Below are 112834 nucleotides of genomic sequence, written 5' to 3'. Positions count from 1 at the left end.
TCGTGCGCGCCGGCGCTCCCGGCACGCCAGTATCCCGCAGCTTTGATCCACTTGGGATTGTGGCCCCGCGAGTCGACCAGATGGCCGCGCAGGGTCTTCGCCACACTGGATTCGGCGGCGATCCAGACGTGCACGTCACCGGCCGGCCAAGCGGCATGCGCGAGCACATCCAGAAACCGGCCGGCATCGCTGGCAGGCGCGCCGTCGCGGTGCAGCCACTGCAGATCGACACCGGGCCGGACCGGCAGCTCGACCTGGCTGTCGGGGCCGTCGACATCAGCCAATACCAGAACCGGTGCGTCGGCGGGCAGTTCCGCGAGCCGGCGCTCGATGGCCGGCAGCGCCGTGTCGTCGCCGATCAGCACATACCCGTCGAAGGTCATCGGCAGCACGAACGAACCTCGCGGGCCGCCCACGCCCAGTACGTCGCCGGGCCGAGCCTGTTCGGCCCAGCGCGTGGCGGGGCCGGCCTCGTGCAGGGCAAAGGCCAGTTCCAGGGTCCGGGCCTGAGCGTCGTAGCCCAGCGGCGTGTAGTCACGCGAGACGGGCCGCGGGCCCTCGGGCCAGATCAGGCCGTCGGGACCGGCCTGCGGCATCACCAGTTCGCCGGTCGCGGGGTCGGGGAAAAAGAGCTTGACGTGGTCGTCGAAGCCCGCGCTGGTGAAGCCCTCGAGCGCATCGCCGCCGACGGTGATGCGGATCATCTGGGCCGAGGTGCGCCGGGTGCTCAGCACCGTGAGGCGCCTGAAGCGCAGTTCGTGGCGCACGCGCACGGGCAGCCGGGCGGAATCGGAAACGGGCGCGGCGGATGGGGAAACAGGGTTGTGTGTCATCTCAAAGGCTTTCGATGTCTTGGGCCGCAGCATCGAGCACCCGGGCAAAGGCCCGGATCTGCTGCGCGTCGAGCGGTCCGCGCGCCAGGCGCATATGGACCGCCATCTTGAAATTGGCCACCGCACGCTCGATCTGGGGCGGTCTTTCGTGGGGCTCGCTCACCACGGCGGCCATGCGGGCGTGCAGGGCATCCAGGGCGGCGCGGTTGTCGGCCAGATAAGCCTGACCTTGGGGGGTGATCTGGAAACGTTTGCGGCTGGCGCGTCCGGGCAACTCGCCGGCGGCTTCACTCGCGCTGGGGGCGATGAAATCGAGCTCCTCCAGCCAAGTCAGCGTGGGGTAGAGCACCCCGGCGCTGGGGCTGTAGCGGCCCTGCAGGCGGTCCTCCACGGCCTTGATGAGTTCGTAGCCATGGCTGGGCTTGTCGGCAATCAGATGCAGCAGCACCAGCCGCAGGCCGCCATGGCCGAACACGCGGCGTCCCAGTCGCGAGCCGCCGCCATGCGGCGTATCGGCAGGGGCATCCCAGGGGCGGGCATCGGAGGATGAAGGCAGCGGACTCATTTCAGGGGGACTTTCTTCAGGCTGCTGCATCGGCTCGGCGCGATCGAGGGCGCTACACCCGAAGTGGGCACCCCTGCAGCTTTCAGCGATTGTTTTGATCCAATTTAGATATAACTAAATCATATCGAAGATCAGACGAAATTTCACGTTCCCCGATTTGCCCCCAAGGCGTCCGAGGTCTTGTGTGGGACAATCCGGCCTCACTTCCTATCCCTATGTCTGCTGGTCAACTCCAACTCTTCCTGCCGTGCGCAGGCGGCGTCGAGCCTTTGCTCGCCGCCGAAGTCCAACGTATCTGCGGCGCCGAGCCCCATGTCCTGCGGGGCGGCGTGCTCGTGCAGGCCTCGTGGCGCGATGCGATGATGCTCAACCTGCACAGCCGCCTTGCGCAGCGGGTGCTGATTCAACTGGCCCGCGCGCCCTACCAGGGCGAACAGGATTTGTACAACGTGGCCTCGGAAGTCGCCTGGGAGATCTGGTTCACGCCCAAACAGACTTTCAAGATCGAGATCACGGCCCAGCACAGCCCGCTCAAGAGCCTGAATTTCGCGGCGCTCAAGATCAAGGATGCGGTGGTCGATCGTTTCCGCGACAAGCAAGGCGTGCGCCCCAGCATCGACACCCACTGGCCCGACGTACGTCTCTACACGCACCTGACCAACGACCGGGTGACGCTGTACATCGACACCTCGGGCGAGCCGCTCTTCAAGCGCGGCTGGCGCGAGGACAAGGGCGACGCGCCGCTCAAGGAAACGCTGGCCGCAGCCATGCTGGCCGCCAGCGGCTGGACGCCCGAGCAGCCGCTCTACGATCCGTGCTGCGGCAGCGGCACCATCGTGATCGAAGCGGCCCTGATGGCCGCCAACATGGCCCCGGGCATGCTGCGCAAGTTCGGTTTCGAGAAGCTCCTGCCCTATCAGGCACACGTGTTCGAAGCCATCTACAACCAGGCGCGGGCGGCCGAGAAACCGCCCACCGAGCTGCAGGTGTTCGGCAGCGACGTCTCGCACCGCATGGTCGACTTTGCCCAGCGCAATGCCGAACGTGCCGGCGTGGCCGGTTTCATCAAGCTGCGGGGCGGCGACGCGCTGCAGCGCATGCCCCCCACCGACGCACCCGGCGTGCTGCTGCTCAATCCGCCCTATGGCGAACGCATTGCCGTGGGCGGTTTTGCCGGTGCCGGCGGCGGACGTGGCCCCCGGGCGCCCATGGGCCGTGAATCGGCGCAGATGCAGGACGGCGACGACAGCGATTTCTTCGAGCGCCTGGCCAGTCACTGGAAAAAGAACTACACCGGCTGGACCGCCTGGCTGCTGACACCCGACCTCAAGCTGCCGGGCCGCATGCGCCTCAAGGAATCGCGTCGCGTGCCGATGTGGAACGGCCCGATCGAGTGCCGCATGTTCCGCTTCGACCTGGTCGCCGGTTCGTCGCGGCGCAAGCCCGCCGAGTCGGGCCCGGCCACGGACGCAACACCGCAGCAACAGCCCACGCCGCATGGCGGCGATACCGCGGCCGGCCTGCCACGCCCATGAGCTCGCCGCCGCTGATCGTGATCGACACCAACGTGGTGCTCGATCTGTTCATCTTCTCGGATACGCAGGCCCGGCCCTTGCGCACGGCACTCGAGGCCGGGCAGTTCAGTTGGATGGCGACCGAGTCGATGCGCACCGAGCTCGAACGGGTGCTGGCCTACACCCACCTGCTGCCCCGCATGGCGTTCTACCGCCTGCAGGCGCAGGACGTGCTCGACGCGTTCGACCGGCATTGCCGCATCGTGCCCGTGGCGCCTTCGGTGCCGGTGGTCTGCAAGGACCGCGACGACCAGAAGTTCATCGATCTGGCCGTTCAGCACCGCAGCCTGCTGCTCAGCAAGGACCGCGCCGTGCTCAAGCTTCGCCGGCGACTCGAGAAGCTGGGCGTTCACACCGCGCCCGCCCTGGCGATGCTGCCCGGTTACGCCGCGCCCGCAGTGCCGGCCGGCGAGCCTCAGCAGACGCTCGGGCCTCAGGCTGCGGCCGCCGTGAACGCATCGGCATAGAACGCCGCATCGGCCAGCCCCTGCGACACCAGCAGGGCGCGGGCCCCGGCCACCATGACCGGCGATCCACAGGCATAGGCCACGTGGTCGGACAGATCGGAAAAATCCTCGCACACCGCCTGCTGCACATGGCCGCGCCGGCCGTGCCAGTGGGCAGGCGCGCGCGACAGCACGGGCTCGTAGCGAAACCAGGGGTGCTGCTGCGCCCATTGCAGGCACAGGGCGTGCAGGTACAGATCGGCGGGCACACGGCCGCCCCAATACAGCGTGACGGGACGCCGCGTGACGCCGGCGATGCAGGCTTCGATCAGCGCCTTCACCGGCGCCAGGCCCGTGCCTGTCGCCAGCAGCAGCAAGGGCCGGCCGGCGATGTGGGGCGCCTGGACATCGACCGTGCCGAAGGGACCTTCGAGCCGCAGCACGTCGCGCGGCTTGAGGCGACCGAACACCTGGCCGGTGAACAGGCCGCCGGGGCGGTGCCGGATGTGCAGTTCCAGCGTGCCGTCCGGCTGCGGTGCGTTGGCGAGCGAGTAGCTGCGGCGCACCCCGCGCGCGAGCAGCACGTCGACGTACTGGCCCGGCCGAAACGCCAGGGCCTGGCCGGCCGGCGGCGTCAGGCGCAGCACCATCACATCGGCGGCGACCGGCTCCATCGCACCGACCCGCACCGGCAGGCGGGTGACGGGCAGCGCTGCGTCGAGCTCACGGCAGGCCAGGGTCACGTCGCCGAGCGGCCGGGCGCGGCACAACAGCACGGATCGTTGCGGATCGGCGGATGCACTGTCCTCGCCGTCGGCATCGGGTCGCAGATCGCCCGCCAGCCACTGTGCGCGGCACGACAGACAGGCGCCCGTCTTGCATTGATGAGGCAGCACGACACCGTGGCGCAAGGCACCGTCGAGCACGGTCTCGCCCGGCGTGCAATCGAACTGGCGGCCCGAGGGCTGCAGGGTGATGCGGTACAGGGCTGAAGAAACGTCGGCAACGGAAGACATGGCGGCAGGCTCGGGCGAAGGCATACGGAAGATCCAGGCCCAGGCCCGGCACGCATGCAGCCAGTCTAGAAATGCCGGGTGCGCCCCGCTAGCCGCAAAACGCCGCCGCCGCCGGCACCTCTGTCCGCTTCGTGCAGCAGACCGGCATCGGTTCAGGCGAACGGCATGCGGTCCGTCCGCTGCATCGTGGCTGCAGGCGGCTCAGACGCCCAGGTAGCTGGTCCACAGGCTGCGGTCGGCATCGAGCTCTGCCGAACTGCCCTGCCACACCACCCTGCCCCGCTCCAGGATGACATGGCGATCCGCCAGGCCCACGAGCCGGTGCACATACTTGTCGACCACCAGGATGGTCTGTCCGGCGGCACGCAGCGTGGCCAGGCAGCGCCAGATTTCTTCGCGGATGACGGGCGCCAGGCCCTCGGTGGCCTCGTCGAGAATCAGCAGACGCGGGTTGGTCGACAGCGCCCGGCCGATGGCCAGCATCTGCTGCTCGCCGCCCGACAGTTGGTTCCCCATGTTGCGCGCCCGTTCCTTCAGGCGCGGAAACACGCCGTAGATGCGCTCCAGCGTCCAACTGTCGCGCTGGTCATTGCGCTGATCGGCAAAGGCCACCAGATGCTCTTGCACCGTGAGGTTGGGAAAACACTGCCGGCCCTCGGGCACGATGGCCACGCCCAGGCGGGCGATGGCATCGGGCCGCAAACGGGCCAGCGACTGGCCGCCGAAGCGGATCTCGCCGCCCCGCAGGCCCAGCGCGCCGATCACGGTCTTGATGGTGGTGCTCTTGCCCATGCCGTTGCGGCCGAGCAAGGTCAGGACCTCGCCGGCGTGAATGTCGAGATCGATGCCGAACAGCACCTGGCTGGCGCCGTAGCCGGCCTCCAGGCCACGGCACGACAGCAGAGGCTCCTGTCTTTTGCTGAGGGTCATGCGGCCTCCATGGCATCGGCCTCGCTGCCCAGGTAGACCTCCTGCACACGCGCATCGGCCTTGATCTCGGCCGCCGCGCCCGAGGTGAGCACGCGGCCATAGACCAGCACCGAGATGCGGTCGGCAAGCTGGAACACCGCGTCCATGTCGTGTTCGATCAGCAGGATGGCCATGTCCTCGCGCAACTGGCGGACGAGCGTGACCATCTCGGCCGATTCGACCGGCCCCATGCCGGCCATGGGCTCGTCGAGCAGCAGCAGCTTGGGCCGCGCCGCGATCGCCAGCGCGACATCGAGCTTGCGCTGCGCGCCATGCGGCAACGTGCCGGCGGGCCGCGCCCATTCGGTCAGCAAGCCCACCCGTTGCGCCAGGGCCTGCGCCTGCGACCGCAGATCGGCTTCGCCGTCACGGCGGGCGAGGAAACGAAAACTCGATCCCGCATGGGCCTGCACGGCCAGCAGCAGGTTGTCTCCCACCGTCTGGTCGCGGAACACGCTGGTGACCTGGAAACAGCGCGAGAGCCCGGCCCGCACACGCTGATGCGGCGCCAGGTGGGTGATGTCGGCGCCGTCGAGCACCAGCGAACCCTCGTCGGCCGCCAGCAGGCCCGACACCAGATTGACCAGCGTCGACTTGCCCGCACCGTTGGGTCCGATCAGCGCATGGATCTGCCCCGGCGCCACCTCGAAGCTCACGTGGTCGGTGGCCAGCAGCGCACCGAAGCGCTTGACCATGCCCTTGGCGACAAACAGGCTCATGCGGCCCTCCTGCGTGCGCGCCCGGCGGCCAGGCCCCGGGGCGCAAAAAACACCACGGCGATGAGCAGCAGACCCATCGGCGCATGCCAGTACTCGGTGTATTGCCGCAGCACTTCCTCGATCACCATCCACACCGCCACGCCCAGGGGCGCACCCCAGCGGTGGCCGATGCCGCCCACCACCACCATGACGATCAGCGTGGCCGACTGCGTCCAGTGCATCAGGGTGGGGCTGACGAAGGCGTTCTGCGTCGCCATCAGCGCACCCGACAGCCCGGCGATGCCGCCGGCGACCGCGTAGGCGCAGAGCTTGAGCGCATAGACCGGGTAGCCCATGGCCTGCATGCGGGTCTCGTTGTCGCGGATGCCTTCGAGTGCCCGGCCGAAACGCGAGGCGTCGACCCGCCACTGCAGCACGAACACCGCGGCCACCAGCGCCAGCACGGCCCAATAGAGGGGGTTGCCGCCGGCCGGCCAGGAGGCCGCCCCGCTGCCCAGCACCAGCGGGCTGTAGAGCGTGTAGCCGTCGTCGCCACCGTAGCGGCGCACCGAGACCGCCAGGTAGTACAGCATCTGCGCGAAGGCCAGCGTGATCATGATGAAGTACACGCCGCGCGTGCGCAATGCGACTGCGCCCACCGCTGCCGCCACAACCGTGGCCACGACCACCGCCAGCAGCCAGATCAGCCAGGCCGAGCCCAGCCCGGCTTCGGAGGCGGCGACGACGACGTAGGCCCCCACGCCCACGAAGCCTGCATGGCCCAGGGCCACCATGCCCGCGCGGCCGATGAGGAAGTTCAGGCTCATGGCCGCCAGCACCACGATGAGGATGCGGCGCACAAAACCGATGTAGTAATCCATGCCCAGCAGCGGCGCGATCAGCGGCACGGCGGCCAGCGCCAGCAGCACGAGGGCTGCCGCCGCCAGCGGCAGAGCGGGCGCGGCCCTGGAGGAATCTCGCGTGAAATCGTTCATGCGCGTGCCGGGAACAGCCCGGAAGGTTTGAGCACAAGCACCACGGCCATCAGCACATACATGCCGATGCTTGCCACGGCGGGACCGATGTCGGCCGCCAGCGAGGGCGACAGCACCTCGCGCAGCAGGGGCGGCAGGAAAGCGCGGCCGGCGGTATCCACCATGCCCACCAGCATGGCCGCCACGAATGCGCCGCGGATGGAGCCGATGCCGCCGATCACGATGACCACCAGCGCCGGAATCAGGATAGCTTCTCCCATGCCGACCTCGACCGAAGCGATGGGGCCCATGAGCGCACCGGCCAGTGCGGCCAGCGCCGCACCCAGGCCGAAGACGAGCGTGAACACACGCGACACCCGCACGCCCATGAACTCGGCCATGGCGCGGTTGGATGCCCCGGCACGCACCAGCATGCCCAGCCGGCTGTGGTTGACCAGCACGTACAGCCCGGCCGCCACGCCCAGGCCCACCGCCAGGATCAGCAGGCGATAGGCCGGGTAAGGCAGGCCCTCGAACAGCTCGATCGGACCGGCCAGCGCGGCGGGGGTCGGCGCCATGATGGGCGACGGGCCCCAGATCGCCTTGACGGCATCGTCGGCGATCAGGATCACGCCGAAGGTCGCCAGCACCTGCGAGAGGTGGTCACGCCCATAGAGCCGGCGCACCAGCAAGGCCTCGAGCAGCAGCGCCACCAGCACCGTCACCGCGATGGCCACCAGCACCGCGCCGACGAACGAGCCGGACTGCGTGTGGACCGTCGCCGCCACGTAGCCGCCCGCCATGAAAAGCGAGCCATGTGCCAGGTTGAGCGTGTCCATGATGCCGAAGACCAGCGTGAGGCCGGCCGCCAGCAGGAACAGCATTAGGCCGTAGCCCAGCCCGTTGAAGAGCTGCTCGATGAAAAAAACCGCATCCATCGTGTCGTTTCTGCCGCCGCGTTACTTCATGGCGCACTGGCTGGCGTAGGCGTCCTGGTGGGCGCTCAGGATCTTGCCGGGCTGCAGCCGGTTGGTGATCTTGCCGGCCGCGTCCTTGCCGATCTCGCGCAGGTAGTAGTCCTGGATGCCGAACTGGTTGTTGCCGTACTTGAAGGTGCCGCGCACCGACTGGAAATCGGCCTTGGCCAGGGCCTGGCGCAGCGCTTCGCGGTCGCTCACCTTGCCGCCCAGCTGACGCACTGCGGCATCCATCGACATCACGGCGTCGTAGGCGAACGCGGCGTAGAGCGAGGGGTAACGGCCGCCGTAGGCCTGGCGGAAGGCATCGACGAACTTGCGGTTGGCCGCGTTGTCGAGATCGTGTGCCCAGGACGAGGCGTTGAACAGGCCCACCATGGGTTCGCCTATGGCGGGAATGATGTCTTCGTCGGCCGTGAACGGCGAGGAAATCAGCACGATGTCCTTGGCCAGGCCTGCGGCCATGAACTGCTTGATGAAGTTGATGCCCATGCCGCCCGGCTCGAAAATGTAGACGGCTTCGGGTTTGGCCGCGCGCAGTTGCGCCAGTTCCGCCGCGAAGTCGAGCTGCCCCACGCGGGTGTAGATCTCGTCGGCCACGGGTTGCTTGTACAGACGCTTGAAGCCGTTGAGCGCATCCTTGCCCGCCGGGTAGTTGGGGGCCATGATGACCACCTTCTTGTAGCCCTTGTTGGCGGCGTACTGTCCGGCGGCTTCGTGCATGCTGTCGTTCTGGTAGCTGATGCCGAAGAAATAGGGATTGCACTGCGCGCCGGCGAACTGGCTGGGGCCGGCGTTGGGCGTCAGGTAGGGAATCTTGGCGCCGAACAGCGTGGGGCCGACGGCCAGTGCCACGTTCGAAGCCACCGGACCGGTGAACAGGTCGATCTTGTCGCGCTGCACCAGGCGATCGACCAGTTGGCGCGCCTGCTCGGGGTTGCCGGCCATGTCGGCCTGGATGAACTCGGCCGGGTAGCCGCCGAGCTTGCCGTCGAGCAGCTTGACCGCGAGGTTGATGCCGTCACGCACTTCCGCGCCCGGGGCGGCGAAAGGGCCGGAAATGTCGAGGGCCACGCCCACCTTGATCGGATCGGCCGCCCAGGCCGTGGACAGCCCACCCAGGGCCGTGAAAAGCGCAGCACCGACGGCGCATCGGGCAAAACGGAAAGACATGGTCATGCTCCTGAGCAAACAAGGATCGATCGATGGGAAGAAGACAAAAACATCCTGGGCAACGCTTGCAATAAGCGTACCGGCGGGCCGAGGATACACGCGCCGGAGCCGCGCCTAGGCGGCGGCGCCGGCAGGGATAACGCCAACTTCGACGCGGCCGGCGACGACTCGCACCGGAAAGCTGCGCACGGGCTCGGTCACGGGGGCCTTGCACGGCGCGCCGGTGCGCAGATCGAAAGTGCCCTGGTGCAGCGGGCACTCCACGCAGCCGTCCTCGACATAGCCATCGGAGAGCCGCGCCGCGCCATGGCTGCAGAGGTCGTAGAGAGCGAACAATTCCTCGCCCTGACGGAACACCGCGACCGGCAGGCCGGCGGCAGCCACCGGCCAGGCCGCACCGTCGGGAAAGTCGTCCGGCTCGCCCACGTCGTGCCAGGCCACGGCGGATTCGATGATGGGATCCATGCTGAGCACTCCCGTTTCAGATCGGCGTGGCCAGCAGGGTCTGCACACGCGAGGTGTCGTAGACCACGCGCTTGGAGCGGTAGCGCCATTCGCCCTCCACCCTCACCAGCTCGTCCTCGTAGCAGCCGGCCTGGTAGACGCTGGACTCGCCCGCCTGCCCCGTGATCACCACGACGTAGTTCGAGCGCGTGCGCACGGTGCCGCCCTCCACCCCCTCGACCACCAGGCCCGAGACCATGTGGCGGTAGGTATGGCCCTCGAAGATATTGGCGTTGCGCAGCGAGACCACGCGGTCGCGCAGCATGCCGCGGTTGCGGCAGTAGATGATGGGCGCCGGCAGCCCTGCATCGACGTTCTCCTTGGGGATGATCTCGTAGCGGCAGTCTTCGGTGAAGAACTCGGCCCAGGCTTCGAGCCTGTCGTTGTCCAGCGCACTCACATAGCGGTGCTGGAGTTCGCTCAGCTCCAGCCACAGCAGCAATCGCTCGTCCATGGTTCAGTACCCCATCAGTTTCTGATAACCCACCCAGAAGCGGCGGATCAGGTTTTCGGTGATGACCGTGTCGGTCTGCTGCGGCGCGCTGCGCGCCATGGCGATGTAGGAGTGCTTGTCGCCATCGCGCGCCGTGCCGCGCTGCACCAGCTCGGTCGCCTCGGTGTCTTCCATCGAGATGTAGCCGGCGGGCCCTACCAGGTTGGCCTGCAGCAGGCGCAGTTCGCGCAGCTCGGGCGTGTCGTCCTCGTAACCGAAGAAATGGAAGACCAGCTCGAAATTCGACGGTCCCTTGGGCAGCAACTGGCGCGCCACCAGCGTGTTGTGGATCTGCTGCACCACCAGTTGCGGGAAGATCGGCTGGATCTGGTTGGTGGTCATCTCCTCGTACTCCTGGATCTGGCCCAGCAGTTCCGGGTCCTCGAGCGCGAAGCCGTCGTCCATCGACCGGATGTTCTGCGCCGAATAGGCGGCAGCGGTATCGGCGTTGTCTTCGGGTTTGGTGACGGTGATGATGCTGTGCAGGCCGTGCGTGGCATCCGGAATGGAGCGGGCCTTCATGCCCACCCGGAAGATGTTGAACGTGGTGTGGAACAGGTGCAGCAGGCTGGCGTGATAGGGATCCTTCACGTTCTCGAAATACAGCTTCCAGTTGGACTTGGAGTACTGGCGCGTGCAACCCAGGTAGACGATGGGTTTGTGGAAGATGCGGTCGATCCACGGGCGCATTTCGGCGCCCAGGTAGTCGGGCAGCGGCGGCGTATCGTCGCGGAAGGTGGCGAACAGCAGCCCCTTGTAGCTGTCGACCCGCAGCTTCTGCAGGCTGTGTTCCTCGGGCTTGAAATCCGGCGGCATGCCGACCATGCCTTTCTGCCCCCGCCTGAAAGGCACCCCCTGCAGATCGCCGTTCGCCGCGAAACTCCACTGGTGGTAGACGCACGTGTGCGAAGCGGCGTTGCCGCGTTTTTCCCGGCACACCACGGCACCGCGGTGAGCGCAACGGTTGACCCAGCAGGCCAGACCGTCGGCCGTGCGGGTCACGACCACCGGCGTGTCGCCGACGAAGGTGCTCTTGAAATCGCCGACCTTCGGGATCTCGGCCTCCAGGCCCAGGAAACTCCAGACAGGTCCGCGAAAGATGCGTTCCTGCTCGCGCTCGTAGACCTCCTGCGAACTGAAGACGCGGTACGGGACCTCGGAACCATCGGGCTGCGGGAACGACAGGGCACGGCCGACAGGCGGCGGGGCGCTGATGACAGACTCGGACATGAGAGGGGCTCCTGTAGGGTGCCTGTGTGGCGGTATGCACTCAGTCTAGGAAACACATCCGCTGGCCGCTATCCGCAAAAAGAAGCGTGGCGACGCTGCGATGTCCGCTTTTGGAAGTCGTGGTGCCGGGGCATGTACATGCGAACGAAGCCGGGCCGACGTCCGGCATCGAATCGAAGCGACAGAGGTCGGCCGGCGAGCGATTCAGGCTGCGCGCAGGGCCGTCTGGCTGGGCAGTTCGCCGAAACGTTCGCGGTAGTAAGCCGAGAAACGTCCCAGATGCCCGAAGCCGTAGGTCAAGGCGGCTTCGGTGACGGCGGCGCCCGGTTCGCGCATGAGCCGCGCACGCACGGCATCCAGGCGCAGGGCGCGCAGCAGATCCATGGGCGACACGCCACGGTGCTTCTGGCACAGCGTATGCAGCGTGCGCACGCTCACGCCCGCCACACGGGCCAGATCGGCCAGCGCGATCGGTGCGGCCAGGCGCGCGCGCATGTAGTCCTCCATGGCCTCCAGCCGGCGCTCGTCGGTGCCGGCATGCGCTGCGTCCGCCTGGCGCGCAGCGATCATGTCGTACCTGTCGGTCATGTCATGCATGTCCCGTCCGGCAGGTGCATGCTGGGCCAGCATGAAACCCGCCACGCCGCGCTCGAAGGCATCGACCCAGGCCGTGCGCGTCGCCTCGTCGCCGGGCAGCGCCGTGGCATGCAGCAGGGACTGCATGAGCGCCAGCCACTGCGGCTCGGCATGCGTGGGCAACAAGGCCGTGGCAGGCAGCCGCGACACGGCATCGGGCGTGCCCGTGCACTCGCGCAGCAGGCTGCCCGGCACTTTCAGGATGAGCTGCTCGGAGCCCTGCTGCCAGCGCATCCGCAGGTTGCGGCGCGGCGCGATCACGGCCGATCGGCCGCGATGCAGCACGGTGCGGCAGCCATCGGCCTCGATCTCGGCCACGCCCTGGAGCGTCAGGTGCATCAGCGCAAAATCGTCGAAGGGTTTGGGCCGGATCTCGATTTCCGCACCATAGCGCAGCATGACCACGCTCAGCCGGCTGGCGCGCGCCCGATACATCACCGTATCGACCGAGCCGCCCTTCCAGTCGAGGTTGTGATCGGAGAACTCCCGGGCCACCCGTTCGTGCGAATCCATCGGTTCACGCGAGCGGAACAGGCAATGCCGATAGAGCGGCGCGAGATCGAGCGGCGCACTGGAAAGGTTCGTCATGGGCGAAAACCTGCATCGTGGGTCTGGCGACGGCCTGGTTTGCCCCTTGGCAGGGCAACCGGCCTCTTTTGTCGGGGCGGAGCACGATGCTGTCGTGCAAGTTCCATACCATCGCGTCCGCCGACCCGCGCGGCCCGCCGCAGGGGCGCACAGACGCACTTAAGAATCTTCTAAGGGCTGCGGGCCACAGTGACGTCCATCGACATCCCCCTCTTCCGCTTGCCGGGTGTCGTCCTCATCCACCAGGAGCATCCACCATGTCCGAGCAGCACGATACCCCGTCCACCCCCCGTGCCAAGACGGCCGCGCCCCCCAATCTCGCCTCGCGCCTGATCCTCGCCCTGGCCGCCGCCGGTGTCATCGGCGTGGCCGGCGTCGCCACCGTCCGCAGCGAGCATGCCCAGGCAGCCGAACCCGTGGCGACCGCCGCCTCCGGCAGCCCATCGCCGGTGATCGGCACCGCGCAGTTGCCCGACTTCTCGCGCATCACCGAGCTCTACGGCCCCGCCGTGGTCAACATCAGCGTGACCGGAACCACCAAGGTCAGCGACGATGGCGACGACGATCAGGCCGCACAGTTCTCCAGCCCCTTTGTCGGACCCGATGGCCAGGACCCCTTTGCCGAACTGTTCAAGCGTTTCCAGCAAGGCCAGGGCCAGGGCGGCGGTCGCCACAAGGCGCAGGAAGTCCCGATGCGCGCGCAGGGCTCCGGCTTCATCATCAACGACGACGGCATCATCCTCACCAACGCACACGTGGTGGCCGGCGCCAAGGAAGTGACGGTCAAGCTCACCGATCGCCGTGAATTCCAGGCCAAGGTGCTGGGTGCCGACACCCGCACCGACGTGGCAGTGCTCAAGATCAACGCCAGCCACCTGCCCACCGTCAAGCTCGGCAATCTGCGCGACCTCAAGGTCGGCGAATGGGTCTTGGCCATCGGCTCGCCTTACGGCCTTGAAAACACCGTGACCGCCGGCGTGGTCAGTGCCAAGGGCCGCAGCCTGCCCGACGACAGCACCGTGCCGTTCATCCAGACCGATGTGGCCGTCAACCCCGGCAACTCGGGTGGCCCGCTGTTCAACTCGCGCGGCGAAGTCGTCGGCATCAACTCGCAGATCTACAGCCGCACCGGCGGCTACCAGGGCCTGTCGTTTGCCATTCCCATCGACCTCGCCATGCGCATCGAGGAACAGCTCGCCGCGCACGGCAAGGTCGAGCATGCCAAGCTGGGTGTGGCCATCCAGGACGTCAACCAGAGCCTGGCCGATTCGTTCGGTCTGCCGCGGCCGGCCGGTGCGCTGGTGAGCGCAGTGGAAAAAGGCAGCGCCGCCAGCCAGGCCGGCCTGAAACCGGGCGATGTCATCCTCAAGGCCAACGACGAGACCATCAACACCTCGGGCGATCTGCCGGCGCTGGTGGGACTGGCGCAACCCGGCGAGGAACTGCGTCTGAACATCTGGCGCGCCGGGCAGTCGCAGGAGGTGGTGGCCAAGCTCGCCAACATCAACGAGAAATCGGGTGTCAGCGCCCGCAACGACGGCAGCGACCAGAACGGCAAGCTCGGACTGGCCCTCAGGCCGCTGCAGCCCGCCGAACAGCGGGCCTCGGGCGTCGAGCACGGCCTGCTGATCGAGGACAGCACCGGGGCCGCCGAACGGGCGGGGGTGGAGTCGGGCGATGTGCTGCTGGCCGTCAACGGCACCCCGGTCGACAGCGTGGCGCAGGTGCGCGCCGCCGTGGCCAAGGCCGACAAATCGATTGCCTTGCTGATCCAGCGCGGCGACGCCCAGATCTTCGTGCCCGTGCGCCTGGGTTGACCCCCGCGGGGCACCGCCGCTCGGGTGCCTCGCCGACGTCGTCCGCACGACGTCTTGCCGCCGCCCCTCGCACGCGAGGGGCTTTTTGCGTCAGGCGCCGGTCTGGTCCGTCGTGGCCGGCGGCTCAGTCCGCCAGTTGACCGGCGACCAGCCGCAGCGTCCGGTCGCAGCGTGCGGCCAGGGCTTCGTCGTGCGTGACCAGCACAAAAGCGGTATTGCGCTCGCGCGCCAGCGACAGCATCAGCTGGAAGACCTGATCGGCCGTGCCGCGGTCGAGATTGCCCGTGGGCTCGTCGGCCAGGACGCAGGCCGGTTGCGCCACCAGCGCACGGGCGATCGCCACACGCTGACGCTCGCCGCCCGACAGCTCCGAGGGCCGGTGCTCGAGCCGGCCCGCAAGGCCCACGGACGTCAGCATGGCTTCGGCCTGCACGCGGGCCTCGCCGCGCGACATGCGCCGCACCCACAGCGGCATCGCCACGTTGTCGACGGCGCTGAACTCGGGCAGCAGGTGGTGGAACTGGTAGATGAAGCCGAGGTGGCGGTTGCGCCAGACGCCTTGCTGCGTCGCGCTCAACCGCGTGAAGTCCTGGCCCTGCAGGCTGACCGTGCCCTGCGAAGGCGCATCCAGACCGCCCAGCAGGTGCAGCAAGGTGCTCTTGCCGGAGCCCGAGGCCCCCACGATGGCCAGCGTCCGGCCGGCATGCACGTCGATGTCCACGTCCTTGAGGACCTGCACGGCCAGACGACCGTCGGTGTAGCGTTTGCTCAGGCCGCGCGCCTGCAGCACCGCGGCGAGCGTTTTCGGGGTCGGTGCGGTGTCATTCATAACGCAGCGCCTCCGCCGGATTGACTCGGCTGGCACGCCAGCTCGGATACAGCGTGGCCAGGAAAGCCAGCACCAAGGAAATCACCGCGATCGGCCAGATGTCGGCCGACTGCGGATCGCTGGGCATGCGGCTGATCAGGTACACGTCGCGCGGCAGGAAAGTGGTGTGCAGCGTGCGCTCGATGAACGGCACGATCACATCGATATTGAAAGCGATCAGCAGTCCCAGGCCCAGGCCGGCCAGCGTGCCGATCACGCCCACCATCGCACCCTGCACCACGAACACCCCCATGATGCTGCGCGGGCTGGCCCCCAGGGTGCGCAGGATGGCGATGTCGCTGCGCTTGTCCGTCACTGTCATGACCAGCGTCGACACCAGGTTGAAAGCCGCCACGGCCACGATCAGCGTCAGGATGATGAACATCATGCGTTTCTCGAGCTGCACGGCGGCAAACCAGGTCTTGTTCTGCTGCGTCCAGTCGCGGATGTACAGATCGCCCGTCAGGCTGCGCGCCAGTTGCTGCGTGACGGCGGGGGCCTCGTGCAGGTCCTTGAGCTTGAGCCGCACGCCCGTCGGCCCCTCGAGCCGGAAGATGCGCTGCGCATCCTCGATGTTGATCATGGCCAGCGTGGAGTCGTATTCGTAGTGGCCGGAGTTGAAAAGTCCCACCACCGTCATCTGCTTGAGGCGGGGCACCACGCCCGCCGGCGTGACCTGGCCGCTGGGCGAGACCAGCGTCACCGTGTCGCCCTCGACCACCCCCAATTGAGCCGCCAGATCGGCGCCCAGAACGATGCCGAACCGACCCGATACCAGACGATCCAGCACATGCTGGGCGGCGGCGGTCCCGAGGTCGATCACTTCGTTCTCCCGCGCCGGGTCGATGCCGCGGATGATGGCACCCTTCATGTCCTCGCCGCGGGCCACCAGCCCCTGGCTGGCCACGAAGGGGGCGGCGCCGATGACCTGCGGATTCTGCCTTGCCTCGGCAATCGTGCGGTTCACATCGGGCACGGCCGCACCTTGCGGCGCAAAGATCTCGATGTGCGAGACCACGCTGAGCATGCGGTCGCGCACCTCTTTCTGGAACCCGTTCATCACGCTCAGCACGATGATGAGGGCAGCAACGCCGAGCGCGATGCCCAGCATGGACACGCCCGAGATGAAAGAGATGAAGCCGTTGCGACGGCTGGCACGGCCGGCGCGGGTGTAGCGCCAGCCCAATCGAAGTTCGTAAGGTATTTCCACGCGGCAGATTGTGGCATGGCGGCAGGGCCGGCAAGGCAGCGGTTCGCCCCGCCGGGCGTAGGACACCGCCGGCCCCCCCGCAACAGCGCAGCGCCCGGGCCGCCGCAACACGCGCGAACGCGTATCCGCACGGCCCCTTGCCCCCGATCACCGACAATCGCACCATGCATGTCCTGATCCCCTACGCCAGCAGCGCCGCCGAAGCCCCCCAGGCGCTGTGGCCCACGCTGGCCCTGCCCAACCTGGCCCGCACGCTCGACCGCATGGCCTTCCAGCCGGGTACCGACCGCACTGCGCCGGACGAGCGCTCGCTGAGCACGCCGGCCGAACGCCATCTGGCCACGCTGCTGGGCCTGCCTGCGACCGACGGCCACATCCCCTGGGCGGCCTGGCAGCGCCTGCGCGAAGGCTTGCCGGCTGCACCGGACCAGCCCTGGGCTCGCCTCACGCTCTGCCACTGGCAGGTCACCACCCAGCAGGTGCGACTGCTGCCCCCCCAGGACCTGGCGGTGACACCCGGAGAATCCGAGGAGTTGCGCGTCACGCTGGGCGACTTTTTCCGTGACGACGGCCTGGCGCTCGAAGCCACCGGCCGGCCTGGCGAGTGGCTGGCGACGGGCGAGCTGCTGCGCGCACTGCCCTGCGCCTCGCTCGACCGCCTGCTCGAACCCGGCGTCGACGCCGCCCTGCTGGGCAACTCGCCCGACCCGGCCGCCCGGACCCTGCGCCGGCTGCAGAACGAAACGCAGATGCTGCTCTACACCCACCCGATCAACGACAGGCGGGCCGAACAGCGGCGGCCCCCGATCAATGCCTTCGTGCTGACCGGCGCGGGTGCGTGGCCCGCTCAAGCCGCTCAGGCGCCGACACCCGGCGCCCCGGCCCTGCCCCTGCACCACTGGAACGGCCAGGATGCATGCCCCGTCGCGCTCGACACGCCCGGCGTGCTGCAGATCGACAGCCTGCGCGAACACGCCCTGCACGAAGACTGGCATGGCTGGGCCCAGGCTTGGCAGCAACTCGATGCCCTGCTGGAACGCCCCGAGTGGCAAGCAGCCAGCCGCCGCAGCGACTTCACCCTGACCCTCGGCGGCAGCGCCCGCAGCCAGACCTGGCAGGGCCAGGCCGGCTCGGGCTGGCAGAGCCTGCTGCAGAAATTCAAGGCCAGGCGCGGCTATTCGGCCAGCCTCGCCGAGGTGCGCGCCTTATGAAAATCATCCAACGCGACGTGCCGCCACGCGCCGCCTGGGCGCTCGAACAAGCCGGCGTCCACCCGCTGCTCGCCCGCCTCTATGCCGCCCGAGGCGTCGAGGTGCCGGACGAACTCGACGACGACCTGTCGCGCCTGCTTCCTCCGGGCACCCTGCACGGCGCTCAAGAGGCAGGCCGGCTGCTGGCCGACCTCATCGCTGCCGATGCCCGCATCACGGTGGTGGCCGACTACGACTGCGACGGCGCCACGGCCTGCGCCGTCGCCGTGCGCGGCCTTCGACTGCTCGGCGCGCGCCATGTGCGTTTCCTGGTGCCCGACCGTGTCACCGACGGCTACGGCCTCACACCGCCGATCTCCGAGCGCGTGCACGCCATGGGCACCGACCTGCTGCTGACGGTCGACAACGGCATCGCCAGTCTCGACGGCGTGGCCCGTGCCCGCGAACTGGGCTTGCGGGTGCTGGTCACCGACCACCATCTGCCCGCATTGGCCGACGGCCGCATCGTGCTGCCCGAGCCCGACGTCCTGGTCAATCCCAACCAGCCGGCGTGCGCCTTCGCCAGCAAACACATCGCCGGCGTGGGCGTGATCTTTTACGTGCTGCTGGCCCTGCGTGCCGAGCTGCGTGCGCGTGGCGCCTTCGAATCGCGCCCTCAGCCCAAGCTCGACAGTCTGCTGCCGCTGGTCGCGCTCGGCACCGTCGCCGACGTCGTCCGGCTCGACGCCAACAACCGGCGCCTGGTCGCCCAGGGCCTGCGCCGCATCCGTGCCGGAGTCCTGCCGCCGGGACTGCAGGCCCTGTTCGCCGTCGCCGGCCGCAAGCCGCCTGCGGCAACCACTTTCGACTTCGGTTTTGCCCTGGGTCCACGCATCAACGCCGCGGGCCGGCTGGCCGACATGACCGTCGGCATCGAGTGCCTGCTCACCGAGGACAGCGCCCGCGCCGAAGCCCTCGCGCAGCAGCTCGACGCCATCAACCGCGAGCGCCGCGACATCGAGGGCGGCATGCGCGAGCAGGCGCTGCGTGCCGCCGAGACCCTGTTCGACGGCAGCATCGAGCCGCCCGCGGCCATCACCCTCTTCCATCCGGATTTCCACGAAGGGGTGGTCGGCATCGTGGCTTCGCGCATCAAGGAAAAGATGCACCGCCCCACCTTTGTCTTTGCCGCCAGCCAGTCGCCCGGCCAGGAAAACGTGCTCAAGGGCTCGGGCCGCTCCATTCCCGGTTTTCACCTGCGCGATGCACTCGACCTCGTCACCAAGCGCCATCCCGGGCTGCTGCTGCGTTTCGGCGGACACGCCATGGCGGCAGGCTGCACCCTGCTGCGCGAGCATCTGCAGACGTTCGAGCAGGCCTTTGCCCAGGCCGCGCACGAGCTGCTCGATGCGGCCAGCCTGCAGCGCCGGCTGGAAACCGACGGTCCGCTGGCGCCCGAGTACCGCCGCATCGACATGGTCGATGTGCTGCACCGCGAGGTCTGGGGACAGGGCTTCGCGCCGCCCACCTTCTCCGAGGAAGTCGATGTGCTGTCGCAGCGGCTGATCGCCGACAAACATCTCGCCCTGCGGCTGCGCCATCAGGGCCAGCCGGTCGACGGCATCTGGTTCGGCCGCACCGACAGCCTGCCGGCTCGCGTGCGCCTCGCCTTCCGGCTCGAGGCCGACGAATGGCAGGGCGTGCGCAAGGTGCGTTTCCTGGTCGAGGGCGCGGAGCTCTGAACGGAGCCCGCCGCGCCCCGGCGTCAGTGCTCCAGGTTGTCGAGCGTGCTCGCGGGCAAGGCCCCCAGTCCGGGTGAATCCCGCCAGCGCCGCAGCGACTTCTGGAAAAACATGCTGTTGGGGATCTGCAGATAGGCCCCTGCGCTGTCCTCGCCGCCCATGTCCATGAGCGTGGTGTACAGCAGATGCACCGCAATCACCCGGCCCTTGAGTCCGGGCTTGTCGCCGCTTTCCAGCAGTTCCACCACATCGCCCACCCGGAACGGGGAACTGCTGAAGATCAGGAACGCACAGAACAGGTTGGACAGCACGCTCCAGGCGGCGAAGAAAGCGACCGCGGCCATCGCCGCGAAACCGGTGATCGCGGTCCACAGCACCGTCATCGACACGCCCACGCGCTCCATCACCATCAGACTCGCACCCACGATGATGAGCCAGCCCGAGAAGGTGCTCAGCGGCACCAGAAACTCCAGCGGCATCTGGTGGCGTGAACCCAGCCGCTGCACCAGGCGGCGCAGCATACGGCGCAAGCCCCACGCCCCGGCCACGATCAACAGGATCTGCAGGCCGACGCCGATGGCCTGCAGCCAGGGCAAGGCCCAGAGGGGCAAATAATCACGAATCAGCTCAACCACAGTCACTCCTGGCCATCCTGCTTCGGCCCTGCTCGGGGCCGTCGCGCGCACCCATGCGGCGCGACACCGGCCGGCACGGCACCGCGCAGCGCCGGCCAACCGGCCAAACCGTCAAATGTACCAAGGCCGCATGACCGTCAGGAGCCGGCCGCATCGACGGCGCCCCGCCGGCACACGACGGAGCCCCTGCGCGCCGTATAGTTCGGCATGGCAAAAGACAAGACCCACTACGTGTGCAGCGAATGCGGCGGAACCAGCCCCCGCTGGCTCGGCAAATGCCCCAGCTGCGGGGCCTGGAACACACTCATCGAAAGCGTCGCCGAAGGGGGCGGGACGGGCAAGAACCGCTTCTCCTCGCTGGCGGGCGCGCAGCCGGTCACCGCGCTGGCCGACATCGAGGCCCGCGACGTCGACCGCACCCCCACCGGCATCGACGAGCTCGACCGCGTGCTGGGCGGCGGCATCGTGGCCGGCGGCGTCATCCTCATCGGCGGCGATCCCGGCATCGGCAAGTCGACCCTGCTGCTGCAGGCGGTCGACGCCCTCCAGCGCGCCGGTACCCCGACGCTCTACGTCACCGGCGAAGAAAGCGGCGCCCAGGTGGCGATGCGTTCTCGGCGCCTGGGCATCGAAGGCTCGCAGGTCAAGGTCCAGGCCGAGATCCAGCTCGAGAAGATCCTGGCCACGCTCGATGCCGAACGGCCGGCGGTCGCCGTCATCGATTCCATCCAGACGATGTACTCCGACCAGCTCAGTTCCGCGCCCGGCTCGGTGGCCCAGGTCCGTGAATGCGCAGCCCAGCTCACGCGGGCCGCCAAATCCGGCGGTGCGGCCATCGTGCTGGTGGGCCATGTCACCAAGGAAGGCACGCTGGCCGGCCCCCGCGTGCTCGAACACATCGTCGACACGGTGCTCTACTTCGAGGGCGACACCCACAGCACCTACCGCCTGGTGCGCGCCATCAAGAACCGGTTTGGTGCCGTCAACGAGATCGGCGTCTTCGCCATGACGGAAAAAGGCCTCAAGGGCGTGAGCAACCCCAGCGCCATCTTCCTGTCCACCCACAGCGAGCCCGTGCCGGGCTCGTGCGTGCTGGTCACGCTCGAAGGCACGCGTCCGCTGCTGGTCGAGATCCAGGCCCTGGTCGACAGCGGCGGCCCCAGTCCACGGCGCCTGTCGGTGGGCCTGGACCGCGACCGCCTGGCCATGCTGCTGGCCGTGTTGCACCGCCATGCAGGCGTCAACTGCTTCGACCAGGACGTGTTCGTCAACGCGGTGGGCGGCGTGCGCATCGGCGAGCCGGCGGCCGACCTGGCCGTCTTGCTCGCCATCCAGAGCAGCCTGCGGGGCAAGCCGCTGCCCAAGGGCTTCTTCGCCTTCGGCGAGGTCGGCCTGGCCGGCGAGATCCGCCCCGCCCCGAGGGGCCAGGAGCGCCTGCGCGAAGCGGCCAAACTGGGCTTCTCGGTGGCACTCGTGCCCAAGGCCAACGCCCCCAAGAAGCCGATCGACGGCCTGACCATCCACGCCGTCGAGCGCGTCGAGGAAGCCATGTCGCTGGTGCGCGGCCTGGATTGATCCGGCTCAAGGCCGGCGCCCCGCTTTGGCGCTACGCTATGTCTGTCGTCCACCCTCCGAGGAGTCTCATGCAATTGTCCCTACTCACCCGCTGCACCCTGGGCGCCCTGGCCGCCGTCTCGTGCACCGCCGCACTGGCCCAGACCGGCGCGGTTCCCGTTCCCCCGCGGCTGACGACCTACGTGGCCTTCGCGCCCATCGACGACGGCTCCTACAACGTCATCGTGCTCTCGCCCAAACAAGACCGCGCCATCCACAAGTCCCAGCCACTGGACTTCTGTGCCAAGGATGCGGGTTACGCCACCGTGCGCAACGTCGAAAAGCTGCCCTACCGCGACGAGATGGCCAGCGTGCTGGGCTGCTGGGAATCCACCGGCTCGGCCGATCCGATCGCCGCGGGCTCGACCGTCACCGTCAAGTTCCACAGCAGCGCCAACAACCAGGTCCGCCAATTCAGCCTGCCCGGCGACCAGTTCAAGCCCATGAGCTTCGACTGGCGCAGCGAAAAGCTCTTTGCGCCCAGCATCTCCACGCGCTGAAGCCCGCCGACGGGCCCGGTCCGGCGGCCAGGCCTGCCGGTGCTGCGACAATCGGGGCCATCATGCAACTATCACCCCGTCTCCAACGCATCCTGGTCCCGGTCGCTGCCGTGGTCATCCTGTTCGGCGCCTGGCGCGCATACGGACTGCCCGGCCTCGCGCTGGGCGCAGCCGGCATGCTGATGTTCGTGCTGCTGCACTTCACCCGCCTCATGCACATCCTGCGCAAGGCCTCCGAGCGGCCGATCGGCTACGTCGCCAGCGCCGTGATGCTCAATGCCAAGCTCAAGCCGCGCGCCAGTCTGGTCCATGTCATGGCCATGACCCGCAGCCTGGGCGAAGCCCGCTCGCCGGCCGACACCCAGCCCGAAATCTTCCGCTGGACCGACAACGGCGGCTCGTATGTCGACTGCGAGTTTCACCAGGGCAAACTGGCCAGTTGGTCACTCACACGGCCCGAACAACCCGTCGACACCGCCGACACGCCCCAGGCCGAAGGTCCCGCGACGTTCGAAGCCGCCGCCGAGGCCGGCCCGGCGGTCACGGCTCCGGCTGCCGCTCCTGCACCCACCACCCTGCCTGCGGCTCCATCCAGCGAACCACGCTGACCCCTGCCGCACCGCGTGGCCGAGTCTCCCCGGAGCAGCGCGGCCACGCCCCTCGCTGTCACGCGTACGTCACATCGCCATCCTAGGCTTGCCGGGTTTGACCATAACAACCCGAGGGTACGACGCGTGATGAAATCCAGATTTGCCGGCGCCTGTGGCGCTTCCGCCCTGCTGCTGGCCCTGTTGGCCGCCTGCGGTGGCGACAACGACAACCACGATGCCGGCAACGACCCGGTCACCCCGCCGCCCGTGGTGGTGACGCCCCCCGAAGCCACGCCCGCCAGAATCGGCCTGTCGCTGCTGGGCCGCTACACCAGCGCAGACAACGGATTCGCCGTCAGCGCCGCCGAGATTCCGGCCTTCGATGCCGCCAGCAAGCGCGGTTTCGTCGTCAATGCCCAGAAGGGCAAGGTCGACGTGCTCGACCTCAGCGATCCGGCTTCGCCGCGCTACATCGGCGAACTCGACGCCACGGCCGTCCTCGCCCAGTCCGAGGTCAACAGCGTCGCCGTGCGCGACGGCGTCGTCGCTCTGGCGGTGCAAGCCCCGGTCAAGACCGATCCCGGCCTGGTCGCCTTCTACCGCGCCGACAACCTGTCGCTGATCAGCAGCGTCGCCGTCGGTGCCCTGCCCGACATGCTGATCTTCACGCCCGACGGCAAGACCGTGCTCGTGGCCAACGAAGCCGAACCCAGCGACGACTACCAGATCGATCCCGAAGGCTCCATCGGCATCGTCGACGTCAGCGACCTGAGCAAGCCCACCGTCCGCTTTGCCGGCTTCCGCGCCTGGAACGGCAAGGAACAGGAACTGCGCCAGAAGGGCGTGCGCATCTACGGCCCCAACGCCAGCGCCGCCCAGGATCTGGAGCCCGAATACATCGCCGTCTCGGCCGACGGCACCACGGCCTGGGCCACGCTGCAGGAAAACAATGCCCTGGCCAAGATCGACATCGCCAGCGCCACGGTCACCGACCTGCTGCCCCTGGGCTACAAGGACCACGGCCTGCTCGAGAACGCACTCGACACCAACGACGAAGACGGCACGATCAACATCCGCAACTTCCCCGGCCTGCGCGGGCTCTACCTGCCCGACGCCATCAAGTCGTACACGGCCGCCGGCAACACCTACCTGGTGCTGGCCAACGAAGGCGACGCCCGCGCATGGGGCGAAGACAACGCCGCCTACTGGCAGGGCGATGCCAGCAAGGGCTTCGTCGAGGAATTCCGCGTCAAGCACCTGGTGCACACCTCGGGCTTCGCACGCCGCCAGGGCGACGACCTGCCGCCGCAGCTCGCCCAGCTCGCCGCCGGTGCCCTGCTCAACCCCGCCACCTTCGGCTGGTGCGGCGCCGCTGCCGGCAGCCCCGGCACCTGCCGCGACGACAACGTGCTCGGCCGCCTGAACATCACCTGGACGATGGGTTATCGCCAGAACGCCGACGGCACCCCCGTGAAGTTCAACAAGAGCGGCGTGCAGGACAACGCCGGCGACCGCCTCATGTACGACAACCTGTACAGCTACGGCGCCCGTTCGTTCTCGATCCGCGACGCCAACGGCAAGCTGGTGTTCGACTCGGCCGATCAGTTCGAGCGCATGCTCGCCAGCGACAGCTGCATGCTCGGCCCGCAACGCAACATCCCCTGCAAGGATTTCTTCAACAGCGGCCACGACGAAGGCAATGCCAAGGACAGCCGCAGCGATGCCAAGGGCCCCGAGCCCGAAGGCGTGGAGATCGGCACCATCGGGACCAAGACCTTCGCGTTCATCGGCCTCGAGCGCATGGGCGGCGTGATGGTCTACGACATCACCGACCCCAAGGCACCGGTGTTCCAGGACTATCTCAACACCCGCACCGACTGGACCACCGAGGACACCGAGAGCGTGGCCGCCACGGCCGGCGACCTGGGTCCGGAAGGGCTCGCCTTCGTACCCGCTGCACAGTCGCCCAACGGCAAGCCGATGCTGATCGTCGGCAACGAAGTCAGCGGCACGACCGTGATCTTCGGCATCGACCAGACCTTCTGATCCTCCGGGCCGACCCCGGGGCCGTGCGCCGTAGAATGGTCCGCAGTCAGACGCGGCCCGGTGTCCCTGGCACCGGGCCGCGCCTTTTTTTGCACCATCCCTTGCAACGATCGAAAAAGAAGGACTCGACATGACACCCGTGATTTCCGCGCTGGACGACCGCGACGGCAAAATCTGGTTCGACGGCCAATTGGTCGACTGGCGCGATGCCAAGATCCACGTGCTGACCCATACCCTGCACTACGGCGCGGGTGTCTTCGAGGGTGTGCGCGCCTACGACGGCCAGGACGGCACTGCCATCTTCCGTCTGCAGGACCATACCGAGCGGCTGCTCAACAGCGCCAAGATCCTGCGCATGAAAGTGCCCTACACCGCCGAGCAGATCAATCAGGCGCACCAGGACGTGCTGCGCGCCAATGGGCTGAAGAGCGCCTACATGCGCCCGCTGGTGTGGATCGGCTCCGAAAAGCTCGGTGTCTCGCCCAAGGGCAACACCGTGCACGCCATCGTCGCGGCCTGGCACTGGGGCGCCTATCTGGGCGAAGACGGCCTCAAGCGCGGCATCCGGGTCAAGACCTCGAGCTACAGCCGGCACCACGTCAACATCACCATGACCCAGGCCAAGGCGGTGAGCAACTACACCAACTCCATCCTGGCCAACATGGAAGCCACGGACGACGGCTACGACGAAGCGCTGCTGCTCGACTCCTCCGGTTTCGTGAGCGAAGGCTCGGGCGAGAACATCTTCATCGTCAAGAACGGCGTGATCTACACCCCCGATCTCTCGGCCGGCGCACTCAACGGCATCACCCGCAACACCATCCTTCACATCGCCCGCGACCTCGGCATCGAGGTGGTGCAGAAACGCATCACCCGCGACGAGGTCTACATCGCCGACGAAGCCTTCTTCACCGGCACCGCAGCCGAAGTCACGCCCATCCGGGAACTCGACCGCCTCGAGATCGGCAGCGGCTCGCGCGGCCCGATCACCGAAAAAGTGCAACAGGCTTTCTTCGACATCGTCAACGGCCGCAACCCGGCCTATGCCCATTGGCTGACCAAAATCTGAGCGCGGCCCACGGGCAAACACGGCCGTACCCGCCGCACGCTGCGACAATCACGGCCAGTCCAACCGACACCGACGACAGGAGACCCAGAACATGAGCGCCCCCACGACCGGCAACCCAGCCAACACGACTGCTGCCGGCACCCCCGCCCGCCGCCCCGCACCGGTCATCGAGCTGACCGCCAAGGAGGTGCACGACCATGGCGGCGTGTTCTGTCCCAACCCCAAGGCCGGCATGAAGATCTGGAACACGCATCCGCGCGTTTTCATCGAGATCGCGCATGCAGGCGAAGGCAAATGCCCCTATTGCGGCACCGTCTACCGCCTGAAGGCCGGCGAGGTGCTCAAGGGCCACTGAGCCCGGCCGGCTCGCCGCAAGCCGTCAGTGCTTGTGAGGGGTGCCGTGTCCACCGGCCGCGGCACCGTCTGCGCCGTGCGCAGGTGCGGCAGCGGCGCTGCCCATCGCCCGGATCGGCACCTCCAGCGCCACATCCTGCTGCTTGCCCTGCGCATCGACGATGCGCAGCGTCAGCGGCAAGCGGTCGCCCGCCTTGAGCGGCTGCTTGAGATCCATCAGCATCACGTGATAGCCGCCCGGCTTGAGCGCCACCGTCTGACCCGCAGGCAGCGGCAGGGCCTCGATGGCCCTCATGCGCATCACGTCGCCGTCCATGCGCATCTCGTGCACCTCGGCCACGCCGGCCACGGGCGTCGACACGCCCACCAGGCGGGCGTCGCCCGTCGCCTTCAGGTTCATGAAAACGCCACTGCTCTTCTGGCTGGCCACGGTGGCACGGGCCCAGGGCTGCTCGACGCTGACCTGCGCACAGGCTGCGGCAGCGCTCAGGCCCATGGCGGCGGCAAGGGCCGCAGCCCGGGCAAGACGGTCGAATCGTAAGGTCATGGGAATCCATCCGCAAAATCAGTCAACAGGCCGATGCCTGCCGCACACGGCACCGGGGCCGATCAACCGAACGTTCGCCCGGCGCCCACCTCGCACATGCGGCAGCCATTATCCGATGCCGTAAAGACCGCGCCCGCGTGCAGGGACAAAGCGCGAGCCGGTCAGCCCCTGAACCCGTACAGCCAAGGCATGTCCAGCAGTTTTTCACCGCGCAGCGACATGGCGAGGTCGCGCCCCCAGCGCAGCGGGCCGGACGCCTGCATCACCATGCCGTTGAACTGGGCCCGCAACTGCACGCGCGCGTTGCGGCGCCAGCGCCGATCGGCGTACACGGCCAGCGCCGCCGGCAAGCCCTCGGCGCCGTCACGGGCCGCCAGGCCGGCCAGGGCCTGGGCATCCTCCAGCGCCATGGCCGCTCCCTGCGCCATATGCGGACGCATCGGATGGGCCGCGTCCCCCAGCAACGCCACCCGTCCCTGGGCATAACCCCGGGGATCCAGCAGCGCCGGCCGGTCGTGCAACACCCACCGGCGCCACAGCGGAGCGGCATCGACCAGCGCCCGCAGCGCGGGGTGGGCAGCCGAAACCGCCTGCTGCAAGGCCTGCCGCTGCGCGTCCAGATCCCAGTCCTGCGCGGCCGCAAGGCCGGCCTCCTCGCCTTGCGACGCCCCGTGCAGGTCCCCGGCATGCGTGAACAGCACGGCATTGAGCCACTCGCCGCGCGCGACCGGGTAAGCCACCGCGTGCAAACGCGGCGCCACCCAGACGCTGGTCTGATCCGGCGCCACGCCCGCAGGCAGCGCCGACCGCGGCAGCAAGGCGCGCCAGGCGATATGGCCCGTGGCGCGCGGTGCGCCGTCGGCACGGACATGCGAGCGCACCGCGCTCCACAGCCCATCGCAACCGAACAGCGCGTCGGCCCGCCGCATGCGCCCATCCGAGGTATGCACGGCGACCGCCTCGGGCGTCTGCTCGACCCGCGACAGCGCCTGGCCCAGCGCCAGTTCGACCTGGGACTGGCCGCGCACGGCCTCGAGCAGCACGGCCTGCAGGTCGGCGCGCCGCACCGTGAGGTTGGGCCAGCCGTAGCGCTCCCGCATCGCCTGCCCCAAGTCCATGCCGGCCAGCGTCCGGCCGCTGCGCGCATCCATGATGCGCAGCCGCTGCGGCTCGGCCGCCACCGACTCCAGTTGCGGCAGCAGGCCCCAATCGTCGAGCACCCGCACCGCATTCGGTCCGAGCTGAAGTCCGGCCCCCACCTCGCTGAGCGATTCGGCCTTTTCCAGCACGGTCACACGCAGGCCCGATCGGACCGAAGCCAGGGCGGCACCCAGGCCCGCGATTCCGGCGCCGGCGACAATCACATGAGAAGTTTGCATGGTCAACATTGTGCAATGCAGGGGCATGCACGCACCTTGAGCCAGGGCAAGGCGGGACATGCAAGCACCAAAAGCCTAGAATGGAAGATTGCATCCAGGGCAGACAAGACACTCACTGGCACATATCCATGGACTTTCTCAAATGGGGCATTCTGGCCCTGTTCATTCTTTCCGCGGCCTACATCCACTTCCGTGGCAAGGTCCGCACCAGCTTCTGGCGCCAGGTGATCAACCACACCACGGTGCTGGCGCCGCTCAACTGCTTCATGTACCTGTTTTCGCGGGTGCCGGCCAAGCCTTACCTCGACCACCGCGATTTCCCCGGCCTCAAGCTGCTGGACGACAACTGGGAAATCATCAAGGCCGAAGCGCTCGCGCTCGAGGAAGCCAAGAAGATCCGGGCCGCCGAACAGAACAACGACGCCGGCTTCAACTCCTTCTTCAAGGAAGGCTGGACCCGTTTCTACCTCAAGTGGTATGAGGCCCACCACCCTTCGGCCGATGTGCTCTGCCCCCAGACCGTCGCCCTGCTCAAGCGCATTCCCGAGGTCAAGGCCGCGATGTTCGCCTCGCTGCCGGCCGGCGGCAAGCTCAATGCGCACCGCGACCCCTACGCCGGATCCATTCGCTACCACCTGGGTCTGGTCACGCCCAACGATGCCCGCTGCTACATCGAAGTCGACGGCGAACGCTATTTCTGGAAAGACGGCGAAAGCGTGCTGTTCGACGAGACCTTCATCCACCGCGTCGACAACACCACCGACCAGGGCCGCATCATCCTGTTCTGCGATGTCGAGCGGCCGCTGCGTTTCGGCTGGGCCGAATCGCTCAACCGCTGGTTTGCCCGCAACGTCATGACAGCCGCCAGCTCTCCCAACGAGAACAGCGACCAGACCGGACTGGTGAACCGCCTGTTCTACATCTCGTGGATCATGGGACAGTACCGCAGGCGCTTCAAGGCCTGGAACCGCACGGCCTACAAGGTCACCAAGTTCGCGCTCATCATCGCGGTCGTCGCCGCTTTCGTCTTCTGGCTCTGAGAGCGCTCAAGCCGGGTGGCGCCCTGCGCCACCCGTTTCAGTCGGCTGTCCACTCGCGCACATAGCGGCTGCGCGGTGCACGCGCCACCGGCTCGAGCGCATGCACGCGCGTGCCGATATTGAGCAGGCCCAGCATGCGGTCCTGCGGGCCAAAACCCAGCACATCGTGCAGCAGCCGGCCCAGCGCGCCGGGCGTGCTGCTCCAGAACGCACCGTAACCCAGTGCAAAGGCCGCATTCAGCATATTGGTCGCCGCGCCGCCCACCGCCAGCAGTTGCTCGAACTCGGGGGCCTTCGGATGGTCGGCCACATGCGCCGCCAGCACCAGCACCACCGGTGCCGTCGTCAGCTTGGCGGTGTACTTGCCGCGCAGCGCCTGCACCTCGTCGGTCTGCGCCTGCGGATGGGCCAGCACCCGCGCCAGCACATCGTGCCGGGCCTGGCCGCGCAGCATGACGATGCGCCACGGCACCAGACCCGCATGGTCGGGCGCACGCGCGGCGCTGTCCAGAATGGCATCGAGCTCCGGCTGTTGCGGGGCGGGTGTGGTCAGCGGCCAGCACGAACGGCGGGCCAGCAGCGTGTCGATCGGGGAATCAAGCGGCATGGACAGGAAATCCTGGGGCAGACGGTAAAGACGGACCGCACCGATGGCGGCAAACCCGCATCATCGCAGCTTGCCGCAGCCCCGCCAAACGGGCATGAAAAAAGCACCTCCATCCGAAGGTGCTTGCAGCCGGGGGAAGCGGCAGGGCCGCCTCCGTGGCGTCGGTCTGTGTCAGCCCGCCAGCAACTGGCGCAGCACATAGGGCAGGATGCCCCCATGCTCGTAGTAGTCCACCTCGATGGGCGTATCGATGCGCAGGATCAGCGGCACACGCTGGCGCGTGCCGTCCTCGCGGTGAATCACCAGCGTCGCTTCGGCCTGCGGACGGATGACCTCGCCCAGCTCGATGTCGATCGTCTCGTGGCCGCCCAGGCCCAGGCTTTCCCATGAATCGCCGGGCATGAACTGCAGCGGCAGCACGCCCATGCCGACCAGGTTGGAGCGGTGGATGCGTTCGAAACTCTTGGCCACCACGGCCCGGATGCCCAGCAACTGCGTGCCCTTGGCCGCCCAGTCCCGGCTGGAGCCCGTTCCGTACTCCTCGCCGCCGAAGATCACGGTCGGCACACCCGCCGCAACATACTTCATGGCCGCGTCGTAGATGGCCATCTTGCTGCCCTGGCCTTCACCCGGCAGCTGGAACAGGGTGTAGCCGCCCTCCTCGCGCCCGCCATCCTGCCGGGCCGGCAGCATCAGGTTCTTGATGCGCACGTTGGCGAAGGTGCCGCGCATCATCACCTCGTGGTTGCCGCGGCGCGAGCCGTAGGAGTTGAAATCCGCCTTCTGCACGCCCTGCGCCAGCAGGTACTGACCCGCCGGCGTCGTGTCCTTGAACGAACCCGCCGGCGAGATGTGGTCGGTGGTGATCGAATCCCCGAACAGGCCCATGATGCGTGCGCCATGCACGCCCAGCGCCGTTCCCGGCTCCGGCCGGACCGGCTCCTGGGTGAAGTCCTTGAAGAACGGCGGCTCGGCGATGTAGGTGCTGGTCGGCCAGTTGTACACGTCGCCCGTGACGCCCTTGATCTTCTCCCACAGCTTGCCCGGATCGGTCTTGACCTTGTCGTAGTTGTCGCGGAACTTCTTGCCGTTCATCGCGTACTTGAGCAGCTTGTAGATCTCGTCGCTGGTCGGCCAGATGTCGCCGAGGTAGACGTCCTTGCCGCCCTTGCCCTTGCCGACCGGCTCGGTCATCAGGTCGATCTTGACATTGCCGGCGATGGCGTAGGCCACCACCAGCGGCGGGCTGGCCAGGAAATTGGCCTTGATGTTGGGATGGATGCGCGCTTCGAAATTGCGGTTGCCCGACAGCACCGCCGCACAGATCAGATCGTTGCGGATGATGGTTTCGTTGATCTCCGCCGTCAGATCGCCGGCATTGCCGATGCACGTGGTACAGCCATAGGCCGCCACGGAGAAACCCAGCTTCTCGAGGTAAGGCAGCAGCCCCGCTTTCTCGAGGTACTCGGTGACGATGCGCGAACCGGGCGCCAGCGAGGTCTTGATGTGCTTGCGCACCTTCAGGCCGGCCTCCACGGCCTTCTTGGCCAGCAGGCCTGCCGCCAGCAGCACGCTGGGGTTGGAGGTGTTGGTGCACGAGGTGATGGCCGCGATCAGCACATCGCCGTTGCCGATTTCCAGATCGTTTGCAGAAGCCTTGTCCGGTGCCTTGCCGGTGCTCTCCGCAGCGGTCAGCGTATGGCGGTTGAGCTCCATCTCGGCCAGTTCACGCGAGGCGCCGGCCGGCGTGGCCGGTGTCTCGGGCGATTCGTCCTTGCGGGCGGCCCGCGTGGTGTAGCGGCGATCGAGCTTTTCGGCGGCCTGGTTGAAACCGTTGGCCGAGATCGGCTTGGAAAACAGATCGACGAAATTTTCCTTGACCCGGCCCAGCTCGATGCGGTCCTGAGGCCGCTTGGGGCCGGCCAGGCTGGGCGTCACACTGCCCAGATCGAGGCTGATGACCTTGGTGTAATCGACCTCGCCGCGCTGCGGCATGCCGTAGAGTTTCTGGGCCTTGAAATAAGCCTCGAAGGCTTCGATCTCGGCCTTGGTGCGGCCCGTGCCCTTGAAGTAGTCGATGGTCTTGTCGTCGACCGGGAAAAAGCCCATGGTGGCGCCGTACTCGGGTGCCATGTTGCCGATGGTCGCGCGATCCGGCAGCGCCAGGCTGGCCGCCCCCTCGCCGAAGAACTCGACGAACTTGCCCACGACTTTTTCCTGCCGCAGGCGCTCGGTCACCGTCAGCACCAGATCGGTTGCCGTCACCCCTTCCCGCAGGCGGCCGGTGAACTCGAAGCCCACCACGTCGGGCGTCAGGAAATAGACCGGCTGGCCCAGCATCGCAGCCTCGGCCTCGATGCCGCCCACGCCCCAGCCGACCACGCCGATGCCGTTGATCATGGTGGTGTGGCTGTCGGTGCCCACCAGGGTGTCGGGGTAATAGAGCTTGTCGGCCGTCTTGTGCACACCGCGCGCCAGGTATTCCAGATTCACCTGGTGGACGATGCCAAAGCCCGGAGGCACCACGCCGAAGGTGTCGAAGGCCTGCATGCCCCACTTCATGAACTGATAGCGCTCCTGATTGCGCTTGAATTCCAGCTTCATGTTCAGGTCGAGTGCCTTCGGCCCACCGAAGTAATCGATCATCACCGAATGGTCGACCACCAGATCGACCGGCACCAGCGGCTCGATGGTCTTGGGTTTCTTGCCCATGCGCTCGGCCACGTTGCGCATCGCCCCCAGATCGGCCAGCAGCGGCACGCCGGTGAAATCCTGCAGCACCACACGCGCCACGACAAAGGGAATTTCGTCCGTGCGTTCGGCCGTGGCGCCCCATCGGGCCAGTTGCGCCACATGTTCGGCGGTCACCTTCTGGCCGTCGCAATTGCGCAGCACGCTCTCGAGCACGATGCGGATGGACACCGGCAGGCGGTTGATTTCGGGATACTGCCTGGCCAGCGCGGGCAGAGAGAAGAACTGGCCTTCCTTGCCCGATGCGGTCTTGAAGGTCTTGCGGGTCGACGCAAACGGGTGCTTGGGCGCCAGGCTCCGGGCGGCGGACCCCTTGGCCTTGGGCGACTTGGCGGCCTTGGCAGGTTCGGGCGAACGGCCATGGGCGGCACGCGGCTTGCGGGTTGCTACGGTCATGTCTAAAGCTCCTTCATCATGGTTCTTATGAACAGCCTCGACGCCAGACCCAGCCGGTCCCCCAGGCTTTCCGGAACATTGTGGCAAAAAGCCGAGCAAGCCGCTGTAGGTGGATAACGGTTCAGTCAGGATTGCGACACCCCGGCACGACAGGCACCCGCCTGCAGCCGGGCGTCACGACCCTGTCACGCCGTTCGGCGCAGGCCCGCCACGATCTCCAGCGAACGCTTGCGCAGTTCGGGTTCGTAGATGTCGCTGACCAGCATGAGCTCGTCGGCACCGGTTTCCGCCACGACATGTTCCAGCCAGGTGCGTACGCGCTCGGGCCCGCCGATCGCTGCCAGGCCCAGGAAACTCTCGACCGCGTGCTCTTCCTGAAGCGACCACGTCGCGGCGAGCGCGTCGGGCGTCATCGGCGGCTGCATCCGGATGCGGTGACCGCGAACGATGGACAGCACACGCTGCTGCATGGTGGTGGCCAGGTAGGCAGCCTCCTCGTCCGAAGGCGCTGCCACCACGGGCACGCCCACCATCACATACGGTTGAGCCAGCGTGGCCGACGGCCGGAACAGCTCCCGGTACATCTTCACCGCCTGCAGCAGGAAGCGCGGCGCGAAGTGCGAGGCAAAGGCATAGGGCAGGCCCATGTGCGCCGCCAGCTGCGCACTGAACAGGCTCGAGCCCAGCAGCCAGATCGGCACATTCGTGCCGGCACCCGGCATGGCGACCAGTTTCTGACCGGGCTGCATCGGCCCCAGCAGTCGCTGCAGCTCCTGAACGTTCTGCGGAAAGTCCTCGCCATCGCCCATGCGATCCCGGCGCAGCGCCCGCATGGTGGCCGGATCGGTGCCGGGTGCACGGCCCAGGCCCAGATCGATGCGGCCCGGGTACAGTTCGGCCAGCGTGCCGAAGTTCTCGGCCACCACCAGCGGCGCATGGTTGGGCAGCATCACGCCGCCCGACCCCACGCGAATGCGCTGCGTGCCGCCGGCGATATGGCCGATCAGCACGGCCGTGGCCGAACTGGCGATGCCGTCCATGTTGTGGTGTTCGGCCAGCCAGAAGCGCTTGAAATCCAGGGCCTCCAGGTGCCGGGCGAGATCGAGCGACTCCTTCAGGGCTTCGGCGACGGTGCCCTTGTCGCGCACCGGCACCAGATCGAGCATCGACAGGGCGACGCCGGCCAGCGGATTGGGACGGGCGGCGTCGGGCGTGGGGGATGTTGTGGTTGAAGTCTCGGCGTTCATGCAAAGACCATACACTCAAGCCGTTCACTCTGCATGGCACAGCCGACATGTCCTTGACCGCATCCTGCCCACCGCCGGCCGCGCCGAGCGTGACTCGCCAGACCGATGTCACGGGCGTGATCCTGGCCGGAGGCGAGGGACGCCGCATGGGCGGTCTCGACAAGGGGCTGCAACCCTTGCACGGCCAGGCACTGGCCCGGCATTGCGCCACGCGCCTGGCACCGCAGGTGGCCGTGCTGGCGCTCAATGCCAATCGGCACCTCGACCAGTACGCGGCATGGGGCTGGCCCGTCTGGCCCGATGCGCGCGTGCAGGCCGCCTCGCCCGCCTCGCGCCCATCCGCACCCGAGAGCCGCTCGAGCGAGCCGCCGCCACGCCACGACGGCCCGCTCGCCGGCCTGCTGACCGCCCTGTCGCATGCGGCGACGCCGCTGGTTCAGGTCGCCGCCTGCGACACCCCGCTGTTCCCGCACGACCTCGTCGCCACCCTGCACCGCGCCTTGCACGAGGCAGAAGCGGACATCGCTCTGCCCTGCACACGCGATGCCGACGGCCGAACCTGGCAGCACCCGACGTTCGCCCTGCTGCGCACCGCTCTTTGTCCTTCGCTGCAGGCCTACCTGGCCGCCGGCGACCGGCAGATGATGCGCTGGCTCGCCAGCCACCGGCACGTCCAGGTCGAGCTGCCGCACGATGCCTTCCGCAACTTCAACACCCTGGCCGACCTGCAGGCCTATGCCGACCGCACCTGAAGAACCGGCAGCAGGCGCGGCGCTTTTGTCCTACGCCCCCAATCCGCCTTGACCTAAGGCCGCGCGACATCCGGCGTTTTATCCTGACGGCGTGGTTCAAGTACCGCAGGTGACCGGCAAAACCACCGTTTCGACAACACGCCAGGCCACCCATTCAAGGAGTCCACCATGCTGAAATACGCCATCATCTTTGCCGTCATCGCGCTCATCGCCGGGGGCCTGGGCTTCAGCGGCATCGCAGCCGGCGCGGCAGGCATCGCCAAGATCCTGTTCTTCCTGTTCCTGATCGTGGCCGTGGTCATGATCGTCCTGGCCATCCTGGGCATCGGCGCGATCACCTAGCACTCGGCCTGCCGGCGCGACGTCCCGGCGTCCCCGATGCGCCACGCGCGCCTTCTGCCTCGGGGGCCCTGGGTGCGCGGCGTTCGACATCCGGCATTGGCCGGTCCTTGCCAAGCGGGGACCGGCCTCTTGCTGTTCAGTCTCTGCCGAATGGGCTCTATGTACGACGTTCCACCCTGAAAAAAAGCCGACCCGGTCACCCGGGTCGGCTTTTTCATCTTGCCCGGGCGCTCACGCGCCCGGGTTCGTCAGGTCCTGCGTCGAACCGGCTCAGGCGGCCACGCCCTTGGCCGTATCGGCATACTCTTCGATCTGGTCGAAATTGAGGTACTTGTAGATCGACGTGCCGTCCTTGTTCACCACACCCATCGCTTCGTGGTACTCGGCGACGGTCGGGATCTTGCCCAGCTTGGAGGCGATCGCGGCCAGTTCGGCAGAGCCCAGGAACACGTTGGTGTTCTTGCCCAGGCGGTTGGGGAAGTTGCGGGTCGAGGTCGAGATCACCGTCGCGCCTTCGCGAACCTGGGCCTGGTTGCCCATGCACAGCGAGCAGCCCGGCATTTCGGTGCGGGCACCGGCCGTGCCGAAGGCGGCGTAGTGGCCTTCCTTGATCAGTTCGCTTTCGTCCATCTTGGTCGGCGGGGCGACCCACAGCTTGACCGGGATGTCGCGCTGGCCGCCCAGCAGCTTGGCAGCCGCACGGAAGTGGCCGATGTTCGTCATGCACGAGCCGATGAAGGCTTCGTCGATCTTGGTGCCGGCCACTTCGGACATGAACTTGGCGTCGTCCGGATCGTTCGGGCAGCAGACGATGGGTTCCTTGATGTCGGCCAGATCGATTTCGATCACGGCAGCGTACTCGGCATCCTGATCGGCTTCGAGCAGCTCGGGCTTGGCCAGCCAGGCTTCCACCTTCTCGATACGGCGAGCCAGCGTGCGGGCATCGGCATAACCGTTGGCGATCATGTTCTTCATCAGCACGACGTTGCTGGTGAGGTATTCCTTGATCGGCTCGGGGTTGAGCTTGATGGTGCAGCCGGCAGCCGACCGTTCGGCCGATGCGTCGGACAGTTCGAACGCCTGTTCCACCTTGAGGTCGGGCAGGCCTTCGATTTCCAGGACGCGGCCCGAGAAGATGTTGATCTTGCCGGCCTTGGCCACGGTCAGCAGACCGGCCTTGATGGCATACAGCGGAATCGCATGCACCAGGTCGCGCAGGGTCACGCCGGGCTGCATCTCGCCCTTGAAACGCACCAGTACCGATTCAGGCATGTCCAGGGGCATCACGCCGGTGGCGGCGCCGAAAGCCACCAGGCCGGAGCCGGCCGGGAAGCTGATGCCGATGGGGAAACGGGTATGCGAGTCGCCGCCCGTACCCACGGTATCGGGCAGCAGCAGGCGGTTCAGCCAGCTGTGGATCACGCCGTCGCCCGGGCGCAGGGCCACGCCGCCGCGGTTGCTGATGAAAGCGGGCAGTTCACGGTGCGTCTTCACGTCCACCGGCTTGGGATAAGCGGCCGTGTGGCAGAAGGACTGCATCACCATGTCGGCCGAGAAGCCCAGGCAGGCCAGATCCTTGAGCTCGTCGCGGGTCATCGGGCCGGTGGTGTCCTGCGAACCGACCGTCGTCATCTTGGGTTCGCAGTAGGTGCCGGGACGCACGCCCTGGCCTTCCGGCAAGCCGACGGCGCGACCCACCATCTTCTGCGCCAGGGTGAAACCGGCCTTGGAGTCGGCAGGAGCCTGCGGCAGGCGGAACACGGTCGAAGCAGGCAGGCCCAGGAACTCACGCGCCTTGGCGGTGAGCGAGCGGCCGATGATCAGGTTGATGCGGCCGCCGGCGCGCACTTCGTCGAACAGCACGTCGCTCTTGAGCTGGAACTCGGCCACGGTCTCGCCGTTCTTCACCAGCTTGCCGTCATACGGCAGCACGTCGATGACGTCGCCCATCTCCAGCTTGGAGACATCGACCTCGATGGGCAGCGAGCCCGAATCTTCTTGCGTATTGAAGAAAATGGGAGCGATCTTGCCGCCCAGCGTCACGCCGCCGAAACGTTTGTTGGGCACGAACGGAATATCGGCGCCGGTGGCCCAGATCACGCTGTTGGTCGCCGACTTGCGCGAGGAGCCCGTACCCACCACGTCGCCCACGTAGGCCACCAGGTTGCCCTTCTTCTTGAGGTCGGCGATGAACTGCATCGGACCCCGCTTGCCGTCTTCCTCGGGCGTGAAGGCCGCGTCCGAGCGGGTGTTCTTCAGCATGGCCAGGTAGTGCAGCGGAATGTCCGGACGGCTCCAGGCATCGGGGGCCGGCGACAGATCGTCGGTGTTGGTCTCGCCAGGCACCTTGAACACCGTCACCGTGATCTTCTTCTCGACTTCGGGGCGGCTGGTGAACCATTCGGCATCGGCCCACGACTGCATGACTTCCTTGGCCTTGGCATTGCCGGCCTTGGCCTTTTCCGCGACGTCGTTGAAGAAGTCGAACATCAGCAGCGTCTTCTTCAGACCTTCGGCCGCCACGCCGGCGACTTCGGCATCGTCGAGCAGCTCGATCAGGGGATGCACGTTGTAGCCGCCCACCATGGTGCCCAGCAGTTCGGTGGCCTTGGCCTTGGAGATCAGGCCCACCTGCAGATCGCCGTGCGCCACGGCAGCCAGGAAACTGGCCTTGACCTTGGCGGCATCGTCCACGCCCGGGGGCACGCGATGGGTCAGCAGGTCGAGCAGGAAAGCGTCTTCGCCGGCGGGGGGGTTCTTGATCAGTTCGATCAGTTCGGCAACCTGCTTGGCTTCGAGCGGCAGGGGGGGAATGCCCAGCGCCTCGCGCTCGGCAACATGTTCACGGTAGGCTTGCAACATGGTTATCTCCAGTTTCATCGGTTATGGGTGGGGATGGGATGCGGCGGCACCAGGGCCGCCGGAATTCGGCAGGTGGGCCGTCTGGCCCACGGTCGGCCACCAGGCCAGGATCTCGGCGGGCAGCACGCAACCGGCTTGGCGGGCACGCACCAGCACATGCCAGTGGTAGCGGTAACTCGCGCGGTCGTGCAGGTGGCCCCGGTAGGCGATGGGCGCCCAGTCCGACGCCATCGCCTGCGACAGGATGGCGACGGCCTCGTCGATGGCCGCTGCATCCGGTGCAAAGGCCTCGACGATGGGCTGAATCTGCGCGGGGTGGATGCTCCACATGCGGGTGTAGCCCAGTTCCCGGGCCGCCCTGCGAGCGGCCACGCCCAGGGCGCCGAGATCGGCAAACTCGGTGACCACGCCGTGCGCGGGCACCTTGCCATGCGCATGGCAGGCGCTGGCGATCTCGAGCTTGGCCCGCTGCACCAGGGGGTGGTCGAACTGGCCCGCCGCCGTCATGGCCTGCGCCGGAATGGCACCGCCATGGGCCGACACAAAATCCATGAGACCGAAACTCAGCGATTGCACGCGCGGATGTGCCGCGATGTCGAAGGCCCGGTGGACGGCCGCCGGCGACTCGATCAAGGCATGCACGGCCAACGGAGCCACCCCGGGGGGCAGCGCCGCATCGATGGCGGCCACGGCACGCACGACGTCGTCGACCGACTCCACCTTCGGCAGCATGATGTGGCACAGCGCCGCACCGGCACGGCCGACCAGCGTACGGATGTCGTTCTCGAAAGCCGGATGGTCCACGGCGTGCACGCGCGCAGCCACACGCAGCGGCACGGCGCTGTCGCGCGCAGCCTGCGCCAGCGCCAGTTCGGCCACCAGCGACGCATGGTCGGCCTCGCCGCCCACGGGCGCGCCGTCCTCGCAGTCCAGCGTCACGTCGAACACGCAGGCTCCGCGTTCGTGCGCCATCTCGGCCTGCAGGGCCAGACTCTTGCGCATGCGCGGCTCGACCCCGCTGTAGTGGTCGCACACCGGCAGCGCCACCGCGCCGCCCTGCGCATCCAGCAAGGCCAGGCCGGGCGTGAGGGGAGATGAAGCCGGACGGATCATGCAGCCCGCCGTGCAACGATGAACATGCGGGGAAAGGCCAGCAGACGCAGACCGTCGCGCTGCGCCGGGTAGGCGGCATCGATCTGGCGTTCGTATTCGGCCAGGTAACCCGCCTGCAACGACTCGGGCAGGCGGGCCAGGAAAGGCTTGAGGCCGGTGGCCCGCACCCACTCGACGATGGCTGCGGCCGAGGCCATGGGGTGCTGGTACACGGTATGCCAGACATCCACGCCGGCGGCCTCGGGGGCCAGCAGGTCGTAGTAGTCGCGCAGCGGCAGGATGCCGGTGCGCATGGCATGCACATCGCCCATGTGCGATGACCAGGGCGCCGCAGCGCCCACCTCGCGCATGAGCCGGTGCGTCGGCTCCTGCCGGTTGTCGGGCATCTGGATGGCGAGCACGCCACCCGGCGCCAGCGCGGCAAACAGCCGGGGGATCAGGGTCTCGTGCCCATCCACCCACTGCAGTGCCGCATTGGCATAAATCAGGTCGGGCGCGGGACGGCCAAGGGCGGCCCATGCGTCCGGAGCGGCCAGATCGGCCTGCTCAAAGGCAACGCCCGGCAATCTGAGCCGGGCGCTGGAGATCATGGCGGCATCGTTGTCGATGCCCGTCACCTGCGCCTGGGGATAACGGCGCACCAGCAACTCCGTCGAGTTGCCGGGGCCGCAGCCCAGATCCACGATCTCGCGCGCCTCGGACAGCGGCACACGCGCCAGCAGCTCCTGCGCCGGGCGGGTACGTTCGTCTTCGTAGCGACGGTAGAGATCGGGGTTCCAGGCTGTCATCGGTTCAGTCGACGGTGAAACACAAAGTCACGCCACGCGCGGCCATCACAGCAGGTGCGACACGCCGGCTTGCTCGTCTTGCAGTTCCTTGAGGGTCTTGTTGATGCGTTCCTGGCTGAATGCATCGATTTCCAGGCCTTCGACGATCTTGTATTCGCCGTTCTCGGTGGTCACGGGGAAACCGAAGATCACGCCGGCCGGAATGCCGTATTCGCCATTGGAGGGAACGCCCATGGTGACCCAATGGCCGTTGGAGCCCAGGGCCCAGTCGCGCACGTGGTCGATGGCGGCGTTGGCAGCCGAAGCAGCCGAGGACAGGCCACGGGCTTCGATGATGGCGGCGCCGCGCTTGCCCACGGTGGGCAGGAACGTGTCGGCATTCCACACCTGGTCGTTGATCAGGTCCTTGACGGCCTTGCCGCCGACGGTGGCGAAACGGTAGTCGGCGTACATGGTGGGCGAATGGTTGCCCCACACGGTCAGCTTCTGGATGTCGCCCACGGCGGTGCCGGTCTTGGCGGCGATCTGGCTGGCGGCGCGGTTGTGATCCAGGCGCAGCATGGCCGTGAAGTTCTTGGCCGGCAGATCGGGCGCGCTCTTCATGGCGATGTAGGCGTTCGTGTTGGCGGGGTTGCCCACCACCAGAACCTTGACGTCGCGCGAAGCCACTTCGTTCAGAGCCTTGCCCTGAGCCGTGAAGATCTGCGCGTTGGCGGCCAGCAGGTCGGCGCGTTCCATGCCCGGACCGCGGGGGCGTGCGCCCACCAGCAGGGCGTAGTCGGCATCCTTGAAGGCCACCAGCGGGTCGCCCGTGGGAATCACGCCGGCCAGCAGGGGGAATGCGCAGTCCTCGAGCTCCATGATCACGCCCTTGAGCGCCTTCTGAGCCTTTTCGTCGGGAATCTCGAGCAGTTGCAGAATGACGGGCTGATCCTTGCCCAGCATTTCGCCGGAGGCGATACGGAACAGCAGGGCATAACCGATTTGACCAGCAGCACCGGTAACGGCGACACGAACGGGCTTTTTACTCATTGAAGGCTCCTGTATGGGGGTGTTGGATGTGGGATTCTCGACCGCCTGGATGACACCTGCTGCTCGTCTCGTTGCCAGCAGTCCGACGGCAGGACCCCGCACAGCATTCGAGTGTACTGCTGCAGGATAAACCGAGTCAATTTGTCTTATATCTTATATAAGATATGATCGCGGCCAGCCGATCCCCAGCCCCGGCTGCGGTCTTTGCCGCAACCCGGATCGGCCCGGCCGTCCCCGCGAACTTTCAAGAGATCATGGCTACTTCTTCTTCCAGTGCTCCGGTGCCCCGCGCCGCGACCGCCGAGACGGAAACGCCCCCCCTGAGCGGGCCGGCCGGCCCGGCTTTCAGTCCGCTGTACCAGCAGATCAAGGGCTTGATCCTGCAGAGCCTCGAAGGCGGCGAGTGGAAACCCGGTGAGTCCATCCCCAGTGAAATGGAGCTGGCCGCGCGTTACCGCGTCAGCCAGGGCACCGTCCGCAAGGCCATCGACGAGCTGGCCGCCCACCACCTGCTGATCCGCCGCCAGGGCAAGGGCACGTTCGTCGCCACCCATGCCGAGCAGCACGTCAACTACCGTTTCCTGCGCCTGTCGCCCGACCGCGGCGACCAGCAGAGCGAAGGCCCGGCGCTGCGCCGCTTCCTCGATTGCAAACGCCTGCGTGCCTCGGCAGACATCGCCCGCGCCCTGGGCCTGCGCGCGGGCGATGCCGTGATCTACGTGCGCCGCACGCTCGCATTTGCGCAGCAACCCACGATCCTCGAAGACCTGTGGCTTCCTGGCAACGCATTCAAGGGCCTGACCCTCGAACGCCTGGCCCGGACCGATGCGCCGATGTACGCCCTCTTCGAATCCGAGTTCGGCGTGCGCATGGTGCGCGCCGAAGAAAAACTCAAGGCCGTGGCCGCGGACACCGACAATTGCGAGTGGCTGGGCGTACAGCCCGGGGCACCGCTGCTGAGCGTCGAACGCCTGGCCTACACCTACAACGACGTCCCGATGGAGTTGCGCCGCGGCCTCTATCGCACCGACATCCACCACTATCGAAATATGCTCAGCTGATTCCGCATCCATGCGGTCATCGGCAAAAAACAAGACAAAAAGGAGACGACTGCCCCCCTCCATGCCACTCCGAGTACCTTAGTCAAATATGACGGGTACCTCGGTCATTTATCGTGCGGTGCAATAGAATTTTCGGTTGTCCGCGCGTGGAGATCGACTCGGGTTACAAGCGAGTTACATCGCCAATCACGACAAATAGCATTCCCTTCCACGAAAGAAAGCCATGCCATGACTGAGCTTGCCAAAAAAAGGCCGGAATTCAAAAATATCAATGCCATCAAGGACCTGACGACCTACCGGCTGCCTCCCGCAGGATGGGTTTCCATCCTCCATCGCATCAGCGGCCTGCTGATGTTCCTGTTCCTGCCATTCATCATCTGGCTGTTCGACACCTCCGTGTCCTCGGAATACTCCTATGCCGTGTTTCGCGGTGCCTTCAATGAAGGTCTCGGTTTTGTTCCCGGCTGGTTCCTCAAGCTCGTGGCTCTGGCCCTGATCTGGGCTTACCTGCACCATTTCATCGCCGGCCTCCGCCACCTCTGGATGGATGTGGCTCACGCCGTGAGCAAAAAATTCGGCCACACCTCGGCTCTGGTCACCCTGGCGCTGAGCATCGGCCTGACCGTGGTCCTGGGCGCCAAGCTCTTTGGCCTGTACTGATCCGTCCGCAGGAGTCTCCCCACATGTCTACATACGGTTCCAAGCGCACGGTCGTCGGCGCACACTACGGCCTGCGCGACTGGCTCATCCAGCGCATCACCGGCGGCCTCATGGCCCTCTTCACCGTCATCTTGCTCGCGCAAGTGATCTTTACATCCGGCCCCATCGGCTACGAGCAATGGGCAGGCATCTTCGCGTCGCAATGGATGAAGGTCCTGACCTTCTGCGTGATCGTCGCCCTGCTCTATCACGTCTGGGTCGGCGTTCGCGACATCTGGATGGACTACGTCAAACCCGTGTCCATCAAAATTGCCCTCAACATTTTCACCATGGTCTGGCTCGTCGGTTGTGCGGGTTGGGCGATTCAAGTCCTCTGGAGGCTGTAAACCATGACATCGTCCCGTTCCGTCAGCACCCGTAAATTCGACGTCGTGATCGTCGGCGCCGGTGGTTCCGGCATGCGCGCATCCCTGCAACTGGCCCGTGCGGGCCTGTCCGTGGCGGTGCTCTCCAAGGTCTTCCCGACCCGCTCGCACACCGTGGCAGCCCAGGGCGGCGTGAGCGCCTCGCTCGGCAACATGTCCGAAGACAACTGGGAATGGCACTTCTACGACACCATCAAGGGCTCCGACTGGCTCGGCGACCAGGATGCGATCGAGTTCATGTGCCGCGAAGCCCCCAAGGTCGTCTACGAACTTGAACACTTCGGCATGCCTTTCGACCGCAATGCCGACGGCACCATCTACCAGCGCCCCTTCGGCGGCCACACCGCCAACCACGGCGAGAAGCCCGTGCAACGCGCCTGCGCCGCGGCCGACCGTACCGGTCACGCCATGCTGCACACGCTCTACCAGAAGAACGTCGAGGCCCGCACCCAGTTCTTCGTGGAATGGATGGCGCAGGACCTGATCCGCAACGACGAAGGCGACGTGGTCGGCGTGACCGCGCTCGAACTCGAGACCGGCGACACCTATGTGTTCCACGCCAAGGCCGTGATGCTGGCCACCGGCGGTGCCGGCCGCATCTTCCAGGCCTCCACCAATGCCTTCATCAACACCGGCGACGGTCTGGGCATGGCGGCTCGCGCAGGCATTCCGCTGCAGGACATGGAGTTCTGGCAGTTCCACCCCACCGGCGTGGCCGGCGCGGGCGTGCTGCTGACCGAAGGCTGCCGTGGCGAAGGCGCCATTCTGCTCAACAGCAACGGTGAACGCTTCATGGAGCGCTATGCGCCCACGCTGAAGGATCTGGCCCCGCGCGACTTCGTGTCCCGTTCGATGGACCAGGAAATCAAGGAAGGCCGTGGCTGCGGACCCAACAAGGACTTCATCTACATGAAGCTCGACCACCTGGGCGCCGAAACCATTCGCAAGCGCCTGCCCTCGGTGGAAGAGATCGGCCACAACTTCGCCAACGTCGACATCACCAAGGAACCGATCCCGGTGGTGCCCACCATCCATTACCAGATGGGCGGCATCCCGACGAACATCCACGGCCAGGTCGTCGAACACAAGGGCGACAACTACGCCTCGCCCATCAACGGCCTCTACGCCGTGGGCGAATGTGCCTGCGTGAGCGTGCACGGCGCCAACCGCCTGGGCACCAACTCGCTGCTCGATCTGCTGGTGTTCGGCCGCGCCGCCGGCAACCACATCGTCGACCAGCACTACAAGACGCGGGCCTACCGCGACCTGCCCGCCGGTGCCGCCGACTTCACGCTCTCGCGCCTGGCCCGCCTCGACGGCTCGACCGGTGGCGAGTACGCGCAGGACGTGGCCAACGACATCCGCCAGTGCATGCAGACCCACGCCGGCGTGTTCCGCACGCAGGAAAAGATGGATGCCGGCGTTCAGTCCATCAACCAGATCCGCGAACGGGTGCCGAACGTCACCCTCAAGGACAAGTCCAAGGTCTGGAACACCGCCCGCATGGAAGCGCTGGAAGTCGACAACCTGATCGAAGTCGCGCAGGCCACCATGATCTCGGCGGCGGCCCGCCACGAATGCCGCGGCGCGCACTCGGTCGACGACTACGAACGTCCCGCCGACGATCCGGAATTCCCCCTGGGCCGCAACGACAAGGAGTGGATGAAGCACACCCTGTGGTACAGCGCCACCAACAGCCTGGACTACAAGCCCGTGCGCCTCAAGCCGCTGACGGTGGCCTCCATTCCGCCCAAGGTTCGTACCTTCTAAGCGTTCGCTCCACGACGAAAGAACATCATGCAAAAGCGTACATTCAAGATCTACCGCTACGACCCGGACAAGGACGCCAAGCCCTACATGCAGACCGTCGAGATCGAACTCGAAGGCAACGAACGCATGCTGCTCGATGCACTGGTCAAGCTCAAGGCCCTCGATCCGTCCCTGTCGTTCCGCCGCTCGTGCCGTGAAGGCGTCTGCGGTTCGGACGCCATGAACATCAACGGCAAGAACGGTCTGGCCTGCCTGACCAACCTGCGCACGCTCAAGGATCCGATCGTGCTCAAGCCGCTGCCGGGCCTGCCGGTCATCCGCGACATGATCGTGGACATGACCAACTTCTTCAACCAGTACCACTCGATCAAACCTTACCTGATCAACGAGTCGCCGCTGCCCGAGAAGGAACGCCTGCAGTCTCCCGAAGAACGCGAAGAGCTCGACGGCCTCTACGAGTGCATCCTGTGCGCCAGCTGCTCGACCAGCTGCCCCAGCTTCTGGTGGAATCCGGACAAGTTCGTCGGCCCGGCCGGCCTGCTGCAAGCCTACCGCTTCATCGCCGACAGCCGCGATCAGGCCACCTCGGCTCGCCTGGACAACCTGGAAGACCCGTACCGCCTGTTCCGCTGCCATACCATCATGAACTGCGTGGACGTGTGTCCGAAGGGACTCAACCCCACCAAGGCCATTGGCAAGATCAAGGAATTGATGGTCCGCCGCGCGGTCTGACACAATCCTGAGTTTTGGCCACAATAACCATCTGAAGAAACCTCGATGCAAGACGATCAGCAACCTCTCGACGCAAGATCGCTGGGCAAGCTCAAGTGGCGTTGCCGCCGCGGCCTGCTCGAGAACGATCTGTTCATCGAGCGTTTCTTCAAGCGCTACGAGGCCACGCTCACACAACGCCAGGCCAGGGGGCTGACGCTGCTGACCGACCTTTCCGACAACGATCTCATGGATCTGCTGCTCGGACGCAAGACTCCCCCCGAAGAATTAGCCACCGAAGAAGTGTGCGAAGTACTACAACTGCTGAGACAACCGCCCGATGTGGTCGCCTCTTCTCTTTAGAAACCGGTAACTCGAAGGAAAGCGTGAAATGAAACTCGCCGACAACAAAGCAACCCTCTCGTTCAGCAACGGTGACCCCAGCATTGAGCTGCCCATCTATCAGGGCAACATCGGCCCGGATGTGATCGACATCCGCAAGCTCTACGGCCAGACCGGCAAATTCACCTACGATCCCGGCTTCCTGGCCACGGCTTCGTGCCAATCGTCGATCACCTACATCGACGGCGACAAGGGCGAGCTGCTGTACCGCGGCTACCCCATCGAACAACTCGCCACCAACTGCGACTTCCTCGAAGTCTGTCACCTGCTGCTCAAGGGCGAACTGCCCAATGCCGAGCAGAAGGCGTCGTTCGACGAGAGCGTGACCAAGCACACCATGGTCAACGAGCAGATGCAGTTCTTCCTGCGCGGTTTCCGCCGCGATGCTCACCCCATGGCCGTTCTGACGGGCCTGGTGGGCGGCATGTCGGCCTTCTATCACGACAGCACCGACATCAACAATCCCGAGCACCGCGAGATCTCGGCGATCCGCCTGATCGCCAAGATGCCCACGCTGGTCGCCATGGCCTACAAGTACGGCATCGGCGCACCCTACATGTACCCGAAGAACGACCTGAGCTACTCGGGCAACTTCCTGCGCATGATGTTCGGCAACCCGTGCGAGGAATACAAGGTCAACCCGGTGCTCGAACGTGCGCTCGACCGCATCTTCATCCTGCACGCCGATCACGAGCAGAACGCATCCACCTCCACGGTGCGCCTGTGCGGCTCGTCGGGCACCAACCCGTTTGCGGCCATCGCCGCCGGCGTGGCCTGCCTGTGGGGCCCTGCCCACGGCGGTGCCAACGAAGCCTGCCTGAACATGCTCGAGGACATCCAGCGCCAGGGCGGCGTGGCCAAGGTCGGCGAGTTCATGGAAAAGGTCAAGGACAAGTCGTCCGGCGTCAAGCTCATGGGCTTTGGCCACCGCGTCTACAAGAACTACGACCCCCGCGCCAAGCTCATGCAGGAAACCTGCAATGAAGTGCTGGCCGAACTGGGCCTGGAAAAGGATCCCCTGTTCGCCCTGGCCAAGCAGCTCGAGAAGATCGCCCTGGAAGACGACTACTTCGTCCAGCGCAAGCTGTACCCCAACGTCGACTTCTACTCGGGCATCGTGCAGCGCGCCATCGGCATCCCGGTCAACGTGTTCACGGGCGTGTTCGCGCTGGCCCGCACGGTCGGCTGGATCGCCCAGCTCAACGAAATGATCAGCGATCCCGAGTACAAGATCGGCCGTCCCCGCCAGCTGTTCACCGGCAGCCCGGTGCGCGACGTACCCGCCATCGACAAACGCTGAAGCACAGGCGGCACACCGAAGTCAAAGCCCTTTCGCTTTTTCTGCCGCCACGAGCCCACGGCCCCAGCCGTGGGCTTTTCGTTTTTATCGGCGTTCGTATTCAGGCCCCGTTTTGCGCTTGCCGCAACAGCACAGCAGCCCGCGTCGCCCAAGCAAACTTAAAATCACCCCTTTGCGATTTGTGTCCCCTTCGGACGCGCCCGTTTTTCACCGCTCATGTCAGATCAAAATCCCCCCCAGGCAGCCCCGGCGGCCGCCCCCGCCATCGACGACAACCAACTGATCGCCGAGCGGCGCGAGAAACTCAAAGCCCTGCGTGCAGCGCAGGCCGAGGGCCGGGGCGTGGCCTTCCCCAATGATTTCAAGCCGGCCCACCACGCCGCGACGCTGGTGGCCGAGCACGGCCAGACCGAACCCGAAGCCCTCGAGGCGGCGGCAGCGACCGTCAGCCTGGCCGGCCGCATGATGCTCAAGCGTGTGATGGGCAAGGCCAGCTTTGCCACCGTGCAGGACGCCACGGGCCGCCTCCAGCTCTACGTGACGCGCGACGCCGTGGGCGAAGAGGTCTACGCCGATTTCAAGCGCTGGGATCTGGGCGACATCGTCGGTGCCGAAGGCACGCTGATGAAGACCAAGACCGGCGAGCTGTCGGTCAAGGTCACCCGCCTGCGCCTGCTCACCAAGAGCCTGCGCCCGCTGCCCGACAAGTTCCACGGCATGTCCGACCAGGAACAGAAGTACCGCCAGCGTTACGTCGACCTCATCACCGACGAACAGGCCCGTGCACGCTTCGTGGCCCGCAGCAAGGCCGTCAGCGGCATCCGCGAGTTCATGGTCGCCAACGGCTTCCTCGAGGTCGAGACGCCCATGCTGCACCCCATCCCCGGCGGTGCCAATGCCAAGCCCTTCGTGACGCACCACAACGCGCTCGACCAGGAGATGTACCTGCGCATCGCCCCCGAGCTCTACCTCAAGCGGCTGATCGTCGGCGGTTTCGAGCGTGTCTTCGAAATCAACCGCAACTTCCGCAACGAAGGCATCTCGGTCCGTCACAACCCCGAGTTCACGATGATGGAGTTCTACGCGGCCTACTGGAACTACCGCGACCTCATGGACTTCACCGAAAGCCTGATTCGCGATGCCGCGCAGAAGGCCGTCGGCACGCTGGCGCTCACCTACCAGGGCAAGCCGGTGGACCTGGCCGCGCCTTTCCAGCGCCTCACCATCCGTGAAGCCATCGTCAAGTACACCGAGGCAGGCGAGCAGGTCGACAGCCGCGAGTGGCTGATCGCCGCATTGCAAAAGCTGGGCCTGAGCGAAGGCAAGAACAAGCTCGCCGCACGCACCCTGGCCAGCCTGCAGGTGCTGTATTTCGAGGAAACCGTCGAAGACAAGCTCTGGCAGCCCACCTTCATCATGGAACACCCCACCGAGATCTCGCCGCTGGCCCGCGCCAACGACGACCGTCCGGAAGTGACCGAGCGTTTCGAGCTCTACATCACCGGCCGGGAGTTCGGCAACGGTTTCTCCGAGCTCAACGACGCCGAGGATCAGGCCGCACGCTTCAACGCCCAGGTCGCCGCCAAGGACAGCGGAGACGACGAGGCCATGTACTTCGACCACGACTTCGTGCGTGCCCTCGAATACGGCATGCCTCCCACCGGCGGCTGCGGCATCGGCATCGACCGCTTCATGATGCTGCTCACCGACAGCGCCAGCATCCGCGACATCATCCTCTTCCCTGCCCTGCGCCGCGAGAGTTGATCCGCGCTGCCCGACAGGCCAGCCACCCTGCCGCCCCATCCGGCCGGGGTGGCTTTTTTGTCTGCTCCCCTGGTCAGGGCCGGCCCGTTCGTCCTGCCAGCCACGCGACCGAAGCCGCGCTCGGCTGCCCCCGTTTTCCCAGCTTTCCTTTCCCATGAGTCCCTATACCCTCGGCATCGACTTCGGTACCTCCAACTCGGCCATGGCCGTCACCGGACCGGACGGGCAAGCCCAGTTGATACGCCTCGAAGGCCAGGCCACCGCCATGCCCACGGCCCTCTTCTTCAACGACGAAGAGCGCAGCACACACTACGGCCGCGACGCCGTCGGCCACTATCTGGCCGGTACCGAAGGCCGTCTGATGCGCTCGCTCAAGAGCCTGCTCGGCAGTCCGTTGCTGCAGGAAAAGACCGCGGTGCATGGCGAATCCGTGAGCTTCCAGGACATCATCAGCCGTTTCCTGGCCGAACTGGTGCGGCGCGCCGAACGCCAGACCGGCCGGCGCCCCGAACGCCTGATGCTGGGCCGTCCCGTGCACTTCGTCGACGACGACAGCAGCCGCGATCAACAGGCCGAAGCCGCGTTGCGGCTGGCCGCGCGGCAGGCGGGTTTCGCAGACGACGACATCCGTTTCCAGCTCGAGCCCATCGCCGCCGCCTTCGACTACGAACGCCGCATCAGCCAGGAATCCCTGGTGCTCATCGTCGACATCGGCGGCGGCACCTCGGACTTTACCGTCGTGCGCCTGGGGCCCGACCGCACGACCCGCCCCGACCGTGCCCAGGACATCCTGGCCACCAGCGGCGTGCACATCGGCGGCACCGACTTCGACCAGCGCCTGACGCTGCAGCAGGTCATGCCCCACCTGGGGCTGCGGCACATCGGACCGCAGGGCCGCGAGGTGCCCAGTCCGCTGTTCCTCGACCTCTCGACCTGGCACCTCATCAACTGGCTCTACAGCGCCAAGGTGCTGCATCAGGCCCAGTCGCTGCGCGAGAACTACAGCGACACGCATCTACACGACAGGCTCATGACGGTGCTGCGCGAGCGCCTGGGGCACCAGGTCCTGCATGCCGTCGAAACCGCCAAGATCGGCGTTTCCAGCACGCGCGAGCCGGCCTCGATCGACCTCACGCAGATCGAGCGCGGCTGGTCGCTGCCCCTGCAGCCGCAGGAACTCGAAGCCGATCTGCTGCCGCAGCTCGAGCGCGTCGGCGCCAGCGCCCAGGAATGCCTGCGCCGCGCCGGCCTGGCCCACAGCCAGATCGATGCCATCTACCTCACCGGTGGCTCGTCGGCCCTGCAACCCCTGCAGGCACAGCTGCGGCGCGACTTCGCCGGTGTGCAACTGGTCGAGGGCGATTTCTTCGGCGGTGTCGCCAGCGGTCTGGCCTACGCCACACGCCAGTGACCCCTCGGCACACACCATGAACCCCATCGGCGCTTATCCTCCGGAGCTCCAGGCCCAGGCCCTGCAACTGCTCGAAGCCGGGCAGCTCGCAGACTGGCTGCGCCGGCGTTTCCCCGGTGGTGTGCACGGCGTTCGAACCGACGGCGCGCTCTACGACTACGTGCAGGCGCTCAAGAACGCCCATCTGCGCAATGCACCGCCCATCCAGAAAGTCGCCTACGACAGCAAGATGCGCGTGCTCGAACATGCCCTGGGCATGCACACCCGGCAGTCGCGCATCCAGGGCAGCAAGCTCAAGGCCAAGCGCGACATCCGCATCGCCAGCCTGTTCCGCGAGGTGCCCGAGCCCTTTCTGCGCATGATCGCCGTGCACGAGCTCGCCCACGTGCGCGAGCGCGAGCACGACAAGGCGTTCTATGCCCTGTGCTGCCACATGCAGCCCGATTACCACCAGGTCGAATGGTCCGTGCGCCTGTACCTGCTGGAACTGCAGCGCCACGGCACCATGGAATGGACCACGACCGGCTGAGCCGGTCCAACGGCCGTCCGCCGAGCCTCACGGCAGCAGCGACAGCATCTCCTGGTAGACCGGATCGTGCATGAGCTCGTCCCAGGTCAGGGGCGGCAGTTGGGGCAGCAGCGCACGGCGGCGCAGCTCGCCGGTTTCGTGGGCCTGCCATTGCCGTGCCTCGTGGGCCCGCTCGAGTCCTTCGATCAGCGCATCGATGGGTGCACCGCCGTCGACCACACTCTGGTTGCACAACAGCACCAGATCGCAGCCGGCGTTCAACGCGGTGGTGGCGGCCTCGGTATAGCTCACGATTTCGCCGCCCAGGCGCCGCGCGCCCTCCATGCTGAGGTCATCGCTGAAGATCGCCCCCATGAACCGCAGCTTGTCACGCAGGATGTCCTGCAGCCACTTCGGCGAAAAGCCAGCCGGCAGCGCATCGACCTTGGGGTAGATCACATGCGCGGGCATCACCGACGTCAGGCTGCTCGACAGCCACTGGTAGGGCGCGGCATCCTCGGCCAGGATCGCCTTCAGGCTGCGCCGATCGACCGGCACGTCCACATGCGAATCCGCCTTGACGTAGCCATGCCCCGGAAAATGCTTGCCGCAATTGGCCATGTCGGTCAGCAGCAGGCCGTGCATGACGCTTTTGGCCAGCAGCGCGACCACCCGCGGATCGCGGTGGAATGCGCGATCGCCGATCACGCTGCTGGCGCCGTAGTCCAGATCCAGCACCGTGGTGAAACTGAAGTCCACGCCGCAGGCCCGCAGCTCGGCGCCCAGCACGTAACCCAGCGCCGTGGCGGCATTGGTCGCCTGCAGCGGCTGGGTGTTCCAGAGCTCGCCCAGGGCCCGCATGGGCGGCAGATGCGTGAAGCCGTTGGTGCGGAAACGCTGCACGCGGCCACCTTCGTGATCCACGCAGATCAGCAGATCGGGACGCACGGCCTTGATCTCGGCATTGAGTGCGGTCAGTTGCGCCCGGTCCTGCCAGTTGCGCGCGAAATGAATCACGCCACCGACCAGCGGATGGGCCAGCCGCCGGCGGTCGGCGTCCGTCAACGTCAGCCCGGCGACGTCGATGATGAGAGGGGCGTGCGAAAAACCGTCGATCTCGTCGAAGCCGGCGGCAGGCGCGGCCGGTGGTCGGGTCTTGGCTTTGGCCTTGGAAGTCTTGGCGCTCATGGTCGATCAGAAAAGATGAATCAGGATGCCTGTACAGGCGGGTTTCGGTATTCCACGACCACGAAGCTGGCCGCGTAGTCCGATTCGTCGGTCACGGTGACATGGGCCACCAGGTCATGGCTCTCGAACCACGCCTTGAGCGCGCCGTGCAGCACGATCACCGGCTGGCCCGAAGGCAGCTTGCCGATCTCGCAGCTGCGCCAGGTCATGGGCATGCGCATGCCCATGCCCACGGCCTTGCTGAAGGCCTCCTTGGCCGAGAACCGCGTGGCCAGGTAACGCACGCCACGCTCGGGCCAGCGGGCATGGCGCGACTGCCAGGTGGCGTACTCCACATCGCTGAGGATGCGGCGCACGAACCGTTCGCCATGCTTTTCCCAGGAGGCGCGGATGCGCCGCACGTCGCAGATATCGGTGCCGATGCCATAGATCATGGTGTTTCAAGCGCCCTGCGGCGCCCCCTCGCGTGCAGCCACCCCTTGGTCGATGGCCGCCCGATAGGCTTGGACCGCAGCCACGTAGCCTCGTTCCAGCGCATCGGCGATCAGTGCATGGCCGATCGACACCTCGGCCAGCGCGGGCAGGCCCCGCACCAGTCCGGCGAGGTTGTCCAGATTCAGGTCGTGACCGGCGTTGACGCCCAGTCCGACCCGCGCGGCCGCACTTGCGGCATCGGCAAAACGGGCCAGTTGCAGGGCCTGGTCGGATGTGCCCCAGGCCGCGGCATAGGGTTCGGTATAGAGCTCGACCCGATCGGCACCGGCGTCCCGGGCATGGGCCATGACCGGGGCGTCCGCATCCATGAACAGGCTCACGCGCACACCCAGGTCGCGGCACTCCTGGATTAGCGGGCGCAGCCTGTCGAGGTCCTGCGGCAGCGACCAGCCGTGGTCGCTGGTGAACTGGCCCTCGCCATCGGGCACGAAAGTGGCCTGGTGCGGCCGCAGCTCGCGCACGAAGTCCATCAGGTTGTGAAAGGGATTGCCTTCGATGTTGAATTCGGCGCGGGGCCAGTCCTTGCGCAGCAGCGCGTGCAGCGCATGCACGTCGTCGCCACGGATGTGCCGGGCATCGGGCCGGGGATGTACCGTGATGCCCTGGGCACCGGCCTGCAGGCACAGTTGCGCCGCCCGGGTGACGCTGGGAATGCCCAGATTGCGGGTGTTGCGCAACAGCGCGACCTTGTTGACGTTGACGGACAGAGCGGTGGAGGACGGGAGGGTCACGGTCGGAAATCCATGAAAATGCCGCGGCGCGAATCGGGCCACACCGCCGGCTAGAGGCTTTGCAAGTCCAGCATCATCTGCCTGGTGCGCAGGGTGCCGACGCCGCAATGGTAGTTCAGGAGCGTGCGCAACTGGCTGCGCAACGCGGCACCGGCCTGTCCGCACACCGTCTGCAGCACGCCGTAGGCGGCCGTGTCGGCCGATTGCAGCAATGCCTGCAGCGTCCGCCACTGCTGTCCGCTCAGCGCCGCACGTTCGCCGTCCTGGGCCAGACGCAGCCCGGCCTCGGGCACCAGCACATAGCTCAGCTCGGGCGCCAGGGGCTCCAGCGTCTGGGTCTGCACGTCGAGCGCCGGCAGCCAGCCCGTTTCACGCAGCAGCACCAGCTCGAAGGCCCGCAGCGCCGGTTGCTTGTCGGCCAGGCCGCGGTCGGCCAGGTGCGCCACCGTCCGGGCATAGGCCTCGAACACCGGCACATGCGGATCGTCGCGCGCCAGCAGGCGCATCAGCAGTTCGTTGAGGTAATAACCCGAAAGCAGCGCATCTCCGCCCGGCATGACATGCCCACCCAGCCATTCGGCTCCACGCAGGTTGTGCACCTCGGATTCGCCTTCGCTCATGCCGTAGGTCACACGCAGCGGCTGCAGCGGCAGCAGCACCGGACGGAAGTTGGATGTCGGTTTCTTGGCGCCCTTGGCCACCAGGACCACACGGCCCCGATACCGCGTGTACACATCGAGAATCAGGCTGGATTCGCTCCAGTCGTAGTGGTGCAGGACAAACGCGTCCTCCTGCACCGTCGTGCGTCTGGGGGCCATGCGGCGGGCCTGTCTTTACTCGTAGCCGAAAGAGCGCACGCGCGCTTCGTCGTCGGCCCAGCCCGAACGCACCTTCACCCACAGTTCCAGAAAGACCTTGCAGTCCATGAGCTTCTCGAGTTCCTGCCGGGCTTCGGTGCCGATGCGCTTGAGACGCTCGCCCTTCTCGCCGATCACCATGGCCTTGTGGCCATCGCGCTCGACCACGATGGTGGCGGCGATCTTCACCAGACGCCCGTGCTTCTTGCTGGTTTCCTCGTCGAACTTGTCGATGATCACGGTCGAGGTGTAGGGCAGTTCGTCGCCCGTGAAACGGAACAGCTTCTCGCGCACCGTCTCGCTGGCCAGGAACTTCTCGCTGCGATCGGTCAGCTCGTCCTCGGCATACCACCAGGGCTGCTCGGGCAGGTACTTGGCGCAAATGCCGAACAGGCGGCCGATGTCGCCCCGGTTCTTGGCCGACATCGGCACGAACTCGGTGAAATCGTGACGCTGCTGCATGTCGCGCAGCCACGGCGCGATTTCGGCACGGCGGTGCACGCGGTCGAGCTTGTTGGCGACGAGCAGCGCCGGAATGCCGGGCTTGAGGAGCGACAGCACCTTGGCATCGGCCAGCGTGAAGCTGCCGGCCTCGACCACGAACAGCACCAGGTCGACATCGCTCACCGCGCCCATCACGGTCTTGTTGAGCGACTTGTTGAGTGCCGTGGCATGCCGCGTCTGGAAACCCGGGGTGTCGACGAAGATGAACTGCGCCTGGCCCAGCGTGCGAATGCCGGTGATGCGGTGACGGGTGGTCTGGGCCTTGCGCGACGTGATGCTGATCTTCTGGCCGATCAAGGCGTTGAGCAGCGTCGACTTGCCGACGTTGGGTTTGCCCACGATGGCAATCACACCGCAACGCGACGGGCCGTTCGACAGGGCGGCGCCCACGGCTTCCAGGACCTGGGCCGCGCGCGAGCCGGGCTCGCCGGCGTCGGCCAGATCGTCTTCGTCATCCTCGCCGTCGTCGTCGGTCTCTTCGCCGTCGTCCTCGAGGGCGGTTTCGGGCGTCCCGGCGGCCGGTGCCGCAGCCGGGGTCTGCACCGGCGTGCGGCGCCGCTGGGCCGGCGCCAGTGCGGCGGCCTGGGGCGGCGTTTCGGCATCCTCGGCCGGAACATCGCCGGCCTCGGAGCCCTCCACGACCGGTGCCGGCTCGGCGGGTGCAGGCTCGGCCACGGCCGCCGGGGCGGCGGCGGGTTCGGCATCCGGCTGGGGCGCAGCCGAGGGCTGCCGGCCCAGGCCCACCTGAGCCAGCAAGGCCTCGAGCTCGTCGGCCGACTGGGCAGCGGGAGCCTGGGGCGCGGACGCCTGGCTGGTCTTGGAAGTTTTTTTGCTCGATCCGGCGTTCATGGCTGGTTTGCTTTCAGATAAGTCAGCATGGCCGCGGCGGCAGCCTGCTCCGCAGCACGCCGCGAGCCACCCAGGCCGCGCTCCGTGTGCTGCAATTCTTCGATGAGGCATTCCACATCGAAGGTCTGTTGGTGGGCGGCGCCCGTGGTGGCAGCCACCCGGTAAGCCGGCAACTGCATCTTGCGTCCTTGCAGCCACTCCTGCAAAGCCGTCTTCGCGTCCTTGCTCGCGGCCTGCATCTGGGGGTTGATCTCGACATTGCGGTAGAGCCGACGCACGAGGTCATCGGCAGCGGCAAAACCGGCATCCAGGTAAACCGCACCGATCAGCGCCTCGAGGGCATCGGCCAGAATGGACGGCCGCTTGTGGCCACCCGAATGCGCTTCGCCCTCGCCCAGCCGCATCATGCCGGGCAGCCCGAGATCGACCGACAGGCTGTGCAGCGTGTCCTGCTTGACCAGATTGGCCCGTACACGCGACAGGTCGCCTTCGTTCAGCGAGCCCAGCCGCTCGAACAGCAGGCCCGAAACCGCCAGGCTCAGCACCGAATCGCCCAGAAACTCGAGGCGTTCGTAGTGCGTGGACGAGAAGCTGCGATGGGTCAGCGCCTGCTCCAGCAGTTCGGGACGCGCAAATTCGTGCTGCAACCGCTGCTGCAGCGCTCGCAGGGCAGGACTCAAGGGAGGCCGGGACAATGATGAGGTAGCTTGTGGACTCACGCGTCGTTCAATCGCTGAAGGACAGGACCGTCGGCCCTGAAGGGGAACCCGGCCTGTCCTGAAAAAATAAGGCCGCCACGGCATGCCCGCAAGCGGGCGGTCGCCTGGCGGGCCTGTTGCCGGCCCGATCGGACCGAAGGCAGTTCCCTGGCCCTATTTGTACAGGGACTTGCCGCAACAGCCAAGTGCGCTGTCCCCAAGGACGGGCTGCCGGCCGCCGGAGCCGGCGAGGTGCCCCGCGGCGCACCGGTTGGACAGCACGTCAGTGGAAACTTCCGATGCGCTTGAAGTCGCCGAAGTTCATCCAGATGAAGAAGGCCTTGCCGACGATGTTTTCGTCGGGCACAAAACCCCAGTAGCGCGAATCCTCGGAATTGTCCCGGTTGTCGCCCATCATGAAGTAATGGCCGGCAGGCACCTTGCACACGAAGCCCTGGGCGCTGTAGTCGCACAGTTCCTTCTGCGGGAAATCGTAGGTCGCCGGCAGCATGGTCGGCCGCGAAGGATCGTTGAGGATCCTGAAGTCGACGCCGCCCAGCTTCTCTTCGTACTGCTTCTCGTAGCGCATGCTCTGCTCGTCGAGAAAATCGGGCTGGGCCGACTTGGCCACCGGCTCGCCATTCACGGTGAGCTGCTTGTTCAGATAGGAGACCGTATCGCCCGGCAGGCCCACCACCCGCTTGATGTAATCCAGGTTGGTGTTCATGGGGTACCGGAACACCATCACGTCGCCGCGCTCGACCGGCGAGCCGTCGGTGAGCTTCTTGTTGATCACCGGCAGACGCAGACCGTAGTGGTATTTGTTGACCAGGATGAGGTCGCCGACCAGCAACGTCGGGATCATGGAGCCCGAGGGAATCTTGAAGGGCTCGAACAGGAAGGAACGCAGCACGAACACGATGACGATCACCGGGAACAGGCCTGCCGTCCAATCCAGCCACCAGGGCTGCATGATGAGGCGCTCGCGGGTCTTGGCGACGGGCTCGCCGCCCTCGACATGCCGGATGCCCTGGGCGTCGAGCGCAGCCTGGCGTTGTGCCAACTGCAGCTCGAACTGCGCAGCGGCGGCGCGGCGGCGCGGCAGGAAGACCAGTTTCTCGGCCACCCAGTACACCCCGGTCACCACCGTGGCCGCCAGCAGCAGAACTGCGAAATTTCCCTGGATGGCACCTGTGTACCAGCCGGCGGCATAAGCCGCGAACAGCGCCAGAATCGCGCCGGTCAACCAAGCCATATCAATCTTCCACCTGCAGAATGGCCAGGAATGCCTCTTGCGGCACTTCGACCGAACCGATTTGTTTCATGCGCTTCTTGCCAGCCTTCTGCTTTTCGAGCAGCTTGCGCTTGCGCGAGACGTCGCCGCCGTAACACTTGGCCAGCACGTTCTTGCGCATCGCCTTGATTGTCTCACGCGCGATGATGTTTGCGCCGATGGCCGCCTGGATGGCCACGTCGTACATCTGCCGGCTGATGATCTCGCGCATCTTCGCCACCACCGCGCGCCCGCGATACTGGCTCTGGCTGCGGTGCACGATGATGGAAAGCGCATCGACCTTTTCGCCGTTGAGCAGAATGTCGACCTTGACCACGTCCGAGGCCCGGTACTCGAGGAACTCGTAGTCCATCGACGCATAACCGCGGCTCACCGACTTCAGCTTGTCGAAGAAGTCCAGCACGATCTCGCCCAGCGGCATCTCGTAGGTCAGCATGACCTGACGGCCGTGATAGGCCATGTTCATCTGCACGCCGCGCTTCTGGTTGGCCAGCGTCATCACCGCGCCCACGTAGTCCTGCGGCATGTAGAGATGCACGGTCACGATGGGTTCGCGGATCTCCGCCATGCGGCCCACGTCGGGCATCTTCGACGGGTTCTCGACCATGAGGATCTCGCCGTCGGCCTTCACCACCTGGTAGACCACGCTGGGCGCGGTGGTGATCAGGTCCTGATCGAACTCACGCTCGAGCCGTTCCTGCACGATCTCCATGTGCAGCAGCCCCAGGAAACCGCAACGGAAGCCAAAACCCAGGGCCTGGCTCACTTCGGGCTCGTACTGCAGCGAAGCATCGTTGAGCTGCAGCTTCTCGAGTGCGTCGCGCAACGCGTCGTACTGGCTGGCTTCGGTCGGATAGAGGCCGGCGAACACCTGCGGCTGGATTTCCTTGAAACCGGGCAGCGCCGACGTGGCGGGGCCCAGGTTGTTGGGCAGCTTTTTCTCGAGCGTGATGGTGTCGCCCACCTTCGCGGCCTTGAGCTCCTTGATGCCCGCGATGATGTAGCCCACCTCGCCCGCTTCGAGCGAATCGCGCACCAGGTTGGCCGGTGTGAACACGCCCAGGTTGTCGGCGTTGTAGACCGCACCGGTGGCCATCATCTTGATGCGCTCGCCCTTGCCCAGGCGGCCGTCGACCACACGCACCAGCATCACCACGCCCACGTAGCTGTCGAACCAGCTGTCGACGATCATGGCGCGCAGCGGCGCATCGGGCTGGCCGCGCGGGGCGGGCACCTTGGCGACGATGGCCTCGAGGATCTCGTCGACGCCCATGCCGGTCTTGGCCGAGCAGGGAATCGCCTCGCTGGCATCGATGCCGATCACGTCCTCCACTTCGGCCTTGGCGGTTTCGGGATCGGCCTGGGGCAGATCCATCTTGTTGAGCACCGGCACCACCTCGACGCCCAGGTCAAGCGCCGTGTAGCAGTTGGCCACCGTCTGGGCTTCCACGCCCTGCGAGGCGTCGACCACCAGCAGCGCGCCTTCGCAGGCCGACAGCGAACGGCTGACCTCATACGAGAAATCGACGTGGCCGGGCGTATCGATCAGATTGAGGTTGTAGATCTGGCCGTCTTTGGCCTTGTACTGCAAGGCCGCAGTCTGCGCCTTGATGGTGATGCCCCGTTCCTTCTCGATGTCCATCGAGTCGAGCACCTGGGCTTCCATATTGCGCTCCTCCAGGCCGCCGCAGCGCTGGATCAGGCGGTCGGCCAACGTCGACTTGCCGTGGTCGATGTGCGCGATGATGGAAAAATTTCGAATGTGATTCATCAAGGGAACCGCTGTTGAGGAGAACAAACGCCGGCTCGGGCCGGCATAAAAAAAGGCGCGTCAATCTGCGACGCGCCCTTAAACCAACAATCTTCGGCAACTGCGATGGTTGGGACTTCATTGTAGGCAAATCCCCCAGACACCACACCCAAGACTGTCGAATCGAACGCATTGCACGGCTGCCGCGAAAATACAACAACCTGCGATCCTCCCCGAGATCCAGGCCTGGAACGGCTTCTTATAACCGTCCAAAAAGCCCAGCCCCGGATGAACGGGGCTGTAGGGCATATCGGTCCCACATCGTGAACCGCCAGGCGCTGCTTATAACCTCAGGAAAAATCCGGTCCCCGATTTTACCGAAAACGGTTGTTAGTCTGGCCAAGCCCATCCGAGGCCGGGGCCGGCAGCCTGTTGTGCATACCGTGGCATTTTCCGCAAACCCGATCAGCACAGGCTGGCATGCCCCTGACCGGCCCAGCCGGGGCCGGCGCCGGCACGGCGCCCGGCGACGCCAGACTCAGCGTTGCGGGCCCGGACGAATCACCACGTACTGGGCCCATTCGCCGCGGCGCAGCAGCAGGGTCAGGGGCTTGGCCTTGTCGACCTTGGCATACAGGGCTTCGAAAGAACGGACATCCGACACCGGCTGATTGGCCAGCGACAGCACCACGTCGCCCGCCCGCACGCCCGCCCGTGCCGACAGGCCTTGGGCCCCATCGACCCACACACCGCCGTTGACCTTGAGCTCGGACTTCTCGGCTGCGGTCAGGTTGCGCAGGTTCAGGCCCAGCGACTGCACAGCCCCGGCGCTCGGTGCCGCCTGCGACTTGGCGGCGGCCGCCGATGCACTCTGCTCGGGTTCGAACTCCGCCACCATGATCGACAGTTCACGCGGCTTGCCTTGACGGAACACGGTAATCGAGGCCTTCTTGCCCGGAGCGGTATTGCCGACCAGGCGCGGCAGATCGCTGGTGCGCTCGATATCGGCCCCTTCGTAGCGGATGATGATGTCGCCCGGCTCGATGCCGGCCTTCTCGGCCGGCGAGCCCGGCTCCAGGCTGCGGACCAGCGCACCGCGCGGACGGCCGAGCCCGATGGACTCGGCCACGTCCTTGCTCACCTGATCGATCTGCACGCCGATGCGGCCGCGCGTCACCCGGCCGGTTGCCCGCAGCTGGTCGCTCACGCGGATGGCTTCGTCGATCGGAATCGAGAACGAAATGCCCATGAAGCCGCCCGACCGCGAGTAGATCTGGCTGTTGATGCCGACCACCTCACCCCGCATGTTGATGAGCGGTCCGCCCGAATTGCCCGGGTTGATGGCCACATCGGTCTGGATGAAAGGCAGATAGTCGCCGGTATCGCGCTGCTTGGCGCTGACGATGCCGGCCGTGACGGTGTTTTCGAGTCCGAACGGCGAGCCGATGGCGATCACCCATTCGCCCACCTTGAGCTGGTTGAGGTCGCCGATCTTGACGGCGGGCAGACCCGTCGCCTCGATCTTGACCACGGCCACATCGGTCCGGGCGTCCGCGCCGATCAGGCGTGCCTTGAACTCGCGCTTGTCGGGCAAGGTCACCAGCAGCTCATCGGCACCCTCGACCACATGGGCGTTGGTCATGATGAAGCCGTCGGTCGTCAGGATGAAGCCGGAGCCCACGCCCGTGGGCCGTTCCTCTTCCTGCTGGGGCTGCTGCGGCTGGCCGCGGCGCGGCGTGGGCTGGCTGGGCATCGGCACGCCGAAGAAACGTCGGAAGAACTCCTGCATTTCCTCGTCCATCTGGCCACCGCCAGGGGCGCTGTTGGCCGCCACGCGCTCGGTCGCCCGGATGTTGACCACCGAGCCCGCGTTCTGCGTGACCAGTTGCGTGAAATCGGGCAGCCCCTGAACCTGGGCATAGGCGTCCGAGGGTGTCCACAACGCCCCGCTGGTCGCCACGACCAGGGCCGCGGTCAACATCACGCTGCGCGTACGCTTCCATTTGGAGACCATATCCATACTTCCATCTCTCCTGTCATCAAAGCGGAATTGCTGGGTGCGACCCCAAATCCTGGCCCAAGTTCACTGGGCAGCCGTTCGATCGCGACCGCTGCGCTCAACATGCAGGCGCAATCGCGGCATTCAAGACTGCCACACATTATGGGGTGAGGTGGCCGTGACCCTCGGTGCCCCTCAGGGCTTGCGTTCGAGCGCGTCGGCGAAGGCCTGCAAGGTCTGGGCCGGCACCTCGCCCACGGCCGTGAGCCACCAGTCCTGCACCCGGCGCGTGAGCACATGGGTCGCGCCTTGCACGAGCTGGACCTCGCGCAGATGCTGTGCGCTGTCGTAGGGCTGCAGGAACAGGGAAACGGAACCCAGGCCGTCGGAAAAAATCCATTGCATGGCGACCGGCGCACCGGCGGAGTCGCCGTGCCCCAGTTCACGCCGGTAACAGCTCACCGGCATGAAACCCGGAACGTCGCGCGACAGGCGCCAGCCTTCCTGATCCGCCGTGGTGCGTTGCAGGGACGACGTCTTGACGGTATAGCCTTCGAGGTCGCGGCGCTGGCGTTCCAGGGCGTCGACATCCAGGGCCGGCGACAGGCGCAGTTCGGAGAAAGCCGACTGTTCGAGCACCTGCCCTCGCGCATCGACGATCTGCATCTTCACCGGCAAACCGGTGCGAGCTTCGCTCCAGAGCCGGTAGCCAAACCGCCAGTCGTCGCGAGGCATCAGGTCGATGCGTTTGGATGCATGGCCCGCAACCGCGTCCGAACCGGCCACGCCGACCCGGTACACCTGGGACAGGCGGCTGGCAGGGCCCTGCAGCAGGTTGGGGAAACTCATCAGCGGATCGCGCTTTTCCCGCACGGCCTGGCGGCTGGCGGGCCACAGGGTCAGCACTTCGTCGGCATGGCGGTAGGCGATGCGGGGACGGTTGCCCTGGGTCTCGATGCGGTCGACGGTCTGCCCACCCACCAGCGTGTGCTCGATGCGGGACGAAGACACGTGTCCGCCGATGGAGACCTCGACGGTCCCGGCATAACTGTTGCGCCGGGGTGCGCTCTGCAGGCGCTCCAGCCATTCGTCGACGGTTTTCTGGGGCTGGGCAGCGGGCGATGCCGTCGGGCCCGGCGCTGCAGACTGCTGCGCCCAGACACCGGAGACACACGCCACAAACATGACCGCACCCACGCACAAGGCACGAGTGCTCGGGAGACGCACAGCTGAAAGAACGGTCATGGACAAAGGATTCAGGACAAATCAAACAGACGCGCCGCACTCGACCTTGAGCGACCCATCCGGTTGCGGCAGCTCAAGGTGCCGACTGCACGGTGGCGTCGCGCACGAAGTCCACCGGGGTCTGCAGCACCGACGCACCGCCCTGGCGATGCGCGGCAAGGAATTCATCGAGACGGGGATCGCGGATCATCATGCTCTCCACGCCGCCGTCGTTGGCGGCCTGAAGGGCGTAACGGGAAGCCACCGAGCCGACCGCCTCGCGCTCGACCACCAGACCCGGCTGGGAAATGCGGCGCAGCGAGCCCTGAGGCAGCAAAGCCACGGCCGAGCCTGCCCCGGCCACACTGGCCGACACCTGCTGAATGGCCGCATCGCCGGCCAAGGATCCGCCGGCAGCCAGTTGAGGCGCGGGCGCCGAAGGCTGCTGCAGGGCAATCTCTTGCGGCGCAGGCGTCGCGGGCGCGAGCGAAGATTCGTCGAGCGCTGCCCAGCCCACCACCAGAACGGCCATCACGGTGGCCAGACCGGCCACCATCTTCCAACGGTAGATTCCGTCGTTGGCCGCGCTGCGCGGAGCCGGCTCGGCCCGTTGCACAGGCACGCTGGGCGTATTGAGCGGCAAGACGTTGTCTGCAACGACCGTCTGCACGTCCGGTTCGGCCGCCAGTCGCTCGCGAAAAGCAGCCAGGAAGGCCAGTTCGTTGCCCGACCCCGCCAGCGCCGCACCGCCACGCATGACATCGCCGATGCGCTGGTAATCCGCCCAGTCCTCGAGCAGCCCGGGATCGCGCGCGATCGCCCCCATGGGCGCCGCGCAGGCCGCGCGCTCGACTTCGCCATCCATCAACGCCGACAATTGCTCGCATGCGCGGTCACGCGCCTGCACGCCATTCAGTTCCGTACTCATTTTCGCAACCTTTCGCGACCACTCGCTCTTGTTCTAGACATCGCACCGCACGCAAAACCGGCCTTACCAGCGTTTTCCGGTCTGCTTGTTCAGCAACGGTTTCACCCTGGCGGAAATCGCTTCGCGTGCCCTGAAGATACGCGACCGGACGGTACCGATCGGGCAATTCATCATCTGGGCGATTTCCTCGTAACTCAACCCTTCGATCTCGCGCAGCGTCACGGCTTGCCTCAACTCCTCGGGCAAATCCTCGACGGCCGCGTTCACGGCATTGGCGATTTCCTTGGCTTGCAGAGACGCTTCCGGGGTCTCGGAACTGATTGGTTCGTTTTCGGGGCGGGAAGTTTCATCGTCGTCGCTCGCCCCGCGCAAAGCGCTTTCCGTGAGCACCGGATCGCGCTTCATGTCGACCAGCGCCTTCTTGGCGGTATTGACCGCAATCCGGTAGAGCCAGGTGTAGAACTGCGCGTCGCCACGGAACTGTCCGAGGGCCTTGTAGGCCCGGATGAAGGTCTCCTGGGCGATGTCCTCGACCAGATCGACATCACGCACCATGCGGCCGATGAGACGCTGGATCCGTCGCTGGTATTTGATGACCAGCAGTTCGAATCCCCGCTGATCACCCTCCAAGGTACGGCGCACCAGCTCGGAATCGCTGTCCGGATCCGCGGGTTGGGGTGGGATGGCCTCAGTCATCAGGCGTGGCAGTGCTCATAAAAACGAAGTTTGCGCGGCGCATGCACCACGCTCTTCAGGATTCGGAGACGCTCGCCGCATCCGGCTCACGTCTGGCGGGGGAATATACAGCACGACGCAACGACAGCCATGCCTCGTCGTCGGCCTCGTGCACGACACGCGCCATCCAGAGCCAGCGAGGGAGCCGTCCGCCCGGGCTTTGTGGCCCGCTGCAGCGCAGCAAGATCGCCCACTGGACATCCAGCATGGGCTGAACGGCGACGGACACGCCTGCAGACGGCGGCGAACCGTCGGCCAGCCACAGCCACTGCAGGCCGGTCCAGCGCAAGACCCCTTGCTCGAGGCTTCGAAGATTGGAGCGCACGAGCCAGGCAGATAGGGGCGACAGGGCCAAAATCAAGCCGCCGCCCGAGAAAAACGTCGTCTGCAGCGCCCAGCCCCACCCCAGCAACACGCCGACACCCCAGACGCTCCACATGATCCAGGAGAGACGACGGCACGCACCGACCCGGCCCTGCGGCGTAGCCGGCGCGTTGTAGCGTTGAAAGTCGGGCCGCACGGCGCATCAACAGACAATCGGCCTTGCCGCCGCCCCGACCCGGATGCCAGGTCGGAGGGGGAGGCGATCAGGGGGCGCGCTTGAGCACCAGCGTGCCGTTGGTGCCGCCGAAACCGAAGTTGTTCTTGACGGCGATATCGATCTTCATGTCCCGCGCGGTGTTGGCCACGTAGTCGAGGTCACACTCGGGATCCTGGTTGAAGATGTTGATGGTGGGCGGGCTCTTCTGGTGATACAGAGCCAGCACGGTGAACACCGTCTCGATGCCGCCGGCGCCGCCCAGCAGATGGCCGGTCATCGACTTGGTCGAATTCACGGCCAGCTTCTTGGCGTGGTCACCGAAAGCGGCCTTGATGGCCTGGGTCTCGTTGGCATCGCCCAGCGGCGTGGATGTGCCATGCGCATTGAGGTACTGCACCTCGTCGGCATTGATGCCGGCATTCTTCAGCGCCATGGCCATGGAACGGCGCGGGCCGTCCACGTTGGGAGCCGTCATGTGATAGGCGTCGCCGCTCATGCCGAAACCGATCAGTTCGGCATAGATCCGGGCGCCGCGCGCCTTGGCATGCTCATATTCCTCGAGCACCACCACACCACCGCCCTCGCCCAGCACAAAGCCGTCGCGGTCCTTGTCCCACGGACGCGATGCGGTCTGCGGATCGTCGTTGCGGGTCGACAGGGCGCGTGCGGCCGCGAAGCCACCGACACCCAGAGGGGAAACGGTCGACTCGGCACCGCCGGCGATCATCACATCGGCATCGCCGTACTCGATCATGCGAGCCGACATACCGATCGCATGAAGGCCCGTGGTGCAGGCCGTGACCACCGCGATGTTCGGACCCTTGAAGCCGTAGCGGATGGAGACGTGGCCGGAGATCATGTTGATGATCGAAGCCGGCACAAAAAAGGGCGAGATGCGGCGCGGCCCGCGGTTGGCGTATTCGCCATGCGTGCCTTCGATCATCGGCAGACCGCCGATGCCCGAGCCGATGTTCACGCCGATGCGTTCGGCCTGCTCGAGGGACAGGTCGTCGCCCGTCTTCAGACCGCTGTCGGCCACTGCCTGGACGGCTGCCGCATAGCCGAGATGGATGAAGCGGTCCATGTGACGCGCTTCCTTCTCGGGCATGTATTGCGTGATGTCGAAGTCCTTGACCTGGCCGGCGAATTTGCAGGCGAAGTTGGAAGCATCGAAGGCCCGGATCAGATCCACACCGGACTGACCGGCCAGCAACTGGCTCCAGGCTGCATCAACCGTATTGCCAACGGGACTGACGCAACCCAGGCCGGTGACGACAACACGACGTCTGGACATAGCTCGCTCGCTTATAGAGAGTGTTGGACAGACGCCCGCACGCCGACCACCAGTTGCCTGGCAGATGCGGCGCCTTGCCGGCGCTGTAAAAATTCTGGAAAGGAATGAAGGAAAGTCGCCACAGGGGCCGAAGGACTGCTGTTTGCGTCCCCTGCTGTCGCCGCACATTGGCGAGATCGGACTGTTCCAACGGAGAGCCCTGACATGCAGGACAACTCCAGGCCTGCCGGAGAACACAGCAAGATCCCTGTGCAATGCCCACAAGGGGCGGATCGTGCCGATCTGTTCCGGTCAAGGCAAACGGCCATCAGGCCTTCTGGTGTGCCACTGCGTAGTCAATGGCGTTTTGCACCGTGGTGATCTTCTCTGCATCTTCGTCCGGGATTTCAATGCCGAACTCATCTTCGAGAGCCATCACCAGCTCAACCGTGTCCAGGGAGTCTGCGCCCAGGTCGGCCACGAAGGCCTTTTCGTTGGTCACTTGGGACTCTTCCACGCCGAGTTGTTCGGCAATGATTTTCTTGACACGTGCTTCGATATCGCTCATGGTTTCCCTCTGGGGGTAGTCTAAACAATCCGTCATTCTAACCGGCCTTGCATGGACTACTCCCATGCATGACGAGGGTTGGGCCGTGCGGACACCCGGCCATCGAAAACAGCAGCGACAAACGCTGCTGCCGTCAACTCATGTACATGCCGCCATTGACATGCAGTTCCTGCCCGGTCACATAGCCGGCCTGCGGGCTGGCGAGGTAACCCACGGCGTGGGCGATGTCGGACGGCTGGCCCAATTGGCCCAGCGGAATCTGGCTGAGCAGGGCCTTGTGCTGCTCTTCGGGCAGCACTGCGGTCATGTCGGTGGCGATGAAGCCCGGTGCCACACAGTTCACCGTGATGTTGCGGCTGCCCAACTCCCGGGCCAGCGCACGCGTGAGACCTGCTACGCCGGCCTTGGCCGCCGCGTAGTTGGCCTGTCCTGCGTTGCCCGAGGCGCCCACCACGCTGGTGATGCTGATGATGCGGCCATACCGCTGTTTCATCATGGGCCGGATCACGGCGCGGCTGAGGCGGAAGATCGCCTTGAGATTGGTGTCGAGGACCGCATCCCAGTCGTCGTCCTTCATGCGCATGGCCAGCGTATCCCGCGTGATGCCCGCATTGTTGACCAGAACGTGCAAGGCGCCATGCTCTTTCACGATGGCGTTGATGAGCGCCTCGGAAGCGGCGGCATCGTTGACGTCCAGCGCATGGCCCTGGCCACCCCAGGCAGACAGCGCTTCGGTGATCTTCTGGGCACCGGATTCGGTCGTGGCGGTGCCGATGACCTTGAGGCCCTGGGCCGCCAGTTCGCTGGCGATGGCTGCGCCGATACCGCGCGAAGCGCCGGTGACGAGGGCCACTTGGCCCGCAAATTTCACATCAGTCATGGTGTGGATAGAGATTCAAAAAAAGGACCGCAACGCAGCCGCGCGGCCGCCGGCACTCAGGCCAGAGCGGCCTGGGCTTCGGCCAGCGTGGCGGGATCGTAGACGGCGACAGCCGTCAGCTCGGGTGCGATTCGTTTGGTCATGCCCGAGAGCACCTTGCCCGGTCCGCACTCGACGATGTGCGTGATGCCCCGGGTCTTGAAGGTGTGGAGGGTCTCGACCCAGCGCACCGGGCCGAAGGCCTGGCGGTACAGCGCCTGACGGATCGCATCCGGCTCGGACTGTTCGGTGACGTCGATGTTGTTGATCAGCGTGATGCGGGGCACGGCAAACGAGGTCGATGCCAGCGCCTCCTTGAGGCGCTCGGCCGCCGGCCGCATCAGGCTGGAATGGAAAGGAGCCGAAACCGGCAGAATCAGGGCGCGCTTGGCACCGGCCTTCTTGAGCGCTTCGCAGGCGGCATCGACCGCGGCCTTGCTGCCGGCGATCACGGTCTGGAGCGGATCGTTGAAGTTGACGGCCTCGACCACCTCGCCGCTGCCATCGCCGAAACCGCGCGCCACCTCTTCGCAGGTGTCGATCACGATGCCGGCCGGCAGGCCCAGCACGGCCGCCATGGCACCGACCCCCACGGGCACGGCATCCTGCATGGCCTGGGCACGGAAACGCACCAGCGGTGCGGCATCGGCCAGCGACAGCGCACCGGCAGCGACCAGAGCGGAGTACTCGCCCAGCGAATGGCCGGCTACCAGGGCCGGCGTCGCGCCGCCTTCGGCCTCCCAGACACGCCAGGCGGCCACACCGGCCACCAGCATCACGGGCTGGGTGTTGGTGGTCAGGGCCAGCGCTTCCTTGGGGCCTTCGTGGATCAGCTTGGCGATGTCTTCGCCCAGCGCGGTCGACGCTTCCTCGAGCGTGGCACGCACGACGGGATGGTCGCCCCAGGCGTCGAGCATGCCGACAGACTGTGAGCCCTGGCCGGGAAAAACGAATGCGAAGGTGGAGTCCATGGATGTGGGATCGGTGGAGGTTGAACTGAAGCCGCTCGATGCGGCACGGGATGTCGGGCCTTGCAGTGCCGGTCAGAGGTCGAGCAGGACCGCACCCCAGGTGAAGCCGCCCCCCACGCCCTCGAGCATGAGCGTGTCGCCAGGCTTGATCTTGCCGTCTCGGATGCCCGCGTCAAGTGCCAGCGGAATCGAGGCTGCCGAGGTGTTGCCGTGTTCGCCCACGGTGACGATGACCTTGTCCATGGGCAGGCGCAGCTTGCGCGCCGTCATCTGCATGATGCGAATATTGGCCTGATGCGGAATCAGCCAGTCGATGTCCGCTGCGGTCTTGTCGGCCTTGGCCAGAACTTGGCGCGCCGCATCCTCGAGCACGCCCACGGCCAGCTTGAACACCGCCTGGCCGTCCATCTTGAGCAGCGGATCGCCCATCGCCTTGCCGCCCGAGACGTTGCCCGGCACGCACAGGATGCCGGCATGCTTGCCGTCGGCATGGAGGTCGCTGGCCAGGATGCCCGGCCGGTCGCTGGCTTCGAGCACCACGGCACCGGCGCCGTCGCCGAACAGAACGCAGGTGGTGCGATCGGTGAAATCGAGCAGGCGCGAAAACACTTCGGCCCCGACCACCAGGGCCCGGTTGGCCGAACCGCTCTGGATCATGGCATCGGCCACGGTCAGGGCGTAGACGAAGCCGCTGCAGACCGCCTGGACGTCGAACGCCGCGCTGCCCGCGGTGCCCAGCTTGTGCTGCAGCAGCGCGGCGGTGGAGGGAAACACCATGTCGGGCGTCGACGTCGCCACGATGATGAGATCCAGATCGTCGGCCTGCAGTCCTGCTGCCGCCAAGGCGCGCTTCGAGGCTTCGAGCGCCAGGTCGCTGCTGCCGACATCGGGCGCAGCGAAATGACGCGCGTGGATGCCCGTCCGCTCCACGATCCATTGATCTGAAGTCTCGATGCCGTCGAGGGCCAGTCGGGCAGCCAGCTCGTCATTGCTGATGCGCTGCTCGGGCAGAAAGCTGCCCGTTCCGGTGATGCGTGAATAACGTCTGGTCATAGCTGATGCGTATCTCTCACCGGCCCTGACCGAGCGTGCATCCGATCCACACGGCAGCCGGACCCGACCGGGTCAAGCCTGGGATACCGAAGGATGGCGCGCGGGCGCTGCCGGCTGTTGTTGTAACGGCTCCGCGCCGGTCGCGGGCAACAGAAGCGGCGCGGCCTGGGCGATGCGGGCCTGGACCCGCTGGAGCAACTGGTTTCGTGCCGCATCATACGCGCGCTGAAGCGCATGCTCGAAGGCCAATGCATCGGCGGAGCCATGGCTCTTGAACACCAGTCCCCGCAGTCCGAGCAGTGCCGCGCCGTTGTAGCGGCGATGATCGACACGCGTCTTGAAAGCCTTTAGGACCGGATAGGCCACGATGGCGGCAAATTTGGTCAGGATGTTGCGCGAGAACTCCTGCTTGAGGAATTGGCCGATCATCGAGGCCAGGCCTTCGGTGGTCTTGAGCGCGACATTGCCGACGAAACCATCGCAGACCACGATGTCGGACGTGCCCTTGAAGATGTCGTTGCCTTCGACGTTGCCATAGAAGTCGATGGCACCGGTCGCCGCCGCTGCACGCAGCAGTTCGCCTGCACGTTTGATTTCTTCGCTGCCCTTGATGGCCTCGGAGCCGATGTTGAGCAGGCCGACCGTCGGCCGCGCCTTGTCCTTGAGCACCGAGTCGAGGGCCGAACCCATGACGGCGAACTGCAACAGATGTTCGGCCGTGCAGTCGACATTGGCGCCCAGATCCAGCACCGTCGTGGCCTCGCCCTTGGCGTTGGGCAAGGGATAGGCGATGGCGGGCCGCTCGATCCCCTCGAGGGTCTTGAGCACATAACGGGCGATGGCCATCAGCGCTCCCGTATTGCCGGCCGAAACCGCAGCCTCTGCATGCCCGTCCTTGACCTGAACGATGGCCACGCGCATCGACGAGTCTTTTTTGCGGCGCAGAGCCAGTTCGATCGGATCGTCCATGGCCACCACCTCGGTGGCGATCACGGACCGGGCGCGCGGGTGTTCGAAACCGGCCAGCGCATCGGCCTGACCGACCAGCAACAGGCGAGCGTCGGGATGGCTGTCGAGAAAATGCCGGCAAGCCGCCAAAGTGACTCGAGGGCCATGGTCGCCCCCCATGCAATCAACGGCGATGGTGGTGATGGTCATCTCTCAAACAAACTGCTACGGGACGAGGGCCGACAGAGCTCTCGAAAAAAAAGGCCTGGCGCCGCACTTGCCGTGCAGCGGCAGGCCCTCTCGCGGTCTGGGCTACAGAACGAAGTCTGCATGCCCAACCGATCAGGCTTCGCTGGAATCAGCCTTGGTCTTCAGGACCTTGCGGCCACGATAGAAGCCGTTGGGGCTGATGTGGTGGCGCAGATGCACTTCACCGGTGGTGGGTTCCACGGCAATGCCGGGAGTGTTCAGCGCGTTGTGCGAACGGTGCATACCGCGCTTGGAAGGAGACTTCTTGTTTTGCTGGACGGCCATGATCCGCTCCTGAACTTAAATGTTTGACGGCACATGCCGCTGGGTGGGTGTTCGGTGCACGACAGGTATGGCTGCGCGCGTGAATCGAGGATTATAGCCCAGGCCGGCGAACAGGCCAAGCCCCCTGCCCGTTCCCGATCCGAGGCGGGCAGCGGTAGGAGCCCGCGCATCGACGCGGCAATGGCATCAGAGCTTCTTCTTGAGCACGTCCAGCGCGGCAAACGGATTGCGCCGCTCCTCCTGCACCTCGTCGTAGCCCTCGCCTTCCGCGGTCCAGGCAATGTTCTGCGGGCAGGTGTCGTGGCGCGGAACCAGCGGCGCCCCCATGAGCAATTCGTCCTCGATCAAGGCATGCAGGTCGAACTGGCGGCTGATGACCAGGACGTCGTCCTCGGACTCCTCATCCAGTGCGGCAGCCGTCTGTTCGTCGGCGACGAAACGAAAGGAACGTTCTATGTGCAGGGCCGAGCGCATGGGCTTGAGGCAACGCTGGCAGATCTGCGGGATCTCGGCATCCACGACGAGGTCCAGCCAGAGCTCGTCGGCGGCTCCGGCCACCGGCACCACACGCCCCTGGGCCTGCCAATCCACATCGCCGTCGATCTCACCGCCCGCCTCCGTCCCCTGGACGTCGGCGGTGACACGACCGAAGGCGGCCAGCGGCAAGGGACCTGCCAACGAGGCCTCGGTCTGGATCAAGGCGCGGATATCGAGTGCTTCGAGCGAAAAATCGTGATTCATACCCTCAAGTGTAGAGGTCCGCACCCGCCGGGAAAACAAGTTCCCGGTTCGCACCGTCCGGACAGGGCCACGATCTCCCTGGGCAGTCACGGGATAATCCGGGAATGACTTCTCATCATCCGGCGGCCACGTCCGCACGCACCCTGATCCTGGGCTCGACCTCGCGCTATCGGCGGGAGTTGCTGTCGCGCCTGAACATTCCCTTCGAGACCGATGCCCCCGATGTGGACGAAACCCCGCACCCCGGCGAGTCGCCGGTGGACCTCGCCCTGCGACTCGCCCGCGCCAAGGCCGTCGAAGTGGCGACCCGTCACCCGCAGGCCGTGGTGATCGGCTCCGACCAGGTCGCGGATCTCGAAGGCATGCCTCTGGGCAAGCCCGGCACACACGAGCGTGCAGTCGAGCAGTTGACCCGCATGAGCGGAAAGACGGTGATATTCCAGACGGCGGTCAGCGTGGTCTGCCTGGCCACGGGATTCGAACAGTTCGACCTCGCCGCCGTGGAAGTCCAGTTCCGCACGCTCGACGCCCGGGAAATCGAAACCTATCTGCGCATCGAGCAACCCTATGACTGCGCAGGCAGCGCCAAAAGCGAAGGCCTGGGCATCAGCCTGCTCGATCGCATCGTCAACGACGACCCTACCGCACTCATCGGACTGCCGCTGATCCGGACCTGCCGGCTGCTGCGCGCCGCCGGTCTGCCGCTCTACGGAGCGCACGCATGATGCCTTCCACTCCCCGAACCGAACGCGGACGTCTTTATCTCGTTCCGGCTCCCCTGGATTTCGGCTGCCTGCCCGACAGCGCGGACCCCGCGCCCATTCCCGTGCTGCCCGAGACCACACTGGCAACCGCCGCACGGCTGACCTACTGGCTTTGCGAAAACGCCAAGACCTTGCGGGCCAGCCTCAAGCGCGTCGACCGCACGCACCCGCTGGCGCAACCGCTGCAGGCTCTTCACATCGCCGAACTGCCGCGCCAGATGCACAAGAAAGGCGACCATGCCACGGCGGTCACGGCGCAGCGAGGCGGCAGACCGGCGACGGACAGCGTGCCCGCGGCCGTGGCCGCCTTGCTCGAGCCGTGTCTGCAGGGACACGACATGGGCCTGGCCAGCGAAGCCGGCATGCCGGCCATTGCGGATCCGGGCAGCTCCATAGTCCGCGCCGCCCATGACCTCGGTTTAACCGTCATTCCACTGGTCGGCCCCGTTTCCCTGATGCTGGCGCTTGCCGCCAGTGGATTGAATGGCCAAAGTTTTGCTTTTGTCGGTTATTTGCCGCAAGACGCTGCGCAACGGGCTACCCGCTTGCGTGAACTGGAAAAGACCGCACACCTGACGGGACAGAGTCAAATTTTCATTGAAACCCCCTACCGCAATGCCGCGCTGCTCGACAGCGCCATTCAGCATTTGCAGCCGCACACCCGGCTGGCGGTCAGCTGGGGATTGACCCTGGAGATACAGGGATTGTCACAAAACGTCAGTGCAGCCGTTGCACAGTGGCGAAAAAACCCGACAGCGCTCAAACCCGCTGCAGAGATCATGGCTTTACCCGCTGTTTACACAATAGGTTGCTGACGGTCTGCAAAGCGCTTCGGCGCCCGAACACAACCCCCAGCAGGACAGTTGCTGCACCGAGATTTGACGCACTCGGTCCATGATGAGGTTCATGTACCGCAAATCAAACCGCAGCAAAGAAAAAGCCGCTCGGCAGGGAGCGGCTATTTTTGTTTTGGGAGGGTGAAAATCACCCCGCCCAGGATCCGAATGAGATCAGATCAGGAATTCCTCGACCTTGCGGCCTTGCTTGAGCAATTCGGCAAGCCACACGGGCTTCTGACCACGACCGGTCCAGGTTTCGCCATTCGGGCCCTTGTACTTCACGGGCACGATGCGCTTGGGCTTGTCGCCGTCGGCCTTGGCCTTGACGCGTTTGCCGCCCTTGAGGTCGTCGGGGGTCAGGCCCAGTTGCTCGAGACGTTGGTTGATTTCGGCGATCGCGGATTCACGCTCGTTGACCAGCAGTTCGTCGGCTTGCTTGAGCAGAGCTTCTGCCTGCGCCTTGAGTTCAGCATATGTAGCCATGCAAATTCCTTGAGAGAAAAAGTTCGACCCCATGCGACAACCGCATCGAGTTTATCGAGTGCGGCCTATTATATTCACATTATCTGCCGGCTGCGTGAATCAATAGTCAAATCACCGCTCGACGTTAACGCAATGAATAATTCCGGAGCACGGTTCCGACGGCTTCCGAAGCGAACGAGGCACCAAAACGCCGGGCCAATCGCTCCGAGACGCTTTCACGCTCGGTATAGTCCACCAGCTTCTCGGCCTTGATGACCTCGCGGGCGACATAGGACAGGCTGCCCAGATGATCGATTAAGCCAATATCCATCGCGTTCTCGCCGGTCCACACCAGTCCGCTAAAGGTATCGCCGTCTTCCTTGAGCCGCTCGCCGCGGCCCTCGCGAACCACTTTGATGAATTGCTGGTGGATCTGGTCCAGCATCACCTGGACATGGCGCTTTTGCTCCGGAGATTCCGGACTGAAGGGATCCAGCATGCCCTTATTAGCCCCGGCAGTCTGCAAGCGGCGTTCGACTCCAAGTTTCTGCATGAGTTCCGTAAAACCAAAACCGTTCATGAGCACGCCGATGCTGCCGACCATGCTGGCTTTGTCGGCGTAGATGTCGTCGGCGGCGACGGCGATGTAATACGCTGCCGAGGCGCACAAATCATCGACCACGGCATAGACGGGCTTCTTGTGCAATTGTTTGAGCCGATGAATCTCGTCGTTGATGATGCCGGCCTGTACCGGGCTGCCGCCTGGGGAATTGATCCACAGCACCACGGCCTTGGCCTGATCGTCCTCGAAGGCACGGCGCAGGGCGGCATTGATATTCATGGCGCTGGTTTCACCGTCCGCACTGATCTCGCCGTCGATCTCGACCACCGCCGTGTGCGGGTTCACGCCTCCGGCGCCACCGCTGCCGGAACCCGTGCCCAGGGCGATCAAGCCCCAGGCGATTCCGCCCCACACCACCAGCCAGGCCAGACGGAAGAATATCTTCCAGCGGCGAGAGGACCGCTGCTCGCTGAGCGCCGCATAAGCGAGCTTTTCGATGGCCTCGCGTTCCCAGCCGGGCTGGCCGGCGGCCGCAGGCGCCGCAGCACCGCGCACCGCAGCCTGCGGCGGTCCTGGGTTGGCATGGGCCGGCGCCGGTCCGTCATGCCACGACGGCTCATCCCGCTGGTCGGCGCGATCGCGCCCGGTCGGATCTTGATTCATAAGACAGGCATCTCCATGGCACCCCGAAAGCTTGGGGCATAGTCGTCAGAGGATAGGAATCGGGCGATGTCTTCAGCCCTGGCTCAGCAGCCAATCGTGCAGGGACTGCGTACTGTCGGCGATGAACTCGGGATTCAGGTCGGCGAGGCCCTGATGTGCATGGGCGCCGTAGCTCACGCCCACGGCAGCACAGCCGGCACGGGCCGCCATCTGCAGATCGTGCACGGTATCGCCGATCATGAGGGTGCGATCCGGCGTCACGCCGAATTCGGCCATGAGTTCGTTGAGCATGAGCGGATGGGGCTTGCCGGCGGTTTCGTCCGCGGTGCGCGAGGCATCGAACAGGCCACGCAAGCCGACGCTCTGCAGCGCCTCGTCGAGGCCGCGCCGGCTCTTGCCCGTCGCCACGGCCAGAAAATAGCCGCGCGACTTGAGTTCATGCAGCATGGGCAGCGTTCCCGGGAACAGCACCACGTCGTCGACATGCTTGGCATAGTGAAAACGGTAGCGGGTCATGAGCTGGGGGTAATGCTCGGCCGCCAGATCGGGAGCGGCGTGCTGCAAGGCCTGCATGAGGCTCAGCCCGATCACATACGACGCATCGCGGTCGCTCGGTACCCGCCCGCCGACATCGCGTACAGCCTCTTGCAGACACCGCGTGATGATCTGGGTCGAGTCGAACAGCGTTCCATCCCAATCGAAAGCCAGCAAGTCGAAACGTCGGGGCATCCGGACTACTCCTGTTGAAGATTCATGCAAGCCCCGTCGGGGGGCTCTGGCTGTGATTGAAGCCGACCAGGGCGTCGAGTTCCCCGGGCAGGGGCGCCTCGAGGGCAATGCGTTCGCCGGTGGCCGGATGATCGAACTGCAGCCGCCAGGCATGCAGGAACATGCGCTTGAGCCCGCGCTTGGCCAGCGACCGGTTGAGTTCGAAGTCACCGTATTTGTCGTCGCCCGCGATGGCGTGCCCCTGGCTCGCCAGGTGCACGCGGATCTGATGGGTCCGACCGGTCTTGATGGTCACCTCGAGCAGCGAAAAAGCGGCGTCGGGCGGCGTCGCCGGGCTGATGCGCACCAGCGTGATGGAGCGCATGCCTTCGGGATCGTCGCGGTCGGTGACGCGTACACGGCGTTCGCCCGCGCCGTCTTCGCCGCCCGGCAAGGTGAACTTGCGCAGCGGCAGGTCGATGACCTTGAGCCTGGCAGGCCACTGTCCGGGCACCAGGGCGAGATAGGTCTTGCCCGTTTCCCGCTCGCGGAACTGATCCTGCAGACGGGTCAGGGCGGACCGGCGCTTGGCCACCAGCAGCACGCCCGAGGTTTCACGGTCCAGCCGATGAACCAGCTCGAGAAACCGCGCCTGCGGCCGTGCCCGGCGCAATTGTTCGATGACGCCGAAGCTGACCCCGCTGCCGCCGTGCACGGCCACGCCCGCCGGCTTGTCGATGGCCAGCACATGGTCGTCCTCGAAAAGGATGGGAAATTCGCGTGCGGGCGCGGCCTGGGCCGCCGGCTCGGGACGTTCGGCAATGCGCATCGGCGGAACGCGGATCCGGTCGCCGGCCTCGATGCGCGTGTCGGCGCTGGCCCGGCCCTTGTTGACACGGACTTCGCCGCTGCGGATCACCCGATAGACATGGGTCTTGGGCACGCCCTTGAGGTGGCGCATGAGGAAATTGTCCAGGCGCTGACCGCCCGATTCGTCGTCGACCTCGATCAACCGGACCGCCAGCGCGGCTTCGGCGCCGGGCGCCGGTGCGCCGCCGGGCCGAGCCTCGGGGCCGGTGGGAGACACAGGAGCGGCAACGGGCGACTGGCCCGGAGCCAAGGGACGCGGCGCCGCCGTGGATCGCCGCGGAGGACGTACCGAAGGGGCCGAGGAGGAACGAGAGGCAGGGAATCGAGGCATCAGGAGATCAGGATACGGGGCGTCGCACAGGCGGCACCAAGATGGAAAGGGCTCCCCCGCTCCTGGTTTGACGGCGGGCCGACCACCCGCCATCGACGCAGGTGGCCAGTTTACCGTGAGCGCGCTGGCCTGAGTCGTGGCACGCACTTGCCCCGGCAGCGGCGAGTCCTGCTTCGGGACAATGAGCGAGTTGCACAGGGATGTGTCGTATGCGTGACCGGCACCGCAGGTTCTCATATAAAATGAATCGCGACAGGACGAAGTCTGTCCATCAGCAGAACGGCACGCCGTGCCCCGCCTGCTGGATGGATGGAAACCAGTTCTCGGAAGAGCGGGGTTTTCTGAAAACACCGCTTTTCTTGCGTATCCGGCTGGGGCCGCCTGACTTGAAGAGCAACTAAATTCAGGCCCGTTCCGGCAGGATCGCGACATTCAGGTCGATGCACGCGCACTGTCTGCTCCACTCCCGCTGCCCGTACATGACGGCAGCCGGACTGGCGAAGGACAGGGTGTTCGGGCTGACGCTTGGCGAACTCGAATTGCTTTGAATATTGAACGTTGGCGCATGCGCCGGGAGGATTTCCCGGCCGCGCCAGCGGGGACATCTGGATTTCCTTGACGACATGAAACTGCTGCTGGATCTGGTTGGAGTGTGCCTTGCCTGGGCAAGCGGCGTTTTGCGCCCCTTGCACGGCGGCGCGAGCCTGCCCGCAGCATGGGTCCGCGTCCGGCTGCAGACCGCAACCCTGGTTGCCTGCTTACCCGCACGCCGCGTCGTCACCTGCCATATGACTCACGCGCCGCCATCGTTGCGGCAGACAGCAGACTGATTCAGCCCTGTTGCCTGCCGCCCGGTTCCCGTCGTCCGTTTCACGTTCACCTTTGGCCGTTCCCGTTCGCCACGCCAGCCCTGTGCATCGTTTGCCCCCACGGGCAGGAGGAGTCGCAAGACTCCACGAGGTGAGGTGAGCGGATGCCGTGCCATGCATCGCTTGCCTGACCTGTAACGAACAGAGAAGGAACAGCATCATGAAACGGATGCTCATCAACGCGACGCAGGCCGAAGAGCGCCGTCTGGCCATCGTCGATGGCCAGAAGCTGCTGGACTACGAGATCGAGATCGAGGGCCGCGAACAGCGCAAGGGCAATATCTACAAGGCCGTGGTCACTCGCGTCGAGCCGTCGCTCGAAGCCTGTTTCGTCGATTACGGCGAAGACCGCCACGGCTTCCTGCCCTTCAAGGAAATCTCCAAGCAGTATTTCGCCTCAGGCGTTTCGCCCAGCCAGGCCAAGATCCAGGATGCGATCCGCGAAGGCCAGGAACTGCTGGTTCAGGTCGAGAAGGAAGAGCGCGGCAACAAGGGCGCGGCGCTCACGACCTTCGTCAGTCTGGCAGGCCGTTATGTGGTGCTGATGCCCAACAACCCGCGCGGCGGCGGCGTGAGCCGGCGCATCGAGGGCGACGACCGGGCCGAGCTCAAGGAGGCCATGGACCAGTTGGAATACCCCAACGGCATGTCCATCATCGCCCGCACGGCCGGCATCGGCCGCTCGGCGCCCGAGCTGCAGTGGGACCTGAACTACCTGCTCAAGCTGTGGAACGCCATCGACGGCGCGGCCAAGGGCGGCAAGGGCGCTTTCCTGATCTACCAGGAATCCAGCCTGGTGATCCGGGCCATCCGCGATTACTTCAACGGCGACATCGGCGACATCCTGATCGACACCGACGACATCTATGAACAGGCCCAGCAGTTCATGTCGCATGTCATGCCCGAGCATGCCAGCAAGGTCAAGCGGTACCGCGACGACGCAGCGCTGTTCTCGCGTTTCCAGATCGAACATCAGATCGAATCGGCCTACGCCCGCACGGTGAGCATGCCGTCGGGTGGCGCGATCGTGATCGACCATACCGAAGCGCTGGTGAGCGTGGACGTCAACTCGGCACGCGCCATCAAGGGCGGCGACATCGAGGAAACCGCCCTGCGCACCAACCTGGAAGCGGCCGACGAAGTCGCACGCCAGATGCGCCTGCGCGACCTCGGCGGCCTGATCGTGATCGACTTCATCGACATGGAGGAATCCAAGAACCGCCGCGAAGTCGAGAATCGCCTGCGCGATGCGTTGCGCCAGGACCGCGCCCGTGTGCAGTTCGGCACGATCAGCAAGTTCGGCCTCATGGAAATGAGCCGCCAGCGCCTCAAGCCCGCACTGTCGGAAGGTTCGTCCATCCCCTGCCCCCGCTGCGGCGGCTCGGGTCACATCCGCGACACCGAAAGCTCGGCGCTGCAGATCCTGCGCATCATCCAGGAAGAGTCCATGAAGGACAACACCGCGGCGGTGCACCTGCAGGTGCCGGTCGAGGTGGGCAGTTTCCTGCTCAACGAAAAGCGCCCCGAGATCGCCAAGATCGAACTCAAGCAGCGTGTCAACGTGACGCTGATCCCGAACAAGTCGCTGGAAACGCCGAACTACAGGCTCGACCGCATCAAGCACGACGATGCGCGCCTCGACACGTTCCCGGCCAGCTACAAGTTGGCCGAACAGGTGGAAGACCCCACCACGGTGACACGCCGCTCGCAGGAGCCGACCAACAAGCAGACGCCGATCATCAAGGGCGTGCTGCCCGATGCCCCCGCGCCTGTGGTCGCGCCCAAGCCGGTGGCCCAGCCCGTCCCTGCTCCGGTGGTCGAACCCGCCGCGGCCGAAGGTGGCGTCTGGGGCTGGTTCAAGCGCCTCATCGGACTGGAGCCGCAAGCCGTACCGGCACCCGTGCCGGCACCCGAGAGCACGACACCGGCCAAGTCCTCGCGCAATGCAAAGGACGGCCAACGCCGTGAAGGCCGCAATGGCCGCAATGGCGAACGGACGGAAAGCGGCCGTGGCGACCGCCAGGAACGCGGTGAACGCGGTGAACGTGGCGAGCGCAGCGGCGATGGCCGGCGCCCGCGTGGCGAACGTCCCGCCCAGGGTGAGCAACGCGCGGCCGACCCGCGCGGCGAGCGCGGCGACCGCAACCCGGCTGCCGCTGCCGTGACGCCGTCGACCGAGCGCGGTGGCGACAGCCGCCGTCGCGGTGGCGAACGTGGTGATCGTGGCGAACGCGGAGAGGCACGGGGCAACAACGAACGCCGCGGCCGTCGCGAGGCACCCGAGGCCATTGCCGATGCCGCCGCGGATGTGACGCTGCAGCAGGCCGATCCGGCACGCAACGAGGCCGAAGGCCAGGACGCCGCACGCCAGCCGCGCGGTGAGCGCAATGGTCGCCGCGAGCGTGGCGACAATACCGGTCGCAACGAGAACGGCAGCCCTCGTCCGCCCCGCGGCGAGCGCCGTGAACGTCCGGCCCGCGAAGAGGAGCCGTCCGACGTCGCGGCGAATCCGTCCGGCGTGTCGGAAGCCGACGCCGGCACCGCCAATGCCGAGCCTGTGCAGTCCCGTCAGCCGGCCCGTTTCGCCGCTGCGGATATCGCCCAAGACACGAGCACCGAGTCTGGCGAATCCTCGGTTGCACCGGCAGCCGACGCCAACGGCACCGAAGGCGCACCGCGGGAAGGCCGTGAACGCCGCAGCCGTGACCGCTACGGACGCGACCGCCGCAATGGCCGCCGTGAAAACGCCGGTACCGAAGGCACGGCCCTGGCCCCCGTGGCCGAGCCCGATGCCGCTGGCGCCGTCGTGGCAGCAGCACCCGCGGTCGAACCCGTCGCGGTCGCCTCGGAACCGGCCGTCGTGCAGACCACGGCCCAGGCCGTGCCGGTGATTGCCGTCGAATCCGAAGCACTCGCAGCCAGCGCCGCGCGTGTGGAAGCTGCGGCTCCCGTGCAGCAGCCCATCGAGGTCGTTTCGGTGACCGCCGCGGTCGCTCAGCAAACCGAACCCCAGGCCTCCACGCCTGCACCGGCCCGCTACGAATTGCCGCAGTCGGAACTCACGGCGCTGGCCACCCAAGTCGGCCTGCAATGGATCAGCTCGGATCCCGAGAAGGTTGCGTCGGTACAGGCTGCCATGGCCGCCGAGCCCCAGCCCATCCACGTGCCGCGCGAACGGCCGCCGGCTGTCGTGCTGGACGAAGGTCCGCTGGTGCTGGTGGAGACCCGCAAGGATCTGCGCGACGTCAAGCTGCCGTTCGAAGAAACGCAAGCCTGATCGTGAACCCGGCCGCCTCGCGCGGCCGGCCATGAAAAAAGCCAGCCCGGCGCATGTGTTGCGCCGGGCTGGCTTTTTTGTATCGCCGCCGCGCGAGCGGCATGCACAAACCGACCCGTCAGGCCGTTCGCATGGCGATCAGACGACGGCCGGCTTGTCGACGCCGGCAGGCGTCGTCTTCAGGCCCTTGGGCAGCGGGAACTTGACGGTTTCCTCGACGCCCGACATCTTGCGCACGGCGACCACACCCAGTTCGCGCAGGCGCGCGATGACCGATTGCACCAGCACTTCGGGCGCGGATGCCCCGGCCGTCAGCCCGACCCGGTTGCGGCCCTCGAACCATTCGGCCCGCAACTCGCCGGCGTTGTCGACCATGTAGCTGTCGACCCCCAGCCGCCGGGCCAGCTCGGCCAGGCGGTTGCTGTTGGAACTGGTCGGACTGCCCACCACGATCAGCACATCGACCTGCGGGCTCATGACCTTTACTGCATCCTGCCGGTTCTGGGTGGCATAGCAGATGTCCTGCTGCTTGGGCTCGCGGATGCTGGGAAAGCGTGCTTTCACGGCCGCCGAGATGGCCGATGCGTCGTCGACCGACAGGGTCGTCTGCGTGACGACCGCCAGCCGTTCGGTCTGTCCCGGCTGCACCGTGGCGACGTCGGCCACATCCTCGACGAGGTGGATTCCTTCGTTGAGCTGGCCCATCGTGCCCTCGACCTCGGGATGGCCCTTGTGGCCGATCATGATGAACTCATAACCCTCCTTGGCCAGCTTGGCGACTTCCACGTGAACCTTGGTCACCAGCGGGCACGTCGCGTCGAAGACCTGGAAACCACGGGCCTTGGCTTCGTTTTCCACCGCCTTGCTCACGCCGTGGGCCGAAAACACCAGGATGGACCCCGGCGGCACGTCGTCGAGGTCCTCGATGAAGATGGCGCCCTTGTTCTTCAGGTCCTCGACCACAAAGGTGTTGTGCACGATCTCGTGGCGCACATAGATGGGCCGGCCGAATTTCTGCAGCGCCCGTTCGACGATCTCGATGGCGCGGTCCACACCAGCACAGAAACCGCGCGGTTCGGCCAGGATGACTTCACGAGCCATCAAAGCACTCCGATCAGCTGGACTTCGAAGACCACCGGCTGGCCCGCCAGCGGATGATTGAAGTCGAACAGCACCCGAGCCTCTTCGACCTTCTGGACCGCACCTGCGTACTGGCTCAGACCATCGGGGGTCGGAAACTGGACCACATCGCCCGGCTGGTACTGCTCGTCGGGGTCGCCCAGCTCGGCCAGCAGACTGCGGGCCACCCATTGCTGCATCTCGGGGTTGCGTTCGCCGAACGCCTCGCCCGCCGGGATATCGAATGCCGTGCGTGTGCCTTCGGGCAGTCCGATCAGGCGCTGCTCGACGGCGGGAGAAAGCTCCCCGTTGCCCAGGCTCAACGTCGCGGGTTTGCCCGCGAAGGTGTTGATGATGTCCCCGGTCGGTCCAGACAAGCGGTAGTGGAGCGTGAGAAAGGCACCGGGTTCGACAACGACCGGTCCTGAATCAGGAGCATCAGTGGCCGCCTGGGCGGTATTTTCATCAGTAATGGACATGCGTGGTCTCGATAATTTGCCCTCCATTGTAAAAAACCGGCCTCGGCGCGGCCTGCTTACCTGACTAACCCGGAGACTCCGCACGGCCATGGCGCTGAAAAATCTACCCCTCGAAGCGCATCCGCGAGAGAAGCTGATCGCACGCGGTCCGCAGGCACTGGGCGACACGGAACTGCTCGCGCTGCTGTTGCGCACCGGCATGGCAGGCAAGAACGTTCTGGCGCTGGCCGAGGAACTGCTGGCGGCGTTCGGCGGCATCAGCGGGCTGCTCCACGCCACGGCCCCCGATCTGCTGGTCATCAAGGGAATGGGCGGCACGGCCAAGCGCGCCCAGGTGCTGGCGGTACTCGAATTGGCAAGACGGGCGCTGGCCGAACGCATCCGGCTACCGCAGACCCTGAGCGACCCCAAGGCCGTCAAGGACTACCTCCGGCTGCAGTTGGGCTCGAGGCGCCACGAGGTGTTTGCCGTGCTGTTCCTCGATGCCCAGCACCGCCTGATCGCACTCGAGGAGCTGTTTCGCGGAACCCTGACGCAATCGTGCGTCTATCCGCGCGAGGTCGCTCTGCGGGCCCTGCACCACCATGCGGCGGCGGTCATCCTGGCCCACAACCATCCCAGCGGAACACTGATGCCCTCCCCGCAAGACGTCGCGGTCACGCAGCATCTGCGCACCGCCCTCGGCCTGTTCGACATCCGGGTCCTGGACCACATCATCGTGGCGCAGGGTGGGACCTGTTCGATGGCCGAAGCCGGCTTGATCCGAGATCCTTCCTGATATCTCTTCGAGGAGATGCACCGCTTGGGGTAAAACCGGGGCATGAAAGCGAAATCCCTCCAGGACCTCAAGACGATGCGCCAGGCGGTGGCCGATGCCGCCGCCCGCGAAGCCGAGGCACAGAAAATCCGCCAGGAAAAAGAACGGCGCCAGCGTGCCGAGCAGGCCGTCTTCCTGCAGGCCGTGGGCCCCGTGCGGGCGCTGAGCGCCAGCCACCGGCGGGTGGAACACGAACGGGAACTGCCGCTGCCGATCGCAGCACAGCGCACGCTCGACGAACAAGCCGTGCTGCGCGAGTCGCTGAGCGACGAGTTCGACGTCACGACCTTGCTGGATGTCGACGATGCAATGAGTTTCCGCCGCCCGGGCATCGGCACGGACGTGACCCGCAAACTGCGCTCGGGCCACTGGAGCCTGCAGGCGCAGCTCGATCTGCACGGTCTGCGCCGCGACGAAGCGCGTGAAACCCTGGCCAACTTCATCCGGGAAGCCCACCGCCAGGGCCTGCGCTGCCTTCGCGTGGTGCACGGCAAGGGATTGGGTTCGCCCGGCAAGACGCCGGTGCTCAAGGCCAAGGTACAAGCCTGGCTCATCCAGAAGAACGAAGTGCTGGCTTTTGTCCAGGCCAAGGCCAGCGAGGGCGGAGCCGGTGCCTTGGTGGTGCTGCTGCAGCCCTCGCCCAAGCACCCGGGCCCCCGTGCCTGATCCGCGCCGATTCGGACCGCGCTGGCCGCTTTCGATGACGGACGCCCTGTAGGCCCGAGCCGACCGCGACTGGCCGCGCGCGACTACGGGCGGCTCCACGGGCGACACCTACAGTGGAATCCCCTGCCCCGTGCCTGCGACGTCTCGGCTCCCGGTATGCGGCATGGGCATTCCAAGACTTAAAACAAAGGAGTCCGTCATGCACAACACCCTCTCCCTGAAGAATCTGACCCGTGCCATGGCCGCGGCGGCCGTTGCCGGCTGCCTGATCGGCAGCGCCATGGCCCAGTCCGCCCCATCGATGACCCGGGCGCAGCACAGTGCGGCCGAGGACACCATCAAGGCCGACTACAAGGCGGCCAAGAACCAGTGCGACAGCCTGGCGGGCAACAAGAAGGACGTGTGCGAAAAAGAGGCCGAGGGGCAGCGAGACATCGCTCTGGCCGAATTGGAAACCCGCTACAAGCCCAGCGCGGACAACGATCGCAAACTTCGCGCGGCCAAGGCCAAAGCGGCGTATGAGGTGGCCGACGAGAAGTGCGAGGATTTCAACGGTTCGGCCAAGGACAGCTGTGAGCTGAAGGCCAAGTCCGACTACGAAGCGGCCAAGGCCGCGCCCTGACCGAGGGTGACCGGCAAGCAGGCGGGTCGCCTGCGGCCTGCCTCGGGGCTCAGATGCCCTTGTTGCGCATGAAATCAGCCGTCTGAAAAAACGATTGTTTCAGTCGCGCGCGCAGGGCCGGATCGACTTCGGTCTCGCCCATGGCCTGGTCCATGCAGGCCACCCACTGGTCGCGCTCGCGGATGCCGATGGAAAACGGCATGTGGCGCATGCGCAGGCGGGGGTGGCCAAAACGGTCGGTGTAGTGCTGGGGCCCGCCCAGCCAGCCGCACAGGAACCAGAACAGCCGCTGACGCGCCTGATCGAGCTCGGGCCCATGGGCGGCCCGCAGGTCGGCATAGGCCGGTTCGAGATCCATCAGATCGTAGAAACGATCGACCAGCGCCTGCACGCGGGGCTCGCCGCCCATCCATTCGAAGGGCGTGTCGTAGGGCGGTTTGTCCTGTATCTGCATCACGGGGAAGGATTGTCGGGCATATCGTGCGCTTGTCAGTCCATTGCCTGCCTGAGCGTCTGGACCACCGGCCGCGTGAGCACGCCGCGCAGCGCCCACCAGCCTGCTGCCCAGGCCAGCACGGCACCCGCCAGCGCGCCGCCGAACGGGACATACCACGAGCCGTTCCAGGTGAAATCGAATACAAAACGCGCCAGCGCCCAGGCAACGACCATGGCGACCAGGCTGGCCAGCAGACCGGCAAGCAGACCGACGCCTGCCAACTCGGCCCGCTGCACCTGCCGCAGCAGTTGTGAGCTCGCCCCCATGGCCCGCATGATGGCGAATTCCCGTGCCCGCTCCTCACGTGTGGCACCGACGGTGGCCAGCAGCACGATCAGGCCGGCCGCCAGGGTGAAACCGAACAGGAACTCGACGGCCCGGATCACCTGATCCAGCACACGCTGCACCTGCGCCAGGGTCGCCGTCATGTCGACATTGGTGATGTTCGGAAATTGCCGCACCAGGGCATTGTCGAACGTCGGCGTGGCAGGCGCACGGAAGGCGGCCAGATAGGTCACCGGCAGATCCGGCAGCTCGGCGACGGGGAACATGACAAAGAAGTTCGCATGCATGGAGGCCCAGTCCACCTCGCGCAACGAGGTGATTTCCGAGCTGTGGGTGATGCCGCCCATATCGAACACCAGCCGGTCGCCCAGCTTGAGGCCCAGCGTCTTGGCCAATCCGTCCTCGACGCTGGCGCCCCCTGCCCCACCGGCCGTCCACTGGCCGGCAACGAGGTCGTTGTGCGGCGGTTGCTCGGCCGCGTAGGAAAGATTGAATTCGCGGTCGAGCAGCCGCTGGGCTCGCTCGTCCTCGTAGCGTGCCGGATCGACCGGCTGCTCGTTGATGGACACCAGCCGGCCCCGCACCATCGGGTACCAGTCGAAGTGACCGATGCCCGCTTGCGACAGGGCACCACGGAAATCGTCCGCCTGGTCGGGCTGGATGTTGATCACGAAACGATTGGGTGCGTCGGCCGGCGTGGCTTGCCGCCAGCTGTCGATCAGATCGGTGCGCAGCAGCACCAGCAGCACCAGGGCCAGCAGGCCGACGGCCAGGGCGCTGGTCTGCACCACGGCAAACACCGGTCGCGCCGAAACCTGCCGTGTCGCCAGGACCAGCCAGCGCGGCGCGGTCTGGTCGTTGACGCCGCGCCTGAGGGCTTTCACCGCGACCCAGGCCAGGCCGGCAAACACCAGCACGGCGCCGGCAAAGCCGCCGACGGCAATGGCGCCCAGCGTCCAGTCGCGCGCAACCGCCAGCAGCAGGGCCGCAAAACCCAGAACGCCCAGCACCAGCACGGCCAGCGACGCAGAGCGCATCTGACCGATGTCGCGCCGGATGACACGCAAGGGCGGCACCTGCGCCAACTGGAGCACCGGCGGCAAGCCGAAGGCCACCAGCAGCACCAGCCCCACGCCGACGCCCAGCAGCGCCGGCCACAGGCTGGCTGCAGGCAGCGCGGTCGTCACCAGGCCGGCCAGCAGGGCCACGAACAACTGGTGCACGCCATAACCGATGGCCACGCCCAGCAGGCTGGCAAAGAGCCCGGCCAGCACGAATTCCAGGGTGTAGGCCAGCGCGATGGTGCGCTGGCTCTGGCCCAGGACCCGCAGCATGGCGCAGTCGTCGAGGTGGCGCGAGGCAAAACCGCGGGCGGCAATGGCCACGGCGACGGCGCTCAGCAAGGCCGACAGAAGGGCCACCAGACTCAGGAATTTCTCGGCCCGTCCCAGCGTGCGCTCCATTTCGGGCCGCCCGCTGTCCAGCGATTCCACACGCATGCCCCGAACCGCTTCGCCGCCCGGCCCGCCTTGCGCGCGCGCATCGGCCCACTGCACAAAGGCCTGGACCTGCGCATCGTCTTCGCCGGCCACCGCCATGCGCCAGCGGATGCGGCTGGCAGGCTGCACCAGGCCGGTGGCGGCCAGGTCGGCTTCGTTCATCATCAAGCGGGGCGCAAAATTCATGAAGCCGCCGCCGCGGTCGGGCTCCATCACGATCACCCGCGTGATCCGCAGGCTGGAGTCGCCCAGCAGTATCGTATCGCCCACGCCGATCTCGAGTGCGGCCAGCAGTTGCGGGTCGGCCCAGGCCGTGCCGGCCGCCGGGATATCGGCGGCCGCTTCGCCGGGCTGGTCCGCCGCCGTGGCGACTTCGACCCGGCCGCGCAACGGATAACCGCTTGCGACCGTCTTCAACGCCACCAGCCGCGCCGCGCCGCCCTGCTCGTCGGAAGCCCGGGCCATGGTCGGGAAAGTCGCCGTGGTTGCGGTGCGCAAGCCCAGTTCATGCGCCTTGGCGACAAAATCCGCAGGGGCCGGGTTGTCGCTGGCAATGACCGCGTCGCCGCCCAGCAGCTGTCTGGCGTCGCGTTGCAGGCCGCTCTGCAGGCGGTCGGCAAAAAACGCCACCGCGGCCAGAGCGGCGACGGCCAGCGCCACCGCCACGATCAGCAGGCGGAGTTCGCCCGCCCGAACGTCGCGCCACAGGCTGCGCAGGCCCAATCGGACAAAGGACTGTTTCATCATCGTCTTTCCCGCGCCGGGGTAGGCCGGCGCACTGCTCGGAATGCATGCGGGACAGCCGGACACGACCGCCGACGGCCTGTGTCCGCTCGCTGCCGCAAGGGCGGCCTCAGGGCTGGGTATGGCCCGGCGTGGACGGCTGTGCGCGCCCCGCGCGCCAGGCGCCGAAGATGGCGATCAGGCCAGGCACCAGGATCAGGGCCCAGATGATTTTCTCGAGGTTGTCCTGCACGATCTTCATGTTGCCGAAGAAATAGCCGGCCGTCACGATGCCCAGCACCCAGATCAGCGCGCCGACGACATTAAAGAAGGTGAACTTGCTGCGCGTCATCTCGGCAACACCGGCCACGAACGGGGCGAACGTGCGGATGAAGGGCATGAAGCGGGCCAGGATGATGGTCACGCCGCCATACCGTTCGTAAAACGCGTGGGCCTGGTCGAAAGCCTTCTTGTTGAAGAAACGGGAGTTTTCCCATTTGAAGACCTTGGGCCCGAAATACCGGCCGATCGAATAGTTGCACTGATCGCCCAGGATGGCGGCCACCAGCAGCACAGCCACTGCGATCTGGGGATTGAGCAGCCCGGCACCGGCCATGGCCCCGACGATGAACAGCAACGAGTCGCCGGGCAGGAAAGGCATGACCACCAGTCCTGTCTCGACGAACACGATCAGAAAGAGGATGAGATAGACCCAGGCGCCATACTGTTCTACAAAAGTCGCCAGATACTGGTCGATGTGCAGTATGAAATCGATGAGCAGGTGAACGTATTCCAAAACCGGTCCTTGTGAGTGAATCGTCGGCCGCGGCAGGCACCCGCCACCCGTGCGGGCGGTGCGCATGCATCGCAAGCGGAGGCTGTTTGAGTCTTGTTATGAGCGGTACTGTATCAGTGCCGTCCCCCGGTGCGGCACATGGCCTGCAATTCATGCCATGGCACTACATTCGCCGGCAGCGGCAATGGCCCCGCACACAGCCTCGCCGCACCACTCGCCCTAGAATCGACGGGTGAACGCCGAACCCGACCGCCTCGATTCCCCCGCTGCCGCCCCCGAACGATCGGCCGCGGCGCGCCGCCGCATTCTCGAACTGCCCGACGAGCTCATCAGCCAGATCGCCGCAGGTGAAGTCATCGAACGCCCTGCTTCGGTGGTCCGCGAACTGGTGGACAACGCGCTCGATGCCGGCGCCCGCCAGATCACCGTCCGGCTGCTGGCCGGCGGCGTGCGCGCCATCGTGGTCGAGGACGACGGCCTGGGCATTCCGCGCGACGAGTTGCCGATCGCCTTCAAGCGCCACGCCACCAGCAAGATCCACAGCCTCAAGGAACTGGAGTCGGTCTCGACCATGGGTTTCCGGGGCGAGGCGCTGGCCGCCATCAACTCGGTCGCCGAGGCGTCCATCCTTTCACGCTGCCCCTCTGCGCAGGCGCATGGCGAACATGCGTGGCTGCTGGACGGCCGCAGCGGCGAGTTGCAGCCGGCAGCCCGGGCGACGGGCACCACGGTCGAGGTCAAGGAGCTGTTCTTCAGCACCCCCGCCCGCCGCAAGTTCCTCAAGACCGATGCCACCGAGCTCGCGCATTGCATCGAAGCCGTGCGGCGCCACGCGCTGGCCCGGCCCGATGTGGGCTTTGCCATCTGGCATGAAGGCAAGCTGGTCGACCAGTGGCGTGCGCACGATGGCGTGACGGCGGACGGCAGCACGCCGCTCGAGCGCCGCCTGGCCGATGTGCTGGGTGCCGATCTGCTGGCCGCCAGCCTGCGCATCGACTACACCAGCTCGGCCCAGGCCGACCATGGCGACGGCCGTTACGGCCCTGCCGTGCGCATCACCGGACGCGCCGGCCTGCCCGACCACTCCCGCGCGCGGGGCGACCAGCAATATGCCTACGTCAATGGCCGTTTCGTGCGGGACAAGGTCATCGCGCACGCCGCGCGCAGTGCCTATGAAGACTTCCTGCACGGCCAGCGTCAGCCGGTCTATCTGCTGCACATCGAAGTCGCCCCCACGCGCGTCGACGTGAACGTGCACCCGACCAAGATCGAGGTCCGGTTCCGTGACAGCCGCGAGGTGCATCAGGCCGTGCGGCACGGTGTGGAAAATGCCCTGTCGGCGCCGCGTGCGGCGGCGGCAGGCCAGGATGCGGCGGCGGTCAACCCGCTTCTCGCAACGCCCCCCGCGAACCCGATCCCGGGTGAATCGGGCGCACCGGGCGCTATCCCTCGTACCGGCAGGCCGCTCGACTACCACTGGACCCAGCCCGCCATGGCGCTGCAGGGCCATCGTGTCAGCGAGCTCGGCGCACTGTGGCAACGCCAGCCGCGCGACGACGAGGGCGCTGCACCCGGCGCAGCCTCGTCGGCGGCCCCATCGGACGATGGTCCTCGCGGCGTCCCCCTGCCCTCGCCGGCCGCGAGCCCGGGCACGTCATTCACCACGCAGGCCGGCGGTCTTGCACAAGAGACGGCGACCGGCGAGCCCCCCTCACCGGCTTCGGCCGCGGCCGCGGCCGAAGAGTGGCCGCTGGGCCGCGCACTGGCTCAGCTCATGGGCATCTACATCCTGGCCGAGAACCGCCAGGGACTGATCATCGTGGACATGCACGCGGCCCATGAACGCATCGTCTATGAACGACTGAAGCAGCAGTTCAGCCAGTCCCGCATCGCCAGCCAGCCCCTGTTGATCCCCGCGACCTTCGCGGCGACACCGGCCGAAGTCGCGGCCGCAGAAAGCCACGGCGACACCCTGGCCCGCCTGGGCCTGGACATCTCGCCGTTCTCGCCCCGGACACTGGCGGTGCGCGCCATGCCGTCGGCCCTGATCCGCGGCGACAGCGGCGGGCAGGCGGTCGAGCTGGCCCGGGCCGTGCTGACCGAACTGGCGACCCAGGAAGCCACCACGGTCATCGAACGCGCCCAGGATGAACTGCTGGGCACCATGGCCTGCCACGGCTCGGTGCGTGCCAACCGGCAACTGACGGTCCCCGAGATGAACGCGCTGCTGCGCCAGATGGAGGCGACCGAACGCTCGGACCAGTGCAACCATGGCCGGCCGACCTGGCGGCAGGTCACGCTCAAGGATCTCGATTCGCTGTTCCTGCGCGGCCGCTGAGGCGGCGGAGTCCGCCGGGGCGGACCGCAACGCGCGCGGGCACGTCCGACCCGCCTGCTGGCCCCGCGGCTGCGCGAAACCTACTGCAACGTGCCGTCGAGGCCTTCGGGCAGCGGCAGGCTCACCACGTCGATTCCCTCTTCGGCAAGGGCCTGGCGCTCTTGGGGACTGGCCTGCCCTCTGATCCCATGGGCCTCGCTCTCGCCGTAATGCATGCGGCGGGCTTCCTCGGCAAAACGGGGACCGACATCTTCGGTATTGCGCAGCACGTGCCGCACCGCCTCCAGGTAAGCGGCCTGCAAGGCGACCTGTGTCTCGGAGGGCGGGGGATTGTCGGCCGGCACGCGGGCCTGCGGCACGACCGGCGGCGCGGCGCGCCGTGCAGCCGGGGCCGCCGAAGCCGAAGGCTGGACCGCCGCCGGCAGCGCATTGCTCTTGCGGTTGAGCCGGGGCGCACTGATCAGCCGCTGGACCGCTGCATCGCCGCAGACCGGGCAGGTCAACAGGCCGCGCGCCAGTTGGCTGCGGTAGTCGTCTTCGCTGCCGAACCAGCCTTCGAACACATGCTGATGGGCACACTGCAGATCCAGGACTTTCATGGCCGAATTATCGGGCAGAGACGGTCGGCGTGTGCGGCCCCGTCCCTCGCGCAGCCGCGCCGACGTCGCGCCAGCCTTCCTGACCTTCGGCCAGGGGCGGGAGGAAGCATCGGAATGGCAAGAAATGCACTGAAACAGTGCAATTCATCTTGCGTCGTCGGCTCTTTCGGCCCAGGAAATCGCTGCGTTTTTACAACACGGGTAAGTACCAGAAATCGGTTTCAGGCTTCCACCCAACAATCGCGCACTGCATCATGCGAATGCATCCCGAAAACAGGGGATGGATGCACTCAGGGCGGACGTGTGACGGACAAAAAACAGACCAGGCACGACCATTGCAGGAATAGCACCGGGCGAACTTTTCATCGCCCAGGGGGTCTGTGACGATGATGATGACGACGATTGCACGACGCTGGGCCGCCTGGATGCTGTTGGCACTCCTCGCGGTGGCCGGCCTGATTGGCTGCTCGGCCCTGGACGAGCGCCAGCGTCAGTTCATCTTTAATCCCGGCATCAGCCGCTGGGGCCATGGCGACATGGATCTGAAGGACGTGTGGATTCCCTTCACGTCGCGCCTGACCTCCGAATCCGTCAAGATGCACGGCCTCTGGCTGGGCGACGCGCCGGCGATGCTGGGCACCAAGCAGCCGGTCGTGCTGTACCTGCACGGCGCGCGCTGGGACGTATGGGCCAGCCGGACCCGCATCAGCCGGCTGCACGACATGGGATTTGCCGTGCTCGCCATCGACTACCGGGGATTCGGCAAGACCACGAGCGGCCTGAGCGAAGGCAGCACGCCCAGCAACACCCTGCCCTCCGAGAGCATGGCCTACGAAGACGCGCAGGCCGCCTGGAACTGGCTGGCCGAGCGTTTTCCCAAACAACCGCGCTACATCTACGGCCACTCGCTGGGCGGCGCCATCGCCATCGATCTGGCCAGCAAGGTCAACGACGAGCGGGGCACCATCGTCGAGGGCACATTCAGCTCGGTACGCGATGTCTTCGCCACCACCAACTGGGGCTGGCTGCCCATCGGCCCGCTGCTGACCCAGCGTTTCGAGTCCATCGACAAGGTGCGCCGCATCGGCTCGCCGCTGCTGGTGGTGCATGGAAGCGACGACGAGATCATCAAACCCATCCTGGGCGAGCGGCTCTATGCGGCCGCCAACTCGCCCAAACGTTTCATCATGGTCGAGGGCGGCAACCACCACAACACCAGCAGCGTGGGCATGGAACAGTACAGCAAGGCCTTGAAGGACCTGTTCGGCATACTGCCGCCAGCCGCCCATGAACTGCCGCCCGCTCTGGCCGACGCCGGCAACGCAGCGGCTCCGGCCTCCATCGGCACGGGAGCGACGCCCGGCCCCGTGGCCGCAGCATCGGTGATCGGCCTGGCGACCACCAAACAGCCGGTCAAACCCCGGTCGTCGACCAGCCGAAACGGCTCGCTCAAGCAGGCTGCCACGTCAGGGACCAGCGACCTTCCGTCACGTTCTGCAGCCACAAGCAACAGCTGAGCGTCTTGGCATCGGTCACCTGCCCATCGCGGCAGGCCGCCAGCAGCTCGTCGATCGACATCGTCGCCAGATCCAGGAATTCACCTTCGTCGAGCGATCGCTCGCCGGCCTTCAGCCTGCGTGCAAAATAGATGTGGATCACTTCGGTGGAGTAGCCGATGGCCAGATGGGTCGAGGCGGCATAGGCCCACTCCTCGGCGGTGTAGCCGGTCTCCTCGCGTAGCTCGCGCTGACCGCAGCCCAGGGGATTCTCGCCCGCATCGAGCTTGCCGGCCGGCAGTTCCAGCATGACCTGCCCGACCGGGTAACGAAACTGCCGCTCCAGCAACACCCGCCCGTCGTCCAGCAGCGGAACCACCACCACGGCCCCCGGATGGACCACGTACTCACGGGTGGCCGAACCGCCATCGGGCAGCCGGACGGTGTCGCGGTGCACCGTGAGGAAGTCGCCGCGGTGCACGACTTCCCGGCTCAGCAGGGTTTCGGCCAGGTGGAGGTCTGGAGAGGAATCACGCATAGGTCACTCTTGGATACGCCGATCGGCAAAAAAGAACAGAAAAAGAGGAATGGGCAACACGCCTTGCAACGCCCAGCCGCATCAACGCCGCCGAAGCAGCAGGTAACGGTAGACAAACCCGGGAAACGCCAGGATCAGGAACAACGCTGCGGTAATGGCAAAGAACTCCCACCCCTGGGACCAGACCGGCCCCATGCGGGCCTCGACCAGCCACGAAAGGCCCAGAGTGGTGCCATACAAAGCCAACAGCAGCAAGGCCCGCACCGCCAAACGGCAGCCGCGCCATTCGGCGACAAAGGGGAGATTGGCCAACACGGCGGCCACGATCAGCAAACACAGAGCCAGCCAGGGAGACATGGGACGACGAATTCCTTGCGCACGGCAGCACCGACCGGCCACCGAACCATAAAAAAACCCAGGATACCGCAAGGCATCCTGGGCTGCTGCGGGCGCCGCGGCGCCTTTACTTGTTCAGCAGGTTCGCGATGGCCTGCCCACACAGCGTCATCAGGCCGCCGGGCATCAGGCCCAGGACCAGGATCAACGCGCCGTTGACCGTCAGCAGGCCACGTGCATGCAGCGGCACATTGACGGCGATCTCGCGGCCGGCGGGCGGCTCGTCGAAGTACATGACCTTGACCACCCGCAGGTAGTAGAAGGCACCGATCAGCGACATGACCACGGCAAAAATGGCCAGTGCGACATAACCCGTGATTCCCGTCGACACCAGGGACTGCAGCACCGACAGCTTGGCGTAGAAACCCACCAGCGGCGGCAAGCCGGCCAGCGAGAACATGGCCACCGACAGGATGCCGGTGTAGAGCGGATGGCTGTGGTTGAGGCCGGCCAGGTCACTGATGTTGTCGCATTCGAAACCTTCGTGGGACAGCAGCAGGATGCTGCCGAAAGCCACCAGCGTGGTCAGCACGTAGGTCACCACGTAGAACATGGCCGAGCCGTAGGCGAGCTCGCCGTTGAAGGTGTTGCTGTCGATGACGCCGGAGAGCAGACCCAGCAGCACGAAGCCCATCTGCGCGACGGTCGAGAAAGCCAGCATGCGCTTGAGATTGGTCTGCGCGATGGCGGCCAGGTTGCCCACCAGCAGCGAGCCCACCGACAGCACGACCAGCATCTGCTGCCAGTCGAAGGCCAGCGGCAGCAGGCCTTCGACCAGCAGGCGGATGCTGATGGCGAAGGCGGCCAGCTTGGGCGCGCCGCCCACCAGCAGCGTCACCACGGTGGGGGCACCGTGATAGACGTCGGGAATCCACATGTGGAAAGGAACGACACCCAGCTTGAAAGCGAGGCCGGCGACGACAAACACCAGCGCAAGGATCAGCACGAAGGGGATACCGGGGGCGTTGTTGAGGGCAGCCGAGATTTCGTTGATGTCGAGCGTGCCGGTCGAGCCGTACAGCATGGACAGGCCATAGAGCAGGAAACCGCTGGCCAGAGCGCCCAGCACGAAGTACTTCATGGCGGCTTCGGTCGCCATGGCGTGATCGCGGCGCAGGGCCACCAGGGCATAGCTCGACAGGGTCAGCAGCTCGAGGCCCAGGTACACGATCAGCAGGTTGTTGGCCGAGATCATGATGAAGATGCCCAGCAGCGCGAACAGCGACAGCGTGAACAGCTCGCCGCCGCGCAGCATGCCGCGGTCGGTGGCGTAGTTGCGGCCATAGACCAGGGTCACGCCCGTGGCGATGGCGGCGAAGCACTTGAGCCAGTTGCCCATGGCATCGCTGACCACCATGTTGCCCCAGCCGTATATCACGTCGCCCGTGACGGCGTAGTAGCCCTGCATGGCGGCGACGACCGCCAGCGTGACCAGGGTCAGGGTGTAGGTAGGCGTGCGGTACTTGCCCTGGACCGAGAGGTCCACGAGCAGGATCACGCAGGCCATCACGAGCAGGAGCAGGTCGGGATAGATCGCGATCCAGCTGAGTTGATCAAGCATTGGTTTCTCTCTTGTCTCTGTAGGCGTGCCGAATCAGTTCAGCTTGGAAATGGCCACGTGGCGCAGCAGTTCGAAGATGGAGGCATGCATGACGTCGGTGAAGGGCTTGGGGTACACGCCCATGTAGATCACCGGGATGGCCAGCAGCGTCAGCATCAGGAACTCGCGGCCGTTGATGTCGGTCAGCTCGCGCACATGTTTGTTCGTGATCGGTCCCAGGTAGACACGCTTGAACATCCACAGGGTGTAGCCGGCACCGAAGATCAGCGCGGTCGCTGCGGCCATGCCGATCCAGAAGTTGTACTTCACGGCTGCCAGGATGACCATCCATTCACCGACGAAACCGGCGGTACCGGGCAGACCGGCATTGGCCATGCAGAACAGCAACGCAAAGGCCGCGAACTTGGGCATGACGGTCACGACACCGCCGTAATCGGCGATTTCACGCGAATGCATGCGGTCGTAGAGCACGCCGATGCACAGGAACATCGCGGCCGACACGAAACCGTGGGCCACCATCTGCACCACACCGCCCGCCAGACCCATCTCGACGAACAGGAAGATGCCCAGGCTGACGAAGCCCATGTGCGCGACGGACGAGTACGCCACCAGTTTCTTCATGTCCTGCTGGACCAGCGCCACCAGACCGACGTAGATCACGGCGACCAGCGACAGCGCGATCATCAGCCAGGCGTATTCATGAGCCGCATCGGGCGCAATGGGCAGCGAGAAGCGCAGGAAACCGTAGGCACCCAGCTTCAGCATGATGGCCGCCAGATCGGCCGAACCGCCTGTCGGGGCCTCGACGTGGACGTCCGGCAGCCAGGTGTGCACCGGCCACATCGGGATCTTGACCGCAAAGGCGGCGAAGAAGGCGAAGAACAGCCAGGTCTGCTCGCTCATCGACAGCGGCAGTGCATACCAGTCGCGGATGTCGAAGCTGCCCGAGGCGTTGTAGAGGTAGATCAGGGCCACCAGCATCAGCAACGATCCCAGCAGCGTGTACAGGAAGAACTTGAAGGCCGCGTAGATGCGCCGTGGTCCGCCCCAGATGCCGATGATCAGGTACATCGGGATCAGCGTGGCTTCGAAGAACACGTAGAACAGCATGCCGTCCATGGAACAGAACACGCCGATCATCAGACCCGAAAGTACCAGGAAGGACCCGTAGTACTGGTTCACGCGGATCTTGATGACTTCCCAACTGGCGATCACCACCACCACCGTCACGAAGGCGGTCAGCGGCACGAACCAGAAGGACAGGCCGTCGATGCCCAGGTGGTAGTTGATGTTGAAACGGTCGATCCAGGCGATGTTCTCGACGAACTGCATCTCTGCCGTGCCGCCGTGGAAGGCGGTGTACAGCGGGAAGGTCACGACCAGCGCGACCAGCGATCCGATCAAGGCCAGCCAGCGGACCAGATTTTCCTGGCCGGGACGGCCGAAAGCGATCAGTGCGGCACCCCAGATGATCGGTACCCAGATGGCAAGGCTCAGCAAACCCATTTTGTTCTACTCCTCAACCGTTGAGCCATTGCGTCAACATCGGCCAGCTGACAAACCATGTCAGCAGGATCAGCACACCCGCGATCATCGCCAGCGCGTAGTGGTAAATGAAGCCCGACTGCAACCAGCGGACCAGGCCGGAGAACCAGCCGACGACCTTCCAGGAACCGTTGACCACCAGGCCGTCGATCAGCGCCTGGTCGCCGCCCTTCCAGAGGCCGCGGCCCAGCAGGCGGGCACCGGCGGCAACGATGTTCTCGTTGATCCAGTCGAGGTAGTACTTGTTTTCGAGCAGGCGGTAGATCGGACCGCAGTGGCGCTTGATCGCGGTCGGCACGGCCGGGTTGATCATGTACATGTAATAGGACAGCGCCACGCCGGCGATGGCCAGCCACAGGGGCGGCGTGTACAGCGCGTGGGCAGCCATGGCCAGCGGGCCGTGGATGAGTTCGCGCAGCTCGGCCATGGCCGGATGCTTGGCGGTGTCGACGAAGATCACGCCGTCGAAGAAGCTGCCGAAGAGCATGGGCATGAGCGTGAAGAAACCGACCAGCACCGAAGGCACCATCAGCAGCAGCAGCGGCACCGTCACCACCCAGGGCGACTCGTGGGGCTTGTGGGCGTCGTGGTGGTCATGGCCGTGGCCGTCGTCGTGCGCGCCATGCGTGTCGTGCGCATGATCGTCGTCGTGATGGCCGTGGTGCGCATCGGGATTCTGGTCGTAGCGTTCCTTGCCGTGGAAGACCAGGAAATACAGCCGGAACGAATAGAAGGCGGTGATGAACACACCGGCCAGCACGGCGAACGAGGCAAAGCCCGCAGCCGGCAGGTTGCTGGCGTGCACGGCCTCGATGATGGCGTCCTTGGAATAGAAACCCGAGAACAGCGGCGTGCCGATCAGGGCCAGCGAAGCCAGCAGGAAGGTGATCCAGGTGATGGGCATGTACTTGCGCACGCCGCCCATCCAGCGGATGTCCTGGTTGTGATGCAGACCCATGATCACCGAGCCGGCACCGAGGAACAGCAGCGCCTTGAAGAAGGCGTGCGTCATCAGGTGGAACACGGCGACCGAGTAGGCCGAAGCACCCAGCGCCACGGTCATGTAACCCAGTTGCGAGAGCGTGGAATAGGCCACGACGCGCTTGATGTCGTTCTGGATGATGCCCAGGAAACCCATGAACAGCGCGGTGATGGCACCGATGATCAGGATGAAGTTGAGTGCCGCATCCGACAGTTCGTACAGCGGCGACATGCGCGCCACCATGAAGATGCCGGCCGTCACCATGGTCGCCGCGTGGATCAGCGCCGAGATGGGGGTCGGGCCTTCCATCGAGTCGGGCAGCCAGATGTGCAGCGGGAACTGGGCAGACTTGCCCATGGCGCCGATGAACAGGCAGATGCAGATCACGGTGATCAGCATCCAGTCGGTGCCGGGCAACGTCAGCTGGCTGAACGAATCGACACGGGCAAAGACTTCACCGTAGTTGAGCGTACCGGTGTAGGCCACGAGCAGGCCGATGCCCAGGATGAAGCCGAAGTCGCCGACACGATTGACCAGGAAGGCCTTGAGGTTGGCGAACACCGCGGTGGGGCGGTTGAACCAGAAGCCGATCAGCAGGTAGGAAACCAGACCCACGGCCTCCCAGCCGAAGAACAGCTGCAGCATGTTGTTGCTCATGACGAGCATCAGCATGGAGAAGGTGAACAGCGAGATGTAGGCGAAGAAACGGTCGTAGCCCGCGTCTTCTTCCATGTAGCCGATGGTGTAGATGTGCACCATGAGCGAGACGAAGGTCACGACCACCATCATCATGGCCGTCAGACTGTCGACCAGGAAGCCGATCTCCATGCGGAGATCGCCGATCACCATCCAGGTGTAGAGCGTCTCGTTGAAGCGGGCCCCGTCGACGGCGACGCTGTAGAGCGTCATGGCCGAGATCACGAAGGCGATGAAGACGCCCAGGATCGTGATGCTCCGGCTGGTGCGCCGGCCGATGAGATTGCCGCCCAGAGCCGTCCCGAAAATGCCGGCCACCAGGGAGCCGACGAGCGGCGCCAGAGGCACCGCCAGCAGCGTGCTTGCGGAAAGGGTAGTGCTCATTGTTGTTTTAGCCCTTCAACGTGTCGAGTGCATCGACATTGATCGTGGAGCGGTTGCGGAACAGCTGGACCAGGATGGCCAGGCCGATCGCCGACTCGGCAGCCGCCACGGTGAGGATGAAGAACACGAACACCTGTCCGTGCATGTCACCCAGGTAGTGCGAGAACGCCACGAAGTTGATATTGACCGCCAGCAGCATCAATTCGATCGCCATGAGCAGGACGATCAGATTCTTGCGGTTGAGGAAAATGCCCACCACGGAGATCGCGAACAGGATCGCGCCCAGCGTCAGGAAATGGCTCAGGGTCAATGTCATGCTTTGCTCTCCTCCACGGCGGCCGGCGGTGCGGGCGGCAGCGCCGCGCCCGTTGCGTCGACCTTGACCAGCGCGACACGGTCGCGGGCTCGCACATGAACCTGCTGCGAGGGGTTGACGTGCTTGCTGTCCTTGCGGCCACGCAGCGTCAGCGCGATGGCGGCGATCATGCCCACCAGCAGCAGCACGGCGGCGACTTCGAGCGGGTACAGGTACTCGGTGTAGAGCAGGATGCCGAGTTCCTTGGTGTTGGAATAGTTGGCGGCCGCTTCACCGGTGAGAGCCGGCGGTGCAGGCACGTCCTGGAAGGTCAGGCCGAGCACCAGGGCGAGTTCGAGCGCGATGATCACGCCGACCACGGCTGCCAGCGGGAAATGTTTCCAGAAGCCCACGCGCAGTTCCTCGAAGTTGAGGTCCAGCATCATGACGACGAACAGGAACAGCACCATCACGGCGCCGAGATAGACCAGCACCAGGGTGATGGCCAGGAACTCGGCCTTCAGCAGGAACCACACGGCGGAGGCCTGCGAGAAGGTCAGCATCAGGTAGAGCACCGCGTGCACGGGATTGCGCGCCGTGACGACCCGGAATGCCGCAAACAGCAGCACGGCCGAGAAGAGGTAGAAGAAACCGGTTTGAACATCCATGGGACTGGTCTTTTAGAAGGTCTGGAGCCGGCTCAGCGGTACTTGGCATCGGCTGCCTTGGCGGCCGAAATCTCGTTTTCATACCGGTCGCCGACGGCCAGCAGCATGTCCTTGGTGAAGTACAGGTCGCCCCGTTTTTCGCCGTGGTATTCGAAGATGTGGGTTTCGACGATCGAGTCCACCGGGCAGCTTTCCTCGCAGAAGCCGCAGAAGATGCACTTGGTGAGGTCGATGTCGTAGCGCGTGGTGCGGCGGGTGCCGTCGTCGCGCACGTCGGACTCGATGGTGATGGCCAGCGCCGGGCAGACGGCTTCGCACAGCTTGCAGGCGATGCAGCGCTCTTCGCCGTTCTCGTAGCGGCGCAGTGCGTGCAGGCCGCGGAAACGCGGCGACAACGGTGTCTTTTCCTCGGGGAACTGGACGGTCACCTTGCGCTTGAACATGTACTTGCCGGTCAGGGCCATGCCCTTGAGCAGCTCGGTCAGCATGAAGCTCGAGATGAAGTCCCGGAAGGAAAACGAGGGACGCGAATTGCGTGGAGTCAGTACAGCGGACATGGTGGGTATTCCTCTGTTTTTAATGCCAGATATTCCAGGAGGTCTGCATCCAGCCGGCCACCACGATCAACCAGATCAGGGTGACGGGAATGAAGATCTTCCAGCCCAGACGCATGATCTGGTCGTAGCGGAAGCGCGGGAACGTGGCGCGGATCCAGATGAACAGCGACACGACAAAGAACGTCTTGAGCGCAAGCCACAGCCAGCCCGGCAGGAAGTCGAGAGCGGCGATCGGCGACAGCCAGCCACCCAGGAACATCAGCACGGCCAGGATGGAGACCAGCCACATCGCGGCGTATTCGGCCAGGAAGAAGATGGCAAAGCCCATGCCCGAGTACTCGACCATGTGGCCGGCCACGATTTCGGCTTCGCCTTCGACCACGTCGAAGGGGTGGCGGTTGGTTTCGGCAACGCCCGAGATCACGTAGACCACAAAGATGGGCAGCAACGGCAGCCAGTTCCAGGACAGCAGGTTCAGGCCCATGTCGGCGCCCATGCCGCGCGCCTGAGACGCCACGATTTCGCCGAGGTTCAGGCTGCCGGAGACCATGACGACCACCAGGAAACAGAAACCCATGGCGATTTCATAGCTCACCATCTGGGCCGATGCCCGCAGCGCGCCCAGGAAGGCGTACTTGGAGTTGGAAGCCCAGCCCGCGATGATCACGCCATAGACTTCGATGGAGGTCAGCGCCATGATCAGCAGCAGGCCTGCGTTGACGTTGGCGATCACGGCATCGGGACCGAAGGGCACGGCCACCCATGCAGCCAGCACCGGCATGATGGACATGACGGGACCCAGACGGAACAGGCCCTTGCTGGCCGCCGTCGGGTTGATGAGTTCCTTGGTCAGCAGCTTGAGCGCATCGGCGATGGGCTGCAGCAAACCGCCGGGACCCACGCGGTTGGGACCATGGCGCACCTGGATCCAGCCCAGCAGCTTGCGCTCCCACAGCGTGAGGTAGGCCACGGCGCCCAGCAGGGGCAGCAGCACGGCGAGGATCTTCAGAAAATTCCAGATGACGGGCCAGGCACCACCTGTCCACCAATCCTGAGCGACCAGATTCAGGCCGCCGTTGTACAACGCGTCGATCATGCGACGACCTCCTGGGCATGGGTGTGTGCGTGATCACCGGTCTGGTCGGTCCAGGCCTGGCCTTGACGCGCATCGGCGGTGAGCTGCAGCGCGGGCGCGCGGCGCACGATGCCGTCGAGCTGGTAGATGGTGGCCACGCAGGGCTCGCCCTCGGCTGCACCGAGTTCGACGGCCGCGGTCGTCTGGTTGGACAGCGCCGCAGCGATGTCGTGCGGCAGCGCTGCCGCACGCACGTCCTCGATGGTGTCTTGCGAGAAACCGGGAAGGCCCAGCATGTCGCCCAGCACACGCAGCACCTTCCAGCCCGGACGGGCTTCGCCCAGCGGACGCACCACGCCATGGAAGCTCTGGGCACGGCCCTCTGCGTTCACGAAGGTGCCGGCGGTTTCGGTGAAAGGCGAAATCGGCAGGATGGCGTCGCACAGGTCGAGGTTGGCCTTGAAGGGGCTGAAGCTCACGACCATGTCGGCCTGGGCCAGTCCCGCGCGGGCCTGCTCGCCGGCGGCGGAGTCGAACACCGGTTCGTTGTTGAACAGCAGCGCGGCCTTCAGACCGCCGGCCAGCATCTGGCCTGCATTCTGTCCCTGGGCGCCAGGAAGGGCTCGCACCAGTTGTGCACCCACGGTGTTGGCGGCTTCGGTGAGGTAACCGAAGGTGGCGCCGGTCTGGGCGGCAATCCACTGCGCCAGGGCCAGCAGGCTTTCGCCCTGCGCATGGTGAGCTGCGGCGTTGCCCAGCAGCACGGCCTTGCGTTCGCCCGACAGCAGGCTCGCGGCAATGGCCTTGGCACCGTCGGTGGCCTGGCCTGCGGCGGGCGCAGCCACGCCCTGGCTCTCGGCCACGGCGGCGGCGACGTCGGCCAGGGTCTGGGCCCACTGCGACGGCGCAACCGTGATGCGGCTGGCCACGGACAGGGCCCAGTCCTGCGATTCGGAATGGATCACGTGCACCGAGCCGCCCTTGCGCACGGCCTGGCGGATGCGCTGTGCAAACAGCGGGTGGTCCTTGCGCAGGTTGCTGCCGACGACCAGCACCGACTGCAGCGACGACAGGGACGCGATGGACGTGCCCAGCCAGCGCACGCCGGAAGACTGCGGGAACTGCGCGTTGCGCAGGCGGTAGTCGATGTTGTCGCTGCCCAGGCCGCGCACCAGGGCGCCGGCCAGGTAGAGTTCCTCGACCGTGCTGTGGGGGCTGACCAGAGCGCCGATGGACGAGGCACCGTACTTGGACTTGATCTGCTTGAGGCCGTTGGCCACATACTCGAGTGCGGTGGCCCAGTCGACCTCGATCCATTCACCGCCCTGCTTGAGCAGGGGCTTGGTCAGGCGCTCGGGGCCGTTGAGGGCTTCGTACGAAAAACGATCGCGGTCGGCGATCCAGCATTCGTTGACGGCCTCGTTTTCGAGCGGCACCACGCGCATGACCTTGTGGTTCTTGACCTGCACGATGAGATTGGCACCCGTCGAGTCATGCGGACTGACGGACTTGCGGCGCGACAGCTCCCAGGTCCGGGCGCTGTAGCGGAACGGCTTGCTGGTGAGCGCACCGACCGGGCAGATGTCGATCATGTTGCCCGACAGCTCGGAGTCGACGGTCTCGCCGAGCACCGTGGTGATCTCGGCGTGTTCGCCGCGATTGACCATGCCCAGTTCCATCACGCCGGCCACTTCCTGGCCAAAGCGCACGCAGCGGGTGCAGTGGATGCAGCGCGTCATCTCTTCCATCGAGATCAGCGGACCGACATCCTTGTGGAAGACCACGCGCTTTTCTTCCTCGTAACGCGAGGAGGAAGAACCGTAGCCCACGGCCAGATCCTGCAGCTGGCATTCGCCGCCCTGATCGCAGATGGGACAGTCGAGCGGATGGTTGATGAGCAGGAACTCCATCACCGACTGCTGGGCCTTGATCGCCTTGTCGCTCTTGGTGCGCACGATCATGCCTTGCGTCACGGGCGTGGCGCAGGCAGGCAGCGCCTTGGGCGCCTTTTCGACATCCACCAGGCACATGCGGCAGTTGGCCGCGATGGACAGCTTCTTGTGATAGCAGAAATGCGGGATGTAGGTGCCTGCCTTCTCGGCCGCATGCATGACCATGCTGCCCTGGCTGACCTCTACTTTTCGCCCGTCGAGTTCGATTTCGATCATTCGTGTCTACCTCTCACCTCAGGCGTGTTCGGCGGAGGCCGGAGCCTGCTGAACCAGTGCCTCGAATTCGTGACGGAAATGCTTGAGCATGCCGCGCACGGGCATGGCGGCGGCATCGCCGAGCGCGCAGATGGTGCGGCCCATGATGTTGCCGGCCACCGAGTCCAGCAGATCCAGATCCTGCGGACGACCCTGGCCATGCCAGATCCGGTCGACGACGCGCCACAGCCAGCCCGTGCCTTCGCGGCAGGGCGTGCACTGGCCGCAGGATTCGTGCTGGTAAAAATAGGACAGGCGCAGCAGGGATTCGACCATGTTGCGGCTGTCGTCCATGACGATCACCGCGCCCGAGCCCAGCATGGAGCCGGCCTTGGAGATGGAGTCGTAGTCCATGGTGCAGGCCATCATGATGTCGGCCGGCAGCACCGGAGCGGACGAGCCGCCGGGAATCACGGCCTTGAGCTGGCGACCCGTGCGCACGCCGCCGGCGAGCTCGAGCAGCTTGGAGAAAGGCGTGCCCAGCGGGACTTCGTAGTTGCCGGGACGTTCGACGTCGCCGCTGACCGAGAAGATCTTGGTGCCGCCGTTGTTGGGCTTGCCGATCTCAAGGTAGGCCTGGCCACCGTTGCGGATGATCCAGGGCACCGCCGCGAAGGTCTCGGTGTTGTTGATGGTGGTCGGCTTGCCGTACAGGCCGTAGCTGGCCGGGAACGGCGGCTTGAAGCGGGGCTGGCCCTTCTTGCCTTCGAGCGACTCGAGCAGCGCGGTTTCCTCGCCGCAGATGTAGGCGCCGAAGCCATGGTGCGCATGCAGCTGGAAGCTGAAGGCGCTGCCCATGATCTTGTCGCCGAGGTAGCCCGCGGCACGGGCTTCTTCGAGCGCTTCCTCGAACCGTTCGTAGACCTCGAAGATCTCGCCGTGGATATAGTTGTATCCCAGCGTGATGCCCATGGCGTAGGCGGCGATGATCATGCCCTCGATCACAATGTGCGGGTTGTAGCACAGGATGTCGCGATCCTTGCACGTGCCGGGCTCGCCTTCGTCGGAGTTGCACACCAGGTGCTTCTGGCCCGGGAAGGAGCGGGGCATGAAGCTCCACTTGAGACCGGTCGGGAAGCCGGCACCGCCACGGCCGCGCAGGCCGGATTCCTTGACGGTGGCGATCACCTGATCCTGCGTCAGGCCTTCGCCGCCGTCGGCAGCCAGGATACGGCGCAGGGCCTGATAGCCGCCGCGGGCCTCGTAGTCCTTGAGCCGCCAGTTGGCGCCGTTGAGACCGGCATAGATCTGAGGCTGGAGGTGGCGATCGTGGAAGCAGGTCTGCACACCGGTCGCGGTGAACTGGCCAAGCACTTGTTCAGCGTTCATGACGTCTTTCCTTCCGCAGCACGCAAGCCGTCGACCAGTTGGTCGAGCTTGTCGTTTTCCATGAAACTGCACATCGTGCGGTCGTTGACCAGCATCACCGGCGCATCGGCACAGGCGCCCAGGCATTCGCTGGGCTGCAGCGTGAACAGCCCGTCGGGCGTGGTGTCGCCGGCCGGGATGCCCAGTTTCTGCTCCAGGTACTTGAGCGCTTCGGCGCCGCGGCGCAACTGGCACGGCAGATTGGTGCAGACATTGAGCTTGTACTTGCCAACGGGACGCTGGTTGTACATGTTGTAGAAGGTCGTGACCTCGTGCACGGCGATCACCGGCATCTCGAGACGCTCGGCGATGACGCGTTCGTGCTCGGGCATGACCCAGCCGAACTCCTGCTGCACGATGGACAGGCAGGCCATCACCGCAGACTGCTTCTGCTCGGGCGGGTACTTGGCGACCTCCTGGTCGAATCGTGCGCGTGTGGCTTCGGAAATCGTGGCTGTCATGGCGTTCTCTGTCCCTCTTACCTGTCGATCTCGCCGAACACGATGTCCATCGTGCCGATGATGGCCACGGCATCGGCAATCATGTGGCCCCGGACCATTTCGTCGAGCGCGGCCAGATGCACGAAGCCGGGCGGACGGATCTTGAGGCGGTACGGCTTGTTGGCACCGTCGCTGACGAGATAGATGCCGAACTCGCCCTTGGGGTGCTCCACGGCGGCATAGGCCTCGCCTTCCGGCACGCGGAAACCTTCGGTGAAGAGCTTGAAGTGGTGGATCAGCTCTTCCATGCTGGTCTTCATGGATTCGCGGGAAGGCGGAGCCACCTTGTGGTTGTCGGTGATGACCGGACCGGGGTTGACGCGCAGCCAGTCCACGCACTGCTTGATGATGCGGTTGGACTGGGCCAGCTCTTCCATGCGGACCAGATAACGGTCGTAGCAGTCGCCGGTCTTGCCCACGGGGATGTCGAAATCGACCTGTGCGTAGGCGTCGTAGGGCTGCGTCTTGCGCAGATCCCAGGCGATGCCCGAGCCCCGCAGCATGGGGCCGGTGAGGCCGAGATTGAGGGCACGCTCGGGCGTCATCACGCCGATGTCGACCGTGCGCTGTTTCCAGATGCGGTTGTCGGTCAACAGCGTATGGTACTCGGCCAGATAGGTCGGGAAACGCTGCGTGAAATCGTCGATGAAGTCGAGCAGCGAGCCCTGCCGGTTCTCGTTCATGCGCGCGATCTCGCGGGCATTGCGAATCTTGTTGACCTTGTACTGCGGCATGGTGTCGGGCAGGTCGCGGTAGACGCCGCCCGGACGGAAATAGGCCGCATGCATGCGCGCGCCCGACACGGCTTCGTACATGTCGAACAGATCCTCGCGTTCGCGGAACGCGTAGATCAGGATGGTGGAGCTGCCGCAGTCGTTGCCGTGCGAACCCAGCCACATGAGGTGGTTGAGCATGCGCGTGATCTCGGAGAACATCACGCGGATGTACTGGGCGCGGATCGGCACCTCGATGCCCAGCAGCTTCTCGATGGCCAGGCAGTAGGCGTGCTCGTTGCACATCATCGAGACGTAGTCCAGCCGGTCCATGTAGGGCAGCGACTGGATGAACGTCTTGTTCTCGGCCAGCTTTTCAGTGGCGCGGTGAAGCAGGCCGATATGCGGGTCGGCGCGCTGGACGACTTCGCCGTCGAGCTCGAGCACCAGCCGCAGCACGCCGTGCGCAGCCGGATGCTGGGGACCGAAATTCAGGGTGTAGTTCTTGATCTCTGCCATGGATTCACATCACTCGATGACGACGGGCGCCTTCAGTGCAAGCCTCCGTAGTCTTCTTCGCGGATGATGCGCGGCGTGACTTCACGCGGCTCGATGGTGACGGGTTCGTAGATGACGCGCTGACGCTCGGCGTCATAACGCATCTCGACATGGCCCGACAGCGGGAAGTCCTTGCGGAAGGGGTGGCCGATGAAGCCGTAGTCGGTCAGGATGCGGCGCAGATCGGGGTGGCCGTCGAAGACGATGCCGAAAAGATCGAACGCCTCGCGCTCGAACCAGTTGACGGACGACCACAGACCCACCACGGACATCACGACCGGCAGGTCGTCGTCCGGGCAGAAAACCTTGACCCGCACCCGCTGATTGAGCGAGACCGACAGCAGATGGACGACCACGGCGTAGCGCGGTCCTTCCCAGACGCTGTCGCGGTAGGTGGAGTAATCGACGCCGCACAGGTCGATGAGTTGTTCGAAACGGCACTCGGCGGCATCACGCAGAATCTGCATGGCCTCGAGATAGTGGCTGGCAGCCACGTGAACGGTCAGTTCGCCGTGATCGATCGTCAGGCGCTTGGCTTTTTCACCCAGCGCGGCGGCTACCCGATTCTTGAGGACTTCGGGATGAATTGCAACTTCTGCCATACGACACCTCAGGCTCTTGCAATGGTATGGGTGCGACGGATTTTCTGCTGCAGCTGGATGATCCCGTAGAGCAAGGCTTCGGCCGTGGGCGGACAGCCCGGCACGTAGACATCGACGGGAACAATGCGATCGCAGCCGCGCACGACGGAATAGCTGTAGTGATAGTAGCCGCCGCCATTGGCACAGGATCCCATGGAGAGGACCCAGCGCGGCTCGGACATCTGATCGTAGACCTTGCGCAGGGCCGGCGCCATCTTGTTGCACAGCGTACCGGCCACGATCATCAGGTCGGACTGACGGGGGCTGGCGCGAAACACCTCGGAACCGAAACGGCCGATGTCATAACGTGCGGCTGCCGCGTGCATCATCTCGACCGCGCAGCAAGCCAGGCCGAACGTCATCGGCCACAGGGATCCCGTCTTCGCCCAATTCACCACCGAGTCGTAGCTGGTGGTGATGAACCCTTCTTTTAAAACGCCTTCTATCATCGTGTCTCCTGTTATTGGCGGCGCTGACGACTGTTTTACTCCCAGTCGAGAGCACCCTTCTTCCACTCGTAGGCGAAGCCCACGACTAGGATGGCCAGGAAAATCATGGCGGCCCAGAAACCGGCGATACCCACATCGTGCAGCGCGACGGCCCACGGAAAGAGAAACGCGATTTCGAGGTCAAAAAGAATGAAGAGGATGGCCACCAGGTAATAGCGGACATCGAACTTCATACGCGCGTCTTCGAAGGCTTCGAATCCGCATTCGTAGGGGGAGTTTTTGGCTGCGTCGGGCCGATTCGGGCCGAGCAAATATCCCAGGACCTGAGGCAATACGCCAATTGCCACGCCAACAAGGATAAACAAGAGGACGGGGAGGTATTGCGCGAGGTTCATCTGGGAGAGCTACTTCATCGCGTCACCGACAGGTTTCCGCACAGGGAAAACCCATCGATGAGATTTATATGGTGCCGTCGGCGAGACTCGAACTCGCACAGCTTTCGCCACTACCCCCTCAAGATAGCGTGTCTACCAATTTCACCACGACGGCTAGTCATATCCAGATGGCATGAGGAACTGTTTTTGAGGCAGTTATTTGGCTTTCTGAACAGTCCTCGATTCTACTCTGAAAAAACGAGAGGTCCTGTACAAGACCTCTTACCCGAACAACTCACTTGGTTGTAGCTTGACCATCCACCGGGGCGGAAGGCGCTGTCTGAACGGGTGCGGGCACCGAGTTGTCGGCGGCCGCAGGGGCTGCCGGAGCCGTGCTGCCGGGCGTAGCGGCGCCAGGGATCTGGTCGACCGGGCGGGCGGGCTGCTGCTGGGCGGGCACGGGCAGGTTGTCGAGCACGCTGTTCGAGCCGCCGCTGCCGGCAGGACGGTTGCCAAAATACGCCAAGGTGAGTGTGGCGACCAGGAACAGCCCGGCCAGCACAGCCGTGCTGCGCGACAGGAAGTTGGCACTGCCGGAGGCACCGAACAGGCTGCCGGAAGCCCCGCTACCGAAGGCGGCGCCCATGTCGGCGCCCTTGCCTTGCTGCAACAGGATCAGCACCACCATGGCGATGGCCGACAACAGCTGCACAGCCAAGACGATGGTCAGAACTGCATTCATGGATAACTCCTCAAACTTTCTCTCTGGGGCCCGTGTTGTTATTGGGCTGAAGCAATGATTTTCAAGAAATCGGCGGCCTTGAGCGACGCACCGCCGATCAAGCCGCCGTTGACATCGGGCTGTGCCAGCAAGGATGCAGCATTGGCCGCATTCATGCTGCCGCCGTACAGCAGAGGCACATCCTGGGCGCCGGCCTCGGCCAGTTGCGCCCGCAGCGAGGCATGGACCTCTTGAGCCTGCTCGGGGCTGGCGGTGCGGCCGGTCCCGATGGCCCAGACGGGCTCGTAGGCGACGACTGCGCGAGCAGCATCCGCACCGAGCACCGCCAGGACGGCGGCCAGCTGACCGCCGACGACCGAAGCGGTTTCGCCGGCTTCGCGCTGCTCGAGCGTTTCACCGACACAGACGATGGGCACGATGCCGGCGTCGAGCGCGGCGCGGGCCTTGGCGGCGACCACCGCATCGGTCTCGCCGTGGTATTGGCGCCGCTCGGAATGGCCGACGATGACGTACTGCACGCCGAAATCCTGCAGCATGGCGGCCGAGACCTCTCCGGTGTAGGCACCCGAGGCCTGAGCCGAGACATCCTGCGCACCCAGAGCCACACCGCTCTGCGCCATGAGCGCCTGCATCTGCTCGAGGTAGACGGCCGGCACGCACAGCGCGGCCTGGGCCGCGCCGGTGCCGCCGGCGGCCAGGCCGGCAGCGAGTTCCAGCCAGAGGCGCTCGTTGGCAGCCAGGCTGCCGTTCATTTTCCAGTTGCCAGCGATCAGGGTCTTGGGCATAGGTAGAGTCTCTAGATAAGAATCGATGGGGCAACCGCTCAGGCCGCCGTCCAGTCGAGCACGATCTTGCCGACATGCGAACCGGATTCCATCAGCGCATGCGCGCGCGCGGCGCCGTTGTCGTAACCGTCGCCGGCAGCCAGAGCCGCAAAACGGCTGTGCACGACCGCCTGCACACGACCTTGCTCGAGCATCGGCCAGACCTGAGCCCGCAAGGCCTGCGCGATGGCCGCCTTGAATGCCACAGGACGGGGACGCAGAGTGGAGCCGGTCAACGTCAGGCGCCGGCGCAGCACCTGACCGGCATTGAACTCGGACTTGACGCCGCCTTGCACGGCAATGATGACCAGGCGGCCGTCATCGGCCAGGCAGGCGATCTCGCGCGCGACATAGCTGCCGGCGACCATGTCGAGGATGACATCGGCACCGCGACCGTCGGTCAGGGCCTTGACGCGCTCGGCGAAGTCTTCGGTCTTGTAGTTGATGGCGTGATCGGCGCCCAGGTCGAGGCAGGCTCGGCACTTGTCGTCGCTGCCCGCCGTGACGATGACGGTCGCCCCCCAGGCCTTGGCCAACTGGATGGCCGTCACGCCGATGCCGCTGGTGCCGCCCTGCACCAGCAGGGTTTCGCCCGGCTGCAGGCGGCCGCGCTCGAAGACGTTGCTCCACACCGTGAAGAACGTCTCGGGCAGGGTCGCCGCATCCTGGAGGCTCCAGCCCTTGGGCACGGGCAGCAACTGGCCGACCGGCGCCACGCACAGTTCGGCGTAGGCGCCGCCGGCCACCAGGGCACAGACCGCATCGCCGACCTTCAGACCGGCCGCGGCGAGCGCCTCGGTGTCGCCGGCCTCGACGATGCCGGCGCATTCGAGCCCCGGCAGGTCGGAGGCGCCGGGCGGCACCGGGTAGTTGCCGGTGCGCTGCAGCACGTCGGGCCGGTTGACACCGGATGCCGCGACACGGATGAGCGCCTCGCCCACGCCAGCCACCGGATCGGGGCGCACACAGGCGCGCAGCACCTCAGGCGCGCCGTAACTGCTGATCTCGATGGCTTTCATGGATGCTCGCCTTGCGGTATGCCGACAGGTTGCCGAGTGCGTGGATCAGGCCGGGTCGCCCTGGTCTGCAGCGTAAGCGGCAGGCGCGGGACGGTCCAGCAGAGCCTTCATGGACAGCTTGATGCGACCCTTTTCGTCGGTCTCGAGCACCTTGACCTTGACGATCTGGCCTTCCTGCAGGAAGTCGGTGACCTTCTCGACGCGCTGGTGCGCGATCTGGCTGATGTGCAGCAGGCCATCCTTGCCGGGCAGCACGTTGATCAGCGCGCCGAAGTCGAGGATCTTGACCACGGGGCCTTCGTAGACCTTGCCGATTTCGACTTCGGCCGTGATTTCCTCGATGCGGCGGCGGGCTTCGTCAGCCTTGGCGGAATCGTTGGAGGCGATGGTGATGGTGCCGTCTTCGCCGATGTCGATCTGCGTGCCGGTTTCTTCGGTCAGGGCACGGATGGTCGAGCCGCCCTTGCCGATGACGTCGCGGATCTTCTCGGGGTTGATCTTGAAGCTGAACAGGCGAGGCGCGAAGCTGGAGACTTCGGCCTTGGCTTCGCCCAGGGCTTCGGTCATCTTGCCCAGGATGTGCAGGCGGGCTTCCTTGGCTTGCGCCAGGGCCACTTGCATGATTTCCTTGGTGATGCCCTGGATCTTGATGTCCATCTGCAGTGCGGTGATGCCGTTGCCGGTACCAGCGACCTTGAAGTCCATGTCGCCGAGGTGATCTTCATCGCCCAGGATGTCGGTCAGCACGGCAAAACGGTTGTCTTCCTTGATCAGGCCCATGGCGATGCCGGCCACGTGTGCCTTGAGCGGCACGCCGGCGTCCATCATGGAGAGGCAGCCGCCGCAGACCGAAGCCATCGACGAGGAGCCGTTGGACTCGGTGATCTCGGAGACCACGCGGACGGTGTAGGGGAACTCGTCCTTGCTCGGCAGCACGGCGACGAGCGCGCGCTTGGCCAGGCGGCCGTGGCCGATTTCACGGCGCTTGGTGGAGCCCATGCGGCCGACTTCGCCGGTGGCAAAGGGAGGCATGTTGTAGTGGAACAGGAAGCGGTCTTCGAATTCGCCGGCCAGCGCGTCGATGCGCTGAGCGTCGCGTTCGGTGCCCAGCGTGGTCACGACCAGCGCCTGGGTCTCGCCACGCGTGAAGAGGGCCGAACCGTGGGTACGGGGCAGCACGCTGTTGCGGATCTCGATGGGACGCACGGTGCGTGTGTCGCGACCGTCGATGCGCGGCTCGCCGGCCAGGATCTGGCTGCGCACGATGCGGGCTTCGATGTCGAACAGCAGGCCTTCGACCTTGACGGCGTCGAATTCGACGCCTTCTTCCTTGAGCGAAGCGAGCACGCCGGCCGTGGTTTCGCGCAGGGCTTGGGTACGGGCTTGCTTGCTGCGGATCTGGTAGGCGGCACGCAGCTTGTCTTCGGCCAGGGCGGAAACCTTGGCGATGAAGGGCTCGTCCTTGGCGGGCGGCTGCCAGTCC

Annotated in this window: 108 protein-coding genes and 1 tRNA gene (2 of these 109 cut by a window edge); 33 read left to right on the top strand and 76 right to left on the bottom strand. The window is 65.8% G+C overall.

What is annotated here, in order from left to right; all coding sequences use genetic code 11:
• Both EC845_RS19555 and EC845_RS19550 read right to left on the bottom strand, forming a co-directional pair.
• Positions 1–833: the 5' portion of a siderophore-interacting protein gene (locus EC845_RS19555; protein WP_123299807.1), read on the bottom strand. 16 nt of this gene lie to the left of the window's left edge; only the first 833 of its 849 coding nucleotides appear in the window; it begins with the start codon at positions 831–833; its stop codon lies beyond the left edge, outside the window.
• Position 834: 1 nt separating this feature from the next.
• Positions 835–1398: a PadR family transcriptional regulator gene (locus EC845_RS19550; RefSeq protein ID WP_123299806.1), complete on the bottom strand. Its 564-nt coding sequence runs from the start codon at positions 1396–1398 to the stop codon at positions 835–837.
• 215 nt (positions 1399–1613) lie between these two features.
• Between EC845_RS19550 and EC845_RS19545 the strand changes: the two genes are divergently transcribed.
• Positions 1614–2933: a class I SAM-dependent RNA methyltransferase gene (locus tag EC845_RS19545; RefSeq protein ID WP_123299805.1), complete on the top strand. Its 1320-nt coding sequence runs from the start codon at positions 1614–1616 to the stop codon at positions 2931–2933.
• Positions 2930–3439, top strand: a complete 510-nt coding sequence (locus tag EC845_RS19540) for a putative toxin-antitoxin system toxin component, PIN family (RefSeq protein ID WP_123299804.1) — start codon at positions 2930–2932, stop codon at positions 3437–3439. The genes EC845_RS19545 and EC845_RS19540 overlap by 4 nt, the downstream gene beginning before the upstream one ends.
• Here the strand turns inward: EC845_RS19540 and EC845_RS19535 are convergent.
• The 10 genes from EC845_RS19535 to EC845_RS19490 all read right to left on the bottom strand — a co-directional run bounded on the left by EC845_RS19535 (position 3406) and on the right by EC845_RS19490 (position 12676).
• A complete protein-coding gene (locus EC845_RS19535; protein ID WP_123299859.1) occupies positions 3406–4434 on the bottom strand; it encodes an FAD-binding oxidoreductase in 1029 nt (342 codons plus the stop codon). The genes EC845_RS19540 and EC845_RS19535 overlap by 34 nt on opposite strands.
• A 201-nt stretch (positions 4435–4635) precedes the next feature.
• Positions 4636–5364 (bottom strand): ABC transporter ATP-binding protein, encoded by a 729-nt coding sequence (locus EC845_RS19530; RefSeq protein ID WP_123299803.1) that lies wholly within the window; start codon positions 5362–5364, stop codon positions 4636–4638.
• Positions 5361–6122: an ABC transporter ATP-binding protein gene (locus tag EC845_RS19525; protein ID WP_123299802.1), complete on the bottom strand. Its 762-nt coding sequence runs from the start codon at positions 6120–6122 to the stop codon at positions 5361–5363. Before EC845_RS19525 ends, EC845_RS19530 begins: the two co-directional genes overlap by 4 nt.
• On the bottom strand, positions 6119–7096 hold the full coding sequence (locus tag EC845_RS19520; RefSeq protein ID WP_123299801.1) for a branched-chain amino acid ABC transporter permease: 978 nt from the start codon (positions 7094–7096) through the stop codon (positions 6119–6121). Before EC845_RS19520 ends, EC845_RS19525 begins: the two co-directional genes overlap by 4 nt.
• Positions 7093–8013, bottom strand: a complete 921-nt coding sequence (locus EC845_RS19515; protein ID WP_123299800.1) for a branched-chain amino acid ABC transporter permease — start codon at positions 8011–8013, stop codon at positions 7093–7095. Before EC845_RS19515 ends, EC845_RS19520 begins: the two co-directional genes overlap by 4 nt.
• A gap of 21 nt (positions 8014–8034) precedes the next feature.
• Positions 8035–9225, bottom strand: coding sequence for an ABC transporter substrate-binding protein (locus EC845_RS19510; protein ID WP_123299799.1), 1191 nt, complete (start codon positions 9223–9225; stop codon positions 8035–8037).
• Positions 9226–9339: 114 nt separating this feature from the next.
• Positions 9340–9690, bottom strand: coding sequence for an anthranilate 1,2-dioxygenase ferredoxin subunit AndAb (andAb, locus tag EC845_RS19505; RefSeq protein ID WP_123299858.1), 351 nt, complete (start codon positions 9688–9690; stop codon positions 9340–9342).
• Positions 9691–9706: 16 nt separating this feature from the next.
• Entirely contained in the window at positions 9707–10183 is a 477-nt protein-coding gene (gene andAd, locus EC845_RS19500) for an anthranilate 1,2-dioxygenase small subunit AndAd (protein WP_123299798.1), read from the bottom strand.
• A 3-nt stretch (positions 10184–10186) separates the two neighbouring features.
• Positions 10187–11452: an anthranilate 1,2-dioxygenase large subunit AndAc gene (gene andAc / locus EC845_RS19495; RefSeq protein ID WP_123299797.1), complete on the bottom strand. Its 1266-nt coding sequence runs from the start codon at positions 11450–11452 to the stop codon at positions 10187–10189.
• Between the two features lie 204 nt (positions 11453–11656).
• The gene (locus EC845_RS19490; RefSeq protein ID WP_123299796.1) at positions 11657–12676 is read right to left on the bottom strand and encodes an AraC family transcriptional regulator; all 1020 of its coding nucleotides are present in this window, start codon (positions 12674–12676) and stop codon (positions 11657–11659) included.
• Between the two features lie 257 nt (positions 12677–12933).
• Between EC845_RS19490 and EC845_RS19485 the strand changes: the two genes are divergently transcribed.
• A complete protein-coding gene (locus EC845_RS19485) occupies positions 12934–14493 on the top strand; it encodes a Do family serine endopeptidase (RefSeq protein WP_123299795.1) in 1560 nt (519 codons plus the stop codon).
• Positions 14494–14617: 124 nt separating this feature from the next.
• Here EC845_RS19485 and lolD read toward each other — a convergent pair whose 3' ends face one another.
• Together lolD and EC845_RS19475 are read right to left on the bottom strand one after the other, a co-directional pair.
• Positions 14618–15322, bottom strand: coding sequence for a lipoprotein-releasing ABC transporter ATP-binding protein LolD (gene lolD, locus EC845_RS19480; protein ID WP_123299794.1), 705 nt, complete (start codon positions 15320–15322; stop codon positions 14618–14620).
• Positions 15315–16571, bottom strand: coding sequence for a lipoprotein-releasing ABC transporter permease subunit (locus tag EC845_RS19475; protein ID WP_123299793.1), 1257 nt, complete (start codon positions 16569–16571; stop codon positions 15315–15317). The genes lolD and EC845_RS19475 overlap by 8 nt, the downstream gene beginning before the upstream one ends.
• Positions 16572–16735: 164 nt before the next feature.
• Between EC845_RS19475 and EC845_RS19470 the strand changes: the two genes are divergently transcribed.
• Both EC845_RS19470 and recJ read left to right on the top strand, forming a co-directional pair.
• A complete protein-coding gene (locus EC845_RS19470; protein ID WP_148077350.1) occupies positions 16736–17782 on the top strand; it encodes a hypothetical protein in 1047 nt (348 codons plus the stop codon).
• On the top strand, positions 17779–19503 hold the full coding sequence (gene recJ, locus EC845_RS19465) for a single-stranded-DNA-specific exonuclease RecJ (protein ID WP_123299791.1): 1725 nt from the start codon (positions 17779–17781) through the stop codon (positions 19501–19503). The genes EC845_RS19470 and recJ overlap by 4 nt, the downstream gene beginning before the upstream one ends.
• 23 nt (positions 19504–19526) lie before the next feature.
• Here recJ and EC845_RS19460 read toward each other — a convergent pair whose 3' ends face one another.
• The gene (locus EC845_RS19460; protein WP_199739861.1) at positions 19527–20138 is read right to left on the bottom strand and encodes a mechanosensitive ion channel family protein; all 612 of its coding nucleotides are present in this window, start codon (positions 20136–20138) and stop codon (positions 19527–19529) included.
• Positions 20139–20345: 207 nt separating this feature from the next.
• Here EC845_RS19460 and radA point away from each other — a divergent pair, with 207 nt between their 5' ends.
• The 6 genes from radA (at position 20346) to EC845_RS19430 (ending at position 26312) form a co-directional block, all read left to right on the top strand.
• Positions 20346–21713: a DNA repair protein RadA gene (gene radA, locus EC845_RS19455; RefSeq protein ID WP_123299790.1), complete on the top strand. Its 1368-nt coding sequence runs from the start codon at positions 20346–20348 to the stop codon at positions 21711–21713.
• Between the two features lie 68 nt (positions 21714–21781).
• A complete protein-coding gene (locus EC845_RS19450; protein ID WP_123299789.1) occupies positions 21782–22252 on the top strand; it encodes a hypothetical protein in 471 nt (156 codons plus the stop codon).
• A gap of 62 nt (positions 22253–22314) precedes the next feature.
• Positions 22315–22860 (top strand): glycerate kinase, encoded by a 546-nt coding sequence (locus EC845_RS19445; RefSeq protein WP_370451358.1) that lies wholly within the window; start codon positions 22315–22317, stop codon positions 22858–22860.
• Positions 22861–22989: 129 nt separating this feature from the next.
• Positions 22990–24888, top strand: a complete 1899-nt coding sequence (locus tag EC845_RS19440) for a choice-of-anchor I family protein (protein ID WP_123299788.1) — start codon at positions 22990–22992, stop codon at positions 24886–24888.
• A gap of 130 nt (positions 24889–25018) precedes the next feature.
• Entirely contained in the window at positions 25019–25957 is a 939-nt protein-coding gene (locus tag EC845_RS19435) for a branched-chain amino acid transaminase (protein WP_123299787.1), read from the top strand.
• A gap of 166 nt (positions 25958–26123) precedes the next feature.
• Positions 26124–26312 carry a zinc-finger domain-containing protein gene (locus EC845_RS19430; RefSeq protein ID WP_233598187.1) on the top strand — a complete coding sequence of 63 codons (189 nt, stop codon included), beginning with the start codon at positions 26124–26126 and terminating at the stop codon, positions 26310–26312.
• Between the two features lie 24 nt (positions 26313–26336).
• On the opposite strand, the gene EC845_RS19425 is transcribed toward EC845_RS19430, so the two are convergent.
• Both EC845_RS19425 and EC845_RS19420 read right to left on the bottom strand, forming a co-directional pair.
• A complete protein-coding gene (locus EC845_RS19425; RefSeq protein WP_123299785.1) occupies positions 26337–26858 on the bottom strand; it encodes a copper chaperone PCu(A)C in 522 nt (173 codons plus the stop codon).
• 161 nt (positions 26859–27019) lie between these two features.
• Positions 27020–28237, bottom strand: coding sequence for an FAD-dependent monooxygenase (locus EC845_RS19420; protein ID WP_123299856.1), 1218 nt, complete (start codon positions 28235–28237; stop codon positions 27020–27022).
• Positions 28238–28365: 128 nt separating this feature from the next.
• Here EC845_RS19420 and EC845_RS19415 point away from each other — a divergent pair, with 128 nt between their 5' ends.
• A complete protein-coding gene (locus EC845_RS19415; RefSeq protein WP_123299784.1) occupies positions 28366–29277 on the top strand; it encodes an aspartyl/asparaginyl beta-hydroxylase domain-containing protein in 912 nt (303 codons plus the stop codon).
• 37 nt (positions 29278–29314) lie between these two features.
• Here the strand turns inward: EC845_RS19415 and EC845_RS19410 are convergent, their stop codons facing one another.
• The 3 genes from EC845_RS19410 to EC845_RS19400 all read right to left on the bottom strand — a co-directional run bounded on the left by EC845_RS19410 (position 29315) and on the right by EC845_RS19400 (position 34197).
• Positions 29315–29884 (bottom strand): nitroreductase, encoded by a 570-nt coding sequence (locus tag EC845_RS19410; protein WP_123299783.1) that lies wholly within the window; start codon positions 29882–29884, stop codon positions 29315–29317.
• Between the two features lie 171 nt (positions 29885–30055).
• Complete coding sequence (locus EC845_RS19405) at positions 30056–33031, bottom strand: aconitate hydratase (RefSeq protein WP_123299782.1); 2976 nt, start codon at positions 33029–33031, stop codon at positions 30056–30058.
• Positions 33032–33216: 185 nt separating this feature from the next.
• Entirely contained in the window at positions 33217–34197 is a 981-nt protein-coding gene (locus EC845_RS19400; RefSeq protein WP_123299855.1) for an LLM class flavin-dependent oxidoreductase, read from the bottom strand.
• Positions 34198–34325: 128 nt separating this feature from the next.
• On the opposite strand from EC845_RS19400, the gene mobA reads away from it, so the two are divergent.
• Positions 34326–35030, top strand: coding sequence for a molybdenum cofactor guanylyltransferase (gene mobA / locus EC845_RS19395; RefSeq protein WP_123299781.1), 705 nt, complete (start codon positions 34326–34328; stop codon positions 35028–35030).
• 168 nt (positions 35031–35198) lie between these two features.
• On the top strand, positions 35199–35372 hold the full coding sequence (locus tag EC845_RS19390; RefSeq protein ID WP_123299780.1) for a DUF1328 domain-containing protein: 174 nt from the start codon (positions 35199–35201) through the stop codon (positions 35370–35372).
• 270 nt (positions 35373–35642) lie between these two features.
• On the opposite strand, the gene acnB is transcribed toward EC845_RS19390, so the two are convergent.
• Genes acnB through EC845_RS19370 form a run of 4 tightly spaced genes read right to left on the bottom strand, consistent with a single transcriptional unit; the run spans position 35643 to position 41167 of the window.
• The gene (acnB, locus tag EC845_RS19385) at positions 35643–38234 is read right to left on the bottom strand and encodes a bifunctional aconitate hydratase 2/2-methylisocitrate dehydratase (RefSeq protein ID WP_123299779.1); all 2592 of its coding nucleotides are present in this window, start codon (positions 38232–38234) and stop codon (positions 35643–35645) included.
• A gap of 21 nt (positions 38235–38255) precedes the next feature.
• Complete coding sequence (locus EC845_RS19380; protein ID WP_123299778.1) at positions 38256–39347, bottom strand: CoA ester lyase; 1092 nt, start codon at positions 39345–39347, stop codon at positions 38256–38258.
• On the bottom strand, positions 39344–40135 hold the full coding sequence (gene tam, locus EC845_RS19375) for a trans-aconitate 2-methyltransferase (RefSeq protein ID WP_123299777.1): 792 nt from the start codon (positions 40133–40135) through the stop codon (positions 39344–39346). Before tam ends, EC845_RS19380 begins: the two co-directional genes overlap by 4 nt.
• Before the next feature lie 45 nt (positions 40136–40180).
• The gene (locus EC845_RS19370) at positions 40181–41167 is read right to left on the bottom strand and encodes a malate dehydrogenase (protein WP_123299776.1); all 987 of its coding nucleotides are present in this window, start codon (positions 41165–41167) and stop codon (positions 40181–40183) included.
• A gap of 254 nt (positions 41168–41421) precedes the next feature.
• Here EC845_RS19370 and EC845_RS19365 point away from each other — a divergent pair, with 254 nt between their 5' ends.
• From EC845_RS19365 to EC845_RS19320, 10 genes are all read left to right on the top strand, one after another.
• Complete coding sequence (locus EC845_RS19365; protein ID WP_123299775.1) at positions 41422–42228, top strand: GntR family transcriptional regulator; 807 nt, start codon at positions 41422–41424, stop codon at positions 42226–42228.
• A gap of 228 nt (positions 42229–42456) precedes the next feature.
• Positions 42457–42888, top strand: a complete 432-nt coding sequence (gene sdhC, locus EC845_RS19360; protein ID WP_123299774.1) for a succinate dehydrogenase, cytochrome b556 subunit — start codon at positions 42457–42459, stop codon at positions 42886–42888.
• A 23-nt stretch (positions 42889–42911) separates the two neighbouring features.
• Entirely contained in the window at positions 42912–43274 is a 363-nt protein-coding gene (gene sdhD / locus EC845_RS19355) for a succinate dehydrogenase, hydrophobic membrane anchor protein (protein ID WP_123299773.1), read from the top strand.
• 3 nt (positions 43275–43277) lie between these two features.
• Positions 43278–45083: a succinate dehydrogenase flavoprotein subunit gene (sdhA, locus tag EC845_RS19350; RefSeq protein WP_123299772.1), complete on the top strand. Its 1806-nt coding sequence runs from the start codon at positions 43278–43280 to the stop codon at positions 45081–45083.
• 27 nt (positions 45084–45110) lie between these two features.
• Positions 45111–45815, top strand: a complete 705-nt coding sequence (locus tag EC845_RS19345; RefSeq protein WP_123299771.1) for a succinate dehydrogenase iron-sulfur subunit — start codon at positions 45111–45113, stop codon at positions 45813–45815.
• Positions 45816–45860: 45 nt separating this feature from the next.
• Positions 45861–46157, top strand: a complete 297-nt coding sequence (locus EC845_RS19340; RefSeq protein ID WP_123299770.1) for a succinate dehydrogenase assembly factor 2 — start codon at positions 45861–45863, stop codon at positions 46155–46157.
• A 28-nt stretch (positions 46158–46185) separates the two neighbouring features.
• Positions 46186–47496, top strand: a complete 1311-nt coding sequence (locus EC845_RS19335; protein WP_123299769.1) for a citrate synthase — start codon at positions 46186–46188, stop codon at positions 47494–47496.
• 216 nt (positions 47497–47712) lie between these two features.
• The gene (gene lysS / locus EC845_RS19330; RefSeq protein ID WP_123299768.1) at positions 47713–49260 is read left to right on the top strand and encodes a lysine--tRNA ligase; all 1548 of its coding nucleotides are present in this window, start codon (positions 47713–47715) and stop codon (positions 49258–49260) included.
• 154 nt (positions 49261–49414) lie between these two features.
• Positions 49415–50671: an Hsp70 family protein gene (locus EC845_RS19325; RefSeq protein ID WP_123299767.1), complete on the top strand. Its 1257-nt coding sequence runs from the start codon at positions 49415–49417 to the stop codon at positions 50669–50671.
• Between the two features lie 16 nt (positions 50672–50687).
• A complete protein-coding gene (locus EC845_RS19320) occupies positions 50688–51200 on the top strand; it encodes a YgjP-like metallopeptidase domain-containing protein (RefSeq protein WP_123299766.1) in 513 nt (170 codons plus the stop codon).
• Between the two features lie 27 nt (positions 51201–51227).
• On the opposite strand, the gene nagZ is transcribed toward EC845_RS19320, so the two are convergent.
• The 21 genes from nagZ to EC845_RS19215 all read right to left on the bottom strand — a co-directional run bounded on the left by nagZ (position 51228) and on the right by EC845_RS19215 (position 71979).
• Positions 51228–52367: a beta-N-acetylhexosaminidase gene (gene nagZ / locus EC845_RS19315; protein ID WP_123299765.1), complete on the bottom strand. Its 1140-nt coding sequence runs from the start codon at positions 52365–52367 to the stop codon at positions 51228–51230.
• 20 nt (positions 52368–52387) lie between these two features.
• A complete protein-coding gene (acpS, locus tag EC845_RS19310; RefSeq protein WP_123299764.1) occupies positions 52388–52801 on the bottom strand; it encodes a holo-ACP synthase in 414 nt (137 codons plus the stop codon).
• A gap of 6 nt (positions 52802–52807) precedes the next feature.
• Positions 52808–53593, bottom strand: a complete 786-nt coding sequence (locus EC845_RS19305) for a pyridoxine 5'-phosphate synthase (protein WP_123299854.1) — start codon at positions 53591–53593, stop codon at positions 52808–52810.
• Positions 53594–53643: 50 nt separating this feature from the next.
• On the bottom strand, positions 53644–54411 hold the full coding sequence (gene recO, locus EC845_RS19300) for a DNA repair protein RecO (RefSeq protein ID WP_123299763.1): 768 nt from the start codon (positions 54409–54411) through the stop codon (positions 53644–53646).
• A gap of 15 nt (positions 54412–54426) precedes the next feature.
• A complete protein-coding gene (gene era / locus EC845_RS19295; protein ID WP_123299853.1) occupies positions 54427–55353 on the bottom strand; it encodes a GTPase Era in 927 nt (308 codons plus the stop codon).
• A gap of 446 nt (positions 55354–55799) precedes the next feature.
• Positions 55800–56483: a ribonuclease III gene (gene rnc, locus EC845_RS19290; RefSeq protein WP_233598179.1), complete on the bottom strand. Its 684-nt coding sequence runs from the start codon at positions 56481–56483 to the stop codon at positions 55800–55802.
• A gap of 301 nt (positions 56484–56784) precedes the next feature.
• Positions 56785–57756, bottom strand: a complete 972-nt coding sequence (lepB, locus tag EC845_RS19285; protein WP_123299761.1) for a signal peptidase I — start codon at positions 57754–57756, stop codon at positions 56785–56787.
• A gap of 1 nt (position 57757) precedes the next feature.
• Complete coding sequence (lepA, locus tag EC845_RS19280; RefSeq protein WP_123299760.1) at positions 57758–59566, bottom strand: translation elongation factor 4; 1809 nt, start codon at positions 59564–59566, stop codon at positions 57758–57760.
• Between the two features lie 517 nt (positions 59567–60083).
• Positions 60084–61565: a Do family serine endopeptidase gene (locus EC845_RS19275; RefSeq protein ID WP_370451357.1), complete on the bottom strand. Its 1482-nt coding sequence runs from the start codon at positions 61563–61565 to the stop codon at positions 60084–60086.
• A gap of 174 nt (positions 61566–61739) precedes the next feature.
• A complete protein-coding gene (locus tag EC845_RS19270) occupies positions 61740–62789 on the bottom strand; it encodes a MucB/RseB C-terminal domain-containing protein (RefSeq protein ID WP_123299759.1) in 1050 nt (349 codons plus the stop codon).
• A gap of 73 nt (positions 62790–62862) precedes the next feature.
• A complete protein-coding gene (locus tag EC845_RS19265; protein ID WP_123299758.1) occupies positions 62863–63696 on the bottom strand; it encodes a sigma-E factor negative regulatory protein in 834 nt (277 codons plus the stop codon).
• A gap of 63 nt (positions 63697–63759) precedes the next feature.
• Positions 63760–64392, bottom strand: a complete 633-nt coding sequence (gene rpoE / locus EC845_RS19260; RefSeq protein WP_123299757.1) for an RNA polymerase sigma factor RpoE — start codon at positions 64390–64392, stop codon at positions 63760–63762.
• A gap of 55 nt (positions 64393–64447) precedes the next feature.
• The gene (locus EC845_RS19255; protein ID WP_148077349.1) at positions 64448–64870 is read right to left on the bottom strand and encodes a hypothetical protein; all 423 of its coding nucleotides are present in this window, start codon (positions 64868–64870) and stop codon (positions 64448–64450) included.
• A gap of 148 nt (positions 64871–65018) precedes the next feature.
• On the bottom strand, positions 65019–66266 hold the full coding sequence (gene fabF, locus EC845_RS19250) for a beta-ketoacyl-ACP synthase II (protein ID WP_123299755.1): 1248 nt from the start codon (positions 66264–66266) through the stop codon (positions 65019–65021).
• 307 nt (positions 66267–66573) lie between these two features.
• Positions 66574–66813 carry an acyl carrier protein gene (gene acpP / locus EC845_RS19245; protein WP_123299754.1) on the bottom strand — a complete coding sequence of 80 codons (240 nt, stop codon included), beginning with the start codon at positions 66811–66813 and terminating at the stop codon, positions 66574–66576.
• A gap of 133 nt (positions 66814–66946) precedes the next feature.
• On the bottom strand, positions 66947–67693 hold the full coding sequence (fabG, locus tag EC845_RS19240) for a 3-oxoacyl-ACP reductase FabG (RefSeq protein WP_123299753.1): 747 nt from the start codon (positions 67691–67693) through the stop codon (positions 66947–66949).
• Positions 67694–67749: 56 nt separating this feature from the next.
• Positions 67750–68703, bottom strand: coding sequence for an ACP S-malonyltransferase (gene fabD, locus EC845_RS19235; RefSeq protein ID WP_123299752.1), 954 nt, complete (start codon positions 68701–68703; stop codon positions 67750–67752).
• A 72-nt stretch (positions 68704–68775) separates the two neighbouring features.
• Positions 68776–69756, bottom strand: coding sequence for a beta-ketoacyl-ACP synthase III (locus tag EC845_RS19230; RefSeq protein ID WP_123299751.1), 981 nt, complete (start codon positions 69754–69756; stop codon positions 68776–68778).
• 72 nt (positions 69757–69828) lie between these two features.
• Entirely contained in the window at positions 69829–70908 is a 1080-nt protein-coding gene (gene plsX / locus EC845_RS19225; RefSeq protein ID WP_123299851.1) for a phosphate acyltransferase PlsX, read from the bottom strand.
• A 138-nt stretch (positions 70909–71046) separates the two neighbouring features.
• A complete protein-coding gene (gene rpmF, locus EC845_RS19220) occupies positions 71047–71238 on the bottom strand; it encodes a 50S ribosomal protein L32 (RefSeq protein ID WP_123299750.1) in 192 nt (63 codons plus the stop codon).
• Between the two features lie 186 nt (positions 71239–71424).
• A complete protein-coding gene (locus EC845_RS19215) occupies positions 71425–71979 on the bottom strand; it encodes a DUF177 domain-containing protein (RefSeq protein WP_123299749.1) in 555 nt (184 codons plus the stop codon).
• Positions 71980–72083: 104 nt separating this feature from the next.
• Here EC845_RS19215 and EC845_RS19210 point away from each other — a divergent pair, with 104 nt between their 5' ends.
• Together EC845_RS19210 and EC845_RS19205 are read left to right on the top strand one after the other, a co-directional pair.
• On the top strand, positions 72084–72704 hold the full coding sequence (locus tag EC845_RS19210) for a nucleoside triphosphate pyrophosphatase (RefSeq protein WP_123299748.1): 621 nt from the start codon (positions 72084–72086) through the stop codon (positions 72702–72704).
• On the top strand, positions 72701–73558 hold the full coding sequence (locus tag EC845_RS19205) for an SAM-dependent methyltransferase (protein ID WP_233598178.1): 858 nt from the start codon (positions 72701–72703) through the stop codon (positions 73556–73558). Before EC845_RS19210 ends, EC845_RS19205 begins: the two co-directional genes overlap by 4 nt.
• Positions 73559–73753: 195 nt before the next feature.
• On the opposite strand, the gene EC845_RS19200 is transcribed toward EC845_RS19205, so the two are convergent.
• The 4 genes from EC845_RS19200 to EC845_RS19185 form a co-directional block, all read right to left on the bottom strand.
• Complete coding sequence (locus EC845_RS19200; protein ID WP_158615735.1) at positions 73754–74065, bottom strand: H-NS family nucleoid-associated regulatory protein; 312 nt, start codon at positions 74063–74065, stop codon at positions 73754–73756.
• A 124-nt stretch (positions 74066–74189) separates the two neighbouring features.
• The gene (sppA, locus tag EC845_RS19195) at positions 74190–75269 is read right to left on the bottom strand and encodes a signal peptide peptidase SppA (protein ID WP_123299746.1); all 1080 of its coding nucleotides are present in this window, start codon (positions 75267–75269) and stop codon (positions 74190–74192) included.
• A gap of 72 nt (positions 75270–75341) precedes the next feature.
• Entirely contained in the window at positions 75342–75998 is a 657-nt protein-coding gene (locus EC845_RS19190) for an HAD family hydrolase (RefSeq protein WP_123299745.1), read from the bottom strand.
• 22 nt (positions 75999–76020) lie between these two features.
• Complete coding sequence (locus EC845_RS19185) at positions 76021–77064, bottom strand: RluA family pseudouridine synthase (protein ID WP_233598177.1); 1044 nt, start codon at positions 77062–77064, stop codon at positions 76021–76023.
• 737 nt (positions 77065–77801) lie between these two features.
• Here EC845_RS19185 and EC845_RS22215 point away from each other — a divergent pair.
• Together EC845_RS22215 and EC845_RS19180 are read left to right on the top strand one after the other, a co-directional pair.
• Positions 77802–78008 (top strand): hypothetical protein, encoded by a 207-nt coding sequence (locus tag EC845_RS22215; protein WP_148077348.1) that lies wholly within the window; start codon positions 77802–77804, stop codon positions 78006–78008.
• A gap of 199 nt (positions 78009–78207) precedes the next feature.
• Positions 78208–81324, top strand: coding sequence for an Rne/Rng family ribonuclease (locus tag EC845_RS19180; RefSeq protein WP_123299743.1), 3117 nt, complete (start codon positions 78208–78210; stop codon positions 81322–81324).
• A 138-nt stretch (positions 81325–81462) separates the two neighbouring features.
• Here the strand turns inward: EC845_RS19180 and ispH are convergent, their stop codons facing one another.
• Together ispH and EC845_RS19170 are read right to left on the bottom strand one after the other, a co-directional pair.
• The gene (ispH, locus tag EC845_RS19175; protein WP_123299742.1) at positions 81463–82425 is read right to left on the bottom strand and encodes a 4-hydroxy-3-methylbut-2-enyl diphosphate reductase; all 963 of its coding nucleotides are present in this window, start codon (positions 82423–82425) and stop codon (positions 81463–81465) included.
• Entirely contained in the window at positions 82425–82916 is a 492-nt protein-coding gene (locus EC845_RS19170; RefSeq protein ID WP_370451361.1) for a peptidylprolyl isomerase, read from the bottom strand. The genes ispH and EC845_RS19170 overlap by 1 nt, the downstream gene beginning before the upstream one ends.
• A 94-nt stretch (positions 82917–83010) precedes the next feature.
• On the opposite strand from EC845_RS19170, the gene radC reads away from it, so the two are divergent.
• From radC to EC845_RS19155, 3 genes are all read left to right on the top strand, one after another.
• Positions 83011–83700, top strand: coding sequence for a DNA repair protein RadC (gene radC / locus EC845_RS19165; protein WP_123299740.1), 690 nt, complete (start codon positions 83011–83013; stop codon positions 83698–83700).
• 42 nt (positions 83701–83742) lie between these two features.
• Positions 83743–84405 carry a Smr/MutS family protein gene (locus tag EC845_RS19160; RefSeq protein WP_123299739.1) on the top strand — a complete coding sequence of 221 codons (663 nt, stop codon included), beginning with the start codon at positions 83743–83745 and terminating at the stop codon, positions 84403–84405.
• Between the two features lie 199 nt (positions 84406–84604).
• The gene (locus EC845_RS19155) at positions 84605–85027 is read left to right on the top strand and encodes a hypothetical protein (protein WP_233598175.1); all 423 of its coding nucleotides are present in this window, start codon (positions 84605–84607) and stop codon (positions 85025–85027) included.
• A 49-nt stretch (positions 85028–85076) separates the two neighbouring features.
• Here EC845_RS19155 and EC845_RS19150 read toward each other — a convergent pair whose 3' ends face one another.
• The 3 genes from EC845_RS19150 to EC845_RS19140 all read right to left on the bottom strand — a co-directional run bounded on the left by EC845_RS19150 (position 85077) and on the right by EC845_RS19140 (position 88826).
• Entirely contained in the window at positions 85077–85481 is a 405-nt protein-coding gene (locus EC845_RS19150; protein WP_123299738.1) for a group II truncated hemoglobin, read from the bottom strand.
• Positions 85482–85516: 35 nt separating this feature from the next.
• On the bottom strand, positions 85517–88051 hold the full coding sequence (locus EC845_RS19145) for an ABC transporter permease (protein WP_123299849.1): 2535 nt from the start codon (positions 88049–88051) through the stop codon (positions 85517–85519).
• Between the two features lie 109 nt (positions 88052–88160).
• Positions 88161–88826 (bottom strand): DedA family protein, encoded by a 666-nt coding sequence (locus EC845_RS19140; RefSeq protein WP_123299737.1) that lies wholly within the window; start codon positions 88824–88826, stop codon positions 88161–88163.
• Positions 88827–89058: 232 nt separating this feature from the next.
• Here EC845_RS19140 and mutL point away from each other — a divergent pair, with 232 nt between their 5' ends.
• Positions 89059–91164, top strand: coding sequence for a DNA mismatch repair endonuclease MutL (mutL, locus tag EC845_RS19135; protein WP_123299736.1), 2106 nt, complete (start codon positions 89059–89061; stop codon positions 91162–91164).
• Positions 91165–91244: 80 nt separating this feature from the next.
• On the opposite strand, the gene EC845_RS19130 is transcribed toward mutL, so the two are convergent.
• Entirely contained in the window at positions 91245–91763 is a 519-nt protein-coding gene (locus EC845_RS19130; protein WP_123299735.1) for a DUF1178 family protein, read from the bottom strand.
• Positions 91764–92149: 386 nt separating this feature from the next.
• Here EC845_RS19130 and EC845_RS19125 point away from each other — a divergent pair, with 386 nt between their 5' ends.
• Positions 92150–93280: an alpha/beta hydrolase gene (locus tag EC845_RS19125; protein ID WP_233598174.1), complete on the top strand. Its 1131-nt coding sequence runs from the start codon at positions 92150–92152 to the stop codon at positions 93278–93280.
• Here the strand turns inward: EC845_RS19125 and EC845_RS19120 are convergent.
• The 21 genes from EC845_RS19120 to pnp form a co-directional block, all read right to left on the bottom strand.
• Positions 93213–93797, bottom strand: a complete 585-nt coding sequence (locus tag EC845_RS19120) for an NUDIX domain-containing protein (protein ID WP_123299734.1) — start codon at positions 93795–93797, stop codon at positions 93213–93215. The two genes, EC845_RS19125 and EC845_RS19120, sit on opposite strands and share 68 nt — an antisense overlap.
• 81 nt (positions 93798–93878) lie before the next feature.
• Positions 93879–94154, bottom strand: coding sequence for a DUF2818 family protein (locus tag EC845_RS19115; protein ID WP_123299733.1), 276 nt, complete (start codon positions 94152–94154; stop codon positions 93879–93881).
• A 106-nt stretch (positions 94155–94260) separates the two neighbouring features.
• The gene (gene nuoN / locus EC845_RS19110) at positions 94261–95754 is read right to left on the bottom strand and encodes an NADH-quinone oxidoreductase subunit NuoN (protein WP_123299732.1); all 1494 of its coding nucleotides are present in this window, start codon (positions 95752–95754) and stop codon (positions 94261–94263) included.
• 33 nt (positions 95755–95787) lie between these two features.
• On the bottom strand, positions 95788–97260 hold the full coding sequence (locus EC845_RS19105) for an NADH-quinone oxidoreductase subunit M (RefSeq protein WP_123299731.1): 1473 nt from the start codon (positions 97258–97260) through the stop codon (positions 95788–95790).
• Between the two features lie 13 nt (positions 97261–97273).
• The gene (gene nuoL / locus EC845_RS19100; protein WP_123299730.1) at positions 97274–99361 is read right to left on the bottom strand and encodes an NADH-quinone oxidoreductase subunit L; all 2088 of its coding nucleotides are present in this window, start codon (positions 99359–99361) and stop codon (positions 97274–97276) included.
• 7 nt (positions 99362–99368) lie between these two features.
• The gene (gene nuoK / locus EC845_RS19095) at positions 99369–99677 is read right to left on the bottom strand and encodes an NADH-quinone oxidoreductase subunit NuoK (RefSeq protein WP_123299729.1); all 309 of its coding nucleotides are present in this window, start codon (positions 99675–99677) and stop codon (positions 99369–99371) included.
• Complete coding sequence (locus tag EC845_RS19090; RefSeq protein WP_123299728.1) at positions 99674–100324, bottom strand: NADH-quinone oxidoreductase subunit J; 651 nt, start codon at positions 100322–100324, stop codon at positions 99674–99676. The genes nuoK and EC845_RS19090 overlap by 4 nt, the downstream gene beginning before the upstream one ends.
• Positions 100325–100356: 32 nt before the next feature.
• The gene (gene nuoI, locus EC845_RS19085; protein ID WP_123299727.1) at positions 100357–100881 is read right to left on the bottom strand and encodes an NADH-quinone oxidoreductase subunit NuoI; all 525 of its coding nucleotides are present in this window, start codon (positions 100879–100881) and stop codon (positions 100357–100359) included.
• A gap of 19 nt (positions 100882–100900) precedes the next feature.
• Entirely contained in the window at positions 100901–101977 is a 1077-nt protein-coding gene (gene nuoH / locus EC845_RS19080) for an NADH-quinone oxidoreductase subunit NuoH (RefSeq protein WP_123299726.1), read from the bottom strand.
• Positions 101974–104124 (bottom strand): NADH-quinone oxidoreductase subunit NuoG, encoded by a 2151-nt coding sequence (gene nuoG, locus EC845_RS19075; RefSeq protein ID WP_123299725.1) that lies wholly within the window; start codon positions 104122–104124, stop codon positions 101974–101976. The genes nuoH and nuoG overlap by 4 nt, the downstream gene beginning before the upstream one ends.
• An 18-nt stretch (positions 104125–104142) precedes the next feature.
• Positions 104143–105492, bottom strand: a complete 1350-nt coding sequence (nuoF, locus tag EC845_RS19070; protein WP_123299724.1) for an NADH-quinone oxidoreductase subunit NuoF — start codon at positions 105490–105492, stop codon at positions 104143–104145.
• On the bottom strand, positions 105489–105992 hold the full coding sequence (nuoE, locus tag EC845_RS19065; RefSeq protein WP_123299723.1) for an NADH-quinone oxidoreductase subunit NuoE: 504 nt from the start codon (positions 105990–105992) through the stop codon (positions 105489–105491). Before nuoE ends, nuoF begins: the two co-directional genes overlap by 4 nt.
• A 17-nt stretch (positions 105993–106009) precedes the next feature.
• Positions 106010–107263, bottom strand: coding sequence for an NADH-quinone oxidoreductase subunit D (locus EC845_RS19060; RefSeq protein WP_123299722.1), 1254 nt, complete (start codon positions 107261–107263; stop codon positions 106010–106012).
• Positions 107264–107295: 32 nt separating this feature from the next.
• Positions 107296–107904: an NADH-quinone oxidoreductase subunit C gene (locus EC845_RS19055; RefSeq protein WP_123299721.1), complete on the bottom strand. Its 609-nt coding sequence runs from the start codon at positions 107902–107904 to the stop codon at positions 107296–107298.
• An 8-nt stretch (positions 107905–107912) separates the two neighbouring features.
• The gene (locus EC845_RS19050) at positions 107913–108392 is read right to left on the bottom strand and encodes an NADH-quinone oxidoreductase subunit B family protein (protein ID WP_123299720.1); all 480 of its coding nucleotides are present in this window, start codon (positions 108390–108392) and stop codon (positions 107913–107915) included.
• 35 nt (positions 108393–108427) lie between these two features.
• The gene (locus EC845_RS19045) at positions 108428–108787 is read right to left on the bottom strand and encodes an NADH-quinone oxidoreductase subunit A (RefSeq protein WP_123299719.1); all 360 of its coding nucleotides are present in this window, start codon (positions 108785–108787) and stop codon (positions 108428–108430) included.
• Between the two features lie 69 nt (positions 108788–108856).
• Positions 108857–108941, bottom strand: a tRNA-Leu gene (locus EC845_RS19040).
• Between the two features lie 120 nt (positions 108942–109061).
• A complete protein-coding gene (secG, locus tag EC845_RS19035) occupies positions 109062–109508 on the bottom strand; it encodes a preprotein translocase subunit SecG (protein WP_123299718.1) in 447 nt (148 codons plus the stop codon).
• Positions 109509–109546: 38 nt separating this feature from the next.
• Positions 109547–110293: a triose-phosphate isomerase gene (tpiA, locus tag EC845_RS19030; RefSeq protein ID WP_123299717.1), complete on the bottom strand. Its 747-nt coding sequence runs from the start codon at positions 110291–110293 to the stop codon at positions 109547–109549.
• A gap of 38 nt (positions 110294–110331) precedes the next feature.
• On the bottom strand, positions 110332–111351 hold the full coding sequence (locus EC845_RS19025) for an NAD(P)H-quinone oxidoreductase (RefSeq protein ID WP_123299716.1): 1020 nt from the start codon (positions 111349–111351) through the stop codon (positions 110332–110334).
• 45 nt (positions 111352–111396) lie between these two features.
• Positions 111397–112834, bottom strand: the 3' portion of a protein-coding gene (gene pnp / locus EC845_RS19020) for a polyribonucleotide nucleotidyltransferase (protein WP_123299715.1). The gene runs 698 nt beyond the window's last position; the window shows 1438 of its 2136 coding nt (coding positions 699–2136); the start codon falls outside the window, past its right edge — the gene reads right to left on this strand; the stop codon is at positions 111397–111399.

It is taken from the genome of Comamonas sp. BIGb0124 (assembly GCF_003752175.1).
GTDB lineage: Bacteria > Pseudomonadota > Gammaproteobacteria > Burkholderiales > Burkholderiaceae_C > Comamonas_F.
This window is presented reverse-complemented; position numbering and strand designations above follow the sequence as displayed.

What these genes read in the sequence shown, in the direction of transcription:
- EC845_RS19550 (WP_123299806.1), bottom strand. Translation starts at nt 1,398, where the DNA reads ATGAGTCCGCTGCCTTCATCCTCCGATGCCCGCCCCTGGGATGCCCCT.
- EC845_RS19545 (WP_123299805.1), top strand. Translation starts at nt 1,614, where the DNA reads ATGTCTGCTGGTCAACTCCAACTCTTCCTGCCGTGCGCAGGCGGCGTC.
- EC845_RS19540 (WP_123299804.1), top strand. Translation starts at nt 2,930, where the DNA reads ATGAGCTCGCCGCCGCTGATCGTGATCGACACCAACGTGGTGCTCGAT.
- EC845_RS19535 (WP_123299859.1), bottom strand. Translation starts at nt 4,434, where the DNA reads ATGTCTTCCGTTGCCGACGTTTCTTCAGCCCTGTACCGCATCACCCTG.
- EC845_RS19530 (WP_123299803.1), bottom strand. Translation starts at nt 5,364, where the DNA reads ATGACCCTCAGCAAAAGACAGGAGCCTCTGCTGTCGTGCCGTGGCCTG.
- EC845_RS19525 (WP_123299802.1), bottom strand. Translation starts at nt 6,122, where the DNA reads ATGAGCCTGTTTGTCGCCAAGGGCATGGTCAAGCGCTTCGGTGCGCTG.
- EC845_RS19520 (WP_123299801.1), bottom strand. Translation starts at nt 7,096, where the DNA reads ATGAACGATTTCACGCGAGATTCCTCCAGGGCCGCGCCCGCTCTGCCG.
- EC845_RS19515 (WP_123299800.1), bottom strand. Translation starts at nt 8,013, where the DNA reads ATGGATGCGGTTTTTTTCATCGAGCAGCTCTTCAACGGGCTGGGCTAC.
- EC845_RS19510 (WP_123299799.1), bottom strand. Translation starts at nt 9,225, where the DNA reads ATGTCTTTCCGTTTTGCCCGATGCGCCGTCGGTGCTGCGCTTTTCACG.
- andAb (WP_123299858.1), bottom strand. Translation starts at nt 9,690, where the DNA reads ATGGATCCCATCATCGAATCCGCCGTGGCCTGGCACGACGTGGGCGAG.
- andAd (WP_123299798.1), bottom strand. Translation starts at nt 10,183, where the DNA reads ATGGACGAGCGATTGCTGCTGTGGCTGGAGCTGAGCGAACTCCAGCAC.
- andAc (WP_123299797.1), bottom strand. Translation starts at nt 11,452, where the DNA reads ATGTCCGAGTCTGTCATCAGCGCCCCGCCGCCTGTCGGCCGTGCCCTG.
- EC845_RS19490 (WP_123299796.1), bottom strand. Translation starts at nt 12,676, where the DNA reads ATGACGAACCTTTCCAGTGCGCCGCTCGATCTCGCGCCGCTCTATCGG.
- EC845_RS19485 (WP_123299795.1), top strand. Translation starts at nt 12,934, where the DNA reads ATGTCCGAGCAGCACGATACCCCGTCCACCCCCCGTGCCAAGACGGCC.
- lolD (WP_123299794.1), bottom strand. Translation starts at nt 15,322, where the DNA reads ATGAATGACACCGCACCGACCCCGAAAACGCTCGCCGCGGTGCTGCAG.
- EC845_RS19470 (WP_148077350.1), top strand. Translation starts at nt 16,736, where the DNA reads ATGCATGTCCTGATCCCCTACGCCAGCAGCGCCGCCGAAGCCCCCCAG.
- recJ (WP_123299791.1), top strand. Translation starts at nt 17,779, where the DNA reads ATGAAAATCATCCAACGCGACGTGCCGCCACGCGCCGCCTGGGCGCTC.
- radA (WP_123299790.1), top strand. Translation starts at nt 20,346, where the DNA reads ATGGCAAAAGACAAGACCCACTACGTGTGCAGCGAATGCGGCGGAACC.
- EC845_RS19450 (WP_123299789.1), top strand. Translation starts at nt 21,782, where the DNA reads ATGCAATTGTCCCTACTCACCCGCTGCACCCTGGGCGCCCTGGCCGCC.
- EC845_RS19445 (WP_370451358.1), top strand. Translation starts at nt 22,315, where the DNA reads ATGCAACTATCACCCCGTCTCCAACGCATCCTGGTCCCGGTCGCTGCC.
- EC845_RS19440 (WP_123299788.1), top strand. Translation starts at nt 22,990, where the DNA reads ATGAAATCCAGATTTGCCGGCGCCTGTGGCGCTTCCGCCCTGCTGCTG.
- EC845_RS19435 (WP_123299787.1), top strand. Translation starts at nt 25,019, where the DNA reads ATGACACCCGTGATTTCCGCGCTGGACGACCGCGACGGCAAAATCTGG.
- EC845_RS19425 (WP_123299785.1), bottom strand. Translation starts at nt 26,858, where the DNA reads ATGACCTTACGATTCGACCGTCTTGCCCGGGCTGCGGCCCTTGCCGCC.
- EC845_RS19420 (WP_123299856.1), bottom strand. Translation starts at nt 28,237, where the DNA reads ATGCAAACTTCTCATGTGATTGTCGCCGGCGCCGGAATCGCGGGCCTG.
- EC845_RS19415 (WP_123299784.1), top strand. Translation starts at nt 28,366, where the DNA reads ATGGACTTTCTCAAATGGGGCATTCTGGCCCTGTTCATTCTTTCCGCG.
- EC845_RS19410 (WP_123299783.1), bottom strand. Translation starts at nt 29,884, where the DNA reads ATGCCGCTTGATTCCCCGATCGACACGCTGCTGGCCCGCCGTTCGTGC.
- EC845_RS19405 (WP_123299782.1), bottom strand. Translation starts at nt 33,031, where the DNA reads ATGACCGTAGCAACCCGCAAGCCGCGTGCCGCCCATGGCCGTTCGCCC.
- EC845_RS19400 (WP_123299855.1), bottom strand. Translation starts at nt 34,197, where the DNA reads ATGCTCGATCTGGTGCCGGTGCGCGACAAGGGCACCGTCGCCGAAGCC.
- mobA (WP_123299781.1), top strand. Translation starts at nt 34,326, where the DNA reads ATGTCCTTGACCGCATCCTGCCCACCGCCGGCCGCGCCGAGCGTGACT.
- EC845_RS19390 (WP_123299780.1), top strand. Translation starts at nt 35,199, where the DNA reads ATGCTGAAATACGCCATCATCTTTGCCGTCATCGCGCTCATCGCCGGG.
- acnB (WP_123299779.1), bottom strand. Translation starts at nt 38,234, where the DNA reads ATGTTGCAAGCCTACCGTGAACATGTTGCCGAGCGCGAGGCGCTGGGC.
- EC845_RS19380 (WP_123299778.1), bottom strand. Translation starts at nt 39,347, where the DNA reads ATGATCCGTCCGGCTTCATCTCCCCTCACGCCCGGCCTGGCCTTGCTG.
- tam (WP_123299777.1), bottom strand. Translation starts at nt 40,135, where the DNA reads ATGACAGCCTGGAACCCCGATCTCTACCGTCGCTACGAAGACGAACGT.
- EC845_RS19370 (WP_123299776.1), bottom strand. Translation starts at nt 41,167, where the DNA reads ATGAGTAAAAAGCCCGTTCGTGTCGCCGTTACCGGTGCTGCTGGTCAA.
- EC845_RS19365 (WP_123299775.1), top strand. Translation starts at nt 41,422, where the DNA reads ATGGCTACTTCTTCTTCCAGTGCTCCGGTGCCCCGCGCCGCGACCGCC.
- sdhC (WP_123299774.1), top strand. Translation starts at nt 42,457, where the DNA reads ATGACTGAGCTTGCCAAAAAAAGGCCGGAATTCAAAAATATCAATGCC.
- sdhD (WP_123299773.1), top strand. Translation starts at nt 42,912, where the DNA reads ATGTCTACATACGGTTCCAAGCGCACGGTCGTCGGCGCACACTACGGC.
- sdhA (WP_123299772.1), top strand. Translation starts at nt 43,278, where the DNA reads ATGACATCGTCCCGTTCCGTCAGCACCCGTAAATTCGACGTCGTGATC.
- EC845_RS19345 (WP_123299771.1), top strand. Translation starts at nt 45,111, where the DNA reads ATGCAAAAGCGTACATTCAAGATCTACCGCTACGACCCGGACAAGGAC.
- EC845_RS19340 (WP_123299770.1), top strand. Translation starts at nt 45,861, where the DNA reads ATGCAAGACGATCAGCAACCTCTCGACGCAAGATCGCTGGGCAAGCTC.
- EC845_RS19335 (WP_123299769.1), top strand. Translation starts at nt 46,186, where the DNA reads ATGAAACTCGCCGACAACAAAGCAACCCTCTCGTTCAGCAACGGTGAC.
- lysS (WP_123299768.1), top strand. Translation starts at nt 47,713, where the DNA reads ATGTCAGATCAAAATCCCCCCCAGGCAGCCCCGGCGGCCGCCCCCGCC.
- EC845_RS19325 (WP_123299767.1), top strand. Translation starts at nt 49,415, where the DNA reads ATGAGTCCCTATACCCTCGGCATCGACTTCGGTACCTCCAACTCGGCC.
- EC845_RS19320 (WP_123299766.1), top strand. Translation starts at nt 50,688, where the DNA reads ATGAACCCCATCGGCGCTTATCCTCCGGAGCTCCAGGCCCAGGCCCTG.
- nagZ (WP_123299765.1), bottom strand. Translation starts at nt 52,367, where the DNA reads ATGAGCGCCAAGACTTCCAAGGCCAAAGCCAAGACCCGACCACCGGCC.
- acpS (WP_123299764.1), bottom strand. Translation starts at nt 52,801, where the DNA reads ATGATCTATGGCATCGGCACCGATATCTGCGACGTGCGGCGCATCCGC.
- recO (WP_123299763.1), bottom strand. Translation starts at nt 54,411, where the DNA reads ATGGCCCCCAGACGCACGACGGTGCAGGAGGACGCGTTTGTCCTGCAC.
- lepB (WP_123299761.1), bottom strand. Translation starts at nt 57,756, where the DNA reads ATGGCTTGGTTGACCGGCGCGATTCTGGCGCTGTTCGCGGCTTATGCC.
- lepA (WP_123299760.1), bottom strand. Translation starts at nt 59,566, where the DNA reads ATGAATCACATTCGAAATTTTTCCATCATCGCGCACATCGACCACGGC.
- EC845_RS19275 (WP_370451357.1), bottom strand. Translation starts at nt 61,565, where the DNA reads ATGGATATGGTCTCCAAATGGAAGCGTACGCGCAGCGTGATGTTGACC.
- EC845_RS19270 (WP_123299759.1), bottom strand. Translation starts at nt 62,789, where the DNA reads ATGACCGTTCTTTCAGCTGTGCGTCTCCCGAGCACTCGTGCCTTGTGC.
- EC845_RS19265 (WP_123299758.1), bottom strand. Translation starts at nt 63,696, where the DNA reads ATGAGTACGGAACTGAATGGCGTGCAGGCGCGTGACCGCGCATGCGAG.
- rpoE (WP_123299757.1), bottom strand. Translation starts at nt 64,392, where the DNA reads ATGACTGAGGCCATCCCACCCCAACCCGCGGATCCGGACAGCGATTCC.
- EC845_RS19255 (WP_148077349.1), bottom strand. Translation starts at nt 64,870, where the DNA reads ATGTGGAGCGTCTGGGGTGTCGGCGTGTTGCTGGGGTGGGGCTGGGCG.
- fabF (WP_123299755.1), bottom strand. Translation starts at nt 66,266, where the DNA reads ATGTCCAGACGTCGTGTTGTCGTCACCGGCCTGGGTTGCGTCAGTCCC.
- acpP (WP_123299754.1), bottom strand. Translation starts at nt 66,813, where the DNA reads ATGAGCGATATCGAAGCACGTGTCAAGAAAATCATTGCCGAACAACTC.
- fabG (WP_123299753.1), bottom strand. Translation starts at nt 67,693, where the DNA reads ATGACTGATGTGAAATTTGCGGGCCAAGTGGCCCTCGTCACCGGCGCT.
- fabD (WP_123299752.1), bottom strand. Translation starts at nt 68,703, where the DNA reads ATGGACTCCACCTTCGCATTCGTTTTTCCCGGCCAGGGCTCACAGTCT.
- EC845_RS19230 (WP_123299751.1), bottom strand. Translation starts at nt 69,756, where the DNA reads ATGACCAGACGTTATTCACGCATCACCGGAACGGGCAGCTTTCTGCCC.
- rpmF (WP_123299750.1), bottom strand. Translation starts at nt 71,238, where the DNA reads ATGGCCGTCCAGCAAAACAAGAAGTCTCCTTCCAAGCGCGGTATGCAC.
- EC845_RS19215 (WP_123299749.1), bottom strand. Translation starts at nt 71,979, where the DNA reads ATGAATCACGATTTTTCGCTCGAAGCACTCGATATCCGCGCCTTGATC.
- EC845_RS19210 (WP_123299748.1), top strand. Translation starts at nt 72,084, where the DNA reads ATGACTTCTCATCATCCGGCGGCCACGTCCGCACGCACCCTGATCCTG.
- EC845_RS19205 (WP_233598178.1), top strand. Translation starts at nt 72,701, where the DNA reads ATGATGCCTTCCACTCCCCGAACCGAACGCGGACGTCTTTATCTCGTT.
- EC845_RS19200 (WP_158615735.1), bottom strand. Translation starts at nt 74,065, where the DNA reads ATGGCTACATATGCTGAACTCAAGGCGCAGGCAGAAGCTCTGCTCAAG.
- sppA (WP_123299746.1), bottom strand. Translation starts at nt 75,269, where the DNA reads ATGAATCAAGATCCGACCGGGCGCGATCGCGCCGACCAGCGGGATGAG.
- EC845_RS19190 (WP_123299745.1), bottom strand. Translation starts at nt 75,998, where the DNA reads ATGCCCCGACGTTTCGACTTGCTGGCTTTCGATTGGGATGGAACGCTG.
- EC845_RS22215 (WP_148077348.1), top strand. Translation starts at nt 77,802, where the DNA reads ATGAAACTGCTGCTGGATCTGGTTGGAGTGTGCCTTGCCTGGGCAAGC.
- EC845_RS19180 (WP_123299743.1), top strand. Translation starts at nt 78,208, where the DNA reads ATGAAACGGATGCTCATCAACGCGACGCAGGCCGAAGAGCGCCGTCTG.
- ispH (WP_123299742.1), bottom strand. Translation starts at nt 82,425, where the DNA reads ATGGCTCGTGAAGTCATCCTGGCCGAACCGCGCGGTTTCTGTGCTGGT.
- radC (WP_123299740.1), top strand. Translation starts at nt 83,011, where the DNA reads ATGGCGCTGAAAAATCTACCCCTCGAAGCGCATCCGCGAGAGAAGCTG.
- EC845_RS19160 (WP_123299739.1), top strand. Translation starts at nt 83,743, where the DNA reads ATGAAAGCGAAATCCCTCCAGGACCTCAAGACGATGCGCCAGGCGGTG.
- EC845_RS19155 (WP_233598175.1), top strand. Translation starts at nt 84,605, where the DNA reads ATGCACAACACCCTCTCCCTGAAGAATCTGACCCGTGCCATGGCCGCG.
- EC845_RS19150 (WP_123299738.1), bottom strand. Translation starts at nt 85,481, where the DNA reads ATGCAGATACAGGACAAACCGCCCTACGACACGCCCTTCGAATGGATG.
- EC845_RS19145 (WP_123299849.1), bottom strand. Translation starts at nt 88,051, where the DNA reads ATGAAACAGTCCTTTGTCCGATTGGGCCTGCGCAGCCTGTGGCGCGAC.
- EC845_RS19130 (WP_123299735.1), bottom strand. Translation starts at nt 91,763, where the DNA reads ATGAAAGTCCTGGATCTGCAGTGTGCCCATCAGCATGTGTTCGAAGGC.
- EC845_RS19125 (WP_233598174.1), top strand. Translation starts at nt 92,150, where the DNA reads ATGATGATGACGACGATTGCACGACGCTGGGCCGCCTGGATGCTGTTG.
- EC845_RS19120 (WP_123299734.1), bottom strand. Translation starts at nt 93,797, where the DNA reads ATGCGTGATTCCTCTCCAGACCTCCACCTGGCCGAAACCCTGCTGAGC.
- EC845_RS19115 (WP_123299733.1), bottom strand. Translation starts at nt 94,154, where the DNA reads ATGTCTCCCTGGCTGGCTCTGTGTTTGCTGATCGTGGCCGCCGTGTTG.
- nuoN (WP_123299732.1), bottom strand. Translation starts at nt 95,754, where the DNA reads ATGCTTGATCAACTCAGCTGGATCGCGATCTATCCCGACCTGCTCCTG.
- EC845_RS19105 (WP_123299731.1), bottom strand. Translation starts at nt 97,260, where the DNA reads ATGGGTTTGCTGAGCCTTGCCATCTGGGTACCGATCATCTGGGGTGCC.
- nuoL (WP_123299730.1), bottom strand. Translation starts at nt 99,361, where the DNA reads ATGAGCACTACCCTTTCCGCAAGCACGCTGCTGGCGGTGCCTCTGGCG.
- nuoK (WP_123299729.1), bottom strand. Translation starts at nt 99,677, where the DNA reads ATGACATTGACCCTGAGCCATTTCCTGACGCTGGGCGCGATCCTGTTC.
- EC845_RS19090 (WP_123299728.1), bottom strand. Translation starts at nt 100,324, where the DNA reads ATGGATGTTCAAACCGGTTTCTTCTACCTCTTCTCGGCCGTGCTGCTG.
- nuoI (WP_123299727.1), bottom strand. Translation starts at nt 100,881, where the DNA reads ATGTCCGCTGTACTGACTCCACGCAATTCGCGTCCCTCGTTTTCCTTC.
- nuoH (WP_123299726.1), bottom strand. Translation starts at nt 101,977, where the DNA reads ATGATCGACGCGTTGTACAACGGCGGCCTGAATCTGGTCGCTCAGGAT.
- nuoG (WP_123299725.1), bottom strand. Translation starts at nt 104,124, where the DNA reads ATGATCGAAATCGAACTCGACGGGCGAAAAGTAGAGGTCAGCCAGGGC.
- nuoF (WP_123299724.1), bottom strand. Translation starts at nt 105,492, where the DNA reads ATGAACGCTGAACAAGTGCTTGGCCAGTTCACCGCGACCGGTGTGCAG.
- nuoE (WP_123299723.1), bottom strand. Translation starts at nt 105,992, where the DNA reads ATGACAGCCACGATTTCCGAAGCCACACGCGCACGATTCGACCAGGAG.
- EC845_RS19060 (WP_123299722.1), bottom strand. Translation starts at nt 107,263, where the DNA reads ATGGCAGAGATCAAGAACTACACCCTGAATTTCGGTCCCCAGCATCCG.
- EC845_RS19055 (WP_123299721.1), bottom strand. Translation starts at nt 107,904, where the DNA reads ATGGCAGAAGTTGCAATTCATCCCGAAGTCCTCAAGAATCGGGTAGCC.
- EC845_RS19050 (WP_123299720.1), bottom strand. Translation starts at nt 108,392, where the DNA reads ATGATAGAAGGCGTTTTAAAAGAAGGGTTCATCACCACCAGCTACGAC.
- EC845_RS19045 (WP_123299719.1), bottom strand. Translation starts at nt 108,787, where the DNA reads ATGAACCTCGCGCAATACCTCCCCGTCCTCTTGTTTATCCTTGTTGGC.
- secG (WP_123299718.1), bottom strand. Translation starts at nt 109,508, where the DNA reads ATGAATGCAGTTCTGACCATCGTCTTGGCTGTGCAGCTGTTGTCGGCC.
- tpiA (WP_123299717.1), bottom strand. Translation starts at nt 110,293, where the DNA reads ATGCCCAAGACCCTGATCGCTGGCAACTGGAAAATGAACGGCAGCCTG.
- EC845_RS19025 (WP_123299716.1), bottom strand. Translation starts at nt 111,351, where the DNA reads ATGAAAGCCATCGAGATCAGCAGTTACGGCGCGCCTGAGGTGCTGCGC.